This is a genomic window from Rhizobium sophorae (assembly GCF_013087515.1).
GTDB classification, from domain to species: Bacteria; Pseudomonadota; Alphaproteobacteria; order Rhizobiales; family Rhizobiaceae; genus Rhizobium; species Rhizobium sophorae.
Map to the genome: position 1 here is coordinate 1 of NZ_JABFCN010000066.1, position 115,343 is coordinate 115,343.

The 115,343-nt window shown below is 60.7% G+C and carries 102 protein-coding genes and 1 pseudogene (1 of these 103 running past the window's edge); 58 read left to right on the forward strand and 45 right to left on the reverse strand.

All coding sequences use genetic code 11. From position 1 onward, the window contains the following. Window positions 1-328: 328 nt before the first annotated feature. The 4 genes from lhpI (at window position 329) to G9X64_RS32330 (ending at window position 5,735) form a co-directional block, all read left to right on the forward strand. Window positions 329-1,276: a bifunctional Delta(1)-pyrroline-2-carboxylate/Delta(1)-piperideine-2-carboxylate reductase gene (lhpI, locus tag G9X64_RS32315; protein ID WP_171378201.1), complete on the forward strand. Its 948-nt coding sequence runs from the start codon at window positions 329-331 to the stop codon at window positions 1,274-1,276. Continuing rightward, window positions 1,273-3,738 carry an ATP-dependent helicase HrpB gene (gene hrpB, locus G9X64_RS32320; RefSeq protein ID WP_171378202.1) on the forward strand — a complete coding sequence of 822 codons (2,466 nt, stop codon included), beginning with the start codon at window positions 1,273-1,275 and terminating at the stop codon, window positions 3,736-3,738. Before lhpI ends, hrpB begins: the two co-directional genes overlap by 4 nt. Window positions 3,739-3,762: 24 nt before the next feature. Then, window positions 3,763-5,091, forward strand: coding sequence for an ActS/PrrB/RegB family redox-sensitive histidine kinase (locus G9X64_RS32325; RefSeq protein WP_171378203.1), 1,329 nt, complete (start codon window positions 3,763-3,765; stop codon window positions 5,089-5,091). 68 nt (window positions 5,092-5,159) lie between these two features. After that, window positions 5,160-5,735, forward strand: a complete 576-nt coding sequence (locus G9X64_RS32330) for an ActR/PrrA/RegA family redox response regulator transcription factor (RefSeq protein ID WP_168309277.1) — start codon at window positions 5,160-5,162, stop codon at window positions 5,733-5,735. Between the two features lie 21 nt (window positions 5,736-5,756). Here the strand turns inward: G9X64_RS32330 and G9X64_RS32335 are convergent, their stop codons facing one another. Continuing rightward, window positions 5,757-6,251: an MmcB family DNA repair protein gene (locus G9X64_RS32335; RefSeq protein WP_168309276.1), complete on the reverse strand. Its 495-nt coding sequence runs from the start codon at window positions 6,249-6,251 to the stop codon at window positions 5,757-5,759. Window positions 6,252-6,430: 179 nt separating this feature from the next. Here G9X64_RS32335 and G9X64_RS32340 point away from each other — a divergent pair, with 179 nt between their 5' ends. Beyond that, window positions 6,431-7,114 carry a L,D-transpeptidase gene (locus G9X64_RS32340; protein WP_168309275.1) on the forward strand — a complete coding sequence of 228 codons (684 nt, stop codon included), beginning with the start codon at window positions 6,431-6,433 and terminating at the stop codon, window positions 7,112-7,114. A gap of 71 nt (window positions 7,115-7,185) precedes the next feature. Here G9X64_RS32340 and G9X64_RS32345 read toward each other — a convergent pair whose 3' ends face one another. The 5 genes from G9X64_RS32345 to hslV form a co-directional block, all read right to left on the reverse strand. Continuing rightward, entirely contained in the window at window positions 7,186-9,357 is a 2,172-nt protein-coding gene (locus G9X64_RS32345; RefSeq protein WP_171378204.1) for a malate synthase G, read from the reverse strand. Window positions 9,358-9,442: 85 nt separating this feature from the next. Next, window positions 9,443-10,855 carry a cytochrome P450 gene (locus G9X64_RS32350; protein ID WP_168309273.1) on the reverse strand — a complete coding sequence of 471 codons (1,413 nt, stop codon included), beginning with the start codon at window positions 10,853-10,855 and terminating at the stop codon, window positions 9,443-9,445. A gap of 48 nt (window positions 10,856-10,903) precedes the next feature. After that, window positions 10,904-11,851 carry a DUF1402 family protein gene (locus G9X64_RS32355; RefSeq protein WP_171378205.1) on the reverse strand — a complete coding sequence of 316 codons (948 nt, stop codon included), beginning with the start codon at window positions 11,849-11,851 and terminating at the stop codon, window positions 10,904-10,906. Between the two features lie 188 nt (window positions 11,852-12,039). Continuing rightward, window positions 12,040-13,347: an ATP-dependent protease ATPase subunit HslU gene (gene hslU / locus G9X64_RS32360; protein ID WP_011649875.1), complete on the reverse strand. Its 1,308-nt coding sequence runs from the start codon at window positions 13,345-13,347 to the stop codon at window positions 12,040-12,042. 120 nt (window positions 13,348-13,467) lie between these two features. Then, window positions 13,468-13,995, reverse strand: coding sequence for an ATP-dependent protease subunit HslV (hslV, locus tag G9X64_RS32365; protein ID WP_168309270.1), 528 nt, complete (start codon window positions 13,993-13,995; stop codon window positions 13,468-13,470). Window positions 13,996-14,151: 156 nt separating this feature from the next. Between hslV and hisB the strand changes: the two genes are divergently transcribed. From hisB to coaA, 9 genes are all read left to right on the forward strand, one after another. Then, on the forward strand, window positions 14,152-14,760 hold the full coding sequence (gene hisB / locus G9X64_RS32370; protein ID WP_003544176.1) for an imidazoleglycerol-phosphate dehydratase HisB: 609 nt from the start codon (window positions 14,152-14,154) through the stop codon (window positions 14,758-14,760). A 22-nt stretch (window positions 14,761-14,782) separates the two neighbouring features. Further along, window positions 14,783-15,268, forward strand: a complete 486-nt coding sequence (locus G9X64_RS32375; protein WP_168309269.1) for a DUF2628 domain-containing protein — start codon at window positions 14,783-14,785, stop codon at window positions 15,266-15,268. 2 nt (window positions 15,269-15,270) lie between these two features. Then, on the forward strand, window positions 15,271-15,921 hold the full coding sequence (gene hisH / locus G9X64_RS32380) for an imidazole glycerol phosphate synthase subunit HisH (RefSeq protein ID WP_171378206.1): 651 nt from the start codon (window positions 15,271-15,273) through the stop codon (window positions 15,919-15,921). 126 nt (window positions 15,922-16,047) lie between these two features. Then, window positions 16,048-16,230, forward strand: coding sequence for a hypothetical protein (locus tag G9X64_RS32385; protein ID WP_168309267.1), 183 nt, complete (start codon window positions 16,048-16,050; stop codon window positions 16,228-16,230). After that, window positions 16,227-16,784: a hypothetical protein gene (locus G9X64_RS32390; RefSeq protein ID WP_168309266.1), complete on the forward strand. Its 558-nt coding sequence runs from the start codon at window positions 16,227-16,229 to the stop codon at window positions 16,782-16,784. The genes G9X64_RS32385 and G9X64_RS32390 overlap by 4 nt, the downstream gene beginning before the upstream one ends. 6 nt (window positions 16,785-16,790) lie before the next feature. Continuing rightward, window positions 16,791-17,537 (forward strand): 1-(5-phosphoribosyl)-5-[(5-phosphoribosylamino)methylideneamino]imidazole-4-carboxamide isomerase, encoded by a 747-nt coding sequence (hisA, locus tag G9X64_RS32395; RefSeq protein WP_168309265.1) that lies wholly within the window; start codon window positions 16,791-16,793, stop codon window positions 17,535-17,537. Continuing rightward, window positions 17,538-18,326, forward strand: coding sequence for an imidazole glycerol phosphate synthase subunit HisF (gene hisF / locus G9X64_RS32400; protein WP_011649867.1), 789 nt, complete (start codon window positions 17,538-17,540; stop codon window positions 18,324-18,326). 17 nt (window positions 18,327-18,343) lie between these two features. Continuing rightward, window positions 18,344-18,667 carry a phosphoribosyl-ATP diphosphatase gene (locus G9X64_RS32405; RefSeq protein ID WP_017962659.1) on the forward strand — a complete coding sequence of 108 codons (324 nt, stop codon included), beginning with the start codon at window positions 18,344-18,346 and terminating at the stop codon, window positions 18,665-18,667. Further along, a complete protein-coding gene (gene coaA, locus G9X64_RS32410) occupies window positions 18,664-19,659 on the forward strand; it encodes a type I pantothenate kinase (protein WP_168309264.1) in 996 nt (331 codons plus the stop codon). The genes G9X64_RS32405 and coaA overlap by 4 nt, the downstream gene beginning before the upstream one ends. 13 nt (window positions 19,660-19,672) lie before the next feature. Here coaA and G9X64_RS32415 read toward each other — a convergent pair whose 3' ends face one another. From G9X64_RS32415 to G9X64_RS32425, 3 genes are all read right to left on the reverse strand, one after another. After that, complete coding sequence (locus G9X64_RS32415; RefSeq protein WP_168309263.1) at window positions 19,673-20,284, reverse strand: alpha-ketoglutarate-dependent dioxygenase AlkB family protein; 612 nt, start codon at window positions 20,282-20,284, stop codon at window positions 19,673-19,675. 1 nt (window position 20,285) lies between these two features. Then, window positions 20,286-20,729, reverse strand: coding sequence for an alternative ribosome rescue aminoacyl-tRNA hydrolase ArfB (arfB, locus tag G9X64_RS32420; RefSeq protein ID WP_168309262.1), 444 nt, complete (start codon window positions 20,727-20,729; stop codon window positions 20,286-20,288). A 163-nt stretch (window positions 20,730-20,892) separates the two neighbouring features. Further along, window positions 20,893-22,503 (reverse strand): phosphoenolpyruvate carboxykinase, encoded by a 1,611-nt coding sequence (locus tag G9X64_RS32425; protein WP_168314970.1) that lies wholly within the window; start codon window positions 22,501-22,503, stop codon window positions 20,893-20,895. 337 nt (window positions 22,504-22,840) lie between these two features. On the opposite strand from G9X64_RS32425, the gene G9X64_RS32430 reads away from it, so the two are divergent. The 12 genes from G9X64_RS32430 to trxA all read left to right on the forward strand — a co-directional run bounded on the left by G9X64_RS32430 (window position 22,841) and on the right by trxA (window position 40,577). Then, window positions 22,841-23,575, forward strand: coding sequence for a response regulator transcription factor (locus G9X64_RS32430; RefSeq protein WP_003544146.1), 735 nt, complete (start codon window positions 22,841-22,843; stop codon window positions 23,573-23,575). Between the two features lie 186 nt (window positions 23,576-23,761). Beyond that, a complete protein-coding gene (locus tag G9X64_RS32435; RefSeq protein ID WP_168309260.1) occupies window positions 23,762-25,552 on the forward strand; it encodes a sensor histidine kinase in 1,791 nt (596 codons plus the stop codon). Beyond that, the gene (locus G9X64_RS32440) at window positions 25,549-26,001 is read left to right on the forward strand and encodes an HPr kinase/phosphorylase (RefSeq protein ID WP_168309259.1); all 453 of its coding nucleotides are present in this window, start codon (window positions 25,549-25,551) and stop codon (window positions 25,999-26,001) included. Before G9X64_RS32435 ends, G9X64_RS32440 begins: the two co-directional genes overlap by 4 nt. Window positions 26,002-26,151: 150 nt before the next feature. Continuing rightward, complete coding sequence (locus G9X64_RS32445) at window positions 26,152-26,553, forward strand: PTS sugar transporter subunit IIA (protein ID WP_003544139.1); 402 nt, start codon at window positions 26,152-26,154, stop codon at window positions 26,551-26,553. Between the two features lie 9 nt (window positions 26,554-26,562). Then, window positions 26,563-26,838, forward strand: a complete 276-nt coding sequence (locus G9X64_RS32450) for an HPr family phosphocarrier protein (RefSeq protein WP_003544133.1) — start codon at window positions 26,563-26,565, stop codon at window positions 26,836-26,838. A gap of 157 nt (window positions 26,839-26,995) precedes the next feature. Continuing rightward, window positions 26,996-28,396: an adenosylhomocysteinase gene (ahcY, locus tag G9X64_RS32455; RefSeq protein ID WP_168277177.1), complete on the forward strand. Its 1,401-nt coding sequence runs from the start codon at window positions 26,996-26,998 to the stop codon at window positions 28,394-28,396. Window positions 28,397-28,600: 204 nt separating this feature from the next. Further along, window positions 28,601-31,183: a sensor histidine kinase gene (locus G9X64_RS32460; protein WP_168309258.1), complete on the forward strand. Its 2,583-nt coding sequence runs from the start codon at window positions 28,601-28,603 to the stop codon at window positions 31,181-31,183. Then, a complete protein-coding gene (tsaE, locus tag G9X64_RS32465; protein WP_168309257.1) occupies window positions 31,180-32,697 on the forward strand; it encodes a tRNA (adenosine(37)-N6)-threonylcarbamoyltransferase complex ATPase subunit type 1 TsaE in 1,518 nt (505 codons plus the stop codon). The genes G9X64_RS32460 and tsaE overlap by 4 nt, the downstream gene beginning before the upstream one ends. Window positions 32,698-32,710: 13 nt before the next feature. After that, complete coding sequence (locus G9X64_RS32470) at window positions 32,711-33,442, forward strand: nucleotidyltransferase family protein (RefSeq protein ID WP_168309256.1); 732 nt, start codon at window positions 32,711-32,713, stop codon at window positions 33,440-33,442. Between the two features lie 3 nt (window positions 33,443-33,445). Further along, window positions 33,446-36,637 carry a double-strand break repair protein AddB gene (gene addB / locus G9X64_RS32475; protein WP_168309255.1) on the forward strand — a complete coding sequence of 1,064 codons (3,192 nt, stop codon included), beginning with the start codon at window positions 33,446-33,448 and terminating at the stop codon, window positions 36,635-36,637. Continuing rightward, on the forward strand, window positions 36,630-40,181 hold the full coding sequence (gene addA, locus G9X64_RS32480) for a double-strand break repair helicase AddA (protein ID WP_168309254.1): 3,552 nt from the start codon (window positions 36,630-36,632) through the stop codon (window positions 40,179-40,181). Before addB ends, addA begins: the two co-directional genes overlap by 8 nt. Before the next feature lie 75 nt (window positions 40,182-40,256). Beyond that, window positions 40,257-40,577, forward strand: coding sequence for a thioredoxin (trxA, locus tag G9X64_RS32485; protein WP_003544118.1), 321 nt, complete (start codon window positions 40,257-40,259; stop codon window positions 40,575-40,577). A gap of 71 nt (window positions 40,578-40,648) precedes the next feature. On the opposite strand, the gene G9X64_RS32490 is transcribed toward trxA, so the two are convergent. The 10 genes from G9X64_RS32490 to G9X64_RS32535 form a co-directional block, all read right to left on the reverse strand. Next, window positions 40,649-42,001 (reverse strand): bifunctional folylpolyglutamate synthase/dihydrofolate synthase, encoded by a 1,353-nt coding sequence (locus G9X64_RS32490; RefSeq protein ID WP_171378207.1) that lies wholly within the window; start codon window positions 41,999-42,001, stop codon window positions 40,649-40,651. A 27-nt stretch (window positions 42,002-42,028) separates the two neighbouring features. Beyond that, on the reverse strand, window positions 42,029-42,934 hold the full coding sequence (gene accD, locus G9X64_RS32495) for an acetyl-CoA carboxylase, carboxyltransferase subunit beta (RefSeq protein WP_017995600.1): 906 nt from the start codon (window positions 42,932-42,934) through the stop codon (window positions 42,029-42,031). Window positions 42,935-43,075: 141 nt separating this feature from the next. After that, window positions 43,076-43,915, reverse strand: a complete 840-nt coding sequence (gene trpA / locus G9X64_RS32500; RefSeq protein ID WP_168309253.1) for a tryptophan synthase subunit alpha — start codon at window positions 43,913-43,915, stop codon at window positions 43,076-43,078. Window positions 43,916-43,918: 3 nt separating this feature from the next. Continuing rightward, window positions 43,919-45,139 carry a tryptophan synthase subunit beta gene (gene trpB / locus G9X64_RS32505; protein WP_003544114.1) on the reverse strand — a complete coding sequence of 407 codons (1,221 nt, stop codon included), beginning with the start codon at window positions 45,137-45,139 and terminating at the stop codon, window positions 43,919-43,921. Between the two features lie 2 nt (window positions 45,140-45,141). After that, window positions 45,142-45,810, reverse strand: a complete 669-nt coding sequence (locus G9X64_RS32510; RefSeq protein WP_168309252.1) for a phosphoribosylanthranilate isomerase — start codon at window positions 45,808-45,810, stop codon at window positions 45,142-45,144. Window positions 45,811-45,977: 167 nt separating this feature from the next. Beyond that, window positions 45,978-46,736 (reverse strand): M48 family metallopeptidase, encoded by a 759-nt coding sequence (locus G9X64_RS32515; protein ID WP_171378208.1) that lies wholly within the window; start codon window positions 46,734-46,736, stop codon window positions 45,978-45,980. Between the two features lie 107 nt (window positions 46,737-46,843). Then, window positions 46,844-47,278: a DUF2852 domain-containing protein gene (locus G9X64_RS32520; RefSeq protein ID WP_171378209.1), complete on the reverse strand. Its 435-nt coding sequence runs from the start codon at window positions 47,276-47,278 to the stop codon at window positions 46,844-46,846. Window positions 47,279-47,423: 145 nt separating this feature from the next. Further along, window positions 47,424-48,701 (reverse strand): polyhydroxyalkanoate depolymerase, encoded by a 1,278-nt coding sequence (locus G9X64_RS32525; protein WP_168309250.1) that lies wholly within the window; start codon window positions 48,699-48,701, stop codon window positions 47,424-47,426. A gap of 205 nt (window positions 48,702-48,906) precedes the next feature. Beyond that, window positions 48,907-49,749 carry a fumarylacetoacetate hydrolase family protein gene (locus tag G9X64_RS32530; RefSeq protein ID WP_168309249.1) on the reverse strand — a complete coding sequence of 281 codons (843 nt, stop codon included), beginning with the start codon at window positions 49,747-49,749 and terminating at the stop codon, window positions 48,907-48,909. Between the two features lie 144 nt (window positions 49,750-49,893). Further along, window positions 49,894-50,853, reverse strand: coding sequence for a glutathione S-transferase family protein (locus G9X64_RS32535; protein ID WP_171378210.1), 960 nt, complete (start codon window positions 50,851-50,853; stop codon window positions 49,894-49,896). A 170-nt stretch (window positions 50,854-51,023) separates the two neighbouring features. Here G9X64_RS32535 and G9X64_RS32540 point away from each other — a divergent pair, with 170 nt between their 5' ends. After that, complete coding sequence (locus tag G9X64_RS32540) at window positions 51,024-51,308, forward strand: DUF2218 domain-containing protein (protein ID WP_168309247.1); 285 nt, start codon at window positions 51,024-51,026, stop codon at window positions 51,306-51,308. Between the two features lie 48 nt (window positions 51,309-51,356). After that, complete coding sequence (locus G9X64_RS32545) at window positions 51,357-51,956, forward strand: nitroreductase family protein (RefSeq protein ID WP_168309246.1); 600 nt, start codon at window positions 51,357-51,359, stop codon at window positions 51,954-51,956. An 85-nt stretch (window positions 51,957-52,041) separates the two neighbouring features. Here G9X64_RS32545 and gyrB read toward each other — a convergent pair whose 3' ends face one another. The 5 genes from gyrB to G9X64_RS32570 all read right to left on the reverse strand — a co-directional run bounded on the left by gyrB (window position 52,042) and on the right by G9X64_RS32570 (window position 57,368). Beyond that, window positions 52,042-54,477, reverse strand: a complete 2,436-nt coding sequence (gene gyrB, locus G9X64_RS32550; protein ID WP_168314956.1) for a DNA topoisomerase (ATP-hydrolyzing) subunit B — start codon at window positions 54,475-54,477, stop codon at window positions 52,042-52,044. A gap of 135 nt (window positions 54,478-54,612) precedes the next feature. After that, the gene (locus tag G9X64_RS32555; protein ID WP_003544097.1) at window positions 54,613-54,990 is read right to left on the reverse strand and encodes a helix-turn-helix domain-containing protein; all 378 of its coding nucleotides are present in this window, start codon (window positions 54,988-54,990) and stop codon (window positions 54,613-54,615) included. Beyond that, window positions 54,987-55,553, reverse strand: coding sequence for a Smr/MutS family protein (locus tag G9X64_RS32560; protein WP_168309244.1), 567 nt, complete (start codon window positions 55,551-55,553; stop codon window positions 54,987-54,989). The genes G9X64_RS32555 and G9X64_RS32560 overlap by 4 nt, the downstream gene beginning before the upstream one ends. Beyond that, window positions 55,553-56,671 carry a murein transglycosylase A gene (mltA, locus tag G9X64_RS32565; protein ID WP_168309243.1) on the reverse strand — a complete coding sequence of 373 codons (1,119 nt, stop codon included), beginning with the start codon at window positions 56,669-56,671 and terminating at the stop codon, window positions 55,553-55,555. The genes G9X64_RS32560 and mltA overlap by 1 nt, the downstream gene beginning before the upstream one ends. Continuing rightward, on the reverse strand, window positions 56,664-57,368 hold the full coding sequence (locus tag G9X64_RS32570) for a Tim44/TimA family putative adaptor protein (protein WP_003544090.1): 705 nt from the start codon (window positions 57,366-57,368) through the stop codon (window positions 56,664-56,666). The genes mltA and G9X64_RS32570 overlap by 8 nt, the downstream gene beginning before the upstream one ends. A gap of 131 nt (window positions 57,369-57,499) precedes the next feature. On the opposite strand from G9X64_RS32570, the gene G9X64_RS32575 reads away from it, so the two are divergent. Further along, window positions 57,500-58,006, forward strand: a complete 507-nt coding sequence (locus G9X64_RS32575) for an FxsA family protein (protein ID WP_168309285.1) — start codon at window positions 57,500-57,502, stop codon at window positions 58,004-58,006. 101 nt (window positions 58,007-58,107) lie between these two features. After that, window positions 58,108-58,590: a protein-export chaperone SecB gene (gene secB, locus G9X64_RS32580; RefSeq protein ID WP_003544086.1), complete on the forward strand. Its 483-nt coding sequence runs from the start codon at window positions 58,108-58,110 to the stop codon at window positions 58,588-58,590. Between the two features lie 65 nt (window positions 58,591-58,655). Here the strand turns inward: secB and dnaQ are convergent, their stop codons facing one another. From dnaQ to G9X64_RS32605, 5 genes are read right to left on the reverse strand one after another with little or no spacing between them, the layout of a single operon-like run. Beyond that, a complete protein-coding gene (gene dnaQ / locus G9X64_RS32585; protein WP_168309242.1) occupies window positions 58,656-59,378 on the reverse strand; it encodes a DNA polymerase III subunit epsilon in 723 nt (240 codons plus the stop codon). Next, window positions 59,371-59,982: a dephospho-CoA kinase gene (gene coaE, locus G9X64_RS32590; RefSeq protein ID WP_168314953.1), complete on the reverse strand. Its 612-nt coding sequence runs from the start codon at window positions 59,980-59,982 to the stop codon at window positions 59,371-59,373. The genes dnaQ and coaE overlap by 8 nt, the downstream gene beginning before the upstream one ends. After that, complete coding sequence (locus G9X64_RS32595; RefSeq protein WP_171378212.1) at window positions 59,982-60,839, reverse strand: shikimate dehydrogenase; 858 nt, start codon at window positions 60,837-60,839, stop codon at window positions 59,982-59,984. Before G9X64_RS32595 ends, coaE begins: the two co-directional genes overlap by 1 nt. Beyond that, window positions 60,832-61,431, reverse strand: coding sequence for a Maf-like protein (locus G9X64_RS32600; protein ID WP_168314951.1), 600 nt, complete (start codon window positions 61,429-61,431; stop codon window positions 60,832-60,834). Before G9X64_RS32600 ends, G9X64_RS32595 begins: the two co-directional genes overlap by 8 nt. 33 nt (window positions 61,432-61,464) lie before the next feature. Further along, window positions 61,465-62,286 carry a pyruvate, water dikinase regulatory protein gene (locus G9X64_RS32605; RefSeq protein ID WP_011649834.1) on the reverse strand — a complete coding sequence of 274 codons (822 nt, stop codon included), beginning with the start codon at window positions 62,284-62,286 and terminating at the stop codon, window positions 61,465-61,467. Window positions 62,287-62,687: 401 nt separating this feature from the next. Here G9X64_RS32605 and hemE point away from each other — a divergent pair, with 401 nt between their 5' ends. The 8 genes from hemE to G9X64_RS32645 all read left to right on the forward strand — a co-directional run bounded on the left by hemE (window position 62,688) and on the right by G9X64_RS32645 (window position 71,465). Further along, window positions 62,688-63,719 (forward strand): uroporphyrinogen decarboxylase, encoded by a 1,032-nt coding sequence (hemE, locus tag G9X64_RS32610; protein WP_171378213.1) that lies wholly within the window; start codon window positions 62,688-62,690, stop codon window positions 63,717-63,719. Window positions 63,720-63,721: 2 nt separating this feature from the next. Then, entirely contained in the window at window positions 63,722-64,258 is a 537-nt protein-coding gene (gene hemJ / locus G9X64_RS32615; protein ID WP_171378214.1) for a protoporphyrinogen oxidase HemJ, read from the forward strand. A gap of 197 nt (window positions 64,259-64,455) precedes the next feature. After that, window positions 64,456-65,721 carry a transcription termination factor Rho gene (gene rho / locus G9X64_RS32620; protein ID WP_011654069.1) on the forward strand — a complete coding sequence of 422 codons (1,266 nt, stop codon included), beginning with the start codon at window positions 64,456-64,458 and terminating at the stop codon, window positions 65,719-65,721. A 101-nt stretch (window positions 65,722-65,822) separates the two neighbouring features. Beyond that, complete coding sequence (mnmE, locus tag G9X64_RS32625; RefSeq protein ID WP_171378299.1) at window positions 65,823-67,142, forward strand: tRNA uridine-5-carboxymethylaminomethyl(34) synthesis GTPase MnmE; 1,320 nt, start codon at window positions 65,823-65,825, stop codon at window positions 67,140-67,142. 74 nt (window positions 67,143-67,216) lie between these two features. Further along, the gene (gene mnmG / locus G9X64_RS32630) at window positions 67,217-69,094 is read left to right on the forward strand and encodes a tRNA uridine-5-carboxymethylaminomethyl(34) synthesis enzyme MnmG (RefSeq protein WP_171378215.1); all 1,878 of its coding nucleotides are present in this window, start codon (window positions 67,217-67,219) and stop codon (window positions 69,092-69,094) included. A gap of 25 nt (window positions 69,095-69,119) precedes the next feature. Beyond that, the gene (gene rsmG / locus G9X64_RS32635) at window positions 69,120-69,737 is read left to right on the forward strand and encodes a 16S rRNA (guanine(527)-N(7))-methyltransferase RsmG (RefSeq protein WP_171378216.1); all 618 of its coding nucleotides are present in this window, start codon (window positions 69,120-69,122) and stop codon (window positions 69,735-69,737) included. Between the two features lie 19 nt (window positions 69,738-69,756). After that, the gene (locus tag G9X64_RS32640) at window positions 69,757-70,551 is read left to right on the forward strand and encodes a ParA family protein (RefSeq protein ID WP_011654065.1); all 795 of its coding nucleotides are present in this window, start codon (window positions 69,757-69,759) and stop codon (window positions 70,549-70,551) included. 32 nt (window positions 70,552-70,583) lie between these two features. Further along, the gene (locus G9X64_RS32645) at window positions 70,584-71,465 is read left to right on the forward strand and encodes a ParB/RepB/Spo0J family partition protein (RefSeq protein WP_168309234.1); all 882 of its coding nucleotides are present in this window, start codon (window positions 70,584-70,586) and stop codon (window positions 71,463-71,465) included. A gap of 83 nt (window positions 71,466-71,548) precedes the next feature. On the opposite strand, the gene holA is transcribed toward G9X64_RS32645, so the two are convergent. Genes holA through leuS form a run of 3 tightly spaced genes read right to left on the reverse strand, consistent with a single transcriptional unit; the run spans window position 71,549 to window position 75,741 of the window. Continuing rightward, window positions 71,549-72,589 carry a DNA polymerase III subunit delta gene (holA, locus tag G9X64_RS32650; protein ID WP_171378217.1) on the reverse strand — a complete coding sequence of 347 codons (1,041 nt, stop codon included), beginning with the start codon at window positions 72,587-72,589 and terminating at the stop codon, window positions 71,549-71,551. A gap of 10 nt (window positions 72,590-72,599) precedes the next feature. Further along, the gene (gene lptE / locus G9X64_RS32655; protein WP_171378218.1) at window positions 72,600-73,121 is read right to left on the reverse strand and encodes an LPS assembly lipoprotein LptE; all 522 of its coding nucleotides are present in this window, start codon (window positions 73,119-73,121) and stop codon (window positions 72,600-72,602) included. Then, window positions 73,111-75,741, reverse strand: a complete 2,631-nt coding sequence (gene leuS, locus G9X64_RS32660; protein WP_171378219.1) for a leucine--tRNA ligase — start codon at window positions 75,739-75,741, stop codon at window positions 73,111-73,113. Before leuS ends, lptE begins: the two co-directional genes overlap by 11 nt. A gap of 201 nt (window positions 75,742-75,942) precedes the next feature. On the opposite strand from leuS, the gene G9X64_RS32665 reads away from it, so the two are divergent. The 3 genes from G9X64_RS32665 to G9X64_RS32675 all read left to right on the forward strand — a co-directional run bounded on the left by G9X64_RS32665 (window position 75,943) and on the right by G9X64_RS32675 (window position 79,679). Beyond that, the gene (locus tag G9X64_RS32665; RefSeq protein WP_171378220.1) at window positions 75,943-76,602 is read left to right on the forward strand and encodes a YggS family pyridoxal phosphate-dependent enzyme; all 660 of its coding nucleotides are present in this window, start codon (window positions 75,943-75,945) and stop codon (window positions 76,600-76,602) included. A gap of 75 nt (window positions 76,603-76,677) precedes the next feature. Next, window positions 76,678-78,588: a propionyl-CoA synthetase gene (locus G9X64_RS32670; protein ID WP_171378221.1), complete on the forward strand. Its 1,911-nt coding sequence runs from the start codon at window positions 76,678-76,680 to the stop codon at window positions 78,586-78,588. Window positions 78,589-78,743: 155 nt separating this feature from the next. After that, entirely contained in the window at window positions 78,744-79,679 is a 936-nt protein-coding gene (locus G9X64_RS32675) for a flagellin N-terminal helical domain-containing protein (protein WP_168309228.1), read from the forward strand. A gap of 79 nt (window positions 79,680-79,758) precedes the next feature. Here G9X64_RS32675 and G9X64_RS32680 read toward each other — a convergent pair whose 3' ends face one another. Then, window positions 79,759-80,463 (reverse strand): DUF1013 domain-containing protein, encoded by a 705-nt coding sequence (locus G9X64_RS32680; RefSeq protein WP_171378222.1) that lies wholly within the window; start codon window positions 80,461-80,463, stop codon window positions 79,759-79,761. Between the two features lie 231 nt (window positions 80,464-80,694). On the opposite strand from G9X64_RS32680, the gene acs reads away from it, so the two are divergent. Next, window positions 80,695-82,650: an acetate--CoA ligase gene (gene acs, locus G9X64_RS32685; RefSeq protein WP_171378223.1), complete on the forward strand. Its 1,956-nt coding sequence runs from the start codon at window positions 80,695-80,697 to the stop codon at window positions 82,648-82,650. 226 nt (window positions 82,651-82,876) lie between these two features. On the opposite strand, the gene G9X64_RS32690 is transcribed toward acs, so the two are convergent. Beyond that, window positions 82,877-83,101: a DUF1674 domain-containing protein gene (locus tag G9X64_RS32690; RefSeq protein ID WP_065282598.1), complete on the reverse strand. Its 225-nt coding sequence runs from the start codon at window positions 83,099-83,101 to the stop codon at window positions 82,877-82,879. A gap of 111 nt (window positions 83,102-83,212) precedes the next feature. Between G9X64_RS32690 and htpX the strand changes: the two genes are divergently transcribed. The 4 genes from htpX to purH all read left to right on the forward strand — a co-directional run bounded on the left by htpX (window position 83,213) and on the right by purH (window position 89,268). Then, window positions 83,213-84,175: a zinc metalloprotease HtpX gene (gene htpX, locus G9X64_RS32695; protein ID WP_171378224.1), complete on the forward strand. Its 963-nt coding sequence runs from the start codon at window positions 83,213-83,215 to the stop codon at window positions 84,173-84,175. Beyond that, entirely contained in the window at window positions 84,166-85,554 is a 1,389-nt protein-coding gene (locus tag G9X64_RS32700; RefSeq protein WP_171378225.1) for an RsmB/NOP family class I SAM-dependent RNA methyltransferase, read from the forward strand. Before htpX ends, G9X64_RS32700 begins: the two co-directional genes overlap by 10 nt. Window positions 85,555-85,769: 215 nt before the next feature. Further along, window positions 85,770-87,443, forward strand: coding sequence for a heparinase II/III family protein (locus tag G9X64_RS32705; protein WP_171378226.1), 1,674 nt, complete (start codon window positions 85,770-85,772; stop codon window positions 87,441-87,443). Window positions 87,444-87,651: 208 nt separating this feature from the next. Beyond that, window positions 87,652-89,268, forward strand: a complete 1,617-nt coding sequence (gene purH, locus G9X64_RS32710; protein WP_171378227.1) for a bifunctional phosphoribosylaminoimidazolecarboxamide formyltransferase/IMP cyclohydrolase — start codon at window positions 87,652-87,654, stop codon at window positions 89,266-89,268. 33 nt (window positions 89,269-89,301) lie between these two features. Here the strand turns inward: purH and G9X64_RS32715 are convergent, their stop codons facing one another. Beyond that, window positions 89,302-90,690: an MFS transporter gene (locus G9X64_RS32715; protein ID WP_171378228.1), complete on the reverse strand. Its 1,389-nt coding sequence runs from the start codon at window positions 90,688-90,690 to the stop codon at window positions 89,302-89,304. Window positions 90,691-90,717: 27 nt separating this feature from the next. Beyond that, window positions 90,718-95,493 (reverse strand): NAD-glutamate dehydrogenase, encoded by a 4,776-nt coding sequence (locus tag G9X64_RS32720; RefSeq protein WP_171378229.1) that lies wholly within the window; start codon window positions 95,491-95,493, stop codon window positions 90,718-90,720. Between the two features lie 273 nt (window positions 95,494-95,766). Between G9X64_RS32720 and pdxY the strand changes: the two genes are divergently transcribed. The 3 genes from pdxY (at window position 95,767) to G9X64_RS32735 (ending at window position 99,071) form a co-directional block, all read left to right on the forward strand. Beyond that, complete coding sequence (gene pdxY, locus G9X64_RS32725; RefSeq protein ID WP_062940004.1) at window positions 95,767-96,642, forward strand: pyridoxal kinase PdxY; 876 nt, start codon at window positions 95,767-95,769, stop codon at window positions 96,640-96,642. 71 nt (window positions 96,643-96,713) lie between these two features. Beyond that, window positions 96,714-97,355: a carbonic anhydrase gene (locus tag G9X64_RS32730; protein ID WP_003544008.1), complete on the forward strand. Its 642-nt coding sequence runs from the start codon at window positions 96,714-96,716 to the stop codon at window positions 97,353-97,355. Window positions 97,356-97,451: 96 nt separating this feature from the next. Beyond that, window positions 97,452-99,071, forward strand: a complete 1,620-nt coding sequence (locus tag G9X64_RS32735) for a GGDEF domain-containing protein (protein ID WP_168309220.1) — start codon at window positions 97,452-97,454, stop codon at window positions 99,069-99,071. A gap of 44 nt (window positions 99,072-99,115) precedes the next feature. Here the strand turns inward: G9X64_RS32735 and G9X64_RS32740 are convergent, their stop codons facing one another. The 3 genes from G9X64_RS32740 to G9X64_RS37195 all read right to left on the reverse strand — a co-directional run bounded on the left by G9X64_RS32740 (window position 99,116) and on the right by G9X64_RS37195 (window position 101,571). After that, window positions 99,116-99,937, reverse strand: coding sequence for a lytic murein transglycosylase (locus tag G9X64_RS32740; protein ID WP_168309219.1), 822 nt, complete (start codon window positions 99,935-99,937; stop codon window positions 99,116-99,118). 275 nt (window positions 99,938-100,212) lie between these two features. Then, entirely contained in the window at window positions 100,213-101,247 is a 1,035-nt protein-coding gene (locus G9X64_RS32745) for an aspartate-semialdehyde dehydrogenase (protein ID WP_168309218.1), read from the reverse strand. 111 nt (window positions 101,248-101,358) lie between these two features. Beyond that, the gene (locus G9X64_RS37195) at window positions 101,359-101,571 is read right to left on the reverse strand and encodes a hypothetical protein (RefSeq protein ID WP_168309217.1); all 213 of its coding nucleotides are present in this window, start codon (window positions 101,569-101,571) and stop codon (window positions 101,359-101,361) included. An 87-nt stretch (window positions 101,572-101,658) separates the two neighbouring features. On the opposite strand from G9X64_RS37195, the gene G9X64_RS32755 reads away from it, so the two are divergent. The 5 genes and pseudogenes from G9X64_RS32755 to G9X64_RS32775 all read left to right on the forward strand — a co-directional run bounded on the left by G9X64_RS32755 (window position 101,659) and on the right by G9X64_RS32775 (window position 108,118). Further along, window positions 101,659-103,413 (forward strand): alkaline phosphatase, encoded by a 1,755-nt coding sequence (locus G9X64_RS32755; RefSeq protein ID WP_171378230.1) that lies wholly within the window; start codon window positions 101,659-101,661, stop codon window positions 103,411-103,413. Window positions 103,414-103,503: 90 nt separating this feature from the next. Next, window positions 103,504-103,971 carry a hypothetical protein gene (locus G9X64_RS32760; RefSeq protein WP_168309215.1) on the forward strand — a complete coding sequence of 156 codons (468 nt, stop codon included), beginning with the start codon at window positions 103,504-103,506 and terminating at the stop codon, window positions 103,969-103,971. 5 nt (window positions 103,972-103,976) lie between these two features. Further along, a complete protein-coding gene (locus G9X64_RS32765; protein ID WP_168309214.1) occupies window positions 103,977-104,669 on the forward strand; it encodes an ABC transporter ATP-binding protein in 693 nt (230 codons plus the stop codon). Beyond that, window positions 104,666-105,982 (forward strand): annotated as a pseudogene (locus G9X64_RS32770) (ABC transporter permease). Before G9X64_RS32765 ends, G9X64_RS32770 begins: the two are co-directional and overlap by 4 nt. Before the next feature lie 249 nt (window positions 105,983-106,231). After that, a complete protein-coding gene (locus tag G9X64_RS32775; protein ID WP_168309212.1) occupies window positions 106,232-108,118 on the forward strand; it encodes an MFS transporter in 1,887 nt (628 codons plus the stop codon). Between the two features lie 152 nt (window positions 108,119-108,270). Here G9X64_RS32775 and lpxE read toward each other — a convergent pair whose 3' ends face one another. Next, complete coding sequence (lpxE, locus tag G9X64_RS32780) at window positions 108,271-109,005, reverse strand: phosphatase PAP2 family protein (protein ID WP_205917146.1); 735 nt, start codon at window positions 109,003-109,005, stop codon at window positions 108,271-108,273. A 254-nt stretch (window positions 109,006-109,259) separates the two neighbouring features. Next, window positions 109,260-110,372: a 3-isopropylmalate dehydrogenase gene (gene leuB / locus G9X64_RS32785; RefSeq protein WP_168309210.1), complete on the reverse strand. Its 1,113-nt coding sequence runs from the start codon at window positions 110,370-110,372 to the stop codon at window positions 109,260-109,262. A gap of 166 nt (window positions 110,373-110,538) precedes the next feature. Here leuB and G9X64_RS32790 point away from each other — a divergent pair, with 166 nt between their 5' ends. After that, window positions 110,539-111,471, forward strand: a complete 933-nt coding sequence (locus tag G9X64_RS32790) for a pyridoxal-phosphate dependent enzyme (RefSeq protein WP_168309209.1) — start codon at window positions 110,539-110,541, stop codon at window positions 111,469-111,471. A gap of 61 nt (window positions 111,472-111,532) precedes the next feature. Here the strand turns inward: G9X64_RS32790 and leuD are convergent, their stop codons facing one another. The 3 genes from leuD to G9X64_RS32805 all read right to left on the reverse strand — a co-directional run bounded on the left by leuD (window position 111,533) and on the right by G9X64_RS32805 (window position 113,057). Next, window positions 111,533-112,141, reverse strand: coding sequence for a 3-isopropylmalate dehydratase small subunit (gene leuD, locus G9X64_RS32795; RefSeq protein ID WP_097583102.1), 609 nt, complete (start codon window positions 112,139-112,141; stop codon window positions 111,533-111,535). A 134-nt stretch (window positions 112,142-112,275) separates the two neighbouring features. After that, on the reverse strand, window positions 112,276-112,695 hold the full coding sequence (locus G9X64_RS32800) for a VOC family protein (RefSeq protein ID WP_171378231.1): 420 nt from the start codon (window positions 112,693-112,695) through the stop codon (window positions 112,276-112,278). A 128-nt stretch (window positions 112,696-112,823) separates the two neighbouring features. After that, window positions 112,824-113,057 (reverse strand): hypothetical protein, encoded by a 234-nt coding sequence (locus G9X64_RS32805; RefSeq protein WP_168309207.1) that lies wholly within the window; start codon window positions 113,055-113,057, stop codon window positions 112,824-112,826. A 138-nt stretch (window positions 113,058-113,195) separates the two neighbouring features. Between G9X64_RS32805 and G9X64_RS32810 the strand changes: the two genes are divergently transcribed. Next, the gene (locus tag G9X64_RS32810) at window positions 113,196-114,116 is read left to right on the forward strand and encodes an HpcH/HpaI aldolase/citrate lyase family protein (RefSeq protein ID WP_168309206.1); all 921 of its coding nucleotides are present in this window, start codon (window positions 113,196-113,198) and stop codon (window positions 114,114-114,116) included. Beyond that, window positions 114,116-114,322: a DUF1737 domain-containing protein gene (locus G9X64_RS32815; RefSeq protein ID WP_018244122.1), complete on the forward strand. Its 207-nt coding sequence runs from the start codon at window positions 114,116-114,118 to the stop codon at window positions 114,320-114,322. Before G9X64_RS32810 ends, G9X64_RS32815 begins: the two co-directional genes overlap by 1 nt. Window positions 114,323-114,344: 22 nt before the next feature. Here G9X64_RS32815 and G9X64_RS32820 read toward each other — a convergent pair whose 3' ends face one another. Continuing rightward, on the reverse strand, window positions 114,345-114,782 hold the full coding sequence (locus G9X64_RS32820) for a metallopeptidase family protein (protein WP_003543974.1): 438 nt from the start codon (window positions 114,780-114,782) through the stop codon (window positions 114,345-114,347). Between the two features lie 161 nt (window positions 114,783-114,943). On the opposite strand from G9X64_RS32820, the gene G9X64_RS36880 reads away from it, so the two are divergent. Beyond that, window positions 114,944-115,343: the beginning of an ImuA family protein gene (locus G9X64_RS36880; RefSeq protein WP_246271132.1), read on the forward strand. Its footprint extends 545 nt past the window's final position; 400 of the gene's 945 nt are visible here — the first part of the coding sequence; it begins with the start codon at window positions 114,944-114,946; its stop codon lies off the right edge, out of view.

The window sequence follows — 115,343 nt, forward strand, 5'->3', positions numbered from 1 at the left end:
CTTCGTCGCCAGCAGCGCCGCCGCCCTCGTTCAGTGAGGGGGCTTATAGAACTAACCCCGGCAGACAGTCAACACACCAAACCAAAGTTTTTTGACATTTTTGTAACAGGTTGAAAATGAAGGGCTTTTGGCGTTCATCTCCAGAAACTAAGAAATTCGCCGCCCGAATGGTGGTTTTTGAGATTCGTTTTCGCCGAATCCCGAAGAACGGCTTCGGCGAGGGAGACAAGGCTTATATGGGGAGCCTGGCGCGGAATTCCAGGGTGCTTGCCTATGCCACGCCTCACTCGCTAGTTTGGCGATGAAGAACGATGCGGCGGAGTGAAGAATGCTTGTCCTCGATGAAGAACAGACGCGCGCGGCCCTGCCCTGGCCGGAACTAATCGAGGCGATCGCCCGCATGTTCCAGAGCGAATGCGTGATGCCGGTGCGTCATCACCATGAGATGGAGGTGCCGGATGAGGAGAGCGCCACATTGCTCCTAATGCCGGCCTGGGTTCCCGGACGCTATGCCGGGGTAAAGACGGTCTCGGTCTTTCCAGGCAATGTGCGGCGGGGCCTGCCGGCGATCTTCGGAACCTATCTTCTTTCCTCCGGCGCTACCGGGGAAATGCTTGCCGCGATCGACGGCGGCGAGTTGACCGCGCGGCGAACGGCGGCGGCATCGGCGCTGGCGGCCCGCCATCTCGCCCGTGCCGACGCGGAAGAGCTGCTCGTCTGCGGAACCGGGCGGTTGTCGCTCAACCTGATGTTTGCCCACGGCACGACCCGACCGATCAAGAGGTACCGGGTCTGGGGCCGCAGCGGGCAAGCGGCAGAAAAGATCGCAGCCGAAGCTCGGGCGCTCGGCCTGAATGCCGAGGCGGTCGCGGATGCTCAAGCGGCAGCGCGGACGGCCGATATCATTTCCTGCGCCACGCTTTCCAGCGCGCCACTGATATCAGGCGAATGGCTGAAGCCCGGCGCCCATCTCGATCTCATCGGCGCCTTCAAGCCGAGCATGCGCGAAAGCGACGACGAGGCCATCCGCCGTGCCTCCGTTTATGTCGATACCCGCGCCGGCGCCATCGCCGAGGCAGGCGACATCGTTCAGCCGCTGAAAAGCGGCGTGCTGAAGGAAGGCGACATCAGGGCTGAGCTTGCGGAACTCGTCAGCGGCGCTCATGGCGGACGAAGCCATGACGCTGAGATCACGCTGTTCAAGTCGGTGGGTGCGGCGTTGGAGGATCTCGCCGGCGCCATCCTTGCCTATGAGACAGTGACGGGCCGAAAGTGACAATCAGTGCATCCTTGCCGGAACTTCCGGTTTCACATGTCCTGCCGGCCGTCGCTGCCGCGCTGGAAAAGCAAAAACGCGCCGTTCTTTCCGCCCCGCCCGGCGCCGGCAAGACGACGTTGGTGCCACTTTACCTGCTTGGCCAGGTCTGGCGCGGCGACGGCAAGATCATCCTGCTGGAGCCACGGCGGCTGGCGGCGCGGGCGGCGGCAAGCCGGATGGCATCGCTCATCGGCGAACAGGTCGGCGAGACGGTCGGCTACCGCATGCGCCTCGACAACAGGATATCGGCAGCGACACGGATCGAGGTGGTGACCGAAGGGGTTTTCGCCCGGATGATCCTCGACGATCCGGAACTGAACGGCGTCTCGGTGGTGATCTTCGACGAGTTCCACGAGCGTTCGCTGGACGCAGACTTCGGACTCGCTCTGGCGCTCGACGTCCAGTCGGCTCTACGCGACGATCTGCGTATCCTCGTCATGTCGGCGACCCTCGACATCGAACGCGTGGCCGCCCTGCTCGACCATCCGCCTGTTATCGAAAGCCTGGGGCGCAGCTTTCCGATCGATATCCGTTACCGGGATCGGCCGGGCGGCGAACGTATCGAGGATGCGGTGACGTGGGCGATACTCGATGCCCATGCCAATGAGCCCGGCTCGATCCTCGCCTTCCTGCCCGGTCAGGCGGAAATTACCCGGACCGTCCAACGCCTGCAGGGACGATTCGGAGCCGAAACGCTGATTGCGCCGCTTTACGGCAATCTCAGCCAGAAGGAGCAGGATGCGGCGATCCGACCGGCATCCAAAGGGACGCGCAAGATCGTGCTTGCGACATCGATCGCCGAAACGTCGATCACCATCGACGGCGTCAGGATCGTGATCGACAGCGGGCTGCAGCGTCTTCCGGTGTTCGAGGCGTCGACCGGTATCACGCGGCTGGAAACGGTGCGCGTGTCGCGGGCTTCCGCCGATCAGCGGGCCGGCCGTGCCGGGCGAACGGAACCGGGCATCGCCGTCAGGCTGTGGCACCAGGGACAGACGGCGGCATTGCCTGCCTTCGCCCCGCCACAGATCCTTTCCAGCGATCTCTCGGGGCTGGTGCTCGACCTCGCACATTGGGGCGTTCAAGATCCGGCATCCCTTGCCTTCGTCGATCAGCCGCCGGAAACGACGCTGAGGGAAGCGCGCGCGCTGCTTGGCCAACTCGGCGCCCTAAACAGGGACGGAGCGCTGACGGCGCGCGGCAAGGTGATGCGCGATCTCGCTTTGCCGCCGCGGCTTGCCGCCATGGTCGTCTCGGCGGGAGAAGCGGGACACGCCCGGGATGCGGCGATGATCGCCGTGCTTCTCACCGAACAGGGGCTCGGCGGAACGAGTGTCGATATCGAGGAGCGGCTGCGACGCTTCAAGGCCGAACGGAGCGAAAGAGCAGAGGCCTCGCGGCGGCTGGCGGGACGGCTGGCGAGCGGCCTCGACAGGGTTGCCTCAACGGCGCCGGCGCTTGTCGGCCAGTTGCTGCTGCATGCGTTCCCGGATCGAATCGCGCTTCAGCGCGGCGGGCGCGGCCGGTTCGTGATGGCGAACGGGCGCGGAGCGGAGCTGCCGGAAACCGAGAGACTGGCCGGCAGCCAGATGCTGGTGATTGCCGACCTGACCGGACGGGCGGCGCAGGCGCGGGTTCTGGCGGCAGCCGAGGTGACACGCGGCGACATCGAAGCCGAGTTACCCGGGGAGATCAAAACCGGCGACCAGATATTCTTCGACCGCCAGAGTCGGCAAATCCGGGCGCGGCGGGCAACCCGGCTTGGCGCCATCGTCTTCGAAGAGACGCCCTTGCCGCGCCCGTCCGGGGCAGCGGTCACGCAGGCGCTGGTAGAGGGGGTGCGCGAACTGGGGCTCGATCAGCTTGCCTTCTCCAAGGAGGCCGTGCAATTGCGCGAGCGGATCGGATTCCTTCATCGGACGATCGGCGAGCCTTGGCCCGATGTCAGCGATGATGCCCTGCTTTCCCGGCTCGACGACTGGTTCGCACCCTTCCAGACGGAGGCCCGCGGCCTTTCGGAGATTTCCGCCGCCGGGCTTTCGACCGGACTGATGTCGCTGGTACCACACGAATTGCAACGCGACCTTAGCCGGCTTGCACCGACGCATTTCGAGGCGCCGACCGGCCAAAGACATCCGATCCAATATGAGGGCGAGGAACCGGTTCTGACGATCCGCGTGCAGGAGCTGTTTGGACTGAAGCAGCATCCGGCCATTGCCGGTGGCCGCCTGCCGCTGCTGCTCGAGCTCACCTCGCCGGCGCACCGGCCGATCCAGACGACACGCGACCTGCCGGGCTTCTGGGCCGGCTCTTGGAAGGATGTGCGTGCCGATATGCGCGGGCGCTATCCCCGGCATCCCTGGCCGGAGCGGCCGGAGGATGCGTTGCCGACGACACGGGCAAAACCGCGTGGTACATGAGGCCATTCAAGGAGCCCTCGGCACATGATCGACAAGCCTGGGATGATCGACAAGACGGAAGGCTATACGCTGGAAGACCGGCATAACAGCCGCAGGCTGCGCCTGCAGACGCTGGTGCGGCTGCGCTGGCTTGCCGTCGGCGGACAGGCGCTGACGGTTTTCATCGTTGCCTTCTGGCTGAAATTTCCCTTACCGCTGGTTGCCAGTTCTTCGCTGATCGCCGCCCTTGCCTGGGTGAATTTCTACCTGACGATCCGTTATCCGCCGACCCATCGGCTGGAACCGCCGGCCGCCTTCGCCCTGCTCGGCTTCGACCTTTTGCAGCTCTGCGCGCTGCTCTTTATCACCGGCGGCCTTGCCAATCCCTTCGCAGCGCTCGTCTGCGTGCCGGTCATCATCTCCTTTGCCTCGCAGCCGATTCGCTACAGCACCGCGCTGATCGGCGTTGCGATGGTCTGCATCACGGTGCTTGCCTTTTCGCCCTTTCCGCTGCCCTGGTTCGACGGCGTCGAGATCAACGTGCACAACGTCATGCAGTTCGGTGTCTGGTGCTCGATCGCCTCAACCATGGCATTCGCCGCTTTCTATGCCTATCGGGTCTCGATGGAAGCGAGCCAGCTTGCCGATGCGCTGGCTGCGACCGAACTGGTGCTGCAGCGGGAAAAGCATCTGTCGCAGCTTGACGGGCTGGCGGCGGCGGCCGCCCATGAACTCGGCACGCCGCTGGCGACGATCAGCGTCGTCGCCAAGGAAATGGAGCGCGAACTCAAGGACGACGACCGTTTCCGCGAGGACGTGATGCTGCTGCGCAGCCAGAGCGAACGCTGTCGCGATATCCTGCGGCGGCTGACGACGCTTTCCTCCGAAGGCGAGGCACATATGCGCCGGCTGCCGCTTTCCTCGATGATCGAGGAGATCGTCGCCCCGCACCGGGAATTCGGCATCGCTCTCGAGCTCATCGAAAAGAGCCCGCGCAAGGGTGAGCCTGTCACCGACCGCAATGCCGGCATCATGTACGGGCTCGGCAACCTGATCGAAAATGCCGTCGATTATGCACGGGAGAAAGTGACCGTCACTGTCGAGCACGATCACGACAAAGTGCTGATCGTTATCGAGGACGACGGTAACGGTTATGCGCCTGATATTCTGACGCGGATCGGCGAACCCTATGTGACGAAGCGGCAGAAAGAGGATACGGCGGGTGGCCTCGGGCTCGGGCTTTTCATTGCCAAGACGCTGCTGGAGCGCTCCGGCGCATCGCTGGTTTTCGAGAATCGCGATCCGGAAAGTGCGGGCGCGCGTATCCGGATCGAATGGCCGCGCATGCTGATCGACGCAAATTCGACAAAATAACTTTGTCGGCATAAACAGGATATAAGCGGTTGACCCAGATCCGGCGTTCAACCGTCGGGACCGAGACGATGACAGAACAGAATCATGACAATTTCGCCGCGTCGGATGACCATATCGGTCCCGACGCCAGCCTGCTGATCGTCGACGACGACGGGCCGTTCCTGCGCCGCCTGGCGCGGGCGATGGAGATACGCGGATTCCAGGTGGAGACGGCCGAATCAGTGGCGGAGGGCGTTGCGAAATCGAAAGGCCGGCCGCCGAAATATGCGGTGGTCGACCTTCGGCTCGGCGACGGCAATGGGCTCGACGTCATCGAGGCTATCCGCCAGCGGCGTGACGACACGCGGATCATCGTTTTGACCGGTTATGGCAATATCGCAACGGCAGTGACTGCCGTGAAGCTTGGCGCCGTCGACTATCTGGCAAAGCCCGCGGATGCCGACGACGTTTTCGCGGCGCTGACGCAGCGGCCGGGCGAAAAGGCGGAGCTTCCCGAAAATCCGATGTCGGCCGATCGGGTGCGCTGGGAGCACATCCAGCGGGTCTATGAAATGTGCGAGCGCAATGTTTCCGAAACGGCGCGCCGGCTCAACATGCACCGGCGGACGCTGCAGCGTATCCTTGCCAAACGCGCGCCGAAATAGACGAACACCTCGCGCTTATAATTAGACGTCGTCCACAGTGAACGGCTTTCCGTTCGCCCATTCGGCCATCATCAGCCTTTGCGCGGCGGCACGCGAGAAGTTGAGCGTGACGGATTTGCGCGTGGCCGGCGCCATGCGGTGTTCCGGCGCCTCGCGAATCATATGGGCGCCGTAACCATCCGACAGGAACAGTCCGCATTCCTCGGGAAAGATGTCCAGCGGCACATCCTGATGAGTCGCGAAGAACAGGCGGTCGCAATGCAGCCTGTATTCCGGCCATTTACGATCCACCCTGAAATCCTCGATCGATGTCTTGATTTCGATGATCCAGACCTCGCCCTTGTCCGAAAGAGTGATCAGATCGGCCCGGCGACCGCTTGCTAAAGGCAGTTCGGGCAGCACGGCGTGGCGCATTTCATGCAGCAATATCTGCGTTCCCCGCCGCACCATCATGGCCCTGTCCGATTGCCGGCCATCGATTAACGGATTGTTATTGTAAACGCTCAAAATCGTCATGGATAACCACCGCAGGGGCTGGCGTGTTGTTGCAAAAAAACCATGCGCTTCTAATTTGCGCGGCAGACGGATTTGTCGCGCTGCAGTAGCCTTGCAAAGCGCAAGTTAATCGAAAATAAACCATAATCAACGATGGTCGAGAGACCGATCTCCTTGCCCCAAAACTTCAAGAGTCATCCATGCGCATCCGCAATGCATTCCCTGTATTTGGCCTGCTGACGACGCTCGCTCTGGCCGGTTGCTCCACGACCTCAGACAGCGCGTCCGTCGACGACAAGGGCGCGGGCCCGACCGTACAGACGGCCCAGATCTTCGATGACGCCTACGGCGTGACGAAGGATGCCGGATACTCGCTGCCGGCGATCCCGATCAGCCGGGTCAAGCCGCAGTTCCGCCGCCAGGTCGTCAGCTACCAGACCACAGAGCGTCCCGGAACGATCATCGTCAACACGCGCGAGCGCTTCCTCTACTACATCCTGGCCAACGGCAAGGCCATGCGCTACGGCATCGGCGTCGGCAAGCAGGGCTTCGCATGGGCCGGCACCGCCTACGTCGCCTGGAAGCAGGAGTGGCCGAACTGGCACCCGCCAAAGGAAATGGCCGTCCGCCGGCCTGATCTCGCCAAGTACGTCGAAGACGGCATGGGCCCGGGCCTCACCAATCCGCTCGGCGCACGCGCCATGTATCTCTTCAACGAGGACGGCAAGGACACGCTCTTCCGCCTGCACGGCACGCCAGAATGGGCTTCGATCGGCACCGCCGCTTCCTCGGGCTGCATTCGCCTGATGAACCAGGATGTCATCGACCTCTACAGCCGCGTTCGTCCCGGCAAGGGCACATCCAAGGTCGTCGTCATTCAGTAAGCTAGATATCGAAATGGGTAAAAAAAGGGCCGCCGGGACTGTCGTTTCGGCGGCCTTTTCGTATCTTCCTATCACGCAGCCTGTTTCGCCTTGAGTTCGAGGCGGCGGCGGTGAAGCACCGGCTCGGTGTAGCCGTTCGGCTGCTCCCTGCCCTTCAGGACGAGATCGAGGGCGGCCTGGAAGGCGATCGAATCGTCGAAATTGCCGGCCATCGGCTGATAGGCCGGATCCGATTCGTTCTGCCGGTCGACGACGGCGGCCATGCGTTTCATCGTCTCGACGATCTGAGCTTCGGTGACGACCTTGTGATGCAACCAGTTCGCCATATGCTGGGCCGAGATGCGCAACGTCGCGCGATCCTCCATCAGACCGACATTGTTGATGTCGGGCACTTTCGAGCAGCCGACGCCCTGATCGACCCAGCGCACGACGTAACCGAGGATGCCCTGAGCATTGTTGTCGAGTTCGCGCTGGATTTCCTCCGGCGTCCAGTTCGGCCGCACCGCGACCGGCACGGAGAGAATATCGGAAAGCTTGGCGCGGGCGCGATCCTTCAGCCCCAGCTGAACACGGGAGACATTGACCCGGTGGTAATGGGTGGCATGCAAGGTCGCCGCCGTCGGCGACGGCACCCAGGCGGTGTTGGCGCCGGCCTTCGGGTGGGCGATCTTCTGTTCGAGCATCGCCGCCATCAGATCCGGCATCGCCCACATGCCCTTGCCGATCTGGGCGTGGCCGGCAAGGCCGCATTCGAGGCCGATGTCGACGTTCCAGTTCTCATAGGCGGAAATCCAGGTCGCCTGGCGCATGTCGCCCTTGCGAATCATCGGGCCGGCTTCCATCGAAGTGTGGATCTCGTCGCCGGTGCGATCGAGGAAGCCTGTATTGATGAAGACGACGCGCTCGCGAGCGGCACGGATGCATTCCTTGAGGTTGACGGTCGTGCGGCGCTCCTCATCCATGATGCCCATCTTGATGGTATTGCGCGGTAGGCCAAGCGCATCTTCGACCCGCGAGAAGATCTCGACGGCGAAGGCGACCTCTTCCGGCCCATGCATCTTCGGCTTGACCACATACATGGAGCCCGTGCGGGAATTCTTCCGCCGGCCGGAGGGGCCGATATCATAAAGCGCGATCAGGCTGGTGATCGCAGCATCCATGATGCCCTCGGGCACCTCGTTGCCGTCGCGGTCGAGGATCGCCGGATTGGTCATGAGGTGGCCGACATTGCGCACCAGCATCAGCGAGCGGCGATGCAGCTCGAAGGAGCTACCGTCCGGACCGGCATATTGCAGATCCGGGTTGAGCTTGCGAATGAAGCTCGTTCCGCCCTTTGCCACCTCTTCCTGCAGGTCGCCCTTCATCAGGCCGAGCCAGTTGCGATAGACAGTGACCTTGTCCTCGGCATCGACGGCGGCAATCGAATCCTCGCAGTCCATGATGGTCGTGATTGCCGATTCCAGCCAGACATCGGAAATATCAGCCGGATCGGCTTTTCCGATCGTCGTCGCCGCATCGATGACGATTTCGATGTGAATACCGTTGTTCTTCAGGAGAATATGCGTGGGGGCGGCGGCGGCACCGCGATAGCCGGCAAAATGACCGACGTCCGTCAGCATTGCCTGCTCGCCATCGATCGATCTGACGACCAGCACTCCATCCTTGACGGCGAAGCTTCCGACGTCCTTCCAGCGGCAGTCCTGCAGCGGCGCTGACGTATCGAGGAAATCGCGCACCCAGGCGATGACCTTCTCGCCGCGCTTCGGATTGTAGCCCTTGCCCTTCTCGGCGCCGTCGCTCTCGGGAATGGCGTCCGTGCCGTAGAGCGCATCATAGAGCGAACCCCAGCGGGCATTTGCGGCGTTCAAGGCATAACGGGCGTTCATGACGGGAACGACGAGCTGCGGGCCGGCGATCGAGGCGATCTCCGGGTCGACATTTTCGGTCGAAACCTGGAAGTCCGATCCCTCAGGCAGGAGATAGCCGATTTCACGGAGGAAGGACTGGTATTCGTCCATATCCGCCGGGGCGCCATGTCGGCGATACCAGTCGTCGATCTTGACCTGCAGCTCATCGCGTTTTGCCAGCAGCCCACGATTCTTCGGGGCGAGATCGTGGATGATCGCCGAAAAGTCCGCGAAGAACTTGTCCGCATCGACCGCCAGACCCGGCAGCACCTCCTTGACGAGGAAATCATGAAGGACGGTTTCGATGGCAAGACCGTTCTTATCAACGCGGCTCATGCGGCATTCTCCCTGGCAACGACTTTGAATGCTGCCACTTTGCCCGGCTTTCATTCACAGTCAATTCTGCAATAATTCGAAAGATTTATGCTTTCGTGGAAATTATGCGCGGCGTCACGCGCATCGGCAGCCCGTTTTGCGGCTGCGTCGTCAGCTTCTGCACCGGCCAGGGATTGGTCTGATCGGTGGAATCGAAACGATAGCGGTGCATCAGGACGGCAAGGGCAATTACCGCCTCCTGAAGCGCAAAGGTTGCACCGATGCAGACACGCGGACCGGCGCCGAAAGGCAGGAACTGGAAGCGGCCGATAGAGCCGCGATTTTCCGGCAGGAAGCGTTCGGGCATATAGGCGCGCGGCCTGTCCCAGTGAAGTTCGTGGCGATGCAGCGTCCAGGGCATGATCAGCACAGTGACGCCGGCCTCGATCTCGACCCGCTCACCTTTGGCGCTTGTCCAGCAATCATCCGATATGGCGGCGCGATTGATCGATGGCGCCGGCGGATAGAGGCGCAAAGCCTCCTCGAAGGCGGCGCGCGTCTGCGGCATCATCTCCAGCCATTCCACAGGTTCTGCCCCGGTGGCGAGCACCGCGTCGATTTCTTCTTCCATCGCTTCGCGGATATGCGGGCTGTTCGATACGCAATACAGCGTCCAGGCCAACGCCCGGGCTGTGGTCTCATGCCCCGCACCGATGAAGGTCAGAATATTGTCTTCGATTTCTTCCTTGGTCAGCCCCTCAGGGCCAGCCTGCTCCAGGAGCAGGGTCAGGAAATCCTCGGGCGCACTGCTGCGATTCGCCTTCATCTTTGCGAGCCGCATATCCATGGTGTTGCGCACGATTGCGCGGAACTTCTCCAGCACTTTCTGACCGCCGATGCGTGTCACACGTGGAACCCAGGAGGGAGCGCGCATCAGATCCATCGGATCGACGCGGCCCATGCGATGCAGGAGTTCATTGACATCGTCGGCGAAATGGCCGCTCGAGGTGACGATTTCGCCGGAGAACAATGTGTCGGCGAGAATCGCGAAGGTCAGCTCGGTCATGTCGGTGCTGATATCGAAAATTGCGCCTGTCTCGCCTGCGCTCTCATATTTGCAGACATAGTCTTCGGACTGGCGCAGCATCTGCCCGGCGAAGCCCTGGGCATGGCGGGGCGTGAAAACCGGCGCCACCGCCTTGCGTGACCTTTTCCAGACAGGACCTTCGGCGGTCAGAAGGCCGTCGCGGAGGATCGGACGCAGGACGAGCTGGCGCACATCCGACATGCGATAATTATTGGCATTGTCGACCAGCACGTGCTTGATCAGGCCGGGATCGTTGACGATCAGCGTCCTCTGGCCGAAGAAACTGGTGCGGATCCAGGGCAGCGTGTAGGACGGCTCGCCCCAGAGTTCGAGCGGATTGCGCAGGATGATGCGAATGATTTCCAGCCGGCTCGGCGGCACGGTCCGCGGCAGCGGTGCTGGCGGGACGAAGGGGTCCGGACGCATGTCCATCGTAAAAGCCTTTCGGGGAAGATCTACGCCTTCCCGGCAAGCTTGAAGCTAGAGCAGGCCCTTGAGTTCGTCCAGCTTGTCGTTGATCAGCCAGCCGTAATAATTCTCTTCCGGCCAGACCGTCGCGCCGGCGCCGCGGTTCTTCGCAGCAAGTGCTGCGGCGCGCTGGCGCGAATTTCCGACATTATAGAGCGTCGCCGTCAGGCCGGGATTGCCCGAAATGTCCATGCCGGCGATCTCTTTGTAATCGTCGATCGACCTGCGGATCGAGGCCGCGACGAAGGCGAGCGAGATATCGGGATCCATGATGGCCCTGTAGACGGCGCCGGCATTCTTCTCGTTCAACTTCGGATAGCCAGACACGCGGGTGACGAGATCGGAAAGCATCAGCGCCGTCAGCGGATTGACCTGGCCGAGGCCGAAGGTCTGGCCGGCATAAAAGGGCTGGAAGAAGACCGCGCTGAAACGGTTGTTGGGAAAGCTCGTGCCGCCCACCGTCTTGCCGCGGAAATCGGTTTCCCACACTTCTTCGCGGCACGACCAGAGCGCGTAGGAATCGCTGTTGGCCTTGCATTCCGAAAATTGCGGCCGCGCCACGAAGTCGTCGACGCTTTCGCCATCATAAGCGAAGCGGAAGCTTTCTCCGGCGTATGAAGCAGCCTTGACATAATAGGCCTGCAGCCGGTCGTAGGCGTCGACATTATAGGTGTGTTCGCCGACGATCGCACCGACGACATGGATGGGATTGATGCCGTAAGCGCTGGAGACCTTGCGGATCTTGCTCATCAGCTCGCGATCGGTCGCCAGAAGCTCATGAACCTTTTCGTATTTCAGATCGAAGCTGCTCTTGGTGCCCTTGGTGCGCCTGATGGAAGCGCCTGGAATATCGGGCTGCTCGGCGTGACGATTGCCGGCCGGCACCGTCTGCATTGCGAAGGCAGGCGCCGAATTCACCAGGGCAACGGCAATCATAAGGCTTGTCAAAAGGCGTCGCACGATCCGTTATCCCGTCCGTTCCATCGTCCTGTTTGTGATGCGGCTGACTGGACCAGAATCTTGGCCGAATAAAGCCGGAGCGGAAAACAAAACAGGCCTTCACTAAAAAGGAAAAGGCCCGCTGTCGAGAGAGAGTTCGTCACAATCCGGCATTCACATCGGTAAAGAGATGAACCGGTGCGCCGATATCACAGAATGAAGCGCGACAGATCGGTATTCTGGGCGAGATCGCCGACATGTTCGCGCACATAGGCGGCATCGATCGTTACGGCCGTCCCACCTCGATCCGGGGCGTTGTAGGAAATATCGTCCAGCACCCGCTCCATCACCGTCTGCAGACGGCGCGCGCCGATATTCTCGACGGAGGAGTTCAGATGCACGGCGACATCGGCAAGCGCGTCGATCGCGTCGTCGGTGAATTCGAGGCTCAGGCTTTCCGTCTCCATCAGGGCGCGGTACTGGCGGATGAGGCTTGCTTCCGTCTCAGTCAGGATCCGGCGGAAATCATCCTTGTTCAGCGGACGCAATTCGACACGGATCGGCAGGCGACCCTGCAATTCCGGCAGAAGATCCGAAGGCTTGGAGACATGGAAGGCGCCGGAGGCGATGAACAGGATATGGTCCGTCTTGACCGGCCCGTATTTGGTCGAAACCGTCGTGCCTTCGACGAGCGGCAAAAGGTCGCGCTGCACGCCTTCGCGCGAAACGCCGGCGCCCATGCCACCGTCGCGGGCGGCGATCTTGTCAATTTCGTCAAGGAAGACGATACCGTCATTCTCGGTGGAGCGAACGGCTTCGCGCTGGATCACCTCATTGTCGATCAGCTTGTCGGATTCGTCGCGGATCAGGTCACTATACGAAGCCTTGACTGTCGTGCGAACCTTCTTGGTGCGGCCGCCCATCGCCTTGCCGAACATTTCCGACAGGTTCAGCACGCCGATATTGGCACCCGGCATGCCGGGAATTTCGAAGCCACCCATGCCGGAACCGGCATCGGCCACCTCGATATCGATTTCCTTGTCGTCGAGTTCGCCGTCCCGGAGCTTCTTGCGGAAGTTTTCACGTGTAGCAGGCGATGCGGTCGTGCCGACCAGCGCATCGAGAACACGCTCCTCGGCGCTCACATGCGCCTTGGCTTGCACCTCGGCCCGTTTCTTCTCGCGCACCAGGCCAATGCCGACCTCGACCAGATCGCGGATGATCTGCTCGACATCGCGGCCGACATAGCCGACTTCTGTGAACTTGGTGGCTTCCACCTTGATGAAGGGTGCGCCGGCGAGTTTTGCCAGGCGGCGGGAGATCTCCGTCTTGCCGACACCGGTCGGGCCGATCATCAGGATGTTCTTCGGCATGACTTCGTCGCGCAGGCTCGGGTCGAGCTGCTGGCGGCGCCAGCGGTTGCGCAACGCAATCGCGACGGCGCGTTTGGCATCATGCTGGCCGATGATGTAGCGATCGAGTTCAGAAACGATCTCGCGAGGGGAAAAAGTCGTCATTGCGTATCATTCTCCTGGCGGCCCAGGGGCCATCAGCAGCGCCCGGCCGTAATTATTCATTGTTTCCCAAGTCCTTGAAAGCCTGCCTTGGTTGGGCCTAGCGGTCCCAAAGCATAGGGTTCAGCCTTCGACATCCAGCGATTCCACCACGATATTGTGGTTCGTGTAGACGCAGATATCGGCAGCGATATCGAGGGCGCGGCGAGCGATCTCATCAGCCGATTTGTCGGTATCCATGAGCGCGAGCGCGGCGGCGAGGGCAAAATTGCCGCCCGAACCGATCGCCGTCGTGCCGTGTTCAGGCTCCAGGACGTCGCCGTTGCCGGTGATCGCCAGCGTGATCGACTTGTCGGCGACGAGCATCATGGCTTCGAGATTACGCAGGTATTTGTCGGTGCGCCAGTCCTTGGCGAGCTCGACGGCGGCACGCATCAATTGACCGGGATATTGCTCCAGCTTCTTTTCGAGCCTTTCGAGCAGGGTAAAGGCATCGGCAGTGGCGCCAGCAAAACCGGCAACGACTTCGCCCTTGCCGATACGGCGCACCTTGCGGGCATTGCCCTTCATGACGGTCTGGCCGAGGCTCACCTGGCCATCGCCCGCCATCACCACCTTGCCGCCTTTTCGAACTGTAATGATTGTTGTCATAAAACACCTGTCTGCTGGGCCGCATGCCGGCCCTGTTGAGCCCTATGTAAGTGGACTGGCGCCGATTGCAAATGGGCCGGCTTTTCTCTTGCCCGGCTTCTGGATATTTGCCGATGCGCCTGATAAGGAACGGCCTTATTCCCGATGGAGGGCCATATGGCCGAGACCGCAGCAAGCCGCACGGGCAGCGTTTCCCGCAAGACCAACGAAACCTCGATTTCCGTTTCCGTCAATCTCGACGGCACCGGCAAATCGACGATTTCGACGGGCGTCGGCTTCTTCGACCACATGCTCGACCAGCTTTCGAGACATTCCCTCATCGACATGGAGATCGATGCCAAGGGCGACCTGCATATCGACGACCATCATACGGTCGAAGATACCGGCATCGCCATCGGCCAGGCGATCTCCAAGGCGCTCGGCGACCGGCGCGGGATCACCCGCTACGCGTCGATCGATCTCGCCATGGACGAGACGATGACCAAGGCTGCGGTCGATCTCTCCGGCCGGCCGTTCCTCGTCTGGAACGTCGCCTTCAGCGCGCCTAAGATCGGTACTTTCGACACCGAGCTCGTTCGCGAATTCTTTCATGCGCTCGCTCAGAATGCCGGCATCACCTTGCATATTCTCAACCATTATGGCGCCAACAATCACCATATTGCCGAGACATGCTTCAAGGCCGTTGCGCGTGCATTGCGCACGGCGACAGAGATCGATCCGAGACAGGCGGGCCGTGTTCCCTCGACCAAGGGCACGCTCGTCTGAGCCCTTCAAGGGAGCGGCGGCAATGACATCCAGCTATATCTTCCTGACACCGCCCGGCAGCACGAGCGCCACGGCCGACGAGACGCGAACCATTCGCGACGGCTTCACGCTGCTCGGCTTCCTGTTTCCATGGGTTTGGCTGCTGGCGCATCGGCTTTGGCTGCATGCGGCCGCGGCCTTTCTGCTGCAGGGGATTGGTGGTGCGCTGATGGATGAACCCGGCCTCGGGCCGGCGGGAGCGGCAATCCTGCTGGGCGTGAATATGCTGGTCGGTCTTGAAGGCCAGAATTTCCGTGTCCGCAACCTTGCTGCCAAGGGCTGGAACGAAGACGCATTCATTGCGGCCGATACGATCGGCATTGCTGAGCAGGTCTATTTTTCGGACAGGGCGGCTATCGCAGTTAGTGACGACGCCGCGGCACCGGACTGGCAGAACAAGGCCCGTCCGAACGGCCCGCACGGCGATGCAACATCGCTTGGTCTCTTTGGTTTTGATGGAGGACGCTGACGATGCGCGTCGCGATTATCGACTATGGCTCCGGTAACCTGCGCTCGGCGACCAAAGCTTTCGAGCGTGCCGCCCACGAAGCTGGCATCGATGCCCATATCGATCTCACCGATAGGGCGGAGGATGTTGCCGCGGCCGATCGTATCGTGCTTCCTGGTGTCGGCGCCTATGCCGATTGCCGGCGTGGCCTCGATGCCGTGCCTGATATGACCGAGGTGCTGATCGAAGCTGTCGAGAAGAATGCGCGGCCGTTCCTCGGCATCTGCGTCGGCATGCAGCTGATGTCCTCGCGCGGGCTCGAGAAGACCGTGACGCACGGTTTCGGCTGGGTTCCCGGTAACGTCGTTGAGATGACGCCGAATGATCCGGCACTCAAGATCCCGCAGATCGGCTGGAACACGCTCGACCTGAAGCGCGAACATCCGCTCTTCGAAGGAATTCCGACGGGGTCGCAGGGACTGCACGCCTATTTCGTGCATTCCTACCATCTTGCCGCCGAAAACGCCGAGGATGTTATTGCGACGGCAGACTATGGCGGTCCGATGACCGCATTCGTCGGGCGCGACAACGTAGTCGGAGCACAGTTTCACCCGGAAAAGAGCCAGAAGCTCGGCCTGGCCCTGATCGCCAATTTTCTGCGCTGGAACCCGTAGAGCATAGTTCACGCAATTCCGAAGCAAAACGGCTACACGCTTTTGCTGGAATTGCTCCGAGGGCTGGCTTTTAATACAGCCGCCTTATTTCCCTTGTATGGAAAAGGCGGAACAGGAGTGCGCTCGATGCCGACTTCACGGAAATCAGGCAAGGTGTTCTATACGTTGCGGCCCTCCAGGGAAGGCTTGCCCCCCTTTTCCGATATCAAGCTTCCCGGCGGCACGATTATCCGCCGTGTCGACGAAGCCATTCACAGGAAGGCGCTTTCCAACGCAGCCAAGGCGCTGAAAGAAAGGTTGGACCGATGATCCACGATTCTTTCCCCGCAAATGACGGTGCGAGCCGGCGGCAAAACGGGGTCAGCGCCAGCGACATCGCCGAGGCCGTGCTGGAATTCTATATCGAAGGTGAGGACGATCTGATCGGCCTGCTCGCCTACGCACTCTACGAGCGGCAAAAGCGCGATTTCGTTCTCAGCCATCGCAAGCGAAATGCCGGCCGTTCGCCCGATGAGGCCGAGCTTGCCGCCGTCAACAGCAATTATCTCTCGACCGATCTGCGCAATACGTTGCGCGACCGCGCCTCGCAGATCCTTTCGAGTTATGCCGAAACCTATGTCGAAGCGATGGAGCCGCAGATCCGGCTGACCGCCGTCAACAGCGATGCGTTGCGCCAGGTACGAAACATCGAGAAATCGATCAAGAGGCGCCTGGGCTTCTGGCGGCAGGTCCGGGCCGGCTTTGCCGTCACCCTGCTCCTCCTTCTACTTTTCGGCGCGGCTGCCATTGCCGCTGTCTTTTTCCAATCGGATATCGTAGATGCGTGGAATGCGCTGATGGTACTGATCACTCTACGGACGTAAGACGACATGATCCTTTTTCCCGCGATCGATCTGAAAGGCGGCCAATGCGTCCGCCTGAAGCTCGGCGACATGCAGCAGGCGACGGTCTACAACACCGATCCGGCCGCCCAGGCGAGATCCTTCGAAGATCAGGGTTTCGAATGGCTACATGTGGTCGATCTCGACGGCGCCTTTGCGGGACATTCGGCAAATGGCGACGCCGTCGAAGCGATCTTGAAGGCAACTGACAATCCCGTGCAGCTCGGCGGCGGCATTCGCACGCTCGATCATATCGAGGCCTGGCTGTCGCGCGGGCTGCGGCGCGTCATTCTCGGCACCGTCGCGGTCAGAAATCCGGCGCTGGTCATCGAGGCTTGCCGGAAATTTCCTGATCATGTCGCCGTCGGCATCGACGCCAAGGGCGGCAAGGTGGCCGTCGAGGGTTGGGCGGAGGCCTCCGAACTCGGTATCATCGAGCTCGCCAGGAAATTCGAGGGCGCCGGCGTTAGCGCGATCATCTATACCGATATCGATCGTGACGGCATCCTGGCCGGCATCAACTGGACCTCGACCCTGGAACTTGCCGACGCCGTTTCCATTCCCGTCATCGCCTCGGGCGGCCTTGCCTCTCTCGACGATGTCAGACGCATGCTGGAGCCCGATGCGCGCAAGCTGGAAGGGGCGATCTCGGGCCGTGCGCTTTATGACGGCCGCATCGATCCCGGGCAAGCGCTGGCGCTGATCAAGGCCAACAGGGCCAAGGAGACCGCATAAATGACCCTCAAGGCCCGTGTAATTCCCTGCCTCGACGTCAAGGACGGCCGTGTCGTCAAGGGCGTCAACTTCCTCAATCTCGTCGATGCCGGCGATCCCGTCGAAGCTGCCAAGGCCTATGATGCGGCCGGCGCTGACGAGCTCTGTTTCCTCGATATCACCGCTTCCTCGGACAATCGCGAGACGATCTTCGATGTCGTGTCGCGCACGGCCGACCAATGCTTCATGCCGCTGACGGTCGGCGGCGGGGTGCGTACCATCGCCGATATCCGCAAGCTGTTACTGTGCGGCGCCGACAAGGTCTCGATCAATTCAGCAGCCGTCAGCAATCCCGACTTCGTCACCGAGGCGGCCGACAAGTTCGGCGACCAGTGCATCGTTGTTTCGATCGATGCCAAGCGCCGGCGCACGCAGGCAGTCGGCGGCGACAATCTCAGCGCCTGGGAAATCTATACCCATGGTGGCCGCAACGCGACCGGCATCGATGCCGTCGAATTCGCCCAGAAAATGGTGGCGCGCGGCGCCGGCGAACTCTTGGTCACCTCGATGGACCGCGACGGCACCAAGGTCGGCTACGATCTGGAACTGACGCGGGCGATCGCCGATGCGGTGCGTGTGCCGGTCATCGCGTCCGGCGGCGTCGGCGATCTCGACGATCTCGTCGCCGGGGTGAAGGAGGGCCATGCCAATGCCGTGCTCGCCGCCTCGATCTTCCACTTCGGCACCTATTCCGTCAGCGAGGCGAAGCACTATATGTCGAAGTGCGGCATCGACATGCGTCTCGACTGAACCTTGAAAGCGGACCTATGAGCGGATTTTCCCTTTCCGATCTCGAGAGCATCGTCGCAGAGCGATCGAAAGCCTCGCCGGAGCAATCCTGGACAGCCAAACTCGTGGCCGCCGGCCAGCCGAAAGCGGCAAAGAAGCTCGGCGAAGAGGCGATCGAAGCCGTGATGGCGGCGGTGACCGGCGACCGCGACAATCTGACCTATGAGGCGGCCGATGTGCTCTATCACCTTTTGGTCGTATTGAAGATTGCTGAAATACCGTTAGAGAATGTCATGGCCGAACTCGAGCGCAGAACCGCGCAGTCCGGCCTCAAGGAAAAGGCCAGCCGGCAGAGTTCATGAGTATCGCGACTGAGATTATCGGGGTGCCGGAAGCGTTGGATCATTTCCAGTCGGAATCCTATTCGCCCTACCACTTCTTCTCTTCCGAACAATGGGCGAAATTCCGCGCCGACACGCCGTTGACGCTGACGAGCGACGAGGTCAAACGGCTGCGTTCGATGGGCGATCCGATCGATCTCGACGAGGTTCGGCGCATCTATCTGTCGCTGTCGCGGCTGCTCTCTGCACATGTCGAATCCTCGCAGATGCTGTTTGAACAGCGCAACCGCTTCCTCAGCCTGTCCGATGTGACGAAGACGCCCTTCGTCATCGGTATCGCCGGTTCGGTTGCGGTGGGAAAATCAACCACCGCCCGTATCCTCAAGGAGCTTCTGGGGCGCTGGCCTTCCAGCCCGAAGGTCGATCTCGTCACCACCGACGGTTTCCTCCATCCGAACGCCGTGCTGCAGCGGGAAAAGCTGATGCAGCGCAAAGGCTTTCCGGAAAGCTACGACACGGGTGCGATCCTGCGCTTCCTCTCTGCGATCAAGGCCGGACGGCCGGATGTGAAGGCGCCCAGCTATTCGCACCTCGTCTACGACGTGCTGCCGGACGAATACAAGATCGTCGACCGGCCCGACATCCTGATCTTCGAGGGCATCAATGTGCTGCAATCGCGCGACCTGCCTGCCGGCGGCAAGATCGTACCGATGGTCTCCGACTTCTTCGACTTCTCGATCTATATCGATGCCGCCGAAGACGAGATTCACAACTGGTATGTCACGCGCTTCATGCGGCTGCGCGAGACCGCCTTCCGCGATCCAAATTCCTATTTCCATCGCTATGCCTCGATCAGCGACGCGGAAGCGCTCGAAATCGCCGAGGATCTTTGGGCAAACATCAACCTGAAGAACCTACGGCAGAACATTCTGCCGACGCGTCCACGCGCCGATCTCATCCTGAAAAAGGGCAGGGATCATCTGATCGAACAGGTCGCGCTGCGAAAACTATAGCAGGCGGTCGTCTTTAAGGATTGACGCGACGGAGCGTCAGATTGATGCGGCCGCCATTCTTCAAGAGCGTCGACGTCGCCGGATGGATGCGGTCGACGCCATGGAAGCACAGCCTCCCCTCGCCGCCAAGCACGACCAGATCACCGCTCGACAGCTTGAAAGATAGCGTGCGATCATTGCGGCTGAGGCCGCCGATGCGAAAGAGGCAGCTGTTGCCGAGTGAGATCGAGACGACCGGGGCTTTGAGATCCTGCTCGTCCTTGTCCTGATGCAAGCTCATGCGCGCTTCGTCGGAGTAGAAATTGACGAGGCAGGCTTCCGGCGGCTTGTCGTAACCCGAAACATCATTCCAGATGTCGAGCAATTGCTGGGGCATATCAGGCCAGGGCCTGCCGGTTACCGGGTGCGTCGGCTGGTAGCGATAGCCGCGCTCTTTGTCCGTCACCCAGCCGAGCGGCCCGCAATTGGTCATGCGCACCGACATCGGCTTGCCGGTGCCGGGCATGGCGGGCACATAAAGCGGTGCTTCGGCGACGACCGCACGGATCGCCTCGACCAACGCTTCCTGACGCGACCGGTCGAGATAGCCTGGGAGATGGCGGATGCCACTCAAGAGTTCCGGCATATTACTCACCACTGCCGCCGCCGGGGCGGCCGCGCATTTTCTTGACTTCCGAGCGACCGGATTTTTCCTTCAGGCGGCGTTCGACCGAACCCTTGGTCGGCCTGGTCTTCTTGCGCGGCGGCGGCGGCGGCTTGGCGGCCTCCAATATCAGTTCCTTCAGCCGGTCACGCGCATCCTCGCGGTTGCGGTCCTGGCTGCGAAACCGGCTCGCCTCGATCATCAGCACGCCATCCTTCGACAACCGCCGACCGGCGAGCTTGATCGCATTCGTCTTGACTCGCTCATTGAGGGACGGCGAATTCGCGATGTTGAAGAACAGCTGGACAGCGGTCGAGACCTTGTTGACATTCTGCCCGCCGGGACCGCCCGCCAGAACGAACTGTTCCGTCAGCTCCCATCCCGCGATGGTGATCCTGTCATCGATATAGAGCGCGTCGCTGGCCATGCGGCGTTCTATCTCACATCGGCAGCGAATTGAAAATATCGGCCGTCAATAAGGAAAACCCGGCAATCCTGCGATGCCGGGTTTCACGTGAGTCAGAGAGTCTGTTGAACGCAATTCCGGACGCAAAACCGTTGCACACTTTTGCTGGAATTGGTTGCGCGCCTTATTCTGCAGCGACCTTCACGCCCGGGGCTGCATCGCGGACGCCGCCGTCAACGTGGCCCTCGAATTTGGCAAAGTTCGCAATGAACATCGAGACCAGCTTTTCGGCCTGCGCGTCATAGGCTGCCTTGTCGGCCCAGGTCGAGCGCGGATCGAGAATGCTGCCATCGACACCGTCGACGGAGACCGGTACGGCGAAGCCGAAGTTCGTGTCAGCGCGGAATTCGGCCTGTCCAAGTTCGCCGCTGAGGGCGGCAGCGAGAAGCGCACGCGTCGCCTTGATCGGCATGCGCTTGCCAGCGCCATAGGCGCCGCCGGTCCAGCCGGTATTGACAAGCCAGCATTGGACGCCATGACGACCGATCAGCTCCTTGAGCAGATTGCCATATTCGGCCGGATGCCGCGGCATGAAAGGAGCGCCGAAGCAGGTGGAGAAGGTCGCTTCCGGCTCGACGACACCCTTTTCGGTGCCGGCCACCTTGGCAGTGTAGCCGGAGAGGAAGTGATACATCGCCTGATCAGGCGTCAATCGGGCGATCGGCGGCATGACGCCAAAGGCATCGGCGGTCAGCATGATGATCGTCTTCGGATGTCCGGCACGCCCCGTTTCCGACGCGTTCGGGATGAATTCCATAGGATAGGCGCAACGGGTGTTCTCGGTCAGCGACCCGTCGTCGAAATCCGGCTCGCGGCTTTCGTTCAGCACGACGTTTTCCAGCACGGTGCCGAAGCGCTGCGTCGTCGCATAGATTTCCGGCTCGGCTTCGGCCGAGAGGCGGATGGTCTTGGCGTAGCAGCCGCCTTCGAAGTTGAAGATGCCGTTTTCGCTCCAGCCGTGTTCGTCATCGCCGATCAGCGTCCGGGCCGGATCGGCCGAAAGCGTCGTCTTGCCAGTGCCGGAAAGGCCGAAGAAAACCGCCGCGTCACCGTCCGGGCCGACATTGGCCGAGCAATGCATCGGCATCACGCCCTTGGCTGGCAGCAAGTAGTTGAGCACGGTGAAGACCGATTTCTTCATTTCGCCGGCATAGGAGGTGCCGCCGATGAGGACGAGACCGTTGGTGAGATCGCAGGCGATCACCGTTTCCGAACGGCAGCCGTGGCGGGCCGGATCGGCCTTGAAGCTCGGCAGATCGATGATCGTCAGCTTCGGCACGAAGCTGGAGAGCGCTGCGGTGCCAGGGCGGATCAGCAGATTGCGGATGAACAGCGAATGCCAGGCGAATTCGGTCACGACGCGGGTCGGCAAAGCATGGCCTTCCTCCGCGCCACCGACGAGATCCTGGACGAAAAGCTCCTTGCCCGCAGCATGCGCCAGCATATCGTCGCGCAGCACGGCGAAATGCTCCGGCGAGATCGGCTTGTTGTTGTCCCACCAGATTTCACCATCGGTATTGATATCGCGAACGACGAACTTGTCGCGCGGCGAACGGCCCGTGTGCTGGCCGGTAATAGCCCGTAATGCGCCTTGAGCGGTCAGTTCGGCTTCGCCCCGGCGGATCGCTTCTTCATAGAGCGCGGCGGCGGAAAAGTTGTAGCGAACGCTGGCTGCGCCGCCCAATCCAACCGTTGCCAGCTCTATTGCCGGGTTATGAACTCCGAACATTTCCATGGCTAGTTCCCTTCGCTCAGGCTCGTTGCCGTTAAAACTGATCGCGAAAATACGGGCAGAAATTTTAAAACACAAGATAGGAAACTTGAGATAATTCAGTGATATCAAACAATTAATCGATTTAAATTTATTGTCTTAATTTTAAATCGTTTGAATAGGCCGCGTTTAAACATTCCGATGCACTATCTAAGGTTGCTGCAGAATTTTACGACAATCCTCCCCTTTATCTTTGCCACAATTTGTTCCACCTTTATCCTCCATAAGCGCATCCGGTCACTGAGACCGCCTGGGGAGAGCAAATCCGGGAGATTGCGCACTGATGACGGAGACCAACACCATGCCGACAATCGCGCTCGTTGATGACGACCGCAACATCCTCACCTCGGTGTCGATCGCACTGGAGGCCGAAGGATATAAGGTCGAGACGTATACGGACGGTGCTTCGGCGCTCGACGGCCTGCTGGCGCGACCGCCGCAGCTGGCGATCTTCGACATCAAGATGCCGCGCATGGACGGCATGGAACTGCTGCGCCGCCTGCGGCAGAAGTCGGATATTCCCGTCATCTTCCTCACCTCCAAGGATGAGGAGATCGATGAACTCTTCGGCCTGAAGATGGGCGCCGATGACTTCATCACCAAACCTTTTTCGCAGCGCCTACTGGTGGAGCGCGTGCGCGCCGTCCTGCGTCGCGCGTCAAGCCGCGAAGCCGCCGCCGCCGGCACCAGCCCCACCGGCGCGCCGAAGACCGGCGCGGTGCAGCAGGCCCGCTCGCTGGAACGCGGGCAGCTGGTCATGGATCAGGAACGCCATACCTGCACCTGGAAAGGCGAGGCCGTGACGCTGACGGTGACCGAATTCCTGATCCTGCATTCGCTGGCGCAGCGCCCCGGCGTCGTCAAAAGCCGCGACGCGCTGATGGACGCAGCCTATGACGAACAGGTTTATGTCGACGACAGGACCATCGACAGTCACATCAAGCGGCTGCGCAAGAAATTCAAGATGGTCGACACCGACTTTGATATGATTGAAACACTCTACGGAGTGGGATACCGCTTCCGCGAAGCAGCCTGAGCCCCCAAGCGGCGCAGCGCGCTACTGCATAATTTCCTAAATCGGCATCGGTTTAAGGGTTAAATTAGGCAGCAGTTCAAAATGTCACGGCGTCCTTGGCGCGTCTGAAAAGACGCGCGGCGCTGTCGGAAATGTTGAGGGCTGCGGGCCGGTCCATCCGGCCCCGCTCTTCGAAAGGGCCTGTCATTGGCACAGTTGGTGCAGGAAAGGGATCTCGACGATGCGGAGGGCGTGAGCACCCGTCGCGTTCGTGGCCGCCGTTGGTCGCATCCCTTCACGCTGATCCGCCGCATCTTCGGCAATGCCGTCTTTTCGAGCCTGACGCGGCGCATCCTGTTCTTCAATCTCGTCGCGCTGGTGGTACTCGTCGGCGGCATCCTCTACCTTAACCAGTTCCGCGAGGGATTGATCGACGCTCGCGCCGAAAGCCTGTTGACGCAGGGCGAAATCATCGCCGGCGCCGTTTCGGCCTCCGCGTCGGTCGATACGAACTCGATTACCATCGATCCGCAGAAGCTGCTCGAGCTGCAGGCCGGCCAGAGCATCACCCCTGTGCCGAACGACGAGGACCTTGAATTCCCGATCGATCCCGAAAAGGTCGCGCCGGTTCTACGCCGGCTGATCTCTCCGACGCGCACCCGCGCCCGCATCTTCGATGCCGATGCCAACCTGCTGCTCGATTCGCGCCATCTCTATTCGCGCGGCCAGGTATTGCGCTTCGACCTGCCGCCGGTGGAGGAAGAGAAGCAGACCTGGAGCGAGTGGTTTGCCACCCTGTTCAACAAGGCGTTACAGCCCGGCAATCTGCCGCTCTACAAGGAAGCGCCAGGCGGCGACGGCTCGATCTATCCCGAAGTGATGAACGCACTCACCGGCGTGCGCGGAGCAGTCGTGCGCACCACCGAAAAAGGTGAACTCATCGTGTCCGTCGCCGTGCCGATCCAGCGCTTCCGCGCCGTGCTCGGCGTGCTGTTGTTGTCGACGCAGGCGGGCGACATCGACAATATCGTCCATGCCGAGCGGCTTGCCATCATGCGTGTCTTCGGCGTGGCGACACTCGTCAACGTGCTGCTTTCGCTGGTGCTGTCGTCGACCATCGCCAATCCGCTGCGCCGTCTTTCGGCAGCGGCCATCCGCGTCCGCCGCGGTGCCAAGACGCGTGAGGAAATTCCCGATTTCTCTGCCCGCCAGGATGAAATCGGCAACCTTTCCATCGCATTGCGCGAGATGACGACGGCGCTCTACGACCGCATCGATGCGATCGAGAGTTTCGCCGCCGATGTCAGCCACGAGCTCAAGAACCCGCTGACCTCGCTGCGCAGCGCCGTCGAAACGCTGCCGCTTGCCCGATCCGACGATTCCAAGAAGCGGCTGATGGACGTCATCCAGCACGATGTCCGCCGCCTCGACCGGCTAATCAGCGATATCTCTGACGCCTCCCGTCTCGACGCCGAACTCGCACGTGTCGATGCCGGCTCCGTGGATATGGAGGTGCTGCTGCGCGACCTCATCGAGGTTTCGCGCCAAGTCAGGAGCACCAAGAAGCAGGTGGAAATCGAATATGCGATCGAACGCAAGCCGAACGTCAAGACGCGCTTCGTCGTCAACGGCCACGATCTACGCATCGGCCAGATCATCGCCAACCTGATCGAGAATGCCCGCTCTTTCGTGCCGGAAAAGGGCGGCAAGATTGTCGTGCGGCTGGTGCGGACACGCTCGCGCTGCGTCACCACGATCGAAGACAACGGCCCCGGCATCCAGGCGGAAAATATCGACCGTATCTTCGAGCGCTTCTATACGGACCGGCCGGAGGCGGAAGGCTTCGGCCAGAATTCGGGGCTCGGCCTGTCGATCAGCCGGCAGATCGCCGAAGCGCATGGCGGTTCGCTGAGAGCCGAAAACATCACCGATGCCGAGAGCGGGCATATACTCGGCGCGCGCTTCATCCTCTCTTTGCCAATCGGCGCCGCAGCATGACCGAGGCAGCTTTCAACGTCCATGCGACGGCGATCGTCGTCGGCAAGACGGGGCTGCTGTTCAGCGGCCCCTCCGGCTGGGGAAAATCGATGCTGGCCTTCACCTGCATGACCGAGGCGCGCCGGCTCGGGCTTTTCACGGCGCTGGTCGCCGACGACCAGGTTCTTCTCTCAGCAGAGGCCGGCGCGGTGATCGCCACGTGCCCGCCGTCGATCACCGGGCTGATCGAACTTCGCGGCACCGGCATCGTTCGTCAGGACCATATTCCAAGAGCGGCCATGCATTATGCCGTGCTTCCGGGCAGCGCCACCGGTGAAAACCGGGTGCCTCCCGAGGGCGAAATGGTAAGCATTGCCGCCGATTTTTCGCTTCCCGCATTGCGGTTGCTCACAGGTGTTTCCTCACCCCTTGCGATCCTGATGGCAAAAGTGCCGGATATCGGGCGCTGAGCCCTTCCGGATTGGTCAATCTGCCTTATATATTCGCATTTTTATCTTGCACTTCGGCTTTTCATAGCCAAGATGTGCCCCCACCGGTGGACGTAATTGCTGCGTTGCGATATTGGGGCCACCGTTTGCGTATATGGGAGCAGTAATATCATGATCGGACTTGTGCTTGTCACTCATGGCAAGCTGGCTGAAGAGTTTCGTCATGCTGTCGAGCACGTCGTCGGTCCTCAGAAATTCATCGAGACGGTCTGTATTGGCCCCGAAGACGACATGGATCAGAGACGGCAGGACATTCTGGAAGCCGTTTCCGGTGCCGATGATGGCCACGGCGTTGTCATCCTGACCGACATGTTCGGCGGCACGCCGTCCAATCTCGCCATATCAGTCATGAGCAGCGGCCATACCGAAGTCATTGCCGGTGTCAATCTGCCGATGTTGATCAAACTTGCCGGGGTGCGCGGCGAGAACAACATGGAAAAGGCGCTGGTGGAGGCCTCCGAAGCCGGACGGAAATATATCAATGTCGCGAGCCGTGTGCTCAGCGGAAAATAACGGGCATTCATGACATCGCTCTCCCGGGAACTCCTCATCATCAACAAGCGCGGTCTTCACGCGCGCGCTTCCGCCAAATTCGTGCAGATGGTCGAGACCTTCGATGCCGCCATCACCGTTTCCAAGGACGGAATGACGGTCGGCGGAACCTCCATCATGGGCCTGATGATGCTTGCGGCAAGCCCCGGCTCGAGCGTCGTCGTTTCGGCGAGCGGCAGCCAGGCCGAGGAAGCGCTGGAGGCCCTGGACCAGCTGATCCAGAACAGGTTCGGCGAGGAGATGTGAGCTCCGATCGAGTTCATATAAACATATAAAGACTTCTTTATATCCTTATTGCCATCACCGGCGAAGCCTGCTAAACGGCGGACATGCCGTGCGCTTGCACGCGGGTCATCTTCGCGCCTGCGCCAATTTTGAGACGTTTTTCAGCCTGGAGGCCTCTATGAGCACTGAAAAAGATTATGTCGTCGCCGATATCGGGCTTGCGGATTTCGGCCGCAAGGAAATTACGATCGCCGAAACCGAAATGCCGGGGCTGATGTCCTGCCGGACCGAATTCGGCCAGACAAAGCCGCTGAAGGGCGCGCGCATCACCGGCTCGCTGCACATGACTATCCAGACGGCCGTGCTCATCGAGACGTTGGTCGCGCTCGGCGCTGAAGTCCGCTGGGCCTCGTGCAACATCTTCTCGACGCAGGATCATGCCGCTGCCGCGATCGCCGCTTCCGGCGTGCCTGTCTTCGCCATCAAGGGCGAATCGCTCGAAGATTATTGGGTCTATACCGACAAGATCTTCCAGTGGGCCGATGGCGGCCTTTCCAACATGATCCTCGATGACGGTGGCGACGCCACCATGTACATCCTGCTTGGCGCCCGTGCAGAAGCCGGCGAGGACGTGCTGTCTCACCCGCATTCCGAAGAAGAGGAAATCCTCTTCGCACAGATCAAGAAGCGCCTTGCCGCTTCGCCTGGCTGGTTTACCAAGCAGCGCGACGCGATCAAGGGCGTCACCGAGGAAACGACGACCGGCGTCAACCGCCTTTACCAGCTCAGCCAGAAGGGCCTGCTGCCTTTCCCGGCGATCAACGTCAACGACTCTGTCACCAAGTCGAAGTTCGACAACAAGTATGGCTGCAAGGAATCGCTGGTCGACGGCATTCGTCGCGGCACTGACGTGATGATGGCCGGCAAGGTTGCCGTCGTCTGCGGATATGGCGACGTCGGCAAAGGTTCTGCCGCTTCGCTCTCCGGCGCCGGCGCCCGCGTCAAGGTGACCGAAGCCGATCCGATCTGCGCATTGCAGGCTGCGATGGACGGCTATGAAGTCGTTCTGCTCGAGGACGTCGTTTCGTCGGCCGATATCTTCATCACCACCACCGGCAACAAGGACGTCATCCGCATCGACCATATGCGGGCGATGAAGGATATGGCGATCGTCGGCAATATCGGTCACTTCGACAACGAAATCGAAGTCGCTGCATTGCGCAATCTCAAGTGGACCAACGTCAAGCCGCAGGTCGACCTGATCGAATTCCCCAAGGGCAACCGCATCATCCTTCTTTCCGAAGGCCGTCTGCTCAACCTCGGCAATGCCACCGGCCATCCGTCCTTCGTGATGTCGGCTTCGTTCACCAACCAGACGCTGGCGCAGATCGAGCTGTTCACCAAGCCCGACCAGTATGCCAACCAGGTCTATATCCTGCCGAAGCATCTCGATGAAAAGGTCGCACGCCTGCATCTCGACAAGCTCGGCGTGAAGCTGACGGAGCTTTCTGAGGAACAGGCTGCCTATATCGGCGTCTCGCCGAAGGGCCCGTTCAAGTCCGACCACTACAGATATTGATCTGATCGTTTAATATCCACAAGATGTAGAAGCCGCGGCATTGACAAATGCCGCGGCTTATTTTTTGGACGCTCCCTTCCCGCCGATTCCCTTCCGAAGTATTGTTTTAAGACTTGATTCGTGGCGCCGGACCCTGTCCGACCGCTGCGAAAATGGGATGTCTTGTCGTAATGCGGCACATTGAAGGACGGAGACATACCGCGGATGTCGGAAATGAAAAGCAGCCTGCCCGGTCAGGCGGATGATGGCGCTCGCGCCGATCGCCGCCCGCTCATGGCAGGCCAAGGATATAAATCTGCAACGGCATACGAGGCCGTAAAGCAAGAGCACGGACCATTGGCGCGCTTCCTGAAAAGTTGCGCGGCCGGCACGGCGCTTGCCGCGCTGGCGCGGCCGGCTCTGGCACAAGCGGAGCAGCAGGCGGCCTCGGCTCACCTCTTCACATCCTCGCAGGTGATCGGTGTTTCCGTCGTCATCGGCGTCATATCGGCAGCGCTGCTGTCGACGCTGTGGCTCGTGCGTCAGCGCGGCAACCTGGAAAACGAGAGCCGGGAAATCCGCTCGGCGCTCTCCGATGCCCAGCAGCGCATTTCGCAATACCAGGCTTTGATCGCCGACAAGAATCGGCGGATCGTTATCTGGGACGGCAATGCACGCCCCGAACTGCTCGGCCAGCTTCCGCCCGAGACCGGCGCGCCGCAGGACGGCGAATTCCTGGCCTTCGGCCTGTGGCTGAAGTCACGTTCGGCTTCCGAGCTGGAAAAGGCGATCGACCGGCTGCGCGACGAGGCGCAAAGCTTCGACATGGTGGTCGAAACCATCCGCGACGAAATCCTGGAGGCGCAGGGCCGGGTTTCCGGCGGGCGTGCCTTCGTCCGCTTCGTAGCGCTCAACAATCTGCGCGCCGAACTCGCAGAGCTCAGGATCGAACGCGACCGGCTGATGACCTCGATCTCGGCTTTCCAGACCATGCTCGACGCGATCGACATGCCGGCCTGGCAGCGCGATCCGGTGGGCCGGCTCACCTGGGTCAACCAGGCCTATGGCGAGGCGGTCGAAGCGCGATCGCCGCAGCAGGCGATCAATGAAGGTCGCGAGATGCTGACGACCGTGGCGCGCGAACGCATTCGCGCCACGACGACACCGGAATCGCCCTTCCACGACAAGATCTCGACGGTCGTGCACGGCAACCGCACATTCTTCGACGTCGTCGACGTCAGGGTTCCCGGCGGCTCGGCCGGCATCGCGATCGATGTGTCCGACATAGAGGCAGTGCGTGCCGAGCTGGAACGGACGCTGAAGAGCCATGCCGAAACGCTCGATCATCTCGCCACACCTGTCGCCATCTTCGACGGCGACCGCCGGCTGCAATTCTACAACCAGGCCTTCGTCGCGCTCTGGGAGCTGGATATCGCCTTCCTCGAAGGCCGGCCCGACAATAGCGAGCTGCTCGAGCGGCTGCGAGCGGCCAAGAAGCTGCCCGACCAGCTCAACTGGAAAAGCTGGAAGGAAGCCGCGCTTTCCGTCTATCGCGCGCTCGACACGCAATCCGATCTCTGGCACCTGCCGAACGGGCAGACGTTGCGCGTGTTTGCGACCGCCCATCCGCAGGGTGGCGCCACCTGGGTGTTCGAAAACCTGACCGAGCAGGTCGATCTCGAAACGCGTTACAACACGCTGGTCAAGGTGCAGGGTGAAACGATCGACCATCTTTCCGAAGGTGTGGCGGTGTTCGGCCCTGATGGACGCATCCGCCTTTCGAACCCGGCCTTCCGCGCGCTCTGGGGGATCACCGAAACCGAAGCCAAGCCCGGCACTCATATCCGTGCACTCGGCGAGGCCTGCGCCCCGTCCTATGACCGGCCGGACGGCTGGAAGACCTTTGCGGAACTCATCACCAGCTTCGACGACGAACGCCGCTCGGGCCAGGGAACGCTGGAACTCTTCTCCGGCCTCGTGCTCGACTATGCCGTCATCCCGCTGCCGAATGCGCAGACCATGCTGACCTTCGTCAACATGACGGACAGCGTGCGTGCCGAGCGCGCGCTGACCGAGAAAAACGAAGCACTACGCAAGGCCGACGAGCTGAAGAATGACTTCGTCCAGCACGTTTCCTATGAACTGCGTTCGCCACTGACCAACATTATCGGCTTCACCGATCTCCTGCGCACGCCGGGCGTTGGGCCGCTTACCGAACGGCAGGCCGAATATATCGACCACATCTCGACCTCGTCCTCGGTTCTGTTGACACTCGTCAACGATATTCTCGACCTTGCGACCGTCGACGCCGGCATCATGCGCCTCAATTATGCGGATATCGATCTCAACGATCTGCTCGACGACGTCTCGATGCAGATCGCCGACCGCCTCCACGAAAGCGGCGTCGCGCTTGAAATCACCGCGCCCGCCTATCTCGGCTCGATCGTCGCCGATCCGCAGCGTCTGAAGCAGATCCTTCTGAAGCTTCTTTCCAATGCGGCGAATTTCTCGCCCGAGGGCACTTCGATCTCACTGGAATGCCATCGCGAAGGCACCGATTTCGTCTTCTCCGTCAGCGATCGCGGCCCAGGCATCTCACCTGACATGATCGCGACCGTCTTCGACCGTTTTGCCACAGGGGCGAAAAGCGGCAAACGCGGCGGCGCCGGCCTCGGCCTCTCGATCGTCGACAGCTTCGTCAGTCTGCATCATGGCGACGTGACGATCGACAGCGAGCCAGGCAAGGGAACCACCGTCGTCTGCCGTATCCCCTCGGTCGATGTACCGCATTCCGCCGCCGCCGAATGACGACCAGTGACGCGATCTCGCTTTTCCTGAAAGACGAGGCGGCCACCATCCGCCTCGGCGAAGACTTGGCGCTGGCCCTGAAAGCCGGCGATTGCCTTGCCCTTTCCGGCGATCTCGGCGCGGGGAAATCCTCGCTCGCCCGCGCGATCTTGCGCGCCATGGCCGATGACGAGCGGCTCGAGGTCCCCAGCCCGACCTTCACACTGGTCCAATCCTACGATCTGCGCATCGCCGTTTCGCATTTCGATCTCTACCGGCTCGGCGACCCCGCCGAACTGACGGAACTTGGCTTCGACGAGGCTCTGCAGAATGGGATCTGTCTCGTCGAATGGCCGGAGATGGCGGAAAGCGAACTGCCCGCAGAGCGCATCGCGCTGACGCTGGCACATGAAGGCAACGGCCGCCGGGCAACGATCAAAGCCGCTGCCGCGCAAAATACACGCATCCGCCGCGTCCTGGCGATCCGCGATTTCCTTGACGCCGCCGGTTACCCCGCAGCGAAACGCCGATTCCTGACCGGTGATGCCTCGTTGCGTGCCTATGAGGCGATCTATCCGCAAGCTGGGAACCAACGCATCATCCTGATGGACTGGCCGCCGCTTGCTGAAGGCCCGCCGGTTCTCGACGGCAAACCCTATCCCAAAGTCGCGCATCTTGCCGAAAACGCTTATCCCTTCGTGGCGATCGCCGATACGCTGCGCAAGGACGGTTTTGCGGCGCCCGAAGTCTACAAGGTGGATTATAACAAGGGTATCCTGCTGATCGAAGATCTTGGCAGCGAAGGTGTGCTGGGTCCCCACGGACAGCCGATCATAGAACGCTATCGAGAAAGCGTTGCCTGCCTGGCCAGGCTGCACGCCCTGAAATTTCCGCAGGACATCCCTGTTGGAAAGGGGCATGTCCATCATATTCCTGATTTCGACCGCACGGCGATGAAGATGGAGGTGCGGCTGGTGCTCGACTGGCACCTGCCCTGGAAGCGTCAGGGCGCGCCCGCAACGGAAACCGAACGGGCGGAATATCTGGCGATCTGGGATGGGCTCATCGATGAGCTCGCAACGGCCGAGAAGAACCTCCTGCTGCGCGATTTCCACTCGCCGAACATCATCTGGCGCGAACATGAAAGCGGTATTCGCAAGATCGGCCTCATCGATTTCCAAGACGCGATGATCGGCCCCACGGCTTATGACCTTGCTTCGATCGTCCAGGATGCGCGCGTAACGATCGAGCCGGATCTCTTTCGGCAGCTGATGGACGATTATCTGACACTTCGCCGCGCACAGGGCGGCTTCGACGAAGCCGGCTTCATGAGGGCCTGGGCAATTATGTCGGCGCAGCGCAACTGCAAGCTTGCCGGCCTTTGGGTGCGCTTGTTGCAGCGCGACGGCAAGCCGGGCTATCTGAAACATATGCCGCGCACGCTCGCTTATCTGAACGTCGCGCTTGAGCATGAAACGCTTGCCCCCTTGCGTGATTGGTGCGCAAGGGCTGGAATAGGTCAGAGCGAATCATAAGTTCCGGATCAGAATGACCATCAAACAAGCCATGGTACTGGCGGCGGGTCTCGGAACCCGTATGCGCCCGATCACCGATACGATCCCGAAGCCGCTGGTGAAGATCGACGGCAAGCCGATGATCGACTACGCGCTGGATTCGCTGGTGGCGGCCGGCGTCGAACGGGCCGTCGTCAACGTTCACCATCACGCCGGCCAGATGCTCGATCATCTCGGGAATTATCAAGGCCTCGACATCGCCATTTCCGATGAGCAGGAAGCGCTGATGAATTCCGGCGGCGGCCTGGCAAAGGGCCTGACGCTGCTGACCCGCGACAATATCTTCGTCATGAATGCCGACCTCTTCTGGATCGGCGAACAGCCGGGGCGACCGACGAATCTGCAACGCTTAGCCGGATTTTTCGATGCCGAGCGCATGGATATGGCGCTGCTTTGCGTTGGGATCGAGGATACGACGGGTCACAACGGCAAGAACGACTTCAGTCTCGCGGCCGATGGCCGGCTGACGCGCTATCGCGACGATCCCTCCAATCCCGTCGTCTATGCCGGCGCGATCGCCATGAACCCGTCGCTGTTCGACGACGCACCAAAGGATGCCTTCAACCTCAATATCTATTTCGACAAGGCGATCGCGCGCGGGCGGCTTTTCGGCATGGTGCTCGAAGGCCATTGGCTGACGGTCGGCACCCCGGAGGCAATCGGCGAGGCGGAGGAAACGATCCGGCGATTGCGGACGTTTGCTTAAGCCATGGCGGAGCGGCACCAGCCACGCATCCTGACGATCCCGGCGGGCCTCTCCTTCCTGAAAACGCTGGCCACGACACTTTGCGATGGCCGATTGACGCCGATTTTCCGGCACGACGCCGATGATCCGCTGTCGCTTGCCAAAGTAACGATCTACCTGCCGACCCGGCGCGCCGTGCGTGTGCTGCGTTCTGAATTCGTCGACCTGCTCGGCGGCCGATCAGCGATCCTCCCCGTCATCCGCCCGCTCGGCGAAACCGATGACGATAGCGGCTATTTCGACGAGGCGCTGCCGGCAACGATCGATCTCGCCCAGCCGCTGTCGAATACCGCCCGCCTGCTGGAGCTTGCGCGCCTCATCCTTGCCTGGCGAAATAAGTTGCCGGAGATCGTCCGCCACATTCACTCGGACTCGCCGCTGGTCGCGCCGGCAAGCCCGGCGGATGCGATCTGGCTCGCCCGCAATCTTGCCGAGCTGATCGATTCCATCGAGACCGAGGATCTCGACTGGTCGGAGCTGTCCAAACTCGATACCGGCGATTATGCCGCCTGGTGGCAGCTGACGGCGGAGTTCCTGCAGATCGCCAGCGCCTTCTGGCCCGAGCGGCTTTCCGAACTCGGCAAATCCTCGCCGGCGCGGCACAGAAACGCCATTCTGCGGGCCGAAGCAGGCCGGCTTTCGGCGACGAAACCCGCGGGACCGATCATCATCGCCGGTTCGACGGGTTCCGTTCCCGCCACCGCCGATCTCATCGCCGCCGTCGCCCATCTGCCTGAAGGTGTGATCGTGCTTCCAGGTCTCGATCTCTCCATGCCCGAAAGGCACTGGCAGATGGTCGCGCCGGAACCGGCGCCCGGCCAACACGCCAATCCGGCAAGCCGGAGCCATCCGCAGTATGGTCTGTCGCTGCTGCTCAAGCGGCTGAAGCTGACGCGGGCCGACATCACGCTCCTCGACAGACCGGAGGCCGACCTTGAGCGGCGTGCCGAAATCCTGTCGCGGGCCCTTGCCCCGGCGGAGGCGACCAGCGAATGGGGAGCTTGGAAAAACGACCTGTCGGCAGGCGCACTGTCTTCGGCCTTCTCTGACATCTCGCTGATCGAAGCCGCCAATGAGCGCGAGGAAGCAACCGCAATTGCCATCGCGCTCCGGCTGGCGCTGGAGAGACCGGGGCAGGACGGCGACAGCCGGGCAGCCCTCATCACGCCGGACCGCAATCTCGCCCGGCGGGTGATGGCGGAGCTTTCCCGCTTCGGCATCCTCGCCGACGATTCGGCCGGCACACCGCTTGCGGCCACGCCGCAGGGCACGCTTCTGCAATTGCTGCTGGAGGCAGCGTTGCGGCCGGGCGATCCGGTGGCGATCATCTCTTTGCTCAAGCATCCGCTCGCCCGCTTCGGCCTGGAACGCCACCCATTGATTTCCGCTACCGAGGCGCTCGAGCTGCTGGCGTTGCGCGGCGGCGTAGCCGAGGTGGATATCAGCACGCTTGAGCCGCTGCTGATCCACCAACTTGCCGAACAGGCGCTGGACAGGCACGCGCCGCAATGGCGAAAGGCGCTTTCGCCCGATGCAGCCGACGCCGCATATGACCTTGCCCGGCGGGTCGCACAAGCGACCGAGCCGCTGGCTTCGGCGCTGATGCGGCACCGGCCGGAAGATCGCGGAAGAACAGTGCGCTTCACATTGTCCGAATGGGCAGAGCGCACCGGTCGTTCGCTGGAAGCCGTTGCGGCCGATCCGCGAGGCAATCTCGCCGATCTCTGGTCTGGTGAAGCGGGAGATGCGCTCGCCGCCCTGCTCAGCGAAGTGATCGACACCAACGGCCAGATGGAGGCCGACGGGCCGCAATGGATCGACATCATGGCAGCCCTTGCTGCCGGTCATGCGGTGAAGCCACGGGCGCTGAGCCATCCCAGGCTTTTCATCTTCGGCACGCTGGAAGCCCGCCTGCAGAGCGTCGATACGCTGATCCTCGGCGGCCTCAATGAAGGCACCTGGCCAGGGCAGACCGCCAACAATCCCTTCATCCCCCGCATGATGAAGACGGAGATCGGCCTCGAACCGCCGGAACGGCGCATCGGCCAGCTGGCGCATGATTTCGAGATGGCAAACGGTACGCGCCATCTGATCTATTCGCGTGCGCTACGCCAGGGCTCGACGCCGACCGTCGCCTCGCGCTGGCTGCAGCGGCTGCTGGCGCTCGGCGGCGAGGCATTCGAAGCGGAATTGAAGGGACGCGGCAACCGGTTTCTCCAATGGGCCGCTCTCATCGATCGGGGAGATGCTCAAGCACCGGCGCAACGCCCCTCGCCGAAACCGCCGCTGGCACTGCAGCCGAAATCCTATTCCTTCAGCGAAGTCGGCCGGCTGCGCCGAGATCCCTATGCCATCTATGCCCGTCGCATCTTGCGGCTCGACCCGGTCGATCCGTTCAATCGCGATCCGGGTGCGGCCGAACGCGGGACCCTCTATCACAAGATCATCGACCGTTTCATTCGCGAAGCCCATATCGCCGGCACGCCGGATGCGGCAGCGGCGATGGAGTGCATTCTTTCCGAGCTTTTCGACATGGAAAAGTTGCCACCGCATATCGATGCCGTGTGGCGGCCGCGCTTTCGCGCGGTGGCCCGCGCCTTCCTCGAATGGGAGGCTGGACGCCGGCATGGCATCCTGAAAACGCTGACGGAAGTACGGGGTGGTATGGAGCTGGAGTCGATCAATATCCGGCTCACTGGCGTCGCGGACCGGATCGACATAACAGGACCGCACTCGGCCGACATCATCGACTACAAGACCGGCTACAATCCTTCGCCGGCGCAGGCGCGCGTGCTTCTCGATCCGCAGCTTGCGCTCGAAGCGGCCGCCTTGAGCGCCGGCGCCTTCCGCGATGCCGGCAGCCTCGTGCCGCAGGATCTTCTCTATGTGCGCCTGCGTCCGGGAAGCCGCTTCCAGGTCGATACCGTCAACAACGAGAACTCGGCGCGCAGCGACAAGGCGAAGTCGGCGATGGATCTCGCCGCCGAATCGATCGACCAGCTGGTCAAATTCGTCGGGCTGCTGCAATCCAGCGAAAGAGGCTTTACCTCGCGGCTGATCCCGGCCCAGCAATTCGATTTCGGCGGCGACTACGATCATCTTGCCCGCGTCTCCGAATGGTCGACGGCCGAAACCGAAGAGGGCGGTGATGAGTGATGTGACCGCCCTTCCCAACGACGACGATCCGGGCGCCTGGATCGGCTGGACGACGATCCAGCAGGCGATTGCCTCCGATCCACTGCGTTCGGCATGGGTCTCGGCCAATGCCGGTTCCGGCAAGACGCATGTGCTGACGCAGCGCGTCATCCGGCTGCTACTATCAGGTGCGCGGCCTTCTGCCATTTTATGCCTCACCTACACCAAGGCCGCAGCGTCGGAAATGTCGAACCGCGTCTTCGAACGGCTGGCGGAATGGGTGGTGCTTGACGATGAAGACCTCGGCCGGCGCATCACGCAGATCGAGGGTACGGCTCCTGACGGACTGAAGCTTGCCGAGGCCCGCCGGCTGTTTGCCAAGGCGCTGGAGACACCCGGCGGACTGAAGATCCAGACGATTCATGCCTTTTGCGAGGCGCTGCTGCATCAGTTCCCACTGGAGGCCAACGTTGCCGGGCATTTCTCGGTTCTCGACGATCGCTCGGCGGTGGCGCTGCTTTCCGATGCCCGCCGGGCGCTGCTGACGGCAACCGCGCCTGACGAAGACAGCGCCCTTGCCGAGGCATTCGCCTACGTGCTCAATCTCGGCGACGAATCCGGACTGGAGAACCTGCTCGGCGACATCGTCGCCAACCGCAATGCCATTCGTCGTTTCACGGCGACGGCCGAACAGCAGGGCGGCGTGGAAATGGTTCTGCGCAAAAGGCTCGGCCTTGCCGCCAGCGACACGGAAGGCCGGATCGCGGCGCAATATTGGCCTTTGCCGGAGCTTTCGGGCGGCACGCTGGAGCTTTATCTTTCGCTCGCCGACCAGAAGGGCGGCGCGAAGGCGCAGGAGGTTGGCTATGGCCTCAGGCTCGCCGGGCGGGAATGCGATGACGCAAGGCGCGCTGAGATCCTCGAGAAAATCTTTCTGACAGTGAAGGGCGAGCCCAAGGCGGACTCGCAATTCCTCGTCAAGGCCATGCTTGCCGAGGCACCGCAGCTGGGGGGGGCTATCGCCATTGCCCGCGCGCATGTCGCAGCAAGCCGCGACCGGCTGAAACTGATGCGGATGTACGGCGCCACGCATGCGGCGCTCGTGCTCGCCGATCGGCTGAATCACGATTATGAGGAGTTGAAGAAGCAGCGCAGCCAGCTCGATTTCGAGGACCTGATCACCCGCACCGCCGACCTCCTGACGAAAAGTGGCGTCGGCCCCTGGATCCACTACAAGCTTGATCGGGGTATCGATCATATCCTCGTCGACGAGGCGCAGGATACCAGCCCGATCCAGTGGAGCGTCATCCAGTCGCTGGCCGAAGATTTCTTCTCCGGCGAAAGCGCCCGGCCGATCGTGCGGACGCTCTTTGCCGTCGGCGACGAAAAGCAGTCGATCTATTCCTTCCAGGGGGCGCGGCCTGAGCGTTTTTCCGAGGAGAGCGACCGGACGCGGCGGCGCGTTTCCGACAGCGGGCAGAGTTTTTCTTCCGTGCGGCTGCCGCTCTCCTTCCGCTCGACCGCCGACGTGCTCGAGGCCGTCGACCACATTTTCAAGGCGCCCGAGAACGCGCGCGGCCTCAGCGCGCTCGGCGAACCCGTCGTGCATCGCTCCAGCCGCATCGGGCATCCCGGCGCCGTCGATCTCTGGGAGATGGTTGCGCCGGAAGCGGTGGTGAAGGAGGAGGACTGGACAGCGCCCTTCGACGCGACGCCGGAAAGCGCGCCGGCCGCAATCCTCGCGCGGCGGATCGCCCATTCGATCGGCACGCTTGTTGGCCGCGAAACGATCGTCGACAAAGGCAAGGAGCGTCTGATCGAGGCCGGCGACATCCTGGTGCTGGTGCGCAAGCGCGACACCTTCGTCAATGCGTTGACGCGGGCGCTGAAGCGCCGCGGCGACATTCCCGTCGCCGGCGCGGACAGGCTAGTGCTGACCAGCCATATCGCCGTGCAGGATCTGCTGGCGCTCGGCCGTTTCCTGCTTCTGCCGGAAGACGACCTTTCACTCGCCGCCGTGCTCAAGAGCCCGCTTTTCGATCTCTCCGAGGACGACATCTTTGCGGTCGCCGCGTTGCGCGGCGACAATGAAAGCGTCTGGAGCCATCTCAAAAGCTTCGCCGCAGACGGCACCGAGCGTTTCCGCGCTGCCGTCGAGAGGCTGGAGCTGTTTCTTCGGCAGTCCAGGAGCCTGTCGGTCCATGATTTCTATGCGCGCGTGCTGGGCAGCTATGGCGGGCGGCGGCAATTCCTTGCCCGTCTCGGCACCGAGGTCAGCGATATTCTCGACGAATTCCTGACCTTCACGCTCGACCACGAGAGCTCCGGCCTTCCCGGGCTGCAATCCTTCATCTCGACACTGGAACTCGAGGCCCCGGTGATGAAGCGCGAGCAGGACAAGGGGCGCAACGAGGTGCGGATCATGACGGTGCATGCCTCCAAGGGTCTTGAAGCACCGATCGTTTTCCTCGTCGATGGCGGTTCGAAGGCCTTCACCCATACCCATCTTCCGAAGCTTCGGCTAATCGAGACCGGCCCAGACGAGCCGCCGATGCCCGTCTGGGTTCCTGTCTCGGATCTCGCCAATTCGCTGACCCAGGACGATGCGACACGCATCCAGATGCTGGCGGAAGAGGAATACCGCCGGTTGCTCTATGTCGCCATGACGCGCGCCGCCGACCGGCTGGTCGTCTGCGGCTATCGTGGCGTGCGGGTGAATAACGACACTTGGCATATGATGATTTCGACGACACTCAGCGACGACCATCCGCATGTGGAGGCGACCACATTCTCCGGTCCCGATGGGGAATGGCCGGGCATCAAATGGAGGGTGCCCCGGGTGGATCGAAGCTTCGAGCGTATCGATCGCAGCGAAGAGCGCGGCAGCGAGGAGACTTTGCCGGACGGCCTATTGCGGCCATTGCCGCCGCAGGCTGAGCTGCCCCGGCCGCTCAGTCCTTCCGGTGCCGGGACGATTATCGATGAAGACGAAGGCGGCCTGCTGGTCGTCTCGCCGCTGTTCGGCGAGAAGGAGCGCAGCGATCGTTCACTGGAGAAAGGCAGGCTGATCCATCGCATGCTGCAGGCGCTTCCTGAAATTCCACTTGCCGAACGGCCTGACGCGGCAGACCGCTATGCCGAACGGGCGGCGCGGTTCTGGCCGGAAACCGAACGGCGCAAGCTTGTCGATTCGGTTCTGAAACTATTGGACGAGCAAGGCCTGCAGGCTGTTCTCGGTGCGCAGGCCCAGCCCGAGGTCTCGATCATGGGAACATTGACGCTCGAAGATCGGCGCTATGCCGTCTCCGGCCGCATTGACCGGCTTGCCGTCCTTGCCGATCGCGTCGTCATTCTCGACTACAAAACCAATCGGGTGCCGCCGGCCACAGAGGAGGCTATCCCTTTCGCGCACCGGGCGCAGCTGGCGATCTATCGCGAGATCCTGGCGCCGCTCTATCCTGATAGGCGCATCGATTGCATGCTTGTCTATACCGAGAACGCCTCGCTCTTCACGCTAAGCGAAAAGGCGCTCGGTTTGGCGCTTGCAGCGGTCAAGACAAAGTGAAATACCGGACATTGAAAATTCGGCACCGCACCATCACATGTGGTTCAACACCCAATTCCGTTAAAGGAGCAGCCCATGGCTACCGTGAAAGTCGATATCAATAACTTCCAGTCGGAAGTTCTGGAATCCGCAGAACCCGTCGTCGTCGATTTCTGGGCTGAATGGTGCGGCCCGTGCAAGATGATTGCTCCGAGCCTCGAAGAAATCGCCGTCGAGATGGAAGGCAAGGTCAAGGTCGCCAAGCTGAATATCGATGAGAACCCGGAACTCGCTGCACAGTTCGGTGTGCGCTCAATTCCGACTCTTGCGATCTTCAAGGGCGGCGAAGTTGCCGATATCTCTGTCGGTGCAAAGCCGAAGACGGCTCTTTCGAACTGGATTTCCAGCGCTGCCTGATTGATATCGACCAATTTATATCGCATTGACGAAAAAGCCCGGTTCGACTGGGCTTTTTCATTTCGCGGCCCTCATTTCGGGGGCGTGCCGTTGTCGGCAAGCACGTCGCCGACGAGATAGAGAGAGCCGCCGACCAGAATGCGCGGCGGCAATGCCTCCGGATCGAGAACGGCTTTTATCGCTTCCAGCGCATCGCCGACCGTCAACATCGGTTCGGCAACCAAACCGGCATCATAAGCCGCATTCGACAATATCACGGGGTCGATCATCGCTTCGCTGCCGCGGATCGGCACGCAGAAAACCTTCTCGACCAGGCCGGTAAAGGCCTTGAAATAGCCGACCGGATCCTTGGTGTTGATCATGCCGGTAATCAGGAAAAGCGGCCGAGACTGCCGCTCCTCGAAATTGGCCATGGCTTCGGCGATCACCTCGCCGGCACCGGGATTATGCCCGCCATCGATCCAGATCTCGGCGCCGGCGGGCGCATGCGACAGCAGCCGGCCCTCGCTCAGACGCTGCAGCCGGCCCGGCCATTCGACCGAACTCATCGCCTTTTCCATCATCGTCTCGGTGACGGTGAAACCCGCCGCTTTGACGGCCCGAATGGCGGCGGCGGCATTGGCATATTGGTGGCGGCCGGGAAGGCGCGGCAGCGGCAGGTCGGCAAGACCGAATTCGTCCTGGTAGACGAGCCGGCCATATTCCTCATGCGCCATGAAATCCTGCCCGAAGACGGCGCTCGGGCAATGCAGCCGTTCTGCCGTCGACATCAGCACGTCGAGTGCTGCGTCATATTCCTGATGGCCGATGACAACGGGAAATCCCGGCTTCATGACGCCGGCCTTTTCGGCTGCGATCAACTCGACCCTGTCGCCAAGATAAGGCTGGTGATCCAGCGAGATCGGCATGATGACCGAAACAGCCGGGTCGGAAATGATATTGGTCGCATCGAACCGGCCGCCGAGACCGACTTCGATGATCGCGGCATCGGCCGGATGTTCGGAAAACAGGATGAAGGTGACCGCCGTCAGGATTTCGAAGACGGTGATGTGCTGTCCGGCATTGGCATCGGCCACGCGACGCACGGCGTCGGCAAAGACGGCGTCGTCGACAAGCTGTCCACGTCCGCCCTTGACGCCAATGCGATAACGCTCGTGCCAATTGACCAGATGCGGCGAGGTGTGGACATGGGCGCTGTAGCCGCCGGCTTCGAGCAGGGCACGGCAGAAGGCGGTGACAGATCCCTTGCCATTGGTGCCGGCGACATGGATCACCGGCGGCAGTTTCCTGTGCGGATTGCCGAGCACATCGAGAAGACGGTTGATGCGATCGAGAGACAGATCAAAACCCTTGGGATGCAATCCCATGAGCTTGTCGATCTCCTGTGCTGCCTCACTCACCGCGGTTTGGCCTCTGGGTATCAATTCGGCACCCCGCCTGCTTATCGGTTATCAGGCGCTCGCCGCCAGAGCGATCGCGCCGCCATTCATGTCGTTCGCCGCCGAAACCGGCTTCTTCGTCAAGATCTTCAAGAGGCGCGCCAGCGTTTCGGGAATATCGTGACGTTTGACGACCATATCGACCATACCATGCTCCAGCAGGTATTCAGAGGTCTGGAAGCCTTCGGGCAGTTTTTCACGCAGGGTCTGCTCGATCACGCGCTTGCCGGCAAAGCCGATTTCGGCACCGGGTTCAGCCAGATGAATATCGCCAAGCATGGCATAGGAGGCCGTAACGCCACCGGTGGTCGGATTGGTCAGGACGACGATATAGGGCTGGCCGGATTCCTTGAGCATGTCGACGGCAACCGTCGTGCGCGGCAGCTGCATCAGCGACAGGATGCCTTCCTGCATGCGCGCGCCGCCGGAAGCGGGGAACATCACCAGCGGGCACTTTTCAGCCGTCGCGCGCTCGAAAGCCTTGACGATCGCCTCGCCGGCGGCCATGCCGAGCGAACCGCCGATAAAGTTGAATTCGTGCACAACCGCCACGAGTTTCAGTCCCTGCACCTTTCCGACACCGGCGAGGATCGTATCCTCCTGTTCGGTCTTCAGACGGCTGTCGCGCAGGCGATCGCTATATTTCTTCGAATCACGGAACTTCAGCGGATCCTGCGCGACCTTCGGCTGCGGCAGCGATTCGAACTCGCCATTGTCGAAAAGATCGGCCAGGCGCGCCTTGGCCGGCATCTTCATGTGATAACCGGACGCCGGAATGACCCATTTGTTGCCTTCCAGGTCCTTGTGGAAGACCATCTCGCCCGTTTCCGGGCACTTGATCCAGAGATTCTCCGGCACTTCGCGACGGCCCAGCATGGAATTGATCCGCGGGCGAACGTAGTTGGTGATCCAGTTCAACTCGAATACTCCTGATAGTCTAAAGCGCGTCGCGATCTTTCAGATTCGCTGCCACGCTTTAGGTCCTAGTTTCCCGCATGTCGTTGCCGCAAAACCGCTGCACACTTTTGGGCGACATGCTTTATTGCCAATGTGGGCAAACTATTCGGCAGCAACAAGGCGCGCCGAACGTGTTCCCGTGGAAAGGCCGCGCACCAGCGTGGCTACCGCCTGAACCGTGTCTGCCGTTGCCTTTCCGTCATGCGTCAGGCTGGTCGCGACCTGATTGACGATCGCGGTGCCGACGACGACGCCGTCGGCCGAACCGCCAATGACCTTTGCATGTTCCGCCGTCTTGACGCCGAAGCCGACGCAGACGGGCAGCTTGGTGTGCTGCTTGATGCGCTCGACCGCGCCCGAAACCAGCGACGGATCGGGCAGCGCCGAACCGGTGATGCCGTTCATGGAGACGTAGTAGACGAAGCCTGAAGTGTTCTTCAGGACCGTCGGCAGGCGCTTCTCATCCGTCGTCGGTGTCGCCAGGCGGATGAAATTGAGGCCTTTGCGGATCGCCGGAATGCAAAGCTCGTCATCCATCTCGGGCGGCAGGTCGACGACGATCAGGCCATCGATGCCGGCGGCGAGCGCGTCGTCGAGGAATTTCTCGACGCCGTAAATATAGATCGGGTTGTAGTAACCCATCATCACGATCGGCGTCGCATCATTGGTTTTGCGGAAATCGGCCGCCAGCTGCAGCGTCTTCTTCAGCGTCTGGCCACCTTTCAGGGCGCGCTGGCCGGCCAGCTGGATCGCCGGGCCGTCGGCCATCGGGTCGGAAAAGGGCATGCCGAGTTCGATGATGTCCGAGCCTGCCTCGGGCAGCGCCTTCATGATGCCGAGCGAGGTGTCGTAATCTGGATCGCCGCCCATAAAATAGGTCACAAGCGCCGGACGGCCCTCGGCCTTCAGCTCGGCAAAGCGTTTGTCCATGCGTGCGGTCATGTCTTACAGTCCCATTCCCAGAATCTTGCCAACGGTGAAGATATCCTTATCGCCGCGGCCGGAGAGGTTCATCAGGATGATCTCGTCCTTGCCCATCGTCGGGGCGCGCTTTATCACCTCGGCAATCGCATGCGAGGGCTCGAGCGCCGGGATGATGCCTTCGAGGCGGGTCAGGGTCTGGAAAGCCTCGAGCGCTTCATGATCCATGATCGGCACATAGTCGACGCGGCCGGTATCGTTCAGCCAGGAGTGTTCGGGGCCGATGCCGGGGTAATCGAGGCCGGCCGAAATCGAATGGCCTTCCTTGATCTGACCGTCGCCATCCTGCAGCAGATAGGTGCGGTTGCCGTGCAGCACGCCCGGCGAACCGGCGGTGATCGAGGCGCAATGTTCGTCGCCCTGCAGACCCTTGCCGCCGGCTTCGACGCCGACGATCTTGACAGAGGGATCATCCAGGAAAGGATGGAAAATGCCGATGGCGTTAGAGCCGCCGCCGACGGCAGCGATGACGAGATCCGGAAGACGGCCTTCGGCCGCCAGCATCTGCTCTTTCGCTTCGATGCCGATCACCGACTGGAAATCGCGGACCATCTCCGGATAGGGATGCGGACCGGCTGCCGTTCCGATCAGGTAATAGGTATCCTCAACATTGGTGACCCAGTCGCGAAGCGCCTCGTTCATGGCGTCCTTCAGCGTGCCGCTGCCGGCCGTGACCGGTTTGACTTCGGCGCCGAGCAGCTTCATGCGGAAAACGTTCGGCGCCTGACGCTCGACGTCGGTGGCACCCATATAGACGACGCAGGGAAGGCCGAAGCGGGCGGCCACGGTCGCGGAGGCGACGCCGTGCTGACCGGCACCGGTTTCGGCGATGATGCGGGTCTTGCCCATGCGCTTGGCGAGCAGGATCTGGCCGATGCAATTGTTGATCTTGTGCGAGCCGGTATGATTCAGCTCCTCGCGCTTGAAATAGATCTTCGCGCCGCCGAGTTCGGCCGTCAGCCGCTCAGCGAAATAGAGCGGGCTCGGGCGGCCGATATAATGCGCGCCGAGATGCTTCAATTCGGCCTGGAATGCCGGATCGTTCTTTGCCCGGTTCCACTCGTCCTGCAGGTCCAGGATCAGCGGCATCAGCGTTTCGGCGACGAAACGACCGCCATATATGCCGAAACGGCCATCTTCATCGGGGCCGGAACGGAAGGAATTCGGTTTAGGCGTCTCGTTCACTCTCAACTCCCTGAGGCCATCATCGGCGCATTCGCCTTTTCGACCGCGTCAAAAAATTCATCGATCTTCGCGACGCTCTTCACGCCAGGCGCAGTTTCGACTCCCGAGGAGACGTCGATACCCGGTGCCTTGGTGATGAAAAGCGCTTCTGCGACATTGTCCTTGTTCAGCCCACCGGAAAGCATGTAGTCGACGCTGCCGTCAAGCCAGCTGAGAAGGCTCCAATCGAAGGAAATACCGTTGCCGCCAGGCAGTTCCGAACCCTTCGGCGCTTTGGCGTCGAAGAGGAAACGGTCGGCGATGCCGATATAGGCCTCGACGCGCTTCAGGTCGTCTGCCGTGCGTACCGAAAAGACCTTCATCACAGGCAGACCATAGACCGCCTTTATGGTCAGCACATGTTCGGGGCTCTCGTTGCCGTGAAGCTGGAGCATATCCGGCTTCAACAACGACACGATCTCGTCGAGTTCGTCATTGGTCGGATCGACAACGACGGCGACGATTTTCGCCTTGCCACGCGCAGGTTCGGCCAGTTTTGCCGCCAGGTCCGGCTCGATATAGCGCGGGCTCTTTTCGAAGAAGATAAAACCGATATGGGTCGCGCCGCGCTTCAGCGCGCGATCGACAGCCTCAGGCGTCTTCAAACCACAGATCTTGATATCCGGTCTCATGGCAGCGAAGTGACACGAAATGCGGAAAGAGTCGAGCCAATTTGCGACGGACACTGAATTTAGCGCGGCTCTCGGCTAGAGCGCCGCGCGTCCAAAGGACGCTCTATCACTTTAAATCTGCACATAATCCTTTCCGAAAAATCGATTCCGATTTTCGGGGTTATGCGCTAGTCGAAATCGATGGCATGCAACTGGCTGCCATGCCGCTTGAGCCAGGATTTCGCCTCGTCCATACCGGGGCAAAGTTTGCCACAAAGCGCCCAGAAGTGCGGGCCGTGGTTCATTTCCTTGAGGTGGGCGACCTCATGGGCGGCGAGATAATCGATCACCGAAGGCGGCGCCATGACGATACGCCAGGAAAAGCTCAGATTTCCCTCCGACGAGCACGAGCCCCACCGGCTGCGGGTATCCTTCATCGAGATCGAACGGATCGGCGCCCGGATCGTTGCGGCATGCATCGTTGCCAGTCTTGCGAGATCGGCGCGGGCCTCCTTCTTGAGAAAGGCCGCAATGCGCCGTCCGACATGTTCCGGCATGCCGCTGACGCGCAACACCGGGATGCCGTCTATGGAAACCGCCTCCGTCAGCCCGCGCAAGCTGCCGCTATGCTGGATGCGATGGGAAACGCCGCGAAGGAGGATTTCGCCGCCGTCACGCAGACCGGTATCGGTCGAAAACTTGGCAAGCTTGGTGAGCAGCCACCCCTGGTGACGATCGAGGAAGGCATTGACCTCACGCGCCGCAAGGCCTTTCGGCACCGTCATCTTCAAGGCGCGGCCACCCGGTTCGATGCGCAACGTGATGCGTGTCGCCCGGTCATGCTGCTTGATCATCAGCGGCATGAGCCGGCCGGCGACGTTGAGCGTCCGCATTTCGGGCGGAGCCGGCTTTCGCGCCTTCGACCTTGTTTTCAGAAGCGAGAACATGCGTGTTTTCTATACGATTCGCCGGCAAATCTAAATGATCGCCGGAAGGGCAGGCATGGAAAAACCGGCATCGGGAGATGCCGGTCATCAATTCATCGTTCAGGCGTTTACGGCGTCTGATATTCAGCGACCGGGCCGTTGTCATCGCGCTTGGCGTTCCTGCGGTCGCGCATGAAGCGGTCGAACTCTTCCTGGTCCTTGGCGCGGCGAAGTTCGCGCATGTAAGCGTCGAATTCCTCGCGCATTTCGTCGAGCTTGCGGCGCTCTTCCTCGATCCGGTCGATCTCGGCCTTGCGCCAGTCGTCGAAGGCGACGTTGCCGGTCGAGAAGTGCCGGCGGTGACGGCCATGCGGGCGGCGGCAGGAGGCAAAGAAGCCATCGGTCGCCTGGTTGACGTCACGCTTGAAGCCGCGCAGACGGTCGCCGAAGATGATGTAGGCAAGCATGGCAAGACCCAGAGGCCAGAAAACCATGAAGCCGAGAATCATCAGGGCAATGGTAGCCGGAGTCCAATCCGGTCGAAGCAATGCTGACTGGTTCATCGTGCGGGTATCCCTCGCTTTCCGCGCCCGGCAGGATACCGAACGCTGAAATCGATGTGGTTACCGCAATAACCGCCTTCAAGACGATTGCCCGCGAAATCGGACAAGGCCTTGAATCCGTTTTGCTAATTCAGCTATCCCTGATTCAGCCTGCCCGGCCGCCCTTGATGACACGCGGGATCGGAGGCTTGACGGCGGAACGGGAATGCTGGCGGACGAAATCGATGATGCGCGGCGCGATCTCGCGGCGGAAACGTGAGCCGTTGAAAACACCATAATGGCCGACATCCGGCTGAAGATAATGCATGCGCATATCTTCGGGAATGTTCACGCAGATGGTCTGCGCCGCCTTTGTCTGGCCGACCCCTGAGATATCGTCATTCTCACCTTCGACGGTCAGCAGCGCCACGTTGCGAATTGCCGCCGGATCGACGCGTTTGCCACGATGCATCAGTTCGCCTTTCGGCAGCGAATGCTTGATGAAGACCTCCTCGACCGTCTGCAGATAGAATTCGGCGGTCAGATCCATGACGGCGAGATATTCGTCGTAAAAATCGCGATGTTTTTCCGGCTCGCCGTCGTTCTTCACAAGATGCATGAAGAATTCCTTGTGCGCGACGACGTGGCGATCAAGATTCATCGACATGAAGCCCGAAAGCTGCAGGAATCCTGGATAGACCGGGCGCATGAAACCCGGCTGCGGCCAGGGCACGTTCATGATGACATTGTCGGAGAACCACTGCAGCGACCGCTCCTGAGCGAGCTTATTGACCGCCGTCGGGTTGATGCGTGTGTCGATCGGGCCGCCCATCAGCGTCATCGACGCCGGCGAAAGCGGATCCCTGGCTTCTTCCATCACGGCAGCGGCTGCCAACACCGGAACGGAAGGCTGACAGACGGCGATGACATGTGTGTCGTGACCGAGGAAATGCAGCATCTCGATGACGTAGTCGACGTAGTCGTCGAAATCGAACGTGCCTTCCGTCATCGGCACCATGCGGGCGTCGATCCAGTCGGTGATGTAGATATCGGCACTCGGCAGCAGCGCCTCGACCGTACCGCGCAGCAGCGTGGCATAGTGGCCGGACATCGGTGCGACGATCAGGATGCGCGGGTCATTGCGGCTGGCGGCGGGCGCATTGCGCGCGAAATGCAAGAGATTGCAGAAGGGTCGCGACCAGACGACCTCTTCGCGGACGGTCACCGTCTTGTCACCGATCGTCGTCTGCTTCAGTCCGAATTCCGGTTTCCCGTAGCGGCGCGTCGTGCGTTCGAACATTTCGAGACTTGCCGCCATCGTCCGGCCGAACGGCGTATGGGAGAACGGATTCAACGGATTGGCATAGGCAAATCGCATGATATCGGCCGCGGCGCGAAACGGCGCCATGGCGGCATGGTTCAATTCATAAAGCTGATAAAACATTGGAAGGCGCCACCTTTCTCTATCGAAAAGATGACGCCGATTGAGAGGCATCGACTCTTTTCGTAACGCGGGCACGTCGCGCAGACTAACAGGTTTTTGTTGCACAGCAACATGGGCGTACCAGACCCACACAAGAAATGCCGCAGAATTGACCTGCGGCATCATAATCGACCTGAAAACTTAAGTTTCTCAGCAAGAAGGGTCGTTAACGATCCGCTACAAAGGTCTGCTTCTGCGTGCCGAGACCTTCGATGCCGAGTTCGACCACGTCTCCCGCTTTGAGATAGCGCGGCGGCTTGAGGCCCATGCCGACGCCCGGAGGTGTGCCGGTCGAGATCACGTCACCGGGATGCAGCGACATGAACTGGCTGAGATAGGAAACGAGGAACGCAACCCCGTAAACCATCGTCTTCGATGAGCCGTTCTGCATCTTCTGGCCGTTGACCGTCAGCCACATGCCGAGGTTCTGCGGTTCCGGAATTTCATCTTTGGTCACGAGCCAGGGGCCGATCGGGCCAAAGGTGTCGCAGGATTTGCCCTTGGTCCATTGACCGGACCGCTCGGTCTGGAAAGCGCGCTCGGAAACGTCATTGGAGACGCAATAACCGGCGACATAATCCAGCGCTTCGGCTTCCGTCACATATTTGGCCGTTTTGCCGATGACGACGCCGAGTTCGACTTCCCAATCGGTTTTTTCCGAACCGCGGGGAATGACGACATTGTCGTTCGGTCCGACGATTGCGGATGTTGCCTTCATGAAGATGATCGGCTCGGGCGGCACGGTCGCACCGGTTTCGGCAGCGTGATCCGAATAATTCAAGCCGATGCAGATGAACTTGCCAGTGCCCGCGACGCAGGCGCCGATGCGGCCGGGTGCGATTTCCGGAAGGCTCTTCGGATCGATCGCCGCTATCTTTGCAAGGCCTGCCGGTCCGATCGCTTCACCGCCGATATCGGCGACATGACCGGAGAGATCGCGGATCTTGCCATCGGCATCGAGAAGTGCTGGTTTTTCACTGCCGGCTTCGCCAACACGCATCAGCTTCATGGAATTTCCTCCTCATCGAAAACGGATTTGCAGCCACCTATGAACGAATTATTCATCGGTGTCATTACGGCTTTGCCGGGAAGCGGTACGGCTTTGCCGCGATTCGGATGATTTTCTGCTGAAAACCGCCCCTATCTTTCAGCATCATGCTCTAAAAATTTCCGCCAGATCCGGGCCGGAGGGAATGATCTTCGTCGGATTGAGGCTTTCGATCGAATAGTAGCCGCGCTTGATGTGATCAAGGTTCACCGTTTCACCGATGCCCGGCCAATCCAGCATGCGGCGGCAGAAGGCGCGCAGCTTGGCATAGTCGGAAAGCCGGCGCAGATTGCATTTGAAGATGCCGTGATAGGCGACATCGAAGCGCACCAGCGTCACGAAAAGCCGGATATCACTCTCGGTGGGATGATCGGCGAAGAGAAAAGACCGGCCCTCGAACTGCTGCTCGACCCAGTCGAGGCAGGAAAAGACATCGGCAAAGGCTTCTTCGTAGGCGGCCTGCGTGGCGGCGAAACCGGCGCGGTAGACGCCGTTGTTGAGCTCAGGATAGATGCGGTCGTTGAAAGCATCGATCTCGGTGCGCCTCTCCGCCGGGTAAAGATCGATCGGATTTTTTGCCAGACCGCCGAAGCCGCTGTTCAGCATACGCAGAATATCGGCGGATTCATTGTTTACGATGGTCTTTTTCTGCATGTCCCAGAGAACCGGCACGGTGGCCCTGCCGGTGAAATCCGACGCCGCCCTGGTATAGATTTCATGCATATAGGTCACGCCGTTGACGTGATCCTCGGTCGCGCCGGGATAGTCACCGAAGCGCCAGCCCTGCTTGCCTAGCAGCGGCTCGACAACCGAGACCGAGATGACGTCTTCCAGGCCCTTGAGCTTACGGCCGATCAGGGTGCGCGAGGCCCAGGGGCAGATATAGGCGACATAGAGATGGTAACGGCCGGCGCTGGCTGCAAAGCCGCCTTCGCCCGTCGGCCCGGCGCTGCCATCCGGGGTCACCCAATTGCGGAAACTCGAGGTCTGGCGGACGAAGCCGCCCTTTTCGTCCTTTGCCTGCACGGGCTGCCAGTCTTCCGTCCATTTTCCGTTCACCAGCATGCGCGACTCCCACAATCGACTGACTGAGCGTTCATTATCCTGCTTCGACGCCGGTGTGAGGCCGCTTATATGAAGACAGTCTGTACACCCAAACTGCGACGATGCTGCGCTTGCCAAGTCGGTGACGCAGGAAATATGACTCCGCTACACAAGATGACGTGGAGTTCGAAATGCATCTCTCGAAGGCCGTCGTGCGGACCGAACATGCGAGCCGCTACCTGCAGCAGCTCTGCAAACATTGGAGCCACAAGTTCAGCGTCGATTTTGATCCTCTGAAGGGCCGGGTGCCGTTCAGCGATACGGCCGAGGTGACGTTTGCGGCCGACGATGCGGCGCTGACCATGACACTTTTCGTCGCCGATCCCTCGCAGCAGGAAAGGATGCAGCACGTCATCGACGATCATCTGAAGCGCTTCGCCTTCCGCGAAGAACTCGACATCGTCTGGGCGGACTAAGCGCGTCACCAGCCGAGCCCCGATCCTGCCCCAACCCCTGGAACAAGCATGACGAAGAGCAATCACCGCGAATCCGACTATCCGATCGATTCGATATTTCTCGACCGCTGGTCGCCGCGCGCATTCACCGGCGAAATCATCGGAGAGGCGCAGTTGCTCAGCCTGCTCGACGCTGCCCATTGGGCGCCGTCTTCGGCCAACCACCAGCCCTGGCGCTTCATCTATGCGCTCAAAGGTTCAGAGCATTGGGAGAAATTCGTCGCATTGCTCGTCGATTCCAACCAGGAATGGGCCAGAAACGCGTCGGCCCTGATCTTCGTCGTGTCGCGCACCTTCACCGGCGCTGCCGGCTCCGCCGAGGAAAAGCCGAGCTACACGCATTCCTTCGATGCCGGTGCGGCATGGGGGCATCTGGCGATCCAGGCGCGCCTCTCCGGCCTTTACGCCCATGGCATGGGCGGCATCAAGCATGAAGAGATCAGGCAGGCTTTTGCCATTCCCGAGGGATACCGGGTCGAAGCAGGCGTCGCCATCGGCCGCCTGGCCGACAAGAGCGTTCTTTCCGAACGCAATCAGGCGCGCGAATTCCCCAGCCAGCGCAAGCCGCTCTCCGAGGTCGCCTTCAACGGCTGCTTCGTCGCGAATTGAGCGAAGCCGAAGGCCAAGCACATACCGGGCAAACGAAAGCCCGCCATCCTAGAGATAGCGGGGCCACTTATTTCTGAAATATCAATTAGATATCGAGGTTTGCAACGCTCAGCGCATTGTCCTGGATGAATTCGCGCCGCGGCTCGACTTCGTCACCCATCAGGCGGGCGAAGAGACCGTCGGCATCGGTGGCATCATTGACCCTGACCTGCAGCAGGGAACGAACATTCGGATCGAGCGTCGTTTCCCAGAGCTGCTCGGCATTCATCTCGCCAAGACCCTTGTAGCGCTGCATGGTGAGACCCTTGCGGCCGCTTGCGAAGATCGCGTCGAGCAGGGCGCGCGGGCCAGAGATTTCGACGTCGCCTTCGCGTCGATGCAGCGACGGCGGCGTCTGATAGATTTCCTTGAGGCGTGCCGTCAACTGGTCGATGTGACGGGCATCCGAGGAACCGATCAGCGCCATGTCGAGCACGACGAGTTCCCTGACGCCGCGGACCATGCGCTCGAGGCGCAGACCGCCATCGGTTGTCACATCGCCCCGCCAGCCGCGCTCGGTTTCCTCGGCGATGATGTCGAGACGTCCAGCCACTTCGTTTGCCAGCGCCAGCGCTCTAACCGGGTCGCTGGCGAGCTCGGCGTTGAGCGCTCCGGCAATCGCCGCTTGTTCGACGGCGGAACGATTGTAGCGCGAATGGAGATTGTCGAGCAGCGCGCGCATGCGCAGAGCATCGAGGATAACCTCGCGCAGATCCTGACCAGCGCGAACCTCGCCGCTACCGAGCCTCAGGGAAGCATCTTCCAGGCCCTGGCTGATAAGATATTCTTCCAGCGCCTTCTCATCCTTCAGATACTGCACCGACTTGCCGCGTGATACCTTATAGAGCGGCGGCTGGGCGATATAGAGATGACCGCGCTCGATCAGTTGCGGCATCTGGCGGAAGAAGAAGGTCAGCAGCAGGGTGCGGATATGGGCGCCGTCGACATCAGCGTCCGTCATGATGATGATCTTATGGTAGCGCAGCTTTTCGACATTGAACTCGTCCTTGCCGATGCCGGTACCGAGGGCGGTGATCAATGTGCCGATTTCCTGGCTCGACAGCATCTTGTCGAAACGGGCGCGTTCGACGTTCAGGATCTTGCCGCGCAGCGGCAGGATCGCCTGGTTCTCGCGTGAGCGGCCCTGCTTGGCCGAACCGCCGGCGGAATCGCCCTCGACGAGGAAGACTTCGGATTTTGTCGGATCACGCTCGGAGCAGTCGGCGAGCTTACCCGGCAGCGAAGCGATATCGAGTGCGCCCTTGCGGCGGGTCAATTCGCGGGCCTTGCGGGCGGCTTCACGTGCGGCGGCGGCCTCGACGACCTTGCCGACGAGAATCTTGGCTTCGCTCGGATGTTCTTCGAACCAGGTGTTCAGCGCCTCGTTGACGAGACTTTCGACAACAGGACGGACTTCCGAGGAAACGAGCTTATCCTTGGTCTGCGAGGAAAATTTCGGGTCCGGCACCTTGACCGACAGAACCGCCGTCAGGCCTTCGCGGCAATCTTCGCCCTGGAGCGTCACCTTTTCCCTTTTGGTGATGCCGGAACTGTCGGCATAGGAAACGACCTGGCGCGTCAGCGCCGCGCGGAAACCGGCCATATGTGTGCCGCCGTCGCGCTGGGGGATGTTGTTGGTGAAGCAGAGTACGTTCTCATGATAGCTGTCGTTCCACCACATCGCGACTTCGACGGTGATGCCGTCCTTTTCGCCGCGGATGGCAACCGGCTTGTCGACGAGCGACTTCTTGGCGCGGTCCAGATAAGCGACGAAAGCCTCGAGGCCGCCGTCATAACGCAGCTCTTCCTGCTTGATATCGGAATGGCGCTTGTCGGTCAGCAGGATGCGGACGCCTGAATTCAGGAAGGCGAGTTCGCGAAGGCGATGCTCCAGCGTGCCGTAGTCGAACTCCGTCATGGTAAAGGTATCGGTGCTCGGCATGAAGCTTACTTCCGTGCCGGTCTCATTCGGCGCGTCGCCCGTAACCTTGAGCGGAGCATCGGCCACGCCATGGGTGAAGCTCATTTCATGGATCTTGTCGTGACGGCGGATCTTCAGCTTCAACCAGACGGACAGCGCGTTGACGACGGAGACGCCGACGCCGTGCAGGCCGCCGGAAACCTTGTAGGAATTCTGGTCGAACTTACCGCCGGCATGAAGCTGCGTCATGATGACTTCGGCAGCCGACACGCCTTCTCCGGTGTGAATGTCCGTCGGGATGCCGCGACCATTGTCGGTGACGGTCACCGAACCATCGGGGTTGAGGGTGACGGTGACGATATCGGCATGGCCGGCAAGCGCTTCGTCGATCGCGTTGTCGACGACTTCATAGACCATGTGATGAAGGCCGGAGCCGTCGTCGGTATCGCCGATATACATGCCGGGGCGTTTGCGCACGGCATCGAGGCCCTTCAGAACCTTGATGGAATCTGCGCCATATTCGGTGCTTACGCCGTTTTCCGTCGCGGATGTATCGCTCATTCTGTCGAGATTTTCCCTGTTGTCGTAAAGCTGCGGCGCGCCTTGCGAATCACCGGCTTTCTTCACTCTCGTATATAGGTTTTTTGAACCCACTTCCCAATGGCAAGCCCCTAAAACAAGGCATAAAACAGGGGATTATGACGCTTTTCCGTCGCCTTTACCGCCATTTTCTAGAAGAGCCGATAGCCGGCCTATCTCTGCACTGTCAAGGTTGCGAATCCGACGGGCCAGCCGGTTGGCAAATTCGGTATATTCGGGGGGCAGGCCGGAGGTGTCGATCACGACGCGCGGGTCCGAAGAGCGGGCGAGCAGGAACAGTTCCTCGGCCTCATCCCAGATGATGTTGAAATAGCCGGCGATGCGCTGCAGCAGGTCGAATGTCGGCAAACCACGCTTTCCATGTTCGAGCGCCGAGAGATAGGCGGGAGAAACATTCAGCGCTTCCGCCATCTCTTTCTGCGACACGCCCTTGCGCGCCCGCAACCTGCGAACTGCCTCTCCGAAGGGTGTCATGGCCTTTCCCCATGCCGCCGCGACAGGCGAATGTAGAGCGCGCCCTCACCGCCATGATGCTGTGCGGCCGACTCATAGGAGGAGATCAGGTAGCGGAATTCCGGCTTCGAGAACCAGAGAGGCACTGCCCGTTTCAGCGCGCCGTCGCTGCCCATCGAGCTGCCCTTGCCCGTGATCACGAGCACATGGCGCATGCCGCGCTCGTGGGCGCGGATCAGGAAATCGAGAAGGATGGCATGAGCCTCGCTCTGCACCAACCCGTGCAGGTCGATCCGCGCTTCAAGCGCCAGCCGACCCTTGGCGATCTTCCGTTTGACCGGCTTTTCCAGCGGATGATGCACCCCGGCCGACGGCTTTGCCATTGACGATGCCGTCGGCTGCAGCGGCATGGATGTGGCGGGCGTCTGCTTTTCCTGCTCCCGTTCGGCTGCCGCTTCGGCTTCGGCAAGAAAGGCATCGAGTTCGGTCAACGCCCCCGCCTTGCCGGGCATCGGCCGCGTGCTGCGGGCGACCTTGCCCCAGAGGATCCTCTCATCCGCACTCAGCTTACGATCCCTGGCCATCAGTCGAATCTTCCGGCAGCGGCATTGGGAATGAGGATGGCGAAATCGGCCTCGTTGCGGACAGTGCCGGCACCTTCCCCGGCCATGTCCCCCGAGCCGGTGAAGATATCCCCGCGCGCCGGCCCGACGATCGCCGAACCGGTATCGAGCGCCAGCATCAGCCGGCGGAACGGCCGGCCCTGGTCGAGATGGGTGAGGCTTTCGGCGCGAATGAAAAACGGAAAGCCGAAGGTATGGATCATCCGGTCGACCGCAAGCGCGCGCCCGGCGAGAAGCGGAACCTTGGCGGCCGCGACCGGACCGGCCTGCGGATCGGCAACCGGTGCATCACGGAAGAAAATATAAGAACGGTTATGCCATAACACTTCATCGACGCGCTCGGGATTGCGCGCCAGCCAGGCACGGATCGCCTGCATCGAAATCTCCACCCGGTCGATCTCGCCGCGCTCGATCAGCAGCTTGCCGATCGCCGAGAAAGCGTGGCCGGCCTTCGCGGCATAGGTGATGCGGCCGATACGACCATCCTTATAACGCAGGCGGGCAGCACCTTGCACATGCACGAAGAAGACATCGACCTTCGACTTCGCCCAGGCGATTTCGAGGCCGCGGCCCTCGAGAAATCCCTGATCGATGGCGCGGCGGTCCGGATAGGCAGTGACGTGGCCCTCATGCAGACGGCCGAAAGCATAGACCTTGTCGAGCTCGGCGGGGCGATTGGCATCGTGGAGATCGATCAGATCGTCCGGACGCCGGTAGAAAGGAAAACGGAAAATTTCGTCCGGCCGCTCAGACACGTCGATATCAGGTTCGTAGAAGGCGGTGACGAAGCCGGAATTGCCATCCTTGCGGCGAATCAGAAATGGCCGACAGTGCGTCTCGAAAAAGGCGCGCGCCGACGCCGGAGATGACGGGGTGAAATCTTCGGCGGCGACGAGAAGCGGAAGCAGGTCCTCCGAGCTCAGGCCGAGCGATCCGGTGCGGTACGGTTTGACATCGGTGATCTGCCGCCGGCAGCTTCGCATCACTTCAAAAAGGCCAGAGGGATCATCATCCTTCCAGCCTTCCAGAGTGTCGAAGCTTACGGCCTGCAGGACGAAGTCCGATGCGTGGTCACTCATGTTCCGATTCGGTCGCCACGAGTTTCCAGTTCGGATCGCGCGAACGGGTGTCGCGAGCAAAGGTCCAGACGTCGTTGACCTCGGCGACGTTTTCGGCGTCGCCTTCGATCAGCACATCCGCCTTGTCGTAGGTGGCCGATATCAGCTGGCTGGCGATGCGCACGGTGATCTGCGCTTCGCTGCCCTTCGTCTCCGCATGGGTGATTTCGGCCTTGTCGATGCCGACGAAAGTCGACTTCACCTTCTCGCCCCGGGCTTCGCGCTCACCGATCGCCGCATCGAAGCCGTCATAGACTTCGCGAGACAGCAAGTTCTTCAGCGTTTTCCGGTCGCCATCCGCATAGGCCATGACGATCATCTCGTAAGCCATGCGGGCGCCGTTCAGAAACTCCTTCGGGCTGAAGGCGGGATCGGCCTTGTTCAGCGCACGCAGCGATTCGTTGAGCGGCGTTCCGGGCGCCGCGAAAGCATCGATGGCGGCGAAGCGATCCTCATCCTCCGTCGTCGCATCGCGCCGCGGCAGCGTCACGACCTTGCCGGCATCGGCGGCTTCGGCCGGAGCCGCATCCCGCGGCGTATAGAGATCGCGCGGCGGCTTCTCATTTCCTGTACGGCGCCCGAGCACGGAGCGGAGCTGAAAGAAAATCAGGACAGCCGCCACCAGGAAAAATAATGTGATGAAGTCGTTCGAACTCATATCGTATCGCAGCCGCCGTTAACATCTCTGATTTGTACTCCCATATAGTCTGCCTATACAGATGATTCAAATGATGGCTGGCATCTTCGCCGGCGCCAAGAGGAGACCGGCGAGCCCGGGACATGACCGACATGCGTTTTTCGATCCTGCCAGCCTTCATTCTGCTGCTGCCGCTCGCCGAAATTGCCGGTTTCGTCGTCGTCGGCCAGGCTATCGGATTGTGGCTGACGCTGGCGCTCGTCATGCTGGGTTTCGTTCTCGGCGTGGTTCTGCTGCGCCGGCAGGGCATCGGTATTTTGCGCCGCATGTCGAGCGAAGGACGAAACGGGGTGATGCCGGGCCGCGACCTGCTGCGGCCGGCGATGAACGTCATCGCGTCGCTGCTCCTGATCATTCCCGGCTTCCTGTCCGATATCATCGCGATCCTCATTCTCATTCCGCCGGTGCGCGATCTCGTCTGGCGGGCGATCGCCAAACGCTTCGTCGTCGTCAATGCCAGGGGCGGCTCTTCCTCGCGTCCGCAGCCCGATTTCCGCGACCGCAAGCCGAACTCGAAGGTGGTCGATCTCGACGAGGAGGACTATCATAGAGAGCCGGACCGCAACTCGCCGTGGTCTGGCAAGCATCTTAGCGATTGAGGCACTGTGGCTGATCAACCGGGCCAAGCGCCCAGGGTTGTAAGCCCTTCCCTGAAATGTTAGATGGCGGCACCATTCCCATGCCCCTCGAGGAAAAGCCAATGGCAGACGATAACAACAGCAACGGTGCGGCCAACCCCACCCTTTCGATCCTTGCGCAATATACCAAGGATCTGTCCTTCGAAAATCCGGGTGCTCCGCGTTCGCTGCAGGCCCGCGACAAGGCGCCGACGATCAATATCAATGTGAATGTCAACGCCAACCCGCTTTCCGATACGGATTTCGATGTCGTGCTGTCGCTGAATGCCGAAGCCAAGGACGGCGACAAGACGGTTTTCCATGCCGAACTCACCTATGGCGGCGTTTTCCGCGTTGCCGGTTTCCCGCAGGAACACATGCTTCCGGTTCTCTTCATCGAGTGCCCGCGCATGCTCTTCCCCTTCGCCCGTCAGATCATCGCCGACGTCACCCGCAACGGTGGTTTCCCGCCACTGATGATCGACCCGATCGATTTCACGCAAATGTTCGCTCAGCGCGTTGCCGAAGAACAGGCCCGCGCCAAGGTTCAGGCCGTTCCGAACTGACGGCTCTTTCCTGTCTGAAATGCGGATGCCCGGGCTGGTCCCGGGCATTTTCAATTGAAGACGGTTTAATCGAGGTTGGCGTATTTCGCCCAGACGCTTTTTTCACCGAGCTTGGCGACGAGCGCCTCATGCGCCTGCTCCTCGGATTGGCTGAGGCGCGGGGCGATCGGCCGGGGCCGCTCGAGCACGGCGGCAATTACCACGTCATCTTCCATCCCCGCCTCACCGCGAGCTGCCTGGTTGGATTTGCCGGCCATGCCGAGGCCGAGCGCCGCCTGCCTGCCGCCGATCATCTCGATATAGACTTCGGCAAGCAGTTCGGAGTCGAGCAGCGCGCCGTGTTTGGTGCGGTGCGAATTATCGATACCGTAGCGCCGGCAGAGCGCATCGAGCGAATTCGGCCCCATCGGATGTTTGCGGCGCGCCATCGACAGGGTATCGAGCACCCGTTCCGGCAGGATTGGCGGCAAACCGATTCGCGCGAATTCCGCGTTGATGAAGCCCATATCGAAGGTGGCGTTATGGGCAATCCACTTCGCATCGCCGAAGAAGGTAAGGATTTGTTCGGCGACGTCCGCGAAAGGCTTCTTGTCCTTCAGGAATTCATCGGTGATGCCATGCACGGCGAGCGCATCGGGATGAACCTTCTGATCTCCAGGATTGATGAAGATATGGATCGTGTTGCCCGTGGGGAAATGATTGAAGAGCTCGATGCCGCCGATTTCGATGATGCGATCGGCGCGGTTGTCGAGGCCGGTGGTTTCCGTATCGAAGATGATCTCACGCATTCCGAAAATCTCCCTTGGCAATCCGCGTTTTCAGGTCGGCGACGATCTCGAACACCCGTTCCCTCGTCGTCGCGATACTGTGACTGGTGTCGATCAGATAATCGGCCCGGCGCCGTTTTTCCGTGTCCGGCGTCTGGCGTGAGAGAATCATGTCGAATTTTTCCTCGGTCATGCCTTCGCGCGCAAGCACCCTTTGGCGCTGAATCTGTGGATCAGTGCTGACGACGACGATGACATCCACCCTTGCCTCGGCACCGGTTTCGAAAAGCAATGGAATATCGAGCAATACCATGTCGGCGCCGGCGGCGCGTTGTCGCTTCAGAAATTCCGTCTCGCGTTTGCGAACCAGCGGATGGACGATCGCTTCCAGGCGTTTGAAGCCGTCAGGATCACGAGCGAGCTGGCGGCCGAGTTCACGCCGGTCGACTGCTCCATCCTTGATCGTGCCGGGGAAGGCGGCATTCACCAGCGGTGCAGCCTCGCCGGCATAGAGATCGTGGACTACGGCATCCGAATCGTTCACCGGGATTCCGGCATCGGCAAAGAGCTTTGCCGCCGTTGATTTTCCCATTCCGATGGAGCCGGTGAGGCCGATCTTCAGCATCAGTGTGCGTCCATATCCGCGATGATGAGCGCGCGCAGCGCTGCATCGACGATGGGACGCTGGCCGAACCATTTTTCGAACCCGGGCACGGCCTGGTGCAAGAGCATCCCCAGACCATCGACCGTCGAAAATCCTTGCTCTTCCGCCTGCGTCAGGATCGGCGTCTTCAAGGGCACATAAACGATGTCGGTGACGACGGCATCGGCTGCAAGAGGCGAGAAATCGAGTTGCGGCGCCGGCTCGCCGTCCATGCCGAGCGAGGTGGTATTGATGAAGAGGCCGGCCCCTTTCATGACTTCGGCAAGCGCCCCGGCCGGGTGGGGCCGGACACGCGGGCCAAAACGATCCGCGAGTTCACGCGCGCGTTCGACGGTGCGGTTGACGACGTGGATCTCCTTGATACCGCGATCACGGACTGCCTGGATGATCGCCCGGCTGGCGCCGCCGGCGCCAAAGACGACGGCCGTGCCATGCCGGTCCCAGCCGGGATGGCGTTCGTCTAGATTGGCGATGAAGCCACGACCGTCGGTATTCGTCGCATGCAGGGCGCCATCCTCCAGCCAGAGCGTGTTTGAGGCGCCAAGTTCGGACGATAGCGCGTCCGGCTTGTCAGCGAGCCGGAACGCCAATTCCTTGTGGGGAATGGTGACATTGCCTCCGGCAAAGCCGGAACTGCCATCTTTCAGAGAGTGAATGAAATCGGCAAAGGCCTCGGGCGCCACTTCATGGGCGCGGTAGCTGCCCGGCAGGCCGAGAGTCTTCAGCCAATATCCGTGGATTAGCGGCGAGCGCGAATGCCTGATGGGAAAGCCGGTGACAAAGGCCCTCGGCCCCAATGTTTCACGTGAATCACCCATCGATCGCTCCGAGTTCTCGCAATTTTTTTAAGAGCGGCAGCATCGGCAAGCCGAGAATGGTGAAATAATCACCCTCGATCTTTTCAAAGAGCTGGATGCCCTCCCCCTCCAATTGATAGGCGCCGACGCTGGAAAGCGCCCGTTCGCCAACCCGCGCCAGATGTCTGGTGATGAACTCGATCGTGAGCGGTCGCATCGTCAGCTCCGCATGCGCAAGATGTTCCCACAGGACCACGCCATCGCTGACGATGGCGACGGCGCTGTTCAGTCGGTGGGTTACGCCCGAAAGGGCTTGAAGATGACCAGCCGCGTCGACCATGTCTTTCGGCTTATGGAAGACACGGTCGCCGAGCGACATTGTTTGATCCGAACCGATGACCAGGCTAGCCGGAAAACGGCTGCTGACTTCCTCCGCCTTGGCCCCGGCCAGGACGAGGGCCACGGCATCAGGCTTAGCGCCGGCTTTTTCCAGCGGCGCTTCGACGGCCCGTTCATCGATTCTTGCGGCATGTGTCTCGAAGGACAGACCGGCATTTTCCATCAGCATCCGGCGAAAGGGGCTCGACGATGCAAGGATGAGTTTCGGCGTCATAGGTTCCTCGGCGTGCCGGCTTTTCGTCAGCGCTTAACGCAGCTTCGGCCGCAGGGCAACGATTGCCGCGGCTGTTTCCTCGATTGAGCGGCGGGTGACGTCGATCAGCGGCCAGTTATGACGGGCGCAAAGAGAACGGGCATATTTCAGCTCCTCCGAAATCGCGGCGCGATCGGTGTAGTGTTCGCGATCGAAACCCTGCGTCACCCCGAGCACCCGGTTTTCCCGCACCTGGGAAATACGGTCGGTGGTGGCGATCAGGCAGACGATCAGCGGTTTGCTCGCCACGAAGAGGCTCTCGGGCAATGGCACGCCATAAACGATCGGAATGTTCGCCGTCTTGATGCCTCGGTTGGCAAGATAGATGCTGGTCGGTGTTTTCGACGTACGGCTGATGCCGATGATCACGACATCGGCATCGTTGTAATCGTCGGGCATTTGGCCGTCGTCGTGATCCATGGTGAAATTAAGCGCTTCAATGCGCGCGAAGTAGCCGGCATTCATAACATGCTGAGCGCCCACTCGACGGCGAGACGGGGCGCCGAGATAGATCTGGAAGGCATTCATCACCGGCTCCAGCACATTCACTGAGGCGACACCCATCTCGATGCACCGCTCATCGATGAGGCTTGCAAGCTCCCGGTCGACAATGGTGTAGAGCACGATGCCGGGTGCGTCATCGATCGCTTGGAGAACCGGCAGCAGCTGCTTGCGATTGCGGATCAGCGGATAGACATGTTCGATCGGCTGCGCCGATCTGAACTGCGCCGACGCGGCGCGCCCGGCGGAGATCAGAGTCTCTCCCGTTGAGTCAGAAATCAGATGCAGATGAAAGAAGTTCGTTCTGTTCTCCACGCTATTTTCCGCTGCCTGTTGAAAACACTGGATGAAACAGAGCTACGGCTACGAGGCAGTCTCGGGCAAGGGAAAACATGCCTCCTTATCCACATTTCGGATTCTGCGGATCGGTTTCGATTGGCCCTGTGGACGATGGGGAAGAGATCTATTTCCTGAAAGCTCGTCCACAGCCTATCCACAGCTATGAGGAAACAGGCCGATCCGGAAGGATCTGGAATCACTTTCAGATTCGGCTTCTACCCGAAATTCGGGCGAGATGGACAAATTCTTCCGATGTTGTTTTGCCGGCGCGCGACAAATGGCATCGGCGGTGGATGGATTTTAATCCTTGATAGTCACCGACTCTAAGAAATAGAAACCTTTTAAAACATCTTTGTTTTATTATAGGGAAGAAGCGCTTGAGCGATACGGGCCGAAAGATCATGAGGGTTCTGAGTGGCGAGAGCATCTCCCCTCCTCCTCTCTGGCTGATGAGACAGGCAGGACGATATCTCCCGGAATATCGGGAGACACGGGCAAAGGCAGGGAGTTTTCTCGATCTCTGCTACACGCCTGACCACGCCGTCGAAGTGACATTGCAGCCGATCCGCCGCTATGGCTTCGATGCTGCGATTCTGTTTTCCGATATCCTGGTCATTCCAGACGCAATGAAGCGGAATGTCCGGTTCACCGAGGGCCATGGGCCGGAGATGGATCCGATCGATGAAGCCGGTATCGGCAGTTTGAACGGCGAAGAGGTTGTCGATTATCTCAGGCCAGTTCTGGAGACGGTGCGGCGGCTACGTGAAGAGTTGCCAGTGGAGACGACGCTGCTCGGCTTCTGCGGCGCACCATGGACGGTTGCGACCTACATGATCGCCGGTCACGGCACGCCGGATCAGGCCCCTGCCCGTCTTTTCGCCTACAAGCATCCCCGCGCTTTCGAGCACCTGCTGATGCTGCTTGCCGACGTATCGGCCGATTATCTCGTCGCACAGATCGATGCCGGCGCCGATGCCGTGCAGATCTTTGATTCCTGGGCAGGTGTTCTCGGCGAGAAGGAGTTCGAGACGTTTGCGATCAGGCCGGTTGCACGGATGATTGCTTCCGTCAAATCGCGACGGCCGCATGCTCGCATCATCGCTTTTGCCAAGGGCGCCGGCTATCAGCTCAAGACCTATCGGCAGAAGACGGGTGCTGATGCAATCGGCCTCGACTGGTCGGTCCCGCTGGCCTTTGCAGCCGAACTTCAGAAGGATGGACCGGTTCAGGGCAACCTCGATCCGATGCGGGTCGTTGCCGGCGGCCGGGCGCTGGAGGAAGGCATCGACGATATTTTGCAGCATCTCGGCAATGGTCCGCTGATCTTCAATCTCGGTCACGGCATTACACCGCAGGCCGACCCAGAGCATGTGCGTCTGCTTGTGGATCGCGTGCGAGGCGGGGCGTGACGATGGAAAAGCAGACGGAGCGGAGATCTGGCGCTTACGCCCGGCGCCGGGCCCATTTTGCGCTGGCCTTCTTTGCGCTGATGGCGGTCGGGCTTTTTGCCTGGAACCCCGATAATCTCTATCTCTGGATCAAGGCGCTGCACATCATCGCGGTCATTTCCTGGATGGCCGGGCTGTTTTATATGCCGAGGCTGTTCATCTATCACACCGATGCGGAGCCCGGCTCGGTGCAGTCGGAAACCTTCAAGGTGATGGAGCGCCGGCTGCTTCGGATCATCATGACGCCGGCGATGATGTTGACGTGGATTTTTGGCCTCTATCTCGCCTGGTCGGTTTATGGGTTCCAGGGTGGCTGGCTGCATGCCAAGATCGGTCTCGTCGTACTGCTGACCGGTGTTCATATGTTTTTCAGCCGCGCCGTCAGGGCTTTCGAGCGGGATGAAAACCGCCGCTCGGCGCGCTATTGGCGGTTCATGAACGAAGCCCCGACGGTGCTGATGATCGTGATCGTCATCCTCGTCGTGGTGAAGCCGTTCTGAGGAAAATAGTCCTCAGGTTAAATTTGCTTCATTTTAAGCAGCCCTCTTGCGGCAGCGATTGCGAGTCGCTATTTTCCGCGCATCTCATCTACGTGGCATGTGTGTAGAGTTCAGTCGTCTGCGAGCCCTTTCGCGGTACCGAATACGACCCAACATCGCCTTTCCCCTTTGAAATTGAAAAGAGTATTGGTCACTTCATGGCTGAAATGAAGCTTCAGGAACTTAAGAGTAAATCCCCGACGGATCTGCTGGCATTTGCCGAATCGCTCGAGGTCGAGAATGCAAGCACGATGCGCAAGCAGGAGCTGATGTTTGCGATCCTCAAGATGCTTGCCAGCCAGGATGTCGAAATTATCGGCGAAGGCGTCGTCGAAGTGCTGCAGGACGGTTTCGGCTTCCTGCGTTCGGCCAATGCAAACTACCTGCCGGGCCCGGATGATATTTACATCTCCCCATCGCAGATCCGCCGTTTCTCGCTGAAAACCGGCGATACGGTCGAAGGCCCCATTCGTGGGCCGAAGGAAGGCGAGCGCTATTTCGCGCTGCTAAAGGTTAACACCATCAATTTCGACGATCCGGAAAAGATCCGTCACAAGGTTCATTTCGACAATCTGACGCCGCTCTACCCGAACGAGCGCTTCAAGATGGAACTGGATATCCCCACCACCAAGGATCTGTCGCCGCGTGTGATCGATCTGGTGGCGCCGCTCGGCAAGGGCCAGCGTGGATTGATCGTCGCACCACCGCGCACCGGTAAAACCGTGCTGCTGCAGAACATCGCGCATTCGATCACCGCCAACCATCCGGAGTGCTATCTGATCGTCCTGCTGATCGATGAACGCCCCGAAGAAGTCACCGACATGCAGCGCTCGGTTCGCGGCGAGGTTATTTCCTCGACCTTCGACGAACCGGCCGTGCGTCACGTGCAGGTCGCCGAGATGGTCATCGAGAAGGCCAAGCGCCTTGTCGAACACGGCCGCGACGTTGTCATCCTGCTCGATTCGATCACGCGCCTGGGCCGTGCCTATAACACGGTCGTTCCCTCGTCAGGCAAGGTCCTGACCGGCGGTGTGGACGCCAACGCTCTGCAGCGGCCGAAGCGCTTCTTCGGCGCGGCGCGTAACATCGAGGAAGGCGGCTCTCTGACTATCATCGCCACGGCGCTGATCGATACCGGCAGCCGCATGGACGAAGTCATCTTCGAAGAATTCAAGGGTACCGGCAACTCGGAAATCGTCCTCGACCGCAAGGTCGCCGACAAGCGTATCTTCCCGGCGATGGATATCCTGAAGTCGGGCACACGCAAGGAAGATCTTCTCGTTCCACGCCAGGACCTGCAGAAGATCTTCGTGCTCCGCCGCATCCTGGCCCCGATGGGCACGACCGATGCGATCGAATTCCTTATCGACAAGCTCAAGCAGACGAAGAACAATTCCGACTTCTTCGATTCGATGAATACCTGATCCTTAGCCGGATTCACCTTGCGAGAGCTGGAGGCATCGTCATGATGTCGCCAGCTTTTCTATTTGAAGGAATCGATTTCGATTCCGATGGACCAAGCGATATGGCCGTGTTGAATGATACCATATATGCGCTCTCGAGCGGTGCCCTGCCTTCGGGTGTTTCAGTCATTCGAATCAGCGGCCCGCTGACCAGAGACATATTGGTGAAGCTCGTCGGATCCGTTCCGGCAGCCCGGCATGCATCTCACCGAACGATTCGGACTCGTAACAACCAGCCGATCGACAGCGGCCTGGTGCTGTTTTTCCCTGCTCCGAATTCGTTTACCGGCGAGGATGTTGCCGAGCTGCAGGTCCACGGCAGCAGAGCCGTGCTGGCGGCGCTGTTTCACGCGCTTGGCGATATTCCGGGTGTTCGGATGGCAGTCGAGGGTGAGTTCTCCCGTCGTGCTTTTGAGAACGGCAAACTTGATCTGGTCGAAGTTGAGGGGCTTGCCGATCTCATTGGCGCCGAGACCGAAATGCAACGGCGCCTTGCAGTCGAACATAGCGCAGGCGGGCTATCCGCAATTTACGATTCGTGGGCGGAACGATTGACGCGTGCCCGAGCGCTGATCGAGGCGGAGCTTGATTTCCCAGACGAGGACGACGTTCCAGGGTCGGTATCGGATATGGTCTGGGCCGATTTGGCGAAGCTTCGCAGCGGTATCGAGGATCACCTGGCGGCAGCTTCTGCCGGCGAGATTATCCGAGACGGCTTCAAGGTGGTCATCGCCGGCGCTCCGAATGCGGGAAAATCGAGCCTGTTGAACGCCTTGGCGCGTCGAGACGTCGCCATCGTGACGGAGATCGCCGGGACCACCCGCGACGTCTTGCAGGTTGACCTCGACATTGATGGTTACCTGATCAGGCTCTATGACACTGCGGGTCTTCGCGAGGCGGATGACAGGGTCGAAAAGGAAGGTGTGCGGCGCGCGCGCGTAGCACTGCGTGATGCCGATCTAGTCCTGCTGCTGGTCGACATGACGAAACCTCTGATTCCCGACGACTTGGAGCAGTCCTCTCCGCATGTTACTGTCGGGACAAAGAAGGATCTGACCGAAATCGCTTCGGGTCGGTATGATCTGCAGATTTCCACCGCGACGGGTGACGGTCTGCCGGAACTGCGGCGGTTGATCGGCGAGATCGTCGCGAGACGTTTTGCCGGCCTGTCTATGGCAATCCCCAGCCGGCAGCGGCATAAGGATTCGCTAGCGAAATGTTTAGCGGCGCTCGATGCGGCCATATCGCAGCCGGATGTGAATCTTGAACTGCGGACCGAGCAGCTGCGAATTGCCGCGGACTATTTGGGCAGAATTACCGGACGAGTGGATGTCGAACAACTGCTCGGGGTAATCTTCTCCGAATTTTGTATTGGCAAATGATTCACGTGAAACCTTTCGGGCTAAAGCCCCCTGCAAGGTTTCACGTGAAACGCCTGCCGGATATGGAGTCTTGAATGACGGATAATGTCTTCGACGTGATTGTGATCGGTGGCGGCCATGCGGGTTCGGAGGCTGCCAGCGCAGCTGCGCGCCTCGGGGCAAAAACCGTTCTGATTACGCATAGGCGGGACACGATCGGGGTCATGTCCTGTAATCCGGCGATTGGCGGGCTGGGCAAGGGCCATCTTGTTCGGGAGATCGATGCGATGGATGGCCTGATGGGTCGCGTCGCCGATGTTGCAGGCATTCAATTCAGGATGCTCAACAAGAAAAAAGGCGCGGCTGTCCGAGGACCGCGGACGCAGGCGGATCGAAAGCTTTATCGCCTGGCAATGCTGGCGGCGATCGAAGCGACGCCGAACCTGGATATCATCGAAGGCGATGCGTTTGATCTGGACGTTGTCGATAGTTGCGTCGCTGGCGTGATTATGAAGGACGGTCGGACCCTGAAAGCGCCGGCGGTGGTTTTGACCACTGGAACCTTTCTGCGCGGTCTTATTCATATCGGGTCGGAAAAGACACCGGCCGGACGTGTCGGTGAAGCGCCGTCAATCGGATTGTCTGCGACCCTCGCCCGGCTGGGACTGCGATTGGGACGTCTGAAGACCGGCACACCCGCCCGGCTGGACGGAAAGACGATCGACTGGCAATCCGTCGGTCGACAGGGGGCTGACGAGGAGCTTGTCCCCTTCTCCTTTATGACAGACACGATTACGACGCCACAGATCGAATGCGGGGTTACCAGGACAACTGAAGCGACCCACCGCATCATTGTCGACAACATTATGCGCTCGGCAATGTATTCCGGGCAGATCGAAGGCGTCGGACCTCGCTATTGCCCGTCGATCGAAGATAAGCTGGTGAAATTCGGAGAGCGGGATGGACATCAGGTCTTTCTCGAACCCGAGGGACTGGACGATGATACGGTATATCCGAACGGGATTTCCACCTCCTTGCCAGCGGAGGTGCAGGCCGACTTCATCAAAACGATTCCCGGCCTCGAAGCGGCAAGAATACTGCAACCGGGCTATGCGATCGAATATGATCATGTTGATCCGAGAGAGCTCACTCCATCGCTGGAGGTTAAACGGCTGAAAGGCCTGTTTCTCGCCGGCCAGATCAATGGTACCACCGGCTATGAAGAGGCGGCCGCGCAGGGATTAGCAGCCGGACTGAATGCTGCATTGCGAAGCAGCGATTCGGATTCGTTCCATTTCAGCCGGACCAGTTCTTATATTGGCGTCATGATCGACGATCTTACGTCCCGCGGCGTTACGGAACCGTATCGAATGTTTACCTCGCGGGCGGAGTATCGGCTGACCTTGCGGGCTGACAACGCCGATATGCGCTTGACACCGTTGGCCATTCGGCTTGGATGCGTCAGTGACGCGCGAGTACAGCGATTCACATCCTACCAAGCAGAGATCGAAACCAGCCGGGCGCTGTTGCAGTCGCTGGCGGTTACACCGAATGAGGCGCGTCGCGCGGGCTTGAATATCAATCTCGATGGGCAGCGCCGAACCGCGTATGACTTGTTGTCCTACCCGAATTATGATTTCACCGTGCTCCGTCATGTTTGGCCCGAGAAGCTCGGTATGATTGGACCGAAAGTTGCGGAAGCGTTGGAGATAGAGGCGGGCTATTCGGTTTATCTCGATCGACAAGCCGCGGCGATTGCCGATCAGCAACGCGACGAGGAACGGCAGATACCGCTTGATTTCAGCTATGACGCGCTGTCCGGTCTCTCGAACGAGCTGAAGGGAAAGCTGAGCGCTGCTCGCCCCTTCAATATTGCCCAGGCTGCAATCGTTGAAGGGATGACACCTGCGGCAATCGCACTGCTGCTCGTACATTTGCGTCGATTATCCTCTGCCGAGCGCCATAGCGCTTGATTACAAGATTTGAGAGTCTTTCAGAATGGAATTAAACGGTTTGCGTGTTTCACGTGAAACACAGGAACGGTTGCAACACTTTGCAGCGCTGTTTCAGAAGTGGGCAAGAGCAATCAACCTGGTGGCGCCGTCGACACTCGATGATCTATGGCACCGGCACATCGCTGATAGCAGCCAGATCTTTCAGATCCATCCTCAACCGACTACCTGGGTTGACCTCGGCAGTGGGGGCGGCTTTCCTGGCGTCATTACGGCCATTTTTCTGGCCGAGCTGCAAGGTGGATGGGTCCATCTGGTCGAAAGCAACCACAAAAAGGCAGCGTTTCTGCGGACAGCGCTGCGGGAGACAAATGCGCGCGGCAGCGTCCATAGCATTCGAATCGAAGATGCTTATACGGAAGTTGGCGAATGCGGTGCGATTTCAGCGCGTGCCCTTGCGGATCTTGAGGCGCTCATCGGTTATTCATCCCCCTGGATGCTTGGCAAGGAAAATTGTCGTGGCTTCTTTCATAAAGGCCGGGATTACCTCAGGGAAATTGACAAAGCACGTGGTCGGTGGGAATTCGATCTGTTAGAACATAAGAGCGCCGTCGAGCAGAAATCTGTTATTCTGGAAATATCAAATCTCCGGCGCTTGGTTTAACAGATCGGATATTGCGGCAATGGCTGGCGAACGACATCGGATTATCACCATCGCAAATCAGAAGGGTGGCGTTGGTAAGACGACCACAGCAATCAATCTGGCAACGGCGCTTGCTGCTATAGGCGAGCGCGTCTTGATCGTCGATCTCGACCCGCAGGGCAATGCCAGCACTGGCCTCGGTATCGATCGTCGTGATCGCAAGCTGTCCTCCTACGACCTTATGGTCGGTGATCGGGGGATCCCCGAAGTGACTCTCGAAACAGCGGTTCCTAATCTGTTTATCGTCCCCTCGACCATGGATCTGCTCGGCATCGAGATGGAAATCTCGCAGCAGAGCGATCGGGTGTTTAAATTGCGGAAGGCGCTGTCTTCCCCCGAAGCCATGGCGTTTTCTTACATTCTTCTGGATTGCCCGCCGTCGTTCAATCTGCTGACGATGAATGCCATGGCGGCAGCGCATTCGGTGCTGGTGCCGCTGCAATGCGAATTCTTTGCCCTGGAGGGGCTGAGCCAGCTGCTTGAGACCGTCAGCCAGGTTCGCCGGACAGTTAACCCGCGTCTGGATATTCAGGGTATCGTCTTGACGATGTTCGATGCGCGCAACAATCTTGCCCAGCAGGTTGTCAATGACGTGCGTACGCATCTCGGGGACAAGGTTTACCACACGTTAATTCCGCGCAACGTCCGGGTTTCCGAAGCTCCGTCCTACGGTAAGCCGGCTATTCTCTATGACTTGAAGTGCGCGGGCAGTCAGGCCTATCTGCAACTGGCCTCCGAGGTCATTCAGCGAGAACGCCAAAGACTGGCCGCGTGATATCATTTTAGGGGTGTAGGTGAGTGTAGATCATGAATGACGATGTATCAAAGCGGCGATTGGGCCGTGGCCTTGCGGCGCTGATTGGTGAAATGGATCAGCCTGTCCCGGTGGAAGCCGAGCGGACTATCAACGCCGACAGAATGATCCCGATCGAGTTCGTCAGCCGTAATCCCCGCAATCCCCGTCGTTTCTTCGATGACTCGGAGTTGCACGATCTCGCAAGCTCCATTCGTCAACATGGTATCGTTCAGCCGATTGTTGTGCGGACGATGTCGCGGGATCGATATGAAATCATCGCCGGCGAGCGACGCTGGCGCGCCGCTCAGCTTGCCGGGCTGATCGAGATTCCTGTCATTGTCCGTGATGTGGATGACAAGACCGCGCTGGAAATCGCGATTGTCGAAAACGTGCAGCGCGCGGATCTCAATGCCCTGGAAGAGGCGTTGGGTTATGAACAGCTTATCTCGGAATACGGCTACACCCAGAACGACCTTGGCGAAATCATCGGCAAAAGCCGCAGCCACGTTGCCAACTCGTTGCGCCTGTTGAAATTGCCTGATCCGGTTCGCGATCTGCTTGCCGCCGGCAGCTTATCGGCCGGGCACGCGCGAGCATTGGTTTCGACATCCGACCCGGCAGGTCTTGCCCGTACGATCGTTGCCAAGGGCATGTCGGTGCGTGATGCGGAAAAGCTGGCGCAAAACAATATCAAGGCCCAATCGGAGCCGCAGCAGGCGACATTGCGGCGAGATCAGAAAGATTCCGATACGCTGGCGCTGGAACGGACACTTTCCGATGCACTCGGCCTTGATGTTGCGATCAATCACAAGGCAAGCGGCGGCCAGATCAAAATTTCCTATAAGTCGCTAGAGCAGCTCGAGGAAATCTGCCGTTTGCTCGAGAGGCGCTAGAGCGCTGTAGGACGCTCTAACTCCTTGAATCAACGCGTCGTGCTTTCAGAAAACGGTTGTGATTTTCAGTCAATGTGCCCTGGTCAGGCGGATTTCCGACCGGATTGAAGGGTGGTGGACAGCAGCGTTTGCATCGCAACGCTGTCTTCCAGCACCTGCCGCCGTCTGCTTTGCAGAATAGCGGCCTGTAGCCGATTGGATTCACGGGCGATGCTTTCCGCGGTCCATTGGCGCAGCGCTTGTTCGATGATCGGTTTGCGGCGGAAATGCAGATGCCGCCCCATCGTCTGCATGATCTGTGGCGGCTGTAGCCGCTTTTCATCCATTTCGGCACGCATAGAATCCAGAAGCTGGAATTGCTTCAGGCATGCCTGCAGTACGAGAAAGATTGCAGTTTTCGAGCTGCTGATTTTATGCATGGCGTGCAGAAAGGCGTTGAGATCACCGCCGAGAATGGCGTCGACGGCGTCGTCAACCGAGATGGCGCTGGCGTCGCCGATTATTTCGGTAACGTGATGTTCTTCGACCGTATCGAAGCCGCGGCAGTAAAGAGCAAGCTTGCGCACCTCGTTTCGGGAAGCGATCCTGTCGCCGCCGATCAACGCGATCAGCGCCTGGCGCGCGGCCGGCGTAATGCCGAGCTTTTCTGCACCGAGCTCCGTATCGATCAAAGCATTCAAGGCCCGGCTGTCATCGGCATAGGAGGGGATCGTCATGACAGATCGTGCGGCTTCCGCGGTCTTGCGCAGCAGGGAACCCTTCTTGAGGTCACCGGCCTCGACGATCAGATAAGCGGCTTCGAGTGGTTTTTCGGCCAGCAGCGCCAAAGAATCGACGAGATATTTCTCGTTGGCAGCACCGCGGATCCAGATCAGTTTCTCACCGCCGAACAGGCCGATCGACTGGACCTCGTCGACCAACCGACCGGGGTCTTTCTGCAGGTCGCCGATATCGAGCTTCGTCAGCGAGAAGGGATCATCGAGAGCAACACCGCTCTTGCCGGCGAGCTGGCTTGCCCGTTCGGAAACAAGACCACGATCCGGTCCGTAGATGACGTAAATCCGATAGTTCCGTGCCGATTTCTGCAGGAATGTCTCGAATTCGTGGGATTTTATCTCTGCCACGTCTCCGCCCTCAGCGGCTGAGGGCAGCGGCGATATCGGCTCCCACGAATTCCGCCACCTGATCCGCCGCGCGGTTCTCCGCGTCGCGGATCGCCCGCTGCTTGGCGAATTCCTGTTCGGAAAAATCCACCAGCGCCGTGGTAGCGCGGCTGCCGGCCTTGATGATGTGATCGTCGGTTGCCGAACGCAGCGTGTAGGTGACGCTGACGGTCACACGGCCGGCGCGCGACGTATCCGAGGAATCCGTCAGGAGCGTATCGGCAACCGACGAGGTAGCGCGAAGCTCAACCTGATACTGCGGGTTTACCGCTTCACCGGCACCGCGCGACGCAAGGAAGATCAGGCGATTGCGCACCTGCTGCTCGACGCGGCTGCTTGCTGGGGAAAAGCCGACCGAGGAAAGCTTTTCGACGACACCGGAATTCTCGGAGTAAAGCGGTCGGACCTGGCAGGCGGAGAGAAAAGCCGCCGAGGCAAAGATCATGGCGATGCCGGCATTGCGGGCCAGCTTGCAAGCGATATCAAACGACAATGTTTACAATCCTTTGGGGAACCACGATGATCTTCTTCGGTGCCTGTCCGTTCAGCGCGTTCTTCACCGCATCCAGATCCAGCACGGCGTCGGTGACGGCATTCTGATCTGCATCGCGAGAAATTGTCAATTCAGCGCGTTTCTTGCCGTTGATCTGTACCGGCAGGACGACATCGTTTTCGATGACGAGTGTTTCGTCGTAGCGCGGCCAGTCTGTCCGGGCAAGCAGGCCTTCATTGCCGAGCGCGGCCCAGCACTCCTCAGCCAGATGCGGCGTCATCGGAGAGACGAGCTGAATCAGGATCTCCACGGCATCGCGCACCGCCGCGCGATAGGTGGCATCACCCTCGCCTGCCGCAACTCTCGTCATCGGTGCGGCCAGCGCGTTGACGAGTTCGTAAATTCGGGCAACGGCCTTGTTGAACCAGAGCTTGTCATAGTCGTTCTCGACAGCCTTCAGCGTCTTGTGGGCGGCCTGCGAGATCGACAAGGCTTCCCCATCGGTTGCCGGCGCAGGTGCAACGGCGGAGAGCGCGTCCGCTGCTTCGGAAATCAGGCGCCACAGACGCTGGGTGAAACGATGGGCGCCCTCGACGCCTGCCTCGGACCAGATGACATCACGCTCGGGTGGAGAGTCGGACAGAACAAAGAAGCGGGCGGTATCGGCGCCGTAGGAGGCGATGATATCGTCGGGATCGACGACGTTCTTTTTCGATTTCGACATTTTCTCGATCGAGCCGATCGCGACTTCCTCGCCCGACGTCAGCAGGAAAGCTCGGCGTTTGCCGTCGAGTTCGTCGATACGGATATCAGCGGGTGCCACCCATTCGCGGCTGGCGCCGGCGCCACGGCTATAGGTTTCGTGGACCACCATGCCCTGGGTGAAGAGACCCTTGAAGGGTTCGGTGGCGGCGACGTGACCGGTCTCGCGCATGGCGCGGGTGAAGAAGCGGGAATAGAGCAAGTGCAGGATCGCGTGCTCGATGCCGCCAATATACTGGTCGACCGGCAGCCAGCGGTTTGCCGCCTCCGGATCGGTCGGCTTTTCTTCCCAGGGCGCGGTGAAGCGGGTGAAATACCAACTCGAATCGACGAAGGTGTCCATCGTATCCGTCTCGCGGCGGGCATCCTTGCCGCAGTTCGGGCAGGAGACATGGCGCCAGGTCGGATGACGGTCGAGCGGATTGCCCGGCTGGTCGAAGGTGACGTCGTCGGGCAGCTTGACCGGCAGGTCCGCCTTCGGCACCGGAACAACACCGCAATCATCGCAATGGATGACCGGGATCGGGCAGCCCCAATAACGCTGGCGAGAAATGCCCCAATCGCGCAGGCGGAAATTGACCTTGCGTTCGCCCTGCGGCGCATTGCCGAGCGAAGCGGCCGACAGCCGGTCGGCGACGATATTGAAGGCTTCTTCGGTCGTCTTGCCGTCGAGGAAGCGTGAATTGATCATCACGCCATCGCCGTCATAGGCGGTGTCACCGACGGAGAAGCTTGCGGCATCGCCATCCCTCGGCATGACGACGGCCACCACCGGCAGGCCATATTTGCGTGCAAAATCAAGGTCGCGCTGGTCGCCCGAGGGGCAGCCGAAGATCGCGCCGGTGCCATAATCCATCAAAACGAAATTGGCGATATAGACCGGCAGCTCCCAGGAGGGATCGAGCGGGTGCCGGACGCGGATACCGGTATCCATACCCTTCTTTTCGGCGGTCTCGAGTGCTGCGAGCGAGGTGCCGGCGCGGCGGCACTCCTCGCAGAAGGCTTCGATATCAGGGTTCTTTGCGGCGGCACCCTTTGCCAGCGGATGATCGGCGGCGATTGCCAGGAAGGAAGCGCCGAAGAGCGTGTCCGGCCGGGTCGTATAGACCGTGACTTCGCTTTCGCCGGCAGGTGCCGTTTCCGGCACGATCTCCCAGCGGATCGTCAGGCCTTCCGAACGGCCGATCCAGTTCTTCTGCATCAGGCGCACTTTTTCCGGCCACTGGTCGAGCGTATCCAGCGCGTCGAGCAGATCCTGGCTGAAGTCGGTAATCTTGAAAAACCATTGTGTCAGTTCACGCTGTTCGACGAGCGCGCCGGAACGCCAGCCGCGTCCATCGATCACCTGTTCGTTGGCGAGCACGGTGTTGTCGACAGGATCCCAGTTGACCTTGGACTGCTTGCGATAGACCAGGCCCTTCTCCAGGAAATCCAGAAAGAGATGCTGCTGGTGCTGATAATATTCGACGTCGCAGGTGGCGAATTCGCGGCTCCAGTCCAGCGAAAGACCCATGGCCTTCAATTGCGCCTTCATCGAGCCGATATTCTGGTACGTCCAGGAGGCGGGATGCACGCCGCGCTCCATGGCGGCATTCTCCGCCGGCATGCCGAAGGCATCCCATCCCATCGGATGCAGCACGTTGTAACCGCGGGCGCGCTTGTAGCGGGCGACGACATCGCCCATGGCGTAATTGCGGACATGACCCATGTGGATGCGCCCCGAGGGATAGGGGAACATTTCGAGGACGTAATATTTTTCGCGCGGATCGGCATTGTCGGTTTCGAAGACCTTGTCTTCATTCCATTTTTGCTGCCAGCGGGGCTCGGCATCGCGCGGATTATAACGTTCGGTGGCCATGGTATTCGTATTTCCGGAAAATCTGGGGAGGTTGGTCGAGACCTTCACCATGAAACCACCGTAGCGTCAAGTTTTGCAGGCGCTGCGAGCGTCCGATCTTGATCATGACCAGGCGATTTCGCGAAGGCGGGTCTTGGCAAGCACAGGCTGGCTAGTTAGTTCATTGCCGATCCTTTCATGCTGGTATGTCGAGGCAGAACGATGGAACTTCAAGAGCGCTTGAACGATGTGCGGTCGCGGATTGCGGCCGGGGAACGCGAGGCAGGTCGTTCGGCGGGTTCCGTTCAGCTCGTCGCGGTGTCGAAGACCTTCGAGGCGGACGCGATCCGCCCGGCCATCGAAGCCGGGCAGCGTGTCTTCGGCGAGAACCGGGTGCAGGAAAGCCAGGGCAAGTGGCCGGCGCTGAAAGCAGAGCATCAGAATATCGAGCTGCATCTGATCGGACCGCTGCAATCGAACAAGGCGGCGGATGCTGTGGCGCTTTTCGACGTCATTGAGACGGTAGATCGGGAAAAGATCGCCCGCGCGCTTGCCGAGGAGATGAAGCGGCAAGGCAAGGCGCTGCGGCTCTATGTCCAGGTCAATACCGGGCTCGAACCGCAGAAGGCCGGCATCGCTCCTGACGACACGCCGGCCTTCGTCGCCTTCTGCCGCGACGAACTCGGCCTTTCGATCGAAGGTTTGATGTGCATTCCGCCAGCCGAGGAAAATCCCGGGCCGCATTTCGCCCTCTTGGCGAAGCTCGCGCTCAAATGCGGCGTCGAAAAACTTTCCATGGGCATGTCGGGCGACTACGGGACGGCGATCGCCTTCGGCGCCACCAGCGTGCGTGTGGGATCAGCGATTTTCGGCACGCGCTGAAACGCTGCTTTGGTCGGGCTTCCTGTTCCCCTTAATGCCGCCTAGATTAGGTTTGCATGTCCTGGGGAGGAGCAGATGCAGAACGGCTATCATCAGGCCTATGCGGCCTGGAAGCGCGATCCCGAAGCCTTCTGGCGCGAAGCGGCCAGTGACATCGACTGGTTCGAGCCAGCGGAGCGGGTGTTCTCGCCGAATGACGGCGTCTATGGCCGTTGGTTCTCAGATGCCGAAACCAATACATGCCACAATTGCCTGGACCGGCATGTGGCTGCCGGCCGCGGCGGCGAGACAGCGGTCATCTTCGACAGCGCAATGAACGGCGAGAAGCACCGTTTCACCTATGATGAGGTGATTCGCGAGGTGATGGCCATCGCATCAGCCTTGGTCGAGCGCGGCGTCGGCAAAGGCGATCGCGTCATCCTTTATATGCCGATGGTGCCGCAGGCGGTCTTTTCGATGCTCGCCTGCGCCCGCATCGGTGCGGTTCACTCCGTCGTTTTCGGCGGGTTTGCCGCCAGCGAACTTGCGGCGCGCATCGACGATTGCGGTGCGAAGCTGGTGATCACCGCGAGCTGCGGGCTCGAGCCTGGTCGCATCGTCGCCTACAAGCCACTGGTCGATCAGGCGATCGAGATTGCGCGTTCGAAGCCGGAGCGCTGTCTGGTGCTGCAGCGGCCGGAGCTTCGGGCAGATCTCGTCAGCGGTCGAGATCAGGATTTCGAGGTGGCGGTGGCGCAGCATCGTGGCGCTGAGATCGCCTGTGTCTCCGTCAAGGCGACCGATCCGCTCTACATCCTCTATACCTCGGGCACGACGGGCCAACCCAAGGGCGTCGTGCGCGACAATGGCGGCCATATGGTCGCGCTCAACTGGTCGATGCAGAATATCTACGGCTTGAAACCGGGCGAGGTCTTCTGGACGGCTTCGGATATCGGCTGGGTTGTCGGGCATTCCTATATCGTCTATGCCCCGCTGCTCGCCGGCGTAACCACTTTGATCTTCGAGGGAAAACCGGTCGGCACTCCGGATGCAGGCGCATTCTGGCGCATCGTTTCAGAATATCAGGTGCGGGTGCTCTTCACGGCGCCGACGGCATTCCGCGCCATCCGGCGGGAGGACGGTGACGGTGAACTGATGCACCAATATCCCATGCCGGATCTACGGGCGCTGTTTCTTGCCGGCGAGAGGGCGGATCCGGAGACGTTGAAATGGGCCGAGCGCATGCTTGGCATACCCGTCATCGATCATTGGTGGCAGACGGAGACCGGCTGGCCGATCGCCGCAAATCCGCTGGGTCTCGGCGCCCTTCCCGTCAAGCACGGTTCGCCGGCGCTGCCGATGCCCGGCTATGATATTGCGGTGCTGGACGATGCCGGTCATCCGATAGAGGCGGGAACGCTCGGCAATATCGTCGTGAAGCTGCCCCTCCCGCCCGGCTGCCTGCCGACCCTTTGGAACGCGGACGACCGTTTTCGCTCGGCCTATCTCGATGAGTTCCCCGGCTACTACAAGACGGCCGATGCCGGCTATGTCGATGAGGACGGCTATCTCTTCATCATGTCGCGCACCGACGACATCATCAATTGCGCCGGGCATCGGCTCTCGACCGGGGCGATGGAGGAGGTCTGTGCGCGTCATCCGGATGTCGCCGAATGCGCTGTTATCGGCGTGATCGATGCGCTGAAGGGTCAGGCGCCCTGCGGTTTCCTGGTGCTGAAACGACATGTTTCCCGTGACACGACGGCGATCGAATCAGAGGTCGTGGCGATGATTCGTGATTCGATCGGGCCTGTCGCCGCCTTCAAGACGGCCATCACCGTTAACCGGTTGCCGAAGACACGCTCCGGCAAAATCCTGCGCGGAACGATGCAGAAGATCGCCGACGGCATACCCTGGAAAATGCCTGCAACTATCGATGATCCAACGATTTTAGAGGAAATTGCCGAGGCGCTCCGCGGACGCGGTTTAGGCTCCCTGCCGATGTGAATTAAACTTTCGGTAAGCCTAATTGAGGAATTGTTAACCATGTTGATGCAAGCATTTGTTAACGGCAATGGCTTGCATAGCAGGCTTTGCATGACGCGGTCGCCGTTACCGGCTTAGTCCGGATTGCCCCTTTCTCAACGATTGTGGAACGGATCATGACAAGCATCCTCACCAACAACGCTGCCATGGCAGCGCTGCAGACTTTGCGCGGCGTAAACGATAGCCTCAAGGACACTCAGGGTCGCGTTTCCTCGGGTTATCGTGTCGAGAAGGCGGCTGACAATGCCGCTTACTGGTCGATTGCTACGACCATGCGTTCTGACAACAAGGCGCTTTCGGCCGTCTCCGACGCGCTCGGGCTTGGTGCAGCCAAGGTCGATACCGCTTATTCGGCCATGGATAGCGCGCTCGATGTCGTCAGCGAAATCAAGGCCAAGATCGTCGCCGCCACCGAAAAAGGCGTCGACAAGACGAAGATCCAGCAGGAACTCGACCAGTTTCAGGAGCAGCTGCTCAGCATTGCCCAATCGGCGTCCTTCTCCGGCGAAAACTGGGTAGCCGGCGCCTCAGGCACGAAGAGCGTCGTTTCGTCTTTCGTGCGCGACGGCAGCAATGCCGTTTCGGTCAAGATGACGGACTACGTGCTCAATGCAGGCACGCTTGGAAACGTGCTTTTCGGCATGACCAGTACCGGTGCGATCGAGACGACCAGCGGTATCATTGGTACGGCCTTCAACGGGACCTATGGCGGTGCCGTCATCGTCATGCCGTCGATATATGCTCTCGACATCACCAATTTCACCCAGGGACAGCTCGACGCAGCCCTGACCGGTATCGAACTGGTTCTCGGCGCCATGACCGCCGCCGGCTCGGCGCTCGGCTCGATCTCGACCCGTATCCAGCTGCAGGAAACGTTCGTCAGCGGCTTGCACGATTCGATCGACTCCGGCGTCGGACGCCTGGTCGATGCCGATATGGAAGAGGAATCGAGCAAGCTCTCGGCGTTGCAGACGCAGCAGCAGCTCGCCATCCAGTCGCTCTCGATCGCCAATACCTCGGCGCAAAACATCCTCACCCTGTTCCGCAGCTAATCCGAAACAGGCCATCCGCAATAAAAAACCCCGCCGGTCAGCTCATACCGGCGGGGTTTTTCATGAGATGACTGGTATCTCAGTACTGATCGTCGTCCTCGTCCTTCGGGGCCGAGCGCAGCGAGCTCAGCTTGCGGAAGACGGCGTCGGCGTCGATTTCCCTTTCCTTTTCCTCCTCGCGCTCGTAGCTCGGGGTCAGGCGCTCGGTGTCCTGGGCCGATTGCAGCGTTGCGCCGAGCTCGGCAGCGGTCGGCAGCGGACGGCCCTTGGAGGCCTTTTCCACTTCCATGTCGAGATCGATCTGGCTGCAAAGGCCGAGCGTGACCGGATCCATCGGCGCCAAGTTGGCGGAGTTCCAGTGGGTGCGCTCGCGGATCTGCTCGATCGTCGATTTCGTCGTGCCGACGAGGCGGGAAATCTGCGCGTCCTTCAGCTCCGGATGGTTGCGAACCAGCCAGAGAATGGCGTTCGGACGGTCCTGACGCTTGGAAACCGGCGTATAACGCGGACCGCGGCGCTTGGATTCCGGCACCCGCACCTTCGGTTCGGAAAGCTTCAGCTTGTGGTTCGGATTGGCCTCGGCGCGGGCAATCTCGTCGCGGGAAAGCTGTCCTGTCGAGATCGGGTCGAGGCCCTTGATGCCCTGCGCCGCTTCGCCGTCGGCGATCGCCTTGACTTCGAGCGGATGCAGTTTGCAGAACTGCGCGATCTGATCGAAAGACAGTGCCGTATTGTCGACGAGCCAAATGGCTGTCGCCTTCGGCATGAGCAGTGTTTGAGCCATGGATATAGTCCTTCTATCGTCCGCGCCGGTCGCGGTCCGTGGATTGTCACCACAATGTCCGGGAAATATGGCGCTATATAACCGCACTGTCGCAGAATTGCAATTCTTCCGAAATGAAATGACCTTTGTCTAATTGCCGTGGCGATGCGAACTGCTATGAATTGCCGTGATTTCAAGTCCGGGCCTGCATAGCTCACCTGGCCCGTCGCATGTCCCATGAGGAGGAGTTGCATGTCGGAGAAGATCTATCCGGTCACGAAGCCGGTGAAGGCGCGCGCCCTGATCGATAAGGAAAAGTACCTGAAATGGTACGAGGAAAGCGTCGAAAACCCGGACAAGTTCTGGGGCAAGCACGGCAAGCGGATCGACTGGTTCAAGCCCTATACCAAGGTCAAGAACACTTCCTTTACCGGCAAGGTTTCGATCAAGTGGTTCGAGGACGGTCAGACAAACGTCTCCTACAACTGTATTGATCGTCACCTGAAGACGCATGGCAACCAGACTGCCATCATCTTCGAAGGTGACAACCCGTACATCGACAAGAAGATCACCTATAACGAGCTCTACGAGCATGTCTGCCGCATGGCGAACGTGTTGAAGAAGCACGGCGTCAAGAAGGGCGATCGCGTCACCATCTATATGCCGATGATCCCGGAAGCGGCCTATGCGATGCTCGCCTGCGCCCGCATCGGCGCGGTGCATTCGGTCGTCTTTGGCGGCTTCTCGCCGGAGGCGCTGGCAGGGCGCATCGTCGACTGTGAATCCACCTTTGTCATCACCTGCGACGAAGGCGTGCGCGGCGGCAAGCCGGTGCCGCTGAAGGACAATACCGATACTGCAATTCACATTGCAGCACGCCAGCACGTGATCGTGGACAAGGTTCTGGTCGTTCGCCGCACCGGCGGCAAGACCGGCTGGGCGCCGGGCCGCGATCTCTGGCATCATCAGGAGATCGCCACCGTGAGGGCGGAATGCCCGCCGGTGAAGATGAGGGCGGAAGATCCACTCTTCATTCTTTATACGTCCGGCTCCACGGGGAAGCCAAAGGGTGTGCTGCACACGACGGGCGGCTATCTCGTCTATGCGGCGATGACGCATGAATATGTCTTCGATTATCATGACGGCGACGTCTACTGGTGCACGGCCGATGTCGGCTGGGTCACCGGCCACTCCTATATCGTCTATGGGCCGCTGGCAAACTGCGCGACGACGCTGATGTTCGAGGGCGTGCCGAATTTCCCGGACCAAGGCCGTTTCTGGGAAGTCATCGACAAGCATAAGGTCAATATCTTCTATACGGCACCAACGGCGATCCGCTCGCTGATGGGTGCCGGCGACGAGTTCGTCACACGCTCCTCACGCTCTTCACTGCGCCTGCTCGGAACGGTCGGCGAGCCGATCAATCCCGAGGCCTGGGAGTGGTACTACAATGTCGTCGGCGACAAGCGCTGCCCTGTCATCGATACGTGGTGGCAGACCGAAACAGGCGGCCATATGATCACGCCGCTGCCGGGCGCCACCGATCTGAAACCCGGTTCGGCGACGACGCCATTCTTCGGCATCAAGCCGCAGCTTGTCGACAACGAGGGTAAGGTGCTGGAAGGCCCGGCCGACGGCAATCTCTGCATCACCGACAGCTGGCCGGGCCAGATGCGCACGGTCTATGGCGATCACGAGCGCTTCATCCAGACCTATTTCTCCACCTACAAGGGCAAGTATTTCACCGGAGACGGCTGCCGGCGTGATGCGGACGGCTATTACTGGATCACCGGCCGCGTCGACGACGTTCTCAATGTCTCAGGCCACAGGCTCGGCACGGCGGAGGTGGAATCCGCTCTCGTCTCGCACAATCTGGTCTCGGAAGCAGCGGTCGTCGGCTATCCGCATCCGATCAAGGGTCAGGGCATCTATTGTTACGTGACGCTGATGGCGGGTCATGATGGGTCGGACACGCTTCGCCAGGAACTGGTGAAACATGTCCGAACCGAAATAGGCCCGATCGCCGCCCCCGACAAGATCCAGTTCGCGCCCGGCCTGCCGAAGACCCGCTCCGGCAAGATCATGCGCCGTATCCTGCGCAAGATCGCCGAGGACGATTTCGGCTCGCTCGGGGATACGTCGACGCTCGCCGATCCGGCAGTCGTGGACGATCTGATCGCCAACCGGCAGAACAAGGCGACCGCCTGATATGTCGAGCCGCTCCGGTCGCCCCATTTAGGGCTTCCGGGCGGCTCTTTTGTTTCCGCGTATTCTGCTTGGTTTGCCGTATCCATTCACGGGCGAAGGCCTGAAAGAAGATTGCCGGCGAGGTCACGCAAGCTAGATGCGGCTGAAATACCTGTCGGCCAGATGTCATTAGCCGGAGTCTTAGTTCCATGCTGCTGCGACCGAGGATGCCAACACAAATATTGGCTTAGAAATCGATCGCCCTGCCATTGATTTCGTAATCGCCGAAGCGCGCAGGCTCGGCTCCGCCGCGGCCGCCGATCTCCGGCGGCAGTTCCAGCGGCTTCTGGTTCTTTCGCCGCTCCTCGGCTTCGGCAAGGGCGCGCCTGGCAGCCGGGGACAGCATCTTGCGCGGCGGCTCCGATCCCTCGGCCGTCGGCGTTTCGCTGTTGTCGTTGTCGGCATCCTGCATTGGCTTCTCCTGCCGGAAAATATTGAAAATGGCTGGTGAATAACCAAATCATAATGCGGCGGCGCCGGGATTGAAAGCTTGTGGCGCCGAAATCGGAGATGGAGATCCGCCATGAACCTCGTCCGCACTGCCATGTTGCTTGCCTTCATGACGGCGCTTTTCATGTTTGTCGGCTTCCTGATCGGCGGTCGGGCCGGCATGATGATTGCCTTCGTTATCGCCGCCGGCATGAATTTCTTCTCCTACTGGAATTCCGACCGCATGGTGCTTTCGGCCTATCGCGCCCAGGAAGTCGACGAGCGTAACGCGCCGGAATTCTTCCGGATCGTGCGCGATCTCGCCCATAATGCCGGCCTGCCGATGCCGAAGGTCTATCTCTACGACAGCCCGCAGCCGAATGCCTTCGCCACCGGCCGCAATCCCGACAATGCCGCCGTCGCCGCCTCGACCGGCCTGCTCAGCGCCTTGTCTGCCGAGGAGGTCGCAGGCGTGATGGCGCATGAACTGGCCCACATTCAGAACCGCGACACGCTGACGATGACGATCACGGCAACACTTGCCGGCGCGATTTCCATGCTCGGCAACTTTGCCTTCTTCGTCGGCGGCAATCGTGAGAACAACAGCAATCCGCTCGGCTTCGTCGGCGTCATCGTCGCGATGATCGTGGCGCCGCTCGCAGCCATGCTGGTGCAGATGGCCATCAGCCGCACACGCGAATATTCGGCCGACCGCCGCGGCGCCGAAATCTGCGGCAACCCGCTGTGGCTCGCTTCGGCGCTTGGCAAGATCGCCCGCGGTGCTGCTCACGTGCCGAACGAAGATGCCGAGCGCAACCCGGCGACGGCGCATATGTTCATCATCAATCCGCTTTCCGGCGAGCGCATGGACAATTTGTTTTCCACGCATCCGAACACGGAAAACCGAATCGCTGCGCTGCATGACATGGCGCAAAGCGGCATGAATGTCTCGACGTCGCCGGCGCGTGCTGCTAATCCGTCGCGCAAATCGCGCTCTGTTCCGGATACGGGTCTTGGTCGCGGTGGTTCGCAACCGCCAAAAGGTCCGTGGTCTTGAATTCAGACGGCACGAAGAAGCCATTCCGCAAGCATAAGCCCTCCACTGAGCGATCTGCTCCGGTAAAGCCCGGCCTGCAGGCCCGGGCCGCGGCGGCAAAAATTCTTGCCGCCGTTGTCGACCGCAAGCTGCCGCTCGACGGCGCTCTCGATCATGAACACGGCAATCCGGCCTATAGGGCGCTCGGCGAAAGCGACCGGGCGCTCGTCCGCGCCATCCTGAACACGACGCTGCGCCACCTGCCGCGCATCGATGCCGCGATTGCCGGGCTGCTGGATTCGCCGCTGCCGGAGGGGGCAAGGGCGCTGCATCATGTGCTCGCAATCGGGGCGACGCAGATCCTCTATCTCGACGTGCCGGATCATTCGGCCGTCGACCTCGCCGTCGAGCAGGCCAATCAGGATCCGCGCAATCGCCGTTTCGCCAAGCTGGTCAATGCCATCCTCCGCCGGCTCGGCCGCGAGAAGGAGCAGGTGCTGGACGCCATCGGCAAGGTCGCGCCGATGCCGGCCTGGTTCATTGCCAGGCTGGAAAAGGCCTACGGCCGGGACGCGGCGCTGGCAATTTCGGAATCCCAGCTCGAACCGGCGGCAATCGATCTGACCGTCAAGTCCGATCCCGATGGCTGGGCGAAGCGGCTGAACGGCGTTGTTTTACCCACAGGCGGCATTCGTCTCGCCGCCTTCGACGGCGGAATCCCCTCGCTCGAAGGCTTCGACGAGGGCGAGTGGTGGGTTCAGGATGCGGCGGCAAGCATTCCTGCGAAGCTTTTCGGCGATCTCTCGGGCAAGCGTGCCGCCGATCTCTGTGCTGCGCCTGGCGGCAAGACGGCGCAGCTCGTCCTTGCCGGCGGCGCAGTCACCGCGCTCGACCAGTCGGAAAACCGGCTGAGACGGCTGCGCTCGAATCTCGACCGGCTCGGCCTCAAAGCGGAGACAATTGCAGCCGATCTGACGACATTCGAGCCGACGGAGCGTTTCGATGCAATCCTGCTCGATGCGCCTTGCTCTTCCACCGGCACGACACGCCGGCACCCTGATGTGTTGTGGACCAAGGGAGCTGAGGATATCGCCAGGCTGGCGGCGCTGCAGGAACGGCTGCTGCGTCATGCGCTGACATTGCTGAAGCCGGGCGGCACACTGGTTTTTTCGAATTGTTCGCTCGATCCTGTCGAGGGTGAGGACGTCGTCGCCCGTGTTCTTTCCGATACTGACGCGGTCGAGCGCGTTCCGATCGGCGCCGGTGACTGGCCGGGCCTTGAGACGGCGATCACGCCGCTCGGCGAATTCCGCACGCTTCCCACCATGCTGAAAATGCCTGACGGCATCAGCTCCGGCCTCGATGGCTTCTATGCGGCTGTGCTGCGGCGCGTGGCCTGATTGCAAGGCGTGAGTGTTCGCGGCGAGCCTGCATTTACGAGGTGCTCCATAGCCTCGTGTCACCCATGCCGTTCTCCAAAACCACCCGCATGATTTCAGGTGAAACGCGTTAATTTGCGTATATTCGAACCTTGTCACAAATTAATTCATTGCGGGCGATGAAATCGGCCGCTTTTCACCTATTCTTAACCACGAGGGTCAATAGACAATAGAATATGCAGTCCGGTTGGCGTTTTGCGAGCATGTATGTTCGGGAGGCTTGGCGGCGCGCTTTGCGCCGCGTCGCGTTGCTGCGCCTGAAGCTCTTTCGCCATTCGATCAAAGTGCCGGAGCGTCTGATCGTCGCGCCGACCGATCTGCGCAGCATCGATCCCCATGTAGCCGACGAGATCCTCAACGGACGGTTTCTCCTGGCCGGGCGCATGCTGGAAACGAACGGAAAGTCGCCCTTCACCTTCACCCTGCCCTCACGCCCTTTCGCGATCCGTCTTCACAGCTTCGGCTGGCTGCGGCATATGCGGGCGAACAAGACGGAGCGTAGTTCGGCTGCCGCCCGTGCGATCGTCGACAGCTGGCTTTCCATCCATGCCGGTCGCATGGAGGGGATTGCCTGGGAGACCGACGTCACCGCCCAACGCGTCATCGCCTGGCTGTCGCATTCGCCGGTGGTGCTGCAGAACGCCGACCGAGGCTTCTATCGCCGCTTCATGAAGTCGCTGGCGTTCCAGGTGAGGTTCCTGCACCGGATGGCGCCGTTCACCCTCGGCGGCCTGGAGCTGTTTCGGCTGCGTATCGCGCTGGCCATGGCCTCCGTCGCCATGCCGGCGCGCGCCTCTACGCTGAGAAGGGCGGCGCAGGCGCTCGACCGTGAGTTCGATAGCCAGATTCTATCAGATGGCGGCCATGTGTCGCGCAATCCGCGCGTCGGGCTGGAATTGCTGCTCGATCTGCTGCCGCTCCGGCAGACCTATGTCAATCTCGGCCATGACCTGCCGCAGAAACTGATCTCCGGCATAGACCGGATGTATCCGGCATTGCGGTTCTTTCGCCATCAGGACGGGGACCTGGCGCTCTTCAACGGGGCGACCTCCACGCTCGCAAACGAGCTGATGTCTGTGCTGCGATATGACGAAACCGCCGGTCAGCCGTTCAAGGCTTTGCCGCATTCGCGCTATCAGCGGCTATCCGGGGGAAAGACGGTGATCATTGCCGATACCGGCACACCGCCTTCTGGAGGCGCGCTTCGCACCGTGCATGCCGGCAGCCTCTCCTTCGAGATGTCGTCCGGCCGTCATCGCTTCATCGTCAATTCCGGTTCGCCGAAATTTGCCGGGCACCGTTATGTCCAGATGGCGCGCACGACGGCGGCGCATTCGACCGTTATCCTCAACGACACCTCGTCCAGCCGTTTTTCGCCCTCGCCCTTCCTTAACCACGCAATCACCGAACCGGTGAGGACAATCACCGTCGAGCGTGCCGAAACCGAAGACGGACGCGACGGCATCAAGCTCAGCCATGACGGTTATCTCAGGATGTTCGGGGTGCTGCACGAGCGTGAGTTGACGCTCAATGCCGCAGGTACGATCGTGACCGGCCGCGACCGGCTCGTCGTCTGCGAAGGATATGAGAGTGACGAGCCCGTGAAGGCCGTCGCCCGTTTTCATATCCATCCTTCGATCGTCCTGCATCAGAGTGACGGTGAGTCCGTGCTGCTGACGGCGCCGGACGGTGAAAGCTGGCTGTTCTCCGCGCCCGGCAATGAAGTGCTGATCGCCGAGGACATCTTCTTTGCCGACAGCTCCGGCATCTGCGGCTCGGACCAGATCGAGATCGATTTCGATCTTGCCGAGAAGACCGAAATCCGCTGGTTTTTGTCCCGCAAAAGCTAGAGGCGGATGATTTTAAGCCGAGTGGCCAAAGATCGGGATCGCGTCCACATCAAGGGATGTAAAGTACGATGCCGTCCAAAAATGGCTCGTGCTTTTCGGCGTCATGCGCTGACGCCTGTTTGCGCGGCGGCAAAGCTGTGCTAACGCGGCGCCAGCATGCGAACATCCCTTGCGGATGTCCTCCCGAAGCCCGAACGGAGAAGGTTTCATGGCCCTCATTTCCAAGAAGATCCCCGCCCCCGACAAGGTCGAAATCAAGACCGCGCTCATCTCCGTCTTCGACAAGACGGGGATCGTCGACCTCGCCCACGCCTTGTCTGCCAGAGGTGTGCGCCTGTTTTCGACCGGCGGCACGTTTAAAGCGATCACCGCTGCCGGTCTTGCCGTCACCGATGTTTCCGCAATCACCGGTTTTCCGGAGATCATGGATGGGCGTGTGAAGACGCTGCATCCGACGGTGCATGGCGGCCTGCTGGCGATCCGTGACGACAGCGAACACCAGGAAGCGATGAAAACACACGGCATCGAGGGTATCGACCTCGCCGTCATCAACCTCTATCCCTTCGAGGAGGTGCGCGCAGCCGGCGGCGACTATCCGACGACCGTCGAGAATATCGATATCGGTGGTCCGGCGATGATCCGCGCATCGGCCAAGAATCATGCCTATGTGACGACCCTGACGGACCCGGCCGATTATGCCGAACTGCTGGAGCAGCTTTCCGCAGATGAGGGCAAGACGGCCTATGCCTTCCGGCAGCGCATGGCCGCCAAGGCCTATGCCCGCACCGCCGCCTATGATGCGATGATCTCCAATTGGTTCGCCGAGGCACTGTCGATCGACACGCCGCGCCACCGGGTCATCGGCGGTGCGCTGAAGGAAGAGATGCGCTACGGCGAAAACCCGCACCAGAAGGCCGCCTTCTATGTGACCGGCGAGAAGCGTCCGGGTGTTTCGACGGCCGCTCTTCTCCAGGGCAAGCAGCTCTCCTACAATAACATCAACGACACGGATGCGGCCTACGAGCTCGTCGCCGAGTTCCTGCCGGAGAAGGCGCCGGCCTGCGCGATCATCAAGCATGCCAATCCCTGCGGCGTCGCCACCGGATCGAGCTTGGTCGAGGCTTATCGGCGGGCGCTGGCCTGCGATTCCGTTTCCGCCTTTGGCGGCATCATCGCGCTCAACCGGACGCTGGATGCCGAAACGGCCGAAGAGATCGTTAAGCTCTTCACCGAAGTGATCATCGCGCCGGATGTCACGGAGGAGGCGAAGGCGATCGTCGCCCGTAAGCCGAACCTGCGGCTGTTGTCTGCCGGCGGGCTACCTGATCCGCGTGCCGCGGGCCTGACGGCAAAGACCGTTTCCGGCGGCCTGCTCGTCCAGAGCCGCGACAACGGCATGGTCGAGGATCTGGAACTCAAGGTCGTCACCAGGCGCGCGCCGACGGCGCAAGAACTGGAAGACATGAAGTTTGCCTTCAAGGTCGGCAAACATGTGAAGTCGAACGCCGTGGTCTATGCCAAGGACGGCCAGACGGCCGGCATCGGCGCCGGCCAGATGAGCCGGGTCGATTCCGCCCGCATTGCCGCGCTGAAGGCCGAAGAGGCGGCCAAGGCGCTCGGCCTTGCAGTGCCGATGACGCATGGTTCGGCAGTCGCCTCCGAAGCCTTCCTGCCTTTTGCCGATGGTCTTCTGTCGATGATCGCCGCAGGTGCGACGGCTGTCATCCAGCCGGGCGGCTCGATGCGCGACCAGGAAGTCATCGATGCCGCCAACGAACACGGCGTCGCCATGGTCTTCACCGGCATGCGTCATTTCCGTCACTGAGAGTTTTGTGCAACCGGCCCGACGGGCCGGTTGTTATGCCCGATCGGCCGGATAGGGCGTGCGGATCAGGAGCACCAGTCCCCCGGCGAGGAACAGGATCAGGGTTGCCATTCCAAGCCGCGGCGATCCGCTGATATAGGTCATCAGCGAGAAGAGCAGCGTTGCCATGAAGCTGGTGGCGCGCCCCGAAAGCGCGTAGATGCCGAAGTAGCGGCCGGCTTCCTCGATGTTGACGCTGCGGGCGAGATAGGAGCGTGACGAGGCCTGCACCGGCCCGAAGGCGAGCCCGATCAGCAGGCCATACAGAATATAGGCCTTTTCTGCAGCCGTACCGAAGAGACCGCCGGAATCCGCCGCCGGCAGCGGCATCAGTCCGAATAGGGTGTAACCCGGTGCTGTCGAGATGATGCCGATGGTGGCGAACAGCAGCATCGTCAGGCTGATGACGACGGTCACCTTCGAACCGACGCCCTTGTCGATGCGGCCGGCGATCAGGCAGCCGAAGATCGCAACGACATTCAGGATGATGCCGTAGATGCCGATCTCGATCGTCGCCCAGCCGAACATGCCGGCCGCGAAGATGCCGCCAAGGATCAGCAGGCCGTTGACGCCGTCCTGATAGATCATCCGGGCGATGAGGAATGTCAGGATGCCGCGGCGCTCTCTGAGTTCGCCAAGCGTGTTTCTGAGTTCTCGCAAGCCGGAGCGCACTGCGATGCCGAAGGGAAGTCCCTTGCCGACATCGGGCGTGAAGAAGAACATCGGCAGGATGAAGATCAGATACCAGACGGCCGAGATCGGCCCGGTGATGCGGGCATCCTGGCCGGTCTCAGGATCGAGGCCGAACAGGGGATCAAGGCCGAGGACGGTCTTGCCGCTCTCGGGGCTCGCGGCCAAAAGCGTCACCACGGCAATGAGCACGATGATGCCGCCGAGGTAGCCGAGCCCCCAGGCGGTGTTGGAGAGCCTGCCGACCTCGTGCCTGCCGACCAGGCGCGGCATCATCGAATCGTTGAAGACGATCGAGAACTCGGCCGAGATCGAGGCGAGGATCATGAAAATCACGGGGTAGAGAACAGGTGAACCGGGTGCGGCGAACCACAGGCAGAAGAGGCTGGCGATCTTAATGATCGCGAAGAAGGCGATCCAGGGTTTGCGTGCGCCGGACTGGTCGGCGATCGAGCCGAGGACGGGTGAGAGCAAGGCGATGATCACCGAGGAGATCGTCGCCATGTTGCTCCACGTCGCCTGCGCGGAAACCGGGTCATCGGTCAGGCGGGAAACGAAATAAGGCCCAAAGATGAAGGTCGTGACCACGGTAAAGAAGGGCTGCGCTGCCCAATCGAAGAACATCCACCCCCAGATGCCCTTCTCCGTGGCCTTCGGCGGTTGCGTTCCTGTCCAGTCAATGCGATTCAACATCCGCTCCTTGTTTTGACGCGGACTGTCTCACCTCACCCGGTCGCGCGCAAGATCGGTCAGGATACCTGCAGCAACGGTAATACGCGCGAGATTGGGATCGCCGCCGTCGCTGAGGCTTGAAAGCTCCTCGAGGATACGGTTGATGCGGATACGATCCTGTGCATGCCACGCTTGAACGGGAAGCTTTTCCTTGCCGTGATCGGAAAGGGCCGAGATGACGATGTCGCGCCTTGCGCTGGCGATCTGGTCGATGCTGCGGGCAAGCGCCAGATTCTCATAATGGTCTGAGGTGAGGATCCGCCCGCCCGCCGCCAGCAGCCTGCCGATACGGAAGGTCTGCGACACGGCGATGTAGTTCTCGGCGGCGCGCACCAAGGGTTCGCCGGTGCGCTCGGCGATCTGCATGATCTCCGGCACCAGTGCGAAGATCGGGAGGCTGGCGATCTCGGCCGCGAGTTTTTCGGGCAGGCCCGCCTGGCTGTACTCCGCCTGGCGCACGGCGACCTCGCTGGCCACCTGTCCGGCGAAGGCGGTTTTCAGCTTCTTCAGGGCTGCCTGCAGCCGGCTAATCACTTCCGCCATATCGGCCTTGGTCATGCCCGTTTTCAGCAGCAGGCGCGTCAGTACGATAAAACTGTGGCTGATCTCCTCGTAGATGCGGTTCTGCATCTCGCCTGATATCTTACCGTCCAGGGCGTCCGTCCCGGCCCAGAGGCTTGTCAGGTCGAAACCGTCTCTAGCGACGATTGCGGCGCGCACCACTTCCGGTGCCGAAGCCGCCGTCGCGTCCATCATGGCGACGGTGAAGCTCGGCCCGCCGCGGTTGATCGCCTCGTTGGCAAGCACGGTCGCGATGATTTCACGCTTCAACCGGTGGCCGGCGATATCGCCGGCGTTCGACTTCTGCATCTTGACGGGGAAATAATTCGACAGCGTCGCGATGAAATAGGGATCGTCCGGCAGATCGCTTGCGGCCAGCGCATCAAAGAGCACGATCTTGGCATAGGACAACAGCACGCCGATTTCCGGCCGGGTCAGCGGCTTGCCGGCCGCGTAGCGCTCCGCCAGGGTCTGGTCGTCCGGCAGCGTCTCGACCTTGCGATTCAGCTGCTTGGCGCCTTCCAGAACCGTCATAAAACGCGCAAGTTCCAGGCCGTTTGCCGTCCCCTTGCGTTCCGTCAGCGAGATCGCCAGCGACTGCAGGTAGTTGTTGCGCAGCACCAGGGTCGCCACTTCGCCGGTCATTGACGAAAGAAGCTGGTCACGTTTTGCACGCGTCAGGCGCCCGTCATGCATGGCGGCCGCCAGCGCGATCTTGATATTGACCTCGACGTCCGAGGTGTTGACGCCGGCCGAGTTGTCGATGGCGTCGGAATTGCAGCGCCCCCCCTTGAGGCCATAGGCGATGCGGCCCTTCTGGGTGACGCCGAGGTTTGCGCCTTCGCCGATCACCTTGGCGCGCACCTCAACCGCGGTGATGCGGATCGGGTCGTTGGCGCGATCGCCGACTTCGGCGTCGGTTTCGGACGGCGCTTTCACATAGGTGCCGATGCCGCCGAACCAGAGCAGGTCGACCGGGCTCTTCAGGATCGCCGTCATGATCTCGAAGGGCGTGGCCACTGCTTTGTCGATGCCGATCGCGGCAACCGCTTCCGGCGTCAGCGTGACCGATTTCGTTGCGCGAGAAATGATCATTGCACCCTTCGACAGAACGCTCTTGTCGAAATCCTGCCAGCTTGAACGCGGCAGGTCGAAGAGCCGCTGGCGCTCACTCAGCGTCTTTTCCATATCGGGGTCGGGATCGATGATGATGTCGCGGTGATCGAAGGCGGCAATGAGCCGGATCTTCGGAGAGAGCAGCATGCCGTTGCCGAAGACGTCGCCGGACATGTCGCCGACGCCGGCGACGGTGAAGGGCGTCGTCTGGATATCGATGTCCATTTCACGGAAATGGCGTTTCACGGTTTCCCAGGCGCCGCGGGCGGTGATGCCCATCTTCTTGTGGTCGTAGCCGGCCGAGCCGCCGGAGGCAAAGGCGTCGTCCAGCCAGAAGCCGGCTTCCTGCGCCAGTGCATTGGCGGTGTCGGAAAAGGTCGCGGTGCCCTTGTCGGCGGCGACGACGAAATAGGGATCGTCACCGTCGAGCCTGACGGTATCCTCCGGCGGGACGATATCGGCGCCGGAGATATTGTCGGTGATCGAAAGCAGTGTGCGGATATAGGTTTTGTAAGCCTCGCGGCCGGCATTGAAGATCTCGTCGCGGCTGCCGCCGATGGGGAGCTTCTTCGGATAGAAGCCGCCCTTGGCGCCGACCGGCACGATGACGGCATTCTTGACCTGCTGCGCCTTGACGAGGCCGAGCACCTCGGTGCGGTAATCCTCGGCGCGATCCGACCAGCGCAGGCCGCCGCGCGCCACCTTGCCGAAACGCAGATGCACGCCTTCCACCTCGACGCCATAGACGAACATCTCGCGGAAGGGCTTCGGTTCCGGCAGCCCATCGACCAAGTGCGGATCGAGCTTGAAGGCCAGCATCGGTTTCGGCGAGCCGTCCGGGTTTTTCTGGAAATAATTGGTGCGCAGCGTCGCATCGACGATGTTGACGTAGCGGCGCAGGATACGGTCGTCATCGAGGCTCGGCACGTTGGCAAGCTCGGCCTCGATCGCCTGGTGCAGGTCGGCGAGCTTCTTGACGCGGGCTTTCTCCGAAAGCCTGGGATCGAGCGTGTCGTGGAACAGCCGGAAGATCGCGGCGGCCACACCGGCATATTTGTCGAGCGTCGTTGCGATATAATCCTGCGAATAGGCGATGCCGGCCTGGCGGAGATAGCGGGCATAGGCGCGCAGCACATTCGTCTCGCGCGCCGAGAGGCCGGCCGAAAGGATCAGCCGGTTGAAGCTGTCATTGTCGATCGTGCCGGCGAAGGCGGCGACGAAGGCTTCCTCGAGCGCGGCGCCATGACGGTGTAGGTTGATTTCGCGACTGTTGCGGGCCTCGAGCTCCATGTCATGCAACACGACGAGTTTGGTTTCGCCATCGGCGACCGGCACTCCGATATCGAAAGTGCGTTCGCTGACGACATTGAAGCCGAGGTTCTCGAGAAGCGGCACGCGCCGCGACAGCGCCAGCTGGCCGCCGGCGTGAAAGATCTTCAGCGACAGGATACGGCCCTGTGCTTCTTCACGATGGTAAAACTGGATGCGAAGCGGCTCGCCGGCCGCGCAGGCGCCGATATCTGCCAGATCGGCGACAGTTTCCTCCGGCGTGAATGAATCCTGAAAGGCCTGATCGACCGTAAGTTTCGGCGCCTTGGGCCCGGCCAGCGCTTCGAAACGGTCGTCCCAGCGGGCGGTGATTTCGCGGATCACCTGCTCCAGCTTCGCCTGCGGAACGCGCGGCGTCTTGCCGCCCGAGCGGCCGATGATGAAATGCACGCGCGCCACGCCGCCTTCCGGGAAAGCCGGGTAATAGGCGGAAACCCGGCCGTCATAGACGGTCTTCAGATAGGTGCCGATCCGCTCGCGCACGATCGAGTCATATTCCTCGCGCGGCACATAGACGATCACCGAAACGAAACGGTCGAAATGGTCGATGCGCGGCAGGACGCGGACGCGCGGCCGATCGGCCAAATCGTTGATCTGTTCGGCAAAACTTGCAAGCAGCGTCGTGTCGATCTGGAAAAGATCGTCGCGCGGATAGGATTCCAGGGTGTTGTCCAGCATGCGGCCGGAATGGCTCATCGGGTCGAAGCCGAAATGTTCCTTCACCTTCTCGATCTTCGAGCGCAGCAGCGGGATTTCCGAGGCGAGCGAGGTATAGGCCGTCGAGGTGAAAAGGCCGACGATGCGCAGCTCGCCGGTGACGTTGCCCTCAGCGTCGAAGCGCTTGACGCCGACATAGTCCATATAGGCCCGGCGATGGACGATCGATTTCACATTCGCCTTGGTGACGATCAGGAAGTCGGGGCCGTCGAGGAAGGCGAGGATCTCAGGCGTCGTCGTCACGGCGTCCTTGCCGGTGCGCAGCACGAGAACATCGGGATTGGAGAGGATGCCGAGGCCTGCACCCTTGTCGCGTTCGACCCTGGCATCGATCCCCTTGCCGGAATAGACATATTCCCGCATGCCGAGGAAAGTGAAATTCTCATCGCGCAGCCAGGTAAGGAAAGCCACGGCTTCGTCGCGATCGGCCTTCTTCCGGCTGGCGCCATTGGCCGCAAGCTCGGCGATCACTCCGTCGATCTTGGAAAGCATCGGCTTCCAGTCGGACACCGACAGGCGAACCTGTTCGAGGACTTTTTCGATGCGTTTGACGAGATCGGCGGCCTGGGCGGAATTGAGGGGGGCAATATGAAGCTGGATATGGCTGACGCGGTTGGCCGGGTCGCTCGGGTGATCGGCGGAATACATCGCCGGCGCCTTGCCCTTTTCCATGACCAGGATGGGATGCACGGCCATGAACAGGTCGCGATAGGTGCTTGTCACTTCGCCCATGACCGATTCAAACAGAAAAGGCATGTTTTGGTCGGTGACTGAAAGCACCGAGACGGCGATGCCATCAGGCGTCACATCGGCAATCGTGTCGATGCTGACGCGGGGCGCCTTGCCATTCCAGGCAGCAAGTTCCTTTGCCGAATGCACCGCAGAGAGCGCCAGCATTTCCGGCGTATAGAGTTCGAGATCGTCATTGCTTGCCCGGCCGAAGAGAATTTCCGGATCGAGATGCGCTTCGCCTGTCGCCTTGGCGATCTTGCGCGCGCTGTCGATCTGCTTTTCCCGTTTCGGATTGTTTCTGGCAGCCATGGATCGCCTCCCTCAATGTCTGATTTTTTGCAAGCTAGCAGAAGATTCTTCGAAAAAATCTCTAAAAGAGAGGTCCGAAGGATTGTTTTGACGCTTTTTTGGCGCTGGAAAAGAGAAATTGTAAGAGATTTTACGCTTTCTTCGCCGAGCGAAAGCGAAAGTCCCGTCTTCCGGTTTTCGTTCCGCCGAACATTTCCACGTCCAGATGAAGAATGGTTGACAGCGTGGCGTCAAAAAGATCATCAAACGCGGTCATCATTCGGATTGGATATCATGTCGGAAAATGCAGCGGGCGCAGTCATCGTCATTTCCAGCCATGTGGTGCGGGGCTCGGTCGGAAACCGGGCAGCCGTCTTTGCGCTGGAGACGCTCGGTCATCCGGTCTGGGCCCTGCCGACCATCGTGCTGCCCTGGCATCCCGGTCACGGCCGCTCGACGCGGCTGACTTTTGCGGAAACGGATTTCGATGCGGCAATCGACGATCTGATCCGCGCGCCCTGGATCGGCGAAGTCAAGGCGGTGCTTTCGGGCTATTTCGGCAATGCCGCCCAGGCGCGCTCGGTCGCCCGGCTGATCGGCGCGCTGAGACAAAACAATCCCGAGCTGCTCTATGTCTGCGATCCCGTCATGGGCGATCTCGGCGGCCTCTACGTGCCGGAAGCGACCGCTGAGGCCATTCGCGATCATCTCATTCCGCTCGCCTCGCTCGCGACGCCGAACCGCTACGAGCTCGCATGGCTTTCGGGGGCGGCCCTCGAAGACAATAGCGCGATCATGGAGGCGGCGCTCGCGCTCGGACCATCGCGCATGCTCGTCACTTCGGCTGTGCCGATGATGGCGGGCGGTACCGGCAATCTCTATCTTTCTGGCCGTCACGCCCTTCTTGCCGAGCATCGCGTCGTCGACAACCCGCCGAATGGTCTCGGCGACCTCATCGCAGCCGTTTTCCTGTCGCGTCTGCTTTCCGGGATCGAGGACGAAAAGGCGCTGCAGCTTGCCACCGCCAGCGTCTTCGAGGTGCTTGCGCGTGCCGTCAAGCGCGGCAGCAACGAGTTGATGCTGGCAAGTGATGCTTCCAGCCTTTCGACGCCGATGGCCATGGTGCAGATGCGCCGGCTCGTGCACCCGGCGCAGCGGCGAAAAAAATGACGCATCTGCCAATATGTTCATTTTGCGGTGCAGCAGTTGATCTTGTCTTCGGCGCGCGCTAATCCAGAAGCATGCAGCGTTTTCCAAATCCCCTTCTGGACGGCTATCGCAACTTTATGAACGGGCGTTATGCCGACGCCCGCGACAGGTATCGGCAGCTTGCCGAAAACGGTCAGAGTCCCCATACGCTTGTCATTGCCTGTTCGGATTCTCGCGCGGCACCGGAGCTGATCTTCGATGCCGGCCCAGGCGAATTGTTCGTCATCCGCAACGTCGCCAACATGGTGCCGCCCTACGAGCCGGACGGTCATTTTCATTCGACCTCGGCCGCACTCGAATTTGCCGTGCAGGTGCTGAAGGTCTCGGATATCGTCGTGATGGGCCATGGCCGCTGCGGTGGCATCCGCTCGGCGCTCGATCCGAATGCCGAGCCATTGTCGCCCGGCGATTTCATCGGCCGCTGGATGTCGCTGGTCAAACCCGCCGCCGAGCAGATCCAGAGCAACGACGTGATGACGGCGGCCGAGCGGCAGACGGCGCTGGAGCGTGTCTCCATCCGCAATTCGATCAACAATCTCAGAAGCTTTCCCGACATCAAGGCGCTCGAGGAGGCGGGAAAGATTCATCTCCACGGTGCCTGGTTCGACATTTCGACCGGTGAACTCTGGGTCATGGACGCCGAGACACGCGACTTCATTCGTCCCGAGATCTAGGGACATGCCAGTTTATCAGTTTTTTAAGGATTGTTGTTAAGCTCGCCGTCAATTGGTCGCGCACGACCGACGTTTTGATCACCGTGGCGATTGGCGATGAAGTTCGAAACCATCAAAAGGGTTATCCTGGCGGCCATCATGCTGCCTTTCGTCTTCATGCTCATTGAAGGCGTCGTCGTCATCCGTTCTTCGGTCAATCAATACTGGAACCTCGAAAAGGACCGGCAGTTTGCCGATGTGCTTGCCCGTGGCGGGTCGATCGCCGCCACGGAGATTCTGACTGAGATTGGCGCCACCCGCCGCTACCTCGCACATCCCAGCAGCAGGACTGCTATCGACATGCAGCAAAGCCGGGTGACGCTCGATCGCGAACGCCGCGCTTTTTATGCCAGCCTGCCCTCCCGCGATGCGCTCGACGAGGGGCTCGTCGGCGAATTATCGATCCTCAGCCTTGCCTACAGCCGCATCGTCGCGGCGCGCAGCGCCGTCGACCAGGGGCGTTATACCGGCAGTGATCCCGGTTCCATCTACTGGTATGCGGCTCTCAAGCAGCTTGCCGTCGTCGATGCGCTTTCACCGCTGATCAGCGATCCGGTGCTGCTTGAGAAATCCAATCAGCTGATGGGCATCCTGCTGACCTATTACGGCGAAAGGCTGATCACCGGGATCGGCACCCGTTATCTCAACCAAGGGGCTTCAGCCAGATTGCCGGTTGAGCTCTTCGTACAGGGCAAGGTCATGCTCGGCGAGGGCATGGATCACATGGTTTTCCATTCCTCCGCGCCGGTCGTGCGCCACATCGTTGCTTATCTCGGCCGCAGCAGCCAGGTGAAGGCGGATGCGATCACCGATGCCATTCTCGCCGGATCGCGGCCGACACGCGCCGTGCATGACGTCTGGGCCGCCGCGCAGAGCGAGCGCATGAGCTTCCTGCAGCACAAGATGATCGAGGCCGCACAGGATATTCACGAGACCGGCGAAAACCTTTCGACGCGCTCGCACATACACCTCACGCGGATTCTGGCGCTGTGTGCCGGCCTGCTGATTCTCGCCACATTGGTGCTGCTGCTGGCGGCAAAGGGCCTGCGCCTGATCGACCGGCTGACCCAGGATCGGGAGACGCTGGTGGGGGAGTTGCGCAGCGCCGCCCAGACCGATCTTCTGACCGGCCTTTACAACAGACGCGGCTTCGAGGTTGCCGCATCCGCACTTCTCACACAGGCCGAGCACGGATCACGCTGGATTTCCGTCGTATTGTTCGACCTCGATCATTTCAAGAAGATCAACGACATTCACGGGCATGACGCCGGCGATGCCGTGCTCCGGCATGTCGCGGGCGTCGCGCGTGAGAATTTTCGTTCCTTCGATCTGCTGGTGCGCCATGGCGGCGAGGAGTTCCTGGCGCTTCTGCCGGATTCGACGCCTGACGATGCCGCAATCGTTGCCGAGCGTGTGCGGCTGGCGATCGAGGCGGCGGAAATCCCCCTGCCGAGCGGCGATGTTCTCAAGGTGACGGCGAGTTTCGGATGCGCCGGACGGGCAAATGAAGCCACCAACCGGAACTTCGAGGATCTGGTCAAGCGGGCCGACCTGGCGCTTTACGCCGCCAAGGCCTCCGGCCGCAATTGCGTCGTCTCGGGACCAATCCTGCCGCCCCCGGTGCAGGAGGAGCGACGCAAGGCGGTGTCCGGCGGCGGCTTTGATTCCCGCATATGAAAAACGCCGCATATCGCAGCGGCGTTTCGCGTATTTTATCGGGCCTATCTGCCGTCGATCTGCTGACCGATATAGGCGATCGCCTGCTGGTAGACGCTGGCGGCGTTCCAGCCCTGGATTGCGACGAAATTCGGCTCTCCCGGCTGATAGCCGGCGCCGGCGCGCCAGCCGTGGCCCTTGAGGAAATTCGCCGTCGAGGCCAGTGCATCGGCGCGGGAACCGACCATGTCGACGCGGCCGTTGCCGTCGCCGTCGGCGCCGAAGCGCACGACATTGCGCGGCAGAAACTGCGTCTGGCCGATTTCACCATGGGCAGCGCCCTTGGCTTGTGGGCTCAGATAACCCTCGGAGACGAGCTGGAGTGCTGCATAGAGCTGGTCGGTGAAATATTGCGAACGACGGCAGTCATAGGCAAGGGTCGAAACAGCCGACAGCGTATGCTGGTTGCCCATATAGCTGCCGAAACCGGTCTCCATGCCCCAGATCGCAATCAGCGGGCCGGCCGGAACGCCGAAACGGCGCTCTATCGAGGCAAAAAGCGCCTGATTGGCGGCCTTCATGCTGCGACCGCGGGAGATGATCGCGGCACCGCCGCGCTTCTGCATGAAAGCGTCGAAGGAGAGCTTGAAGCTCTTCTGGCCGCGGTCGGCGGCAATCGTCGGCCTGTTGTAATTGACGTTGGCGAAGGCGCGGTCGAGGACCGAGCGGCTGACGCCGTTTGCCGCCGCTTCCTGCTTGAAGTCGGCGACCCATGCACCGAAACCGCTGCTATTATTGCCGCATTGAGCGCCCTGGGCCGCTGCCGGCAGCGCGTGGAGGACGCCCGCTACCGTAAACGCCGCCAGAAAGAATGTTGTCATGCGCATGAGAAACCCCGCTTCCGATCTGAAGCGCGCCGCGGCCGACCGGGGCCATGCGACGCGCTCAAAGTCTTCGTTCTGTTCATGTCGCTGTCCCGAACCGATGCACGGTTGTGGACGGCATGCTTTAGCTTGATGCCGGGCAGAATGCCAGCCGAAGGCGATCTTGTCACGATCACCTTTTTCAGCAAGCGCCTATGGACAGAAGCGTCCACAGTTCGGCAAAAAGCCCTGCCTCAATCATCAGCAGGGCTTTAGCATATTATGGTTTACAAATGGTATCAGGCGGCCTGCTTGCGCGGCTTGACAAGGCCACGATTGATGAGCAGCTCGGCGATCTGGATGGCGTTCAACGCAGCGCCCTTGCGCAGATTGTCGGAGACCACCCAGATGTTGAGGCCGTTTTCGACCGTCGCATCCTCGCGGATGCGTGAGATGTAGGTCGCATCCTCGCCGGCGGATTCATAAGGCGTGATGTAGCCGCCATCCTCGCGCTTGTCGATGACGAGGCAGCCCGGTGCATCGCGCAGGATGTCGCGGGCCTGATCGGCGGTGATCTCGTTTTCGAATTCGATGTTGACCGATTCCGAATGACCGATGAAAACCGGCACGCGCACCGCCGTGCAGGTTACCTTGATCTTCGGGTCGAGCATCTTCTTCGTCTCGGCCAGCACCTTCCACTCTTCCTTGGTGTAGCCGTCCTCCATGAAGACGTCGATGTGCGGGATGACATTGAAGGCAATACGCTTGGTGAACTTCTTGTTCTCGATCGGATCGGCGACGAAGACGGCGCGCGTCTGGTTGAAGAGCTCGTCCATGCCGTCCTTGCCGGCGCCGGATACCGACTGGTAGGTCGAGATGACGACGCGCTTGATCTTGGCAAAGTCGTGCAGCGGCTTCAACGCCACCACCAGCTGGGCTGTCGAGCAATTCGGATTGGCGATGATGTTGCGCTTGGTGAATTGGCTGATGGCATCCGGGTTCACTTCCGGCACGATCAGCGGCACGTCGGCGTCGTAGCGCCAGGCCGAGGAATTGTCGATGACGATGCAGCCCTGCTGGCCGATCTTCGGCGAGAACTTCTTGGAGATCTCGCCGCCGGCCGACATCAGGCAGATGTCGGTATCGGAGAAATCGTAATTCTCCAGATTGGAGACCTTCAGCGTCCGGTCACCGTAGGATACCTCGGTGCCCTGCGAACGCGAGGAGGCGAGTGCCACAACCTCATCGGCGGGGAAGCCTCGCTCGGAGAGGATGTTGAGCATCTCCCGGCCGACATTTCCGGTCGCTCCCGCAACTGCTACTTTGAAACCCATTTCTCAAGCTCTCTTTCTCTTCTCTCCTCTTGTCCGGTGAGGGGAAAGGCGCGATTAATCGCGTCTTCCTGTCCCCAGCCGAGCCGGGGAGAGAGCGGCAGGCCAGAGACGTCAGACGGTTTTCGTCGTCGTTTTGGCCTTGGTTTTGGAAGAAACCGGAACGGCAATGTCCACCCCGGCAACTCGTGCCCGGTCACTGCATTCGGCAATGGCGTGTTCGTCGCGAACCATGGAGATTCCTTTTCCGCTGTTGCTCTTAGAAGGTTTTCTACAGGAGTCAAGGTTTTTGCGCTCAGAGCCGGCAGGCGAAAGCGGCAGCCGCAATGCTGCGACGTTTTGTCATGCCGCTGTCATCCTCGGGAAGTATCCCGGCGCGGTTGTTAATGTTTGCAACGAAAACGGGGGTTTTCCATGCGTACGCTTCTTGCCGCCTTTGCGGCCACCACCATCCTTGCGGGCGCCGCTCAGGCGACGACGGTCTATCCGCTCGATCGCGCGACGATCCTTGTCGGTTCGCCGTTCGATTTCAAGGTCGAGCTCAACAAGCAGGTTAAGCCCGAAGACGTGAAGATCACCGTCAACGGCCAGGACTACAAGACCGTTCTCGGCGGCGAGGCGCAGTTCGTCGAGCTGGAAAAGGGCAAGGAAGACAAGGCGCTCGGCTCCGCTCTCCTGTTGCGCGGCCTGAAGATTTCCGCTCCCGGCGCCTATAAGGTCGAGGTCGCTGCCAGCGACGAAACGAAGTCCGTTACCTGGAACGTCTACGAAACCGCGGCTCAGCCGAAGGCCAAGAACATCATCTTCCTCTTGGGTGATGGGCTTTCCGTTGCGCACCGCACTGCCGCCCGCATCATGTCCAAGGGCATGACCGAAGGGAAGGCCAATGGCCGGCTGAACATGGACGACCTCGATCGCATGGCTTTCATCGGCACGTCGGCGACGAATGCGGTTGCCACCGACTCGGCCAACACCATGTCGGCCTTCATGACGGGCCATAAGGCGGCCGTCAACGCACTCGGCGTTTATGCGGACCGTACGCCGGCTCCGCTCGATGATCCGCGTGTCGAAACCTTTGGGGAAGCCGTTCGCCGCACGACCAAGAAGTCGATCGGCATCGTCGCGACCTCCGAAGTCGAGGACGCGACACCAGCTGCGGTCGTTTCCCATACCCGCAGCCGCAACGATAAGGCCGACATCGTCGGCATGCTGCTCGAGGTGAAGCCGGAAGTTATCCTTGGCGGCGGTTCGGCCTATTTCCTCGGCAAGGAGGTTGCCGGTTCGAAGCGCAAGGATAACCAGGATTACATCAAGCTGTTCCAGGATGCCGGCTATAAGCTGGCGACCGATAAGAACGAGCTCGCCGCCAATGCCTCGGCTGAGGGCAATCTCCTCGGCCTCTTCCACACCGGCAACATGGACGTCACGCTCGATCGAGAGTTCCTGAAAAAGGGCACGGTCGACAAGTTCCCGAACCAGCCGGGCCTCGTCGATATGACCAAGGTTGCGCTCGATCGCCTCTCGAAGAATCCGGAGGGTTTCTTTCTGATGGTCGAAGGCTCCTCCATCGACAAGATGTCGCATCCACTCGATTGGGATCGTGCGGTCATCGACACCATCGAATTCGACAAGGCGATCGGTGTTGCCCGCGAGTTCCAGAAGGCCCATCCTGATACGCTGATCGTCGTCACCGGCGACCACACCCACGGCGTATCGATCATCGGTACCGTCGATGATGAGAAGCCAGGCACGGAAATGCGCGAAAAGGTCGGGACCTATGCCGAGGCTGGCTTCCCGAACTACAAGGACGAAAACGGCGACGACTATCCCGATAAGGTCGACGTCAGCCGCCGGCTGTTCCTGAGCGCCAATAACGGCCCCGATCACTACGAGACCTTCCGTCCGAAGCTCGACGGTCCGTTCGTTCCGGCTGTCCAGAACGAAAAGAAGGAATATGTCGCCAACGAGCAGTATAAGGATGTTCCCGGCGCGGTCTTCGTTCAGGGCAATCTTCCGAAGAGCAGCGAAAGTGGCGTCCATGCGGTCGACGACGTCGTCCTGCAGTCGGCGGGCCCGGGTTCGGAAGAGTTCCATGGTTACATGGAACAGAGCGACGTCTATCGCGTGCTTGCCGACACCTTCGCTCTCGGCGCCAAGCAGACGAACTGATCTGAAGCCGATCCGGCAAGGCCGCTTGCCGCTTTCGTCGATCATAGTCCCGGCCGTTCAGCGGCCGGGACTTCATTCTTGGAGATCGCCATGGAAAAGTTCCCTTCGCTGCATCTCAGCCGCCGCGGCCTGATCGGCGCCATCGGTACGCTGGTCTTTACCGCTGTGGCTCGCCCGAGTTTTGCTGCGGATTCCTCGATCAGCTTCGATGAACTTTACGGCAAGTTCGGCGTGCTCGGCCTCGAATTTTCCGACAAGGTGAAGCGCCTTGCCGGCAGCGACGTCAGCATGAAAGGTTTCATGGCACCACCGTTGAAAGCCGAGGCCCAGTTCTTCGTGCTCACCGAGGTGCCGATGTCGCTCTGCCCCTTCTGCTCCTCGGATGCGGATTGGCCGGACAATATCGTCGTCGTCTATCTCGGCGAGAAGCAGACCTTCGTGCAGCCGCGCCAGACGATAGAAGTGCGCGGCACGCTGGAATACGGTTCGTGGACGGACCCGGACACCGGCTTCGTCAGCCTGCTGCGCCTCCGCCAAGCCGAATATTCCGCTGCCTGAACGATATGCTCGCTCTTGATATCGAAAACCTTTCCGTTGCCTTCCGGGGCCTGTCCTCGCCGGCACTGGCGATCGGCCGCCTGTCGATCGATGCCGGCAGCAGGGTCGCCATTACAGGCGCTTCCGGTTCCGGCAAAAGCACCTTCGTCAATATCGTTGCCGGGCTGGAGCGGACACGCCAAGGCCGCATCCTCTGGAACGGCGAGGATATCGCGAATTTTTCAGAAAGCCGGCGCGACCGATTCCGTGCCGCCAATATCGGCCTGGTTATGCAGGAGTTCCATCTCTTCCCCGGCCTGTCGGCGCTGGAAAACGTGCTGCTGCCGGCGCGTCTTGCCGGGGCCGCCACGGATGATGTCATCGAGCGGGCGCATTCGCTTTTGAGCACCGTCGGTCTTTCCCGTCCGGGCCAGAAGATCGAAACCATGTCGCGCGGCGAGATGCAGCGCGTGGCGATCGGCCGCGCGCTGCTGCGCAAGCCCGGCGTCATCATCGCCGACGAGCCGACCGCAAGCCTCGATGCCGAAAGCGGCGAGGCGGTCGGCGATCTCATCCTCGATCTGGCCATCGCCGAAGGCAGCACGCTGATCGTCGTTTCACACGACCAGCGCTTGGCCAGCCGCCTCGATCGGCGCATCGCCTTCGGTTCCGGCCGGATCAGCGAAGATTCCGCGGCAACGGCAGGAGAAGCTGCATGATCCGCTTCATCCTTTCCGATCTTCGTCGCCTCTGGGCGGGATCGCTGGTGGTCGTGCTGCTGGTGGCGCTTTCGACCGCGCTCGGCGTTTCCGTCGTCCTGCAGGAGCGGGCGCTTCGTCTCGGCAGCGCACGCGCTGCCGACAAGTTCGATCTTATCATCGGCGCCGGCGGCAGCGAGACGCAGCTCGTGCTGTCCTCCGTCTTCCTGCAGCCCTCGCCTTTGCCGCTGATGCCGGGCGAAGTGCTGGGCAAACTTGCCGCGGATCCACGGGTCGATTGGGCAGCTCCGATCGGCTTCGGCGATTCCTTCTCCGGCTATCCGATCATCGGCACGACGACCATGCTGGCGCAGAACCTGTCCGGCGGTCTGGCCGAAGGCAAGATTTTCGGGCGCGAGGGCGAAGCCGTGATCGGCGCCGCTGTCAAGCTGTCGCTCGGCGGCGAGATCAAGCCGATGCACGGGTCGCTGCACGAGGGCGGCGAGACCCATACCGAGCTCATCTATCATATCGCCGGCCGCTTGCGGCCGACCGGCACCGCGTGGGATCGGGCCATTCTCGTTCCGATCCAGGCCGTCTGGCACATCCATGGCATGGAGGCGGAAAAGCATTTGGAGGATGGTGCCGAAGCCGAGCACGATCATGAAGTGGCGTCCGGCACGGATAGCGCTGAACATGGTCATGAGCATGAGAAAGCCGGCGCTGATCACGATGGGCATGAGCATCACGGCGAGGCCGATCCGGATGCCGCGCTCGATGAGAGCTGGACTGGAGGCGCTCCCGGCGTTCCTGCCATTCTCGTCAAGCCAAAGACGATCGCCGATGCCTAGAAGCTGCGGCAGGATTATCGCAGCGGCAATACCGTCGCCGTCTTTCCCGGCGAGGTGCTGACCAATCTCTACGCCACGCTCGGCGACGCCAAACAGATCCTCATTGCGGTCGCCTCTGGCGCGCAAGCTCTCGTCGCAGCCTCGCTGGTGCTGGTCACGGTCATCCATATCGGCCAGCGCCGCCGTCAGATCGGCGCACTCAGGGCCTTCGGCGCCCCACGCCGCGCCATTTTCGGCATCGTCTGGCTGGAATTCTTCTTCCTGGTCGCGGTCGGCATCGCACTCGGATTCGTGCTCGGTTATGCCGCGGCCCTCACTTTGTCCAATATGTTCTTGCAGACGAGCGGGATCACCATGCCGGTCGGCTTCGCCCGTGAAGATACCGCGCTTGCAGCGGTGCTGCTTGCCTTTGCCACAATTCTTGCCGCGCTGCCGGCAGTGCTCGCCTACCGGCAATCGCCGGCGCAGGCGCTGAGAGCGTAATGGGTCCACGTCGCAAACCGAAGCGATACCTGCTTCCAAACCTCCGGCAGCGCAATCCTCACGGGCGGCGGCGGGGCTGATGTGTGTGAGAACCGGGCGCCATTATTAGACTAAAGTCATAATCCGAAAGCCTCTCTCTTTTTGATCTGTCGTTTCTGGCACACTCCCGTCAGGCGTGTCGCGGCCAGGGGTCTGCTTTGAGGAGAAGTAGGCCGCACGCGTTGATCATCACTCTGTGGAGGACAGACAATGGCAAATGTCGCAAGCATCGACGGCGCGAAGGCCGCTCCGATGACCGGCGAGGAGAAGAAGGTCATCTTCGCCTCTTCGCTGGGCACCGTTTTCGAATGGTACGATTTCTATCTCTATGGTTCGCTCGCCACCTATATCGGTGCGACCTATTTCACCCAATATCCCGAGGCAACGCGTAACATCTTCACGCTGCTCGCCTTTGCCGCCGGCTTCCTGGTCCGCCCCTTCGGCGCGCTGGTGTTCGGCCGTCTCGGCGATCTCGTCGGCCGTAAATACACCTTCCTGATGACGATCATGATCATGGGTCTGTCGACCTTCCTCGTCGGCATCCTGCCGGGTGCCGCCACCATCGGCATCGCGGCCCCGATCATCCTGATCGCGCTTCGTCTGCTCCAGGGTCTGGCGCTGGGCGGTGAATATGGCGGTGCGGCAACCTACGTCGCCGAACATGCGCCGAACGGGCGCCGCGGCTACTTCACCTCGTGGATCCAGACGACGGCGACGCTCGGCCTGTTCCTGTCGCTGATCGTCATCGTCTTTGTCCAATATCTGATGGGTGCGGCTCAGTTCGCCGCCTGGGGCTGGCGCATTCCGTTCCTGGTCTCGGTCGTCCTGCTCGGCATTTCCGTCTGGATCCGCCTGAAGATGAATGAATCGCCGGCGTTCCAGCGCATGAAGGCGGAAGGCAAAGGCTCCAAGGCGCCGCTGACCGAGGCCTTCGGAACATGGAAAAATGCCAAGATCGCGATTATCGCGCTGCTCGGCGCCACTATGGGCCAGGCGGTCGTCTGGTACGGCGGCCAGTTCTATGCACTGTTCTTCCTGCAGAACGTGCTGAAGGTGGATCTGTTCTCGGCCAATGTCATGGTCGCCATCGCACTTCTCCTCGGCACGCCGTTCTTCGTCATCTTCGGCGGCCTCTCCGACAAGATCGGCCGCAAGCCGATCATCATGGCAGGCCTTCTCATTGCGGCGGTGACCTACAATCCGCTGTTCAAGGCGATGACCTGGACGGCAAACCCGGCGCTAGCCGAAGCGCAGGCTTCGATTCGGGCAACGGTGACAGCTGATCCGGCGGACTGCAGGTTCCAGTTCAACCCGACCGGCACGGCGAAGTTCACCAGCTCTTGCGACGTGGCGACGGCGTTCCTGACCAGGAATTCGGTGCCTTACGACGTCGTGCCCGGTCCTGCTGGACAGCCGGCAACGGTGAAGGTCGGCAACGCGACGATCCCAAGCTTCGACGTCGTCGCTGCCGGCGACAAGGCCAAGGGCATGACCGCCGCCTTTGAAAAGGGCGTCAACATCGCGCTCCAAGGTGCCGGCTACCCGCTGAACCGCGGCGCCGTCAAGGTGCCGGATGCCAAGCTCGATGCCTTCATCGCCGCCAATCCTGAACTGGCGCTCAACGCCGATACCGTGCGCACCGGCGAGAAGGAAACCATGCCGGCAGCCAAGTTGGTCGAAGGCAAGCTGCTGACGGCGGATGAGGCCAATGGCGTCACCGACATGGCGGTCTACAACATCGCCAATGGCGGTACCTTCGCCATGACCGCCGATCCCGCCCGCGTCAACTGGATCGGTACGATCGCCGTGCTGTTCGTCCTCGTCCTCTATGTGACGATGGTGTACGGCCCGATCGCCGCTCTGCTGGTCGAGCTTTTCCCGACCCGTATCCGCTATACCGGCATGTCGCTGCCCTATCACATCGGCAACGGCTGGTTTGGCGGCCTGCTGCCGGCGACAGCCTTCGCGATGAGCGCTGCCGCAGGCGATATCTACTATGGTCTCTGGTACCCGATCGTCTTTGCGTCGATCACGCTGGTGATCGGCCTGATCTTCCTGCCGGAAACGAAGAACAGGGATATCCACGCCATGGATTGATGACGCATTCGCGTTCTGCAAGCTTGAAAGAGGCCCGGCGCTCACAAGGCGCCGGGCTTTTTTATCTTGCGGCGCCGCGCGTCTCTTTGAACACGCAAAATACTATAACGACCGCATAATTTTTATTCGTAAATCAATTCTGATTTAAGGCATTATACGGTGCGGAACAGGCGCTTGGCGAGCGGCCAGCCATCCGGCGCCAGTTTGAAGAGCAGGCCACAGCGGGCATAGACGATCGCCGTCAGTAGCGAGAACCAGCCGCCGAAGGCAAGACCGGCGATGACGTCGCTTGGATAATGGGCGCCGACCATGACGCGTGTCATGCCGAACCAAATTGCGCAGGCGATGAAGGCAACGCGGTAGCGCGGAAACAGAAGCGCAAAGGCGGCGAAGAAGGCACCGACCGTGGTGGAATGGCCGGACGGGAAACTTTCGAAAGCGGAATGGCCCGAAAAGGGCGCGAAGGAAAACATACCATGATCGTGGAATTGATCGGGACGTGCCCTTCCGATCGCCCGTTTCAGGAGATTGGCGAGAAGTCCTGACAAGACGACTGTGGTGAAGAGATAGGCACCGATCCAGCTGACATAAAGCGCCTGTGCTCTGGACCGCGCCGTCTTCAGGAGCTTGTAGCCCGCCCGGCCCTGAAAGAAGAGCAGGATGCTGCTGTAGATCAGCCAGGCGGAATCGCCGAAACCGGTTAGGAGCTCGCCGAGTTGCTTCACCAGCCCGTGAGGTTCGCTGGCGCCAATCGGCGCATCGAAGAGAAGCATGGAAAGGATCACCGCATTGATCGTGATGAAGAGACAGGCCTGCCAGCGCAAAGGCGGCATCGCAACATCGCTCCGGCGCCAGCGCCTATCCAGGGAATTCCAAAATGCCCGCATTAAGTCGTCCGTTCGAATTAACCTCGAGCGTCGCGCGTTCGAGAGCCGCCTAACAGTTTGCACTGGCGCATAAGCCGGAAAATCGCGTCCAGCTTGCGAGTATGCGCTTGTGAAATCCCGCGCAAAAATACACGAGATTACGGCCGAGGATAGGCCGTTGCGGATAATTCGACCGGGCTCGGCGGGTTGTCATCCCTGAAAAAGCCCCCGCAAGCACGATACGAAGGGCAAAGGATTGTTTCACGTGAAATATATCAGGCTGCTAGCGCCTTGAACTCGGCGAGGATCGCATCGCCCATCTCGACGGTGCCGACCTGCCTTGCGCCATCGGCCATGATGTCGCCGGTGCGGATGCCCTTGTCGAGCACGTTGGCGATCGCCCTTTCCAGATCGTCGGCTTCCTTCACCAGATTGAAGGAGTAACGCAGGCACATGGCGAAGGAGGCGATCATGGCGATCGGATTGGCGATGCCCTTGCCGGCGATGTCGGGGGCCGAGCCATGCACCGGCTCGTAGAGCGCCTTGCGCTTGCCGGTCTTGCCGTCGGGCGCGCCGAGCGAGGCCGACGGCAGCATGCCGAGCGAACCGGTCAGCATGGCGGCGACGTCGGAGAGCATATCGCCGAAGAGATTGTCGGTGACAATGACGTCGAACTGCTTGGGCTGGCGCACCAGCTGCATGCCGCCGGCATCGGCCAGCATGTGTTCGAGTTGGACGTCGGAATATTTCGCCTTATGCGTCTCGGTTACCACCTGGTTCCAGAGCACGCCCGACTTCATGACGTTGCGCTTTTCCATGGAGCAGACGCGATTCTGCCGCGTGCGGGCCATTTCGAAGGCGACGCCGGCGATGCGCTCGATCTCGTAGGTATCATAGACCTGCGTGTCGATGCCGCGCTTCTGGCCGTTGCCGAGGTCGATGATTTCCTTCGGCTCGCCGAAATAGACGCCGCCCGTCAGCTCGCGGATAATCAGGATATCGAGGCCTTCGACCAGCTCCGGCTTCAGCGACGAGGCCGCAGCAAGGGCCGGATAGCAAATGGCGGGGCGCAGGTTTGCGAAGAGCTGCAGATCCTTTCGCAGGCGCAAGAGGCCCGCTTCCGGGCGCACTTCGTAAGGCACGCTATCCCATTTCGGGCCGCCGACGGCGCCGAACAGAACGGCATCGGCGGCAAGCGCCTTCTGCATATCGGCTTCGGAGATGGCAGCGCCATGCGCATCATAGGCGCTGCCGCCGACAAGGCCTTCGTCGGTGACGAAACCGGCATTCATCGCCTCGTTCATATAGGCGATGATCTTGCGGACCTCGCCCATGGCCTCGGGACCGATGCCGTCACCCGGCAGCAGGAAAAGATTGCGCGCTGTCATGAAATCCTCCTGGGAAAAACAAGTTGCGGTTTCTTAGACCCCGGAAATGGGCATTTCAAGCGACAGAAGCGGTGAATCGGTACGCTTCGCTCTTCGCCGCGACGGTTGCTCCTGCGTCCGCAAACGGATTAGAACGGTGACCCTATCTTTATCCTGGATGGTTCCCATGCCTTTCGCGCCTCTCCACCTCGATACGCCCTTGCTCCAGACCGCACCTGGCTACAGCGCCAGCGGCAAACCGCTCTGGCTGAAGCTCGATGCGCTGCAGCCTTCCGGCAGCTTCAAGCTGCGCGGCGTCGGCCGGCTTTGCCAGCACGAGGTGGAAAATGGGGCGCGCGAAATCTTCTGCGCTTCCGGCGGCAATGCCGGCATTGCGGCGGCCTATGCCGGCCGGGCGCTCGGTGTGCCGGTCACAATCGTCGTGCCGGAGACGACGGCGGCCGACGTACGGCAGACGATTGCCGCAACGGGCGCGAATGTCCTCGTTCATGGTTCGGTTTTCGATGAGGCCAATGCCCATGCGGTCGAACTCGCCCGGAGCCGCAAGGCAACCTATGTGCACCCCTTTGACCATCCGCTTCTGTGGGATGGCCATGCCACGCTGATCGACGAGGTGGTGGCGAAAGGGGCAAAATTCGATTGCGTCGTCACCAGCGTCGGCGGCGGCGGGCTGCTTGCCGGCATCGTCGAGGGGTTGAAGCGCAACGGGCTCTCCGATGTGCCTGTTATCGCCGTCGAAACGGAAGGGGCGGCCTCGCTCCATGCCAGCCTCAAGGCGAATGAGCGTATCACCCTTCCCGCCATTACCTCGATTGCCAATTCGCTCGGGGCGCGGCAGGTGGCGCAGCATGTCTTCGACCTGCCGAAGCATTATCCGATCGAAAGTGTTCTCGTCAGCGACGCCGATGCCGTTGCCGCCTGCCTGAAATTTGCTGATGCGCAGCGCATTCTGGTCGAGCCGGCCTGCGGTGCGGCCCTTGCGGTTGCCGATGTGCATGCCGGGCTGCTTCAGCGCTTCGATAATCCGCTTATCGAAGTCTGCGGCGGCATCGGCGTGTCGCTCGAAAAACTCAAGGCTTGGAAAGAGAAATTTCTTTGAAGTGCCGCAAAAGAAAAAGCCGGGCGTAAGCCCGGCTTGATCGGTAACCGATTGGAAGGGCTCAGGCTGCCCAGGGGTGCGAAGCGGCGTTCTTCTTTTCGAAGCTGTCGATCGCCTTGCCCTTTTCCAGCGTCAGGCCGATATCGTCGAGACCGTTCAGCAGGCAGTGACGCTTGAACTCGTCGAGATCGAACTTGATCAAGCCACCATCGGGGCCGGTGATCTCGAGGTTTTCGAGGTCGACGGTCAGGATGGCGTTGGAGCCACGCGAGGCGTCGTCCATCAGTTTGTCGAGATCTTCCTGGCTGACCTTGATCGGCAGGATGCCGTTCTTGAAACAGTTGTTGTAGAAAATATCGGCGAAGCTGGTCGAAATAACGCAGCGGATGCCGAAATCCAGAAGCGCCCAGGGCGCGTGCTCGCGCGAGGAGCCGCAGCCGAAATTGTCGCCGGCAACCAGGATCTTGGCATCGCGATAGGCCGGCTTGTTCAGCACGAAATCCGGGTTTTCGGAGCCGTCTTCGTTATAGCGGGCCTCTGCGAAGAGGCCGGTGCCGAGGCCGGTGCGCTTGATCGTCTTCAGATAATCCTTCGGAATGATCATGTCGGTGTCGATATTGACGACCGGCAAGGGCGCAGCAACGCCCGTGAGCTTCACGAATTTATCCATGACCCATGCTCCATTTCTGCAAATCTACTTCCTGAATTTGCATCTAGTCCAGTTTTTCGCCGAAATGAAGGAGAATCTTTCACAGATGGCGGCCACGCGACGTTTCGCGCGGTCCGCCCAATTGCGCCTTTCCCTTATTTGGACGGTGCGTTCAACCCCCAGAGGACGCCGAACGGATCACGAAGCTGGCCATAGCGGTCGCCCCAGAACATCAGTTCGACCGGCATGACGACTTCGGCGTCAGCGGCAACCGCGCGATCCCACCAGAAATCGATATCGTCGATAATAAGCTGGATGGCGAAGCCTTCATGGCCTTTGAAGGGGCCGAATTCGGGATAGGCATCCGACAGCATGAGGGAGCTGCCGTTGATGTAGAGATGCACATGCATCGTCCGGCCGTTCTCGTCGACCGGCACGAGATAGGCTTCTTCGGCGCCGAAAGCCTTCTTGTAGAATTCCGCAGCTTTCACCGCGCCGCCGACCGTCAGATAGGGCAGCAGGCCGTTCTTGACCGGTGGCATCTTGGTCGGGTTGCTCTCTGTCGTCGTATCCATGCTTGTCCTCCATTCGTTTTCGAACGCCGGCTGAATGCCTGGCTGCTTCGAGGACGTAGCATGGAAGCGTGATCCGACAGTGTCGGCCGAAATTTTTCAGCGAACCAAAATTTTCAGCGAAAAGGTGATCAGAGATCGATGATCGTGCCGCGACCGTCGTTCCACACCCGCATCTCGCGCTTGCCATTGTTTGCCTTGGCGCGGACCGGAGCGGGCTTCATCTTCATCGAAAGCGCGCGTCCGACCATGAGCACGGTCAGGATGCCGCCGACGGCGAGCGTCACCGAAAAGGTGAAAATCAGCATGGCCACGAAAATGGTGGCGCCGGCAAGCACGAGGAAGATGGAGCGAATGTTCTGCATGGTTAGAGACCTTTCTTCGGAAAGGAATGTGGTCCTTCTCTTTCCTCTCTGCAAGGCAAGCATGGCTTTTTGTTGTTCTGTAGGAGGTTCTGGGGTGGGCTGCTTGCTTCGGCTTTCAAAGCTTGGCACTAATTCGCCATGAGCCGAAACCACATGACCCGCTCCATCCGCCTGCGCCGTTCGGTGCTGAGCGTGCCTGCCATCAATCCCCGCGCCCTCGAAAAAACCCATGCGGTCGATTGCGATGCGGTGATCTTCGATCTCGAGGATTCCGTGGCGCCGGAAAGGAAGACGGAAGCGCGGGAAAACCTGAGGAATTTCTTTTCGGCTCGGCTGCTCCAAGGCAAGGAGCGGATCATCCGCATCAACAGTCTGTCCACCGATTTCGGCCTAGCGGACATGGAGCTGGTGACGGCGCTTGGTCCCGATGCCGTGCTGCTGCCGAAGGTCGATGAACCGCAGGATGTCATGGCGCTCAGTGACCTACTCTCCGAGACCGATGCACCGGAGGATCTGCGCATCTGGGCGATGATCGAGACACCGCGCGGCATCCTCAATGCGGGAGCGATCGCCGAGGCCGGGCGCACGCCGGGCTCGCGGCTCGATTGTCTTGTCGTCGGGTTGAACGACCTGCGCAAGGAAACCGGCGTGCTGCCGCAGCCGGGGCGGAGCTATCTCGTGCCGTGGCTGATGCAGGTCGTGCTTGCGGTCAGTGCCTATGGGCTCGATGCGATCGACAGCGTCTTCAACGATTTCAGGGACGAACAGGGTTTCGATGCCGAATGCCTGCAGGGCCGGGCCATGGGCTTTGCCGGCAAGATGCTGATCCATCCGGCGCAGATCGAGCCCGCCAACAGCCATTTCGGCCCGGATCCGGCAGCGATTGCGGAAGCGGAGGCGATCATATCAGCCTTTGCCGACCCCGCCTCCGATGGGCTGAACGTCATCAATGCAGGCGGGCGGATGGTCGAGCGGCTGCATCTTGTCCAGGCGGAAAGTCTGGTCCATAAAGCCCGCCTGATCGCAGCCCGCCAGGCTGCAGCACGAAAGACGATGTGATGAAACTCTACCGCTTCCTGACCGGTCCCGACGATGCTTCCTTCTGCCATAAGGTCACCGCCGCCCTCAACAAGGGCTGGTCGCTGGAGGGCTCTCCGACCTATGCCTTCAATGCCGCAACCGGCGCGATGCAGTGCGGCCAGGCCGTCGTCAAGCATGTCGAAGGCAAGGATTACCATCCCGAGATGAAGCTCTCCGAGCAGTAGCGCGTTCTGCCGAACGCGCGGTTTAGCGCTCGGCGGCTTCCTCGGCACTTGCCTCGATCCGCTCCATGTCATCGTCACTCAGCCCGAAATGGTGGCCGATCTCGTGGATCAGGACGTGGGTGATGATATCGCCGAGCGTCTCGTCGTTCTCAGCCCAGTAGTCGAGAATGGGACGGCGGTAGAGGCGGATGCGGTTCGGCATCTCGCCGGTTTCCACCGTGAAACGTTCGGAAATGCCTCTGCCCTCGAAAAGGCCGAGCAGATCGAAAGGGGTTTCCAGCGCCATGTCCTCGAAAACGTCATCATCGGGGAAATCTTCGATCTCGATCGTGAGGTTGGTCGTCAGCTGGCGGAATTCATCCGGAAGATGGCTGTAGGCCTCCATCGCCAGCGACTCGAAGGCGCTGATCGTCGGCGCATGGCGGTCCCGCCAATCATCGCTCTGGTCTATGCGGGCCATGAATATTCCTTCCTTTGCGGGCCCATATAGAACCTTTATCGCCAATTTTCGAGTGCGGAATCAAAGGCAGGAATATTTTCATAGAAAATGGCCGTTGACTCTTCATTAGCTCTCTGGAATCTATAAGAACATAACAGGAACAAGATGGATCGGAGAACGCCATGGCGCAGCACGCCCTGGCGCGCGAGCGGCTTTTTGCGCTCCGCGAAACTATCGCCAGACTGGAGGGAAGGCCCGCGCCGGCGCTTGCTGCAGCGGAACGGGAAGCCCTGGCGGAAGGACGTAAGACCCGCCAGGAGCGCACTCTGCCGCCCCTGCCGTTTGGGGTGGAGTTTCTCGACGGGGCGCTGGAAGGCGGCCTGCCGCTCGATGCGATCACCGAATTCCGTTCCGCTCTGTCTCGTGATGCCGGTGCTGCAAGCGGGCTGGCGATGGCTGTTGCCGCGCGACTGCAAAAACAGGAGGCGGATGCCGGCCGCCTTCTGCCGTTGCTCTGGATCGGTGATGCCGTCGGCACGCTGGAGGCCGGCCGTCCCTATGCTCCCGGGCTTCGGGATTTCG

Coding starts and splice junctions, on each gene's coding strand:
- G9X64_RS32525 (WP_168309250.1), bottom strand. CDS start 48,701: ATGTTTTATCAGCTTTATGAATTGAACCATGCCGCCATGGCGCCGTTT.
- G9X64_RS32405 (WP_017962659.1), top strand. CDS start 18,344: ATGAGCGGATTTTCCCTTTCCGATCTCGAGAGCATCGTCGCAGAGCGA.
- dnaQ (WP_168309242.1), bottom strand. CDS start 59,378: ATGCGTGAGATCATCTTCGATACGGAAACCACCGGCCTCGACAACCGC.
- hisF (WP_011649867.1), top strand. CDS start 17,538: ATGACCCTCAAGGCCCGTGTAATTCCCTGCCTCGACGTCAAGGACGGC.
- hemJ (WP_171378214.1), top strand. CDS start 63,722: ATGGAAAAGCAGACGGAGCGGAGATCTGGCGCTTACGCCCGGCGCCGG.
- gyrB (WP_168314956.1), bottom strand. CDS start 54,477: ATGAGCGATACATCCGCGACGGAAAACGGCGTAAGCACCGAATATGGC.
- G9X64_RS32645 (WP_168309234.1), top strand. CDS start 70,584: ATGAATGACGATGTATCAAAGCGGCGATTGGGCCGTGGCCTTGCGGCG.
- addA (WP_168309254.1), top strand. CDS start 36,630: ATGAGTGATGTGACCGCCCTTCCCAACGACGACGATCCGGGCGCCTGG.
- G9X64_RS32560 (WP_168309244.1), bottom strand. CDS start 55,553: ATGGCCAGGGATCGTAAGCTGAGTGCGGATGAGAGGATCCTCTGGGGC.
- purH (WP_171378227.1), top strand. CDS start 87,652: ATGGCCCTCATTTCCAAGAAGATCCCCGCCCCCGACAAGGTCGAAATC.
- G9X64_RS32470 (WP_168309256.1), top strand. CDS start 32,711: ATGACCATCAAACAAGCCATGGTACTGGCGGCGGGTCTCGGAACCCGT.
- G9X64_RS32535 (WP_171378210.1), bottom strand. CDS start 50,853: ATGCTGGTGAACGGAAAATGGACGGAAGACTGGCAGCCCGTGCAGGCA.
- G9X64_RS32730 (WP_003544008.1), top strand. CDS start 96,714: ATGCAGCGTTTTCCAAATCCCCTTCTGGACGGCTATCGCAACTTTATG.
- arfB (WP_168309262.1), bottom strand. CDS start 20,729: ATGGCCAGCGACGCGCTCTATATCGATGACAGGATCACCATCGCGGGA.
- G9X64_RS32800 (WP_171378231.1), bottom strand. CDS start 112,695: ATGGATACGACGACAGAGAGCAACCCGACCAAGATGCCACCGGTCAAG.
- trpA (WP_168309253.1), bottom strand. CDS start 43,915: ATGACCGCACGCATGGACAAACGCTTTGCCGAGCTGAAGGCCGAGGGC.
- lhpI (WP_171378201.1), top strand. CDS start 329: ATGCTTGTCCTCGATGAAGAACAGACGCGCGCGGCCCTGCCCTGGCCG.
- G9X64_RS32345 (WP_171378204.1), bottom strand. CDS start 9,357: ATGAGCCGCGTTGATAAGAACGGTCTTGCCATCGAAACCGTCCTTCAT.
- G9X64_RS32670 (WP_171378221.1), top strand. CDS start 76,678: ATGCAGAACGGCTATCATCAGGCCTATGCGGCCTGGAAGCGCGATCCC.
- leuB (WP_168309210.1), bottom strand. CDS start 110,372: ATGACAGCGCGCAATCTTTTCCTGCTGCCGGGTGACGGCATCGGTCCC.
- G9X64_RS32755 (WP_171378230.1), top strand. CDS start 101,659: ATGCGTACGCTTCTTGCCGCCTTTGCGGCCACCACCATCCTTGCGGGC.
- leuD (WP_097583102.1), bottom strand. CDS start 112,141: ATGGATAAATTCGTGAAGCTCACGGGCGTTGCTGCGCCCTTGCCGGTC.
- G9X64_RS32335 (WP_168309276.1), bottom strand. CDS start 6,251: ATGACGATTTTGAGCGTTTACAATAACAATCCGTTAATCGATGGCCGG.
- secB (WP_003544086.1), top strand. CDS start 58,108: ATGGCAGACGATAACAACAGCAACGGTGCGGCCAACCCCACCCTTTCG.
- htpX (WP_171378224.1), top strand. CDS start 83,213: ATGAACCTCGTCCGCACTGCCATGTTGCTTGCCTTCATGACGGCGCTT.
- pdxY (WP_062940004.1), top strand. CDS start 95,767: ATGTCGGAAAATGCAGCGGGCGCAGTCATCGTCATTTCCAGCCATGTG.
- G9X64_RS32665 (WP_171378220.1), top strand. CDS start 75,943: ATGGAACTTCAAGAGCGCTTGAACGATGTGCGGTCGCGGATTGCGGCC.
- G9X64_RS32515 (WP_171378208.1), bottom strand. CDS start 46,736: ATGTTCTCGCTTCTGAAAACAAGGTCGAAGGCGCGAAAGCCGGCTCCG.
- G9X64_RS32640 (WP_011654065.1), top strand. CDS start 69,757: ATGGCTGGCGAACGACATCGGATTATCACCATCGCAAATCAGAAGGGT.
- G9X64_RS32350 (WP_168309273.1), bottom strand. CDS start 10,855: ATGGACATGCGTCCGGACCCCTTCGTCCCGCCAGCACCGCTGCCGCGG.
- G9X64_RS32340 (WP_168309275.1), top strand. CDS start 6,431: ATGCGCATCCGCAATGCATTCCCTGTATTTGGCCTGCTGACGACGCTC.
- hisB (WP_003544176.1), top strand. CDS start 14,152: ATGGCCGAGACCGCAGCAAGCCGCACGGGCAGCGTTTCCCGCAAGACC.
- G9X64_RS32575 (WP_168309285.1), top strand. CDS start 57,500: ATGCGTTTTTCGATCCTGCCAGCCTTCATTCTGCTGCTGCCGCTCGCC.
- addB (WP_168309255.1), top strand. CDS start 33,446: ATGGCGGAGCGGCACCAGCCACGCATCCTGACGATCCCGGCGGGCCTC.
- trxA (WP_003544118.1), top strand. CDS start 40,257: ATGGCTACCGTGAAAGTCGATATCAATAACTTCCAGTCGGAAGTTCTG.
- G9X64_RS32510 (WP_168309252.1), bottom strand. CDS start 45,810: ATGAGACCGGATATCAAGATCTGTGGTTTGAAGACGCCTGAGGCTGTC.
- G9X64_RS32460 (WP_168309258.1), top strand. CDS start 28,601: ATGTCGGAAATGAAAAGCAGCCTGCCCGGTCAGGCGGATGATGGCGCT.
- G9X64_RS32745 (WP_168309218.1), bottom strand. CDS start 101,247: ATGGGTTTCAAAGTAGCAGTTGCGGGAGCGACCGGAAATGTCGGCCGG.
- G9X64_RS32600 (WP_168314951.1), bottom strand. CDS start 61,431: ATGACGCCGAAACTCATCCTTGCATCGTCGAGCCCCTTTCGCCGGATG.
- G9X64_RS32450 (WP_003544133.1), top strand. CDS start 26,563: ATGACATCGCTCTCCCGGGAACTCCTCATCATCAACAAGCGCGGTCTT.
- G9X64_RS32530 (WP_168309249.1), bottom strand. CDS start 49,749: ATGAAGCTGATGCGTGTTGGCGAAGCCGGCAGTGAAAAACCAGCACTT.
- G9X64_RS32330 (WP_168309277.1), top strand. CDS start 5,160: ATGACAGAACAGAATCATGACAATTTCGCCGCGTCGGATGACCATATC.
- G9X64_RS32760 (WP_168309215.1), top strand. CDS start 103,504: ATGGAAAAGTTCCCTTCGCTGCATCTCAGCCGCCGCGGCCTGATCGGC.
- G9X64_RS32325 (WP_171378203.1), top strand. CDS start 3,763: ATGATCGACAAGCCTGGGATGATCGACAAGACGGAAGGCTATACGCTG.
- mnmG (WP_171378215.1), top strand. CDS start 67,217: ATGACGGATAATGTCTTCGACGTGATTGTGATCGGTGGCGGCCATGCG.
- tsaE (WP_168309257.1), top strand. CDS start 31,180: ATGACGACCAGTGACGCGATCTCGCTTTTCCTGAAAGACGAGGCGGCC.
- G9X64_RS32810 (WP_168309206.1), top strand. CDS start 113,196: ATGAGCCGAAACCACATGACCCGCTCCATCCGCCTGCGCCGTTCGGTG.
- G9X64_RS32815 (WP_018244122.1), top strand. CDS start 114,116: ATGAAACTCTACCGCTTCCTGACCGGTCCCGACGATGCTTCCTTCTGC.
- G9X64_RS32545 (WP_168309246.1), top strand. CDS start 51,357: ATGACGAAGAGCAATCACCGCGAATCCGACTATCCGATCGATTCGATA.
- G9X64_RS32775 (WP_168309212.1), top strand. CDS start 106,232: ATGGCAAATGTCGCAAGCATCGACGGCGCGAAGGCCGCTCCGATGACC.
- mnmE (WP_171378299.1), top strand. CDS start 65,823: ATGGCCGTGTTGAATGATACCATATATGCGCTCTCGAGCGGTGCCCTG.
- G9X64_RS32540 (WP_168309247.1), top strand. CDS start 51,024: ATGCATCTCTCGAAGGCCGTCGTGCGGACCGAACATGCGAGCCGCTAC.
- coaE (WP_168314953.1), bottom strand. CDS start 59,982: ATGCTGAAGATCGGCCTCACCGGCTCCATCGGAATGGGAAAATCAACG.
- G9X64_RS32415 (WP_168309263.1), bottom strand. CDS start 20,284: ATGCCGGAACTCTTGAGTGGCATCCGCCATCTCCCAGGCTATCTCGAC.
- hisA (WP_168309265.1), top strand. CDS start 16,791: ATGATCCTTTTTCCCGCGATCGATCTGAAAGGCGGCCAATGCGTCCGC.
- G9X64_RS32375 (WP_168309269.1), top strand. CDS start 14,783: ATGACATCCAGCTATATCTTCCTGACACCGCCCGGCAGCACGAGCGCC.
- coaA (WP_168309264.1), top strand. CDS start 18,664: ATGAGTATCGCGACTGAGATTATCGGGGTGCCGGAAGCGTTGGATCAT.
- G9X64_RS32595 (WP_171378212.1), bottom strand. CDS start 60,839: ATGGGTGATTCACGTGAAACATTGGGGCCGAGGGCCTTTGTCACCGGC.
- G9X64_RS32440 (WP_168309259.1), top strand. CDS start 25,549: ATGACCGAGGCAGCTTTCAACGTCCATGCGACGGCGATCGTCGTCGGC.
- acs (WP_171378223.1), top strand. CDS start 80,695: ATGTCGGAGAAGATCTATCCGGTCACGAAGCCGGTGAAGGCGCGCGCC.
- lpxE (WP_205917146.1), bottom strand. CDS start 109,005: ATGCGGGCATTTTGGAATTCCCTGGATAGGCGCTGGCGCCGGAGCGAT.
- G9X64_RS32735 (WP_168309220.1), top strand. CDS start 97,452: ATGAAGTTCGAAACCATCAAAAGGGTTATCCTGGCGGCCATCATGCTG.
- hslV (WP_168309270.1), bottom strand. CDS start 13,995: ATGACAACAATCATTACAGTTCGAAAAGGCGGCAAGGTGGTGATGGCG.
- G9X64_RS32520 (WP_171378209.1), bottom strand. CDS start 47,278: ATGAACCAGTCAGCATTGCTTCGACCGGATTGGACTCCGGCTACCATT.
- G9X64_RS32680 (WP_171378222.1), bottom strand. CDS start 80,463: ATGGCTCAAACACTGCTCATGCCGAAGGCGACAGCCATTTGGCTCGTC.
- rho (WP_011654069.1), top strand. CDS start 64,456: ATGGCTGAAATGAAGCTTCAGGAACTTAAGAGTAAATCCCCGACGGAT.
- G9X64_RS32445 (WP_003544139.1), top strand. CDS start 26,152: ATGATCGGACTTGTGCTTGTCACTCATGGCAAGCTGGCTGAAGAGTTT.
- G9X64_RS32390 (WP_168309266.1), top strand. CDS start 16,227: ATGATCCACGATTCTTTCCCCGCAAATGACGGTGCGAGCCGGCGGCAA.
- ahcY (WP_168277177.1), top strand. CDS start 26,996: ATGAGCACTGAAAAAGATTATGTCGTCGCCGATATCGGGCTTGCGGAT.
- G9X64_RS32570 (WP_003544090.1), bottom strand. CDS start 57,368: ATGAGTTCGAACGACTTCATCACATTATTTTTCCTGGTGGCGGCTGTC.
- G9X64_RS32430 (WP_003544146.1), top strand. CDS start 22,841: ATGCCGACAATCGCGCTCGTTGATGACGACCGCAACATCCTCACCTCG.
- G9X64_RS32555 (WP_003544097.1), bottom strand. CDS start 54,990: ATGACACCCTTCGGAGAGGCAGTTCGCAGGTTGCGGGCGCGCAAGGGC.
- G9X64_RS32805 (WP_168309207.1), bottom strand. CDS start 113,057: ATGCAGAACATTCGCTCCATCTTCCTCGTGCTTGCCGGCGCCACCATT.
- G9X64_RS32385 (WP_168309267.1), top strand. CDS start 16,048: ATGCCGACTTCACGGAAATCAGGCAAGGTGTTCTATACGTTGCGGCCC.
- G9X64_RS32690 (WP_065282598.1), bottom strand. CDS start 83,101: ATGCAGGATGCCGACAACGACAACAGCGAAACGCCGACGGCCGAGGGA.
- G9X64_RS32720 (WP_171378229.1), bottom strand. CDS start 95,493: ATGGCTGCCAGAAACAATCCGAAACGGGAAAAGCAGATCGACAGCGCG.
- G9X64_RS32705 (WP_171378226.1), top strand. CDS start 85,770: ATGCAGTCCGGTTGGCGTTTTGCGAGCATGTATGTTCGGGAGGCTTGG.
- hisH (WP_171378206.1), top strand. CDS start 15,271: ATGCGCGTCGCGATTATCGACTATGGCTCCGGTAACCTGCGCTCGGCG.
- G9X64_RS32740 (WP_168309219.1), bottom strand. CDS start 99,937: ATGCGCATGACAACATTCTTTCTGGCGGCGTTTACGGTAGCGGGCGTC.
- G9X64_RS32790 (WP_168309209.1), top strand. CDS start 110,539: ATGCCTTTCGCGCCTCTCCACCTCGATACGCCCTTGCTCCAGACCGCA.
- G9X64_RS32675 (WP_168309228.1), top strand. CDS start 78,744: ATGACAAGCATCCTCACCAACAACGCTGCCATGGCAGCGCTGCAGACT.
- rsmG (WP_171378216.1), top strand. CDS start 69,120: ATGGAATTAAACGGTTTGCGTGTTTCACGTGAAACACAGGAACGGTTG.
- G9X64_RS32425 (WP_168314970.1), bottom strand. CDS start 22,503: ATGGAAATGTTCGGAGTTCATAACCCGGCAATAGAGCTGGCAACGGTT.
- hslU (WP_011649875.1), bottom strand. CDS start 13,347: ATGACGACTTTTTCCCCTCGCGAGATCGTTTCTGAACTCGATCGCTAC.
- G9X64_RS32715 (WP_171378228.1), bottom strand. CDS start 90,690: ATGTTGAATCGCATTGACTGGACAGGAACGCAACCGCCGAAGGCCACG.
- mltA (WP_168309243.1), bottom strand. CDS start 56,671: ATGAGTGACCACGCATCGGACTTCGTCCTGCAGGCCGTAAGCTTCGAC.
- leuS (WP_171378219.1), bottom strand. CDS start 75,741: ATGGCCACCGAACGTTATAATCCGCGCGATGCCGAGCCCCGCTGGCAG.
- G9X64_RS32765 (WP_168309214.1), top strand. CDS start 103,977: ATGCTCGCTCTTGATATCGAAAACCTTTCCGTTGCCTTCCGGGGCCTG.
- G9X64_RS32820 (WP_003543974.1), bottom strand. CDS start 114,782: ATGGCCCGCATAGACCAGAGCGATGATTGGCGGGACCGCCATGCGCCG.